The organism is Haloarcula taiwanensis, from assembly GCA_002844335.1.
Classification (GTDB): Archaea; Halobacteriota; Halobacteria; order Halobacteriales; family Haloarculaceae; genus Haloarcula; species Haloarcula taiwanensis.
Genome location: CP019155.1, coordinates 403701 through 519043, shown reverse-complemented (window position 1 = coordinate 519043; position 115343 = coordinate 403701). Strand labels below are relative to the sequence as shown.

The following is a 115343-nucleotide window of genomic DNA, read 5'->3' as shown; positions in this document are numbered from 1 at the left end:
GAGCAGGAAAAGATACTCCGAGAACAAGCATGGGAGATGCTCGAACTATTCGAGATCGAACACGTCGCGCACGAATCTGCCGGCAATCTTTCAGGGGGCCAACGGAAGCTGCTTGAGATGGCGCGTGTGCTCATGACCGATCCCGAGATGGTACTGCTGGACGAACCGCTTGCGGGAGTCAACCCAACACTCGAAGAGAAACTCATTGACCGGTTGCAGACGCTCAAAGAGCAGGGCTACACCTTCCTCTTCGTCGAACACGACATGGACGTTATCATGAATAACTGTGATACGGTCATCGTGATGCACCAGGGGAGTGTCCTCACAGAGGGGCAACCGGACGCAGTGAAAAACAACGACAAAGTCCTCGATGCATATCTCGGGGAAGAGGTGACAGTATGAGCTTACTGTCAGTACAGCAACTGGACGCCGGGTACGGTGATCTGCAGATTCTCACAGAAATTGACATGGAGGTCGGACAGGGTGAGTACATCACTATCGTCGGCCCGAACGGCGCGGGCAAGTCCACTGTCATGAAGTCTGTGTTCGGATTGACGACGTACATGGGGGGTGAAATCGTATTCAATAACAGGGACATTGCCGGTGAACAACCGGAAGACATCATCTCATACGGGTTGAGTTTCGTTCCACAGAGCAACAACGTGTTTGAACCGCTGACGGTCACAGAGAACCTCAAGATGGGTGCATACACGCTCGATCAGTTTCCCGAGGAGCGGCTACAGGCTGTTTACGACCGGTTCCCGATACTGGAAACCCGGTCGGAGCAGAAAGCAGGGACACTGTCAGGCGGGCAACAACAGATGCTGGCGATGGGCCGTGCGCTCATGCTTGATCCCGACCTGTTACTGCTTGACGAACCCAGCGCAGGCCTGGCACCGGATCTCGTCGATGAGATGTTTGACCGCATCGACGAGATCAACGACGCCGGTACCGCTGTGCTCCTCGTCGAACAAAACGCCAAAGAGGCATTGCGGCGGTGTGATCGCGGTTATGTCCTTGTACAGGGGCAGAATCGACACGAAGACAGCGGTGAGGCACTTCTCAACGACCAACAGGTCCGCGAGGACTTCCTCGGCGGGTAGCTCCTGTCGCCCAGCACTGGCTTAGAGGGCTTTTTGCCGAAGGAAACAGTCTACGTGAGACACTCTACGGGCCGTTGAGTCGTTTCGGGCTGGTGGGTCCATGGTGGCGATAATCAGTGCACGGATTTCAACGCTGCAGCCCCGGATTCAGCGAAATTATGGGAGTTTGATATATTTGACCCTTCACAGCACACCGTTATATCAATACATCCGCATTACCGTCTGAATGTACGCTCTGTTACCAGTATCACAAGATAGAGGGTGTGAATATAATAGTTCAATATATTTTACTTAGCCCCTGACTCCACGCCGCTTCGGACCAGTAACTGTCACCGTTCACACCGGCATAGTATCTGTTACGTGTGAACGATTGTCGCACAAACAATAAGTATCTTCCATGTCAGACTTCGCATATGCAACCGGGCTTGAACCCTACCGCCTGCCCTGCAGGTCAGCTGTCCCGGCAGTTAATGGACTGGGCACTGCCCTCCGCCACAGCCCCGTCTTTTACATTTTCGACATTTAAACTGGCGTAGACCGCTAGCGCACAGGTGGTCCCTGTGCCCTGGCGGAAAACGCCAGCCTTGAACACGCTCGGAGAGCTGTACCCAGCGGCTGTTCGGGTCATCAGGGTCTGTCGAGGGAACGTCTATCGAATATACAAACATCATCGAAAACAATGAACATGAAAAACGAAGCAGGAAACGCGGACTTGCCAGCGCCCGTCAGACAAGACTCGGAGCTAGTCCAGGTACTGGATGCTGAAGGCAACGTATTACCGCAGGCGTCTGTCCCTGATCTCTCAGATAGGCAGTTACTTGAGCTGTATGAGACAATCAAGCTCGCCCGTCACTTCGATCAGCGGGCGATCAGCTTCCAGCGACAGGGGCGACTGGCGACGTACGCACCAATGACCGGGCAGGAGGGGTCACAGGTCGCCACGAGCTTTGCGCTTGCCGAGCAAGACTGGCTGTTCCCGACTTACAGGGAGCACGCGGCGAAGTACGCTCACGGAATGGAGCTGGCATCCCTCTTCGAACCACTAAGAGGCTATCGGGAAGGATATGCAATCCCTGAAGGTGTCAACGTGATGCCGGAGTATATTCCGATAGCAACCCAGGTTCCGCAGGCTATGGGAATGGCCTGGGGACACAAGCTACAGGGCAAGACGGATACGGCCGTCCTGTGTCATCTCGGTGATGGTGCGACCTCCGAAGGAGACTTCCACGAAGGACTGAACTTCGCCGGGGTATTCGACGTCCCTGCTGTGTTCGTCTGTAACAACAACCAATGGGCGATTTCGGTCCCCCGAGAGCGACAGACTGCGAGCGAAACCATCGCTACAAAGGCACAGGCATACGGTATCGACAGCGTTCGTGTCGACGGACTGGACCCGCTCGCGGTCTACAAAGTCACCAGTGAGGCACTGGAGAAAGCTCGGAATCCAGCTCCCGGAGCGCTGCGGCCAACGCTTATCGAATCTGTCCAGTATCGCTTCGGCGCTCACACCACTGCGGATGACCCGTCCGTCTACAGAGACGAATCGGAAGAGGAGGCCTGGCGAGACCGCGACCCTGTGGACCGCATTGAAAAGTATCTCTACAACGAGGGTATCCTCAATCCGGACCTTGAGAGTGAGATCCAGGACCGAATCGAACAAGAAGTCAGCGAGGCGATAGAAACGGCGGAGCAGACAGAGACGAGTCCGGACAACATCGTCGAGCATGTGTACGAGGACGTTCCAGCGCGGCTCGAAGAACAGCGGGACGAACTGAACCGGCTGCGCGAGAAGTATGACGACGGCGCGTTCTCGGAGGTGCTGGAATGAGTTCGACAGCCAGTACGCAGACGGGGCAAAACGCACAGCGTCTCACCCTCGTGGAGGCGATACAGGACGGACTGTACACGGAAATGTCGCAAGACGATAGCGTCGTCGTTCTGGGCGAAGACGTCGGGAAGAACGGCGGTGTTTTCAGAGCAACCGACCAGCTATACGAGGAGTTCGGCGAAGACCGCGTCATCGACACGCCACTGGCAGAAGCCGGCATTATCGGGGCCTCGATTGGACTTGCCCAGACCGGCATGAAGCCTGTTCCCGAGATGCAGTTCATGGGCTTCATGTATCCTGCCTTCGATCAGATTGTCAGTCACGCCGCTCGCCTCCGGAGCCGTAGCCAGGGACAGTATTCGGTGCCGATGGTGATACGGGCTCCGTACGGCGGTGGCATCCGGGCCCCAGAACACCACTCCGAGTCGAAGGAAGCGTTCTTCGTGCACGAGCCCGGCCTAAAGGTCGTCTCGCCGAGCACGCCCTACGATGCAAAGGGACTGCTGGCGGCGTCCATCCACGACCCGGATCCAGTCATCTTCCTTGAGCCGAAGTTGATCTACCGCGCCTTCCGTGAAGATGTCCCGACAAAACCGTATGAAGTGTCGCTGAGTGAGGCTGCTGTCCCGCGTGACGGAAGCGATATTTCAGTCTACACGTGGGGAGCTATGACCCGGCCTGCCCTGATCGCAGCGGAGAACCTCAGCCAGTCACACGGCATCGAGGCCGAAGTCATCGACCTGCGAACTCTGTCTCCCCTCGATATAGAGACGATCACTGACTCGTTCAAGAAGACCGGGAGAGCCGCGATTGTCCACGAGGCACCGAAGACTGGCGGACTAGGGGCCGAAATCGCAACGACGATTCAAGAAGAAGCGCTCGTGCATCAGGAAGCGCCAATCAAACGAATCGCCGGCTTCGATGCCCCAATGCCACTTCATTCACTGGAGGATTACTACCTGCCACAGGCGGTCCGTATCCAGGACGGAATTCGCGAAACAGTCGACTTCTAACATGGTACGCGAGTTCGAACTCCCCGATGTCGGTGAAGGCGTCGCTGAGGGCGAACTGCTTCGCTGGCGTGTTGCGCCGGGCGACGCAGTTTCCGAAGACCAGCCGGTAGCGGAGGTCGAGACCGACAAAGCCGTCGTCGACGTTCCGTCCCCCGTTGACGGTGTTGTCGAAGAACTCCGTGCTACGGAAGGTGAGGTTGTCCCAGTCGGTGATGTGATTATCGTCTTCCGAGTAGAGGGTGAAAACGAATCAGACGAAACCGCAGTAACGCCTCCAGATGACGCCACCTCGGAAAGTGGCTCCCAGACCGACGACGAAGCTACACCACAGCCAACCGGAGATGCGCCGTCGGACCCAGCGGTGACCCAGAGCGTCCAGGTCCCCGCACCGCCGTCCGTGCGGCGTCTCGCCCGCGAACTGGGCGTTGATATTTCCAGCATTGCTGATTCGTCTTCTGGGCGCATAACAGAGTCAGATATACGCGCGTACGCGAGCGAGTCCTCGACTCAGGAGCGTTCAAATCAGCAGACCGCTGCCGCGGGGCAACGAGATCAGCAGTCTGCCCCGGCGCAGTCTGTCAGTTCGGCACAGATGCAAGAAACGGCAGACCGGGAAACGACCGTTGCTGTCCCGAAAACCAGACACATCGCAGCGGAGGAAGGAATTGACCTCAATACCGTTCCCACCGATGAACGAAAAGACGGAGAACCCTTTGTCACGCTCGAAACGGTCCGGGAGTACGCAGAGGCACACCAGCAAGCACAGAAAACGGATCGAGAAGCGGTAGCCAGGAGAGCAGCGACAGACGAGCCAGCGCGCCCGGAATCTCGAAAGCCATACACCGGAATCAGGCAGACGATTGGCTCGGCGATGACGGAGTCGAAATACACGGCCCCGCACGTCACCCATCAGGACGAGGTTGATGTTACCGCTCTGGTCGACGCTCGCTCGGCCCTCAAACAGGCGGCAGAGGAGCATGATATCCGACTGACGTATTTGCCGTTCGTTATGAAAGCGTGCGCCGCGGCTCTGCAAGAGAACCCACAGATAAACGTCTCTCTCGACGAAGCAAACGAGGAAATCGTCGAGAAACAGTACTACAATATCGGTATCGCAACGGCGACTGATGACGGCCTGCTGGTTCCTGTCGTCGAGGATGTCGATACGAAAGGCCTGCTCGAAGTCGCCGCTGAAACCTACGAAAAGACTCAGAAGGCCAGAGAACGGAGTCTTTCGCCGGAGGAAATGCGTGGCGGGACATTTACCATCTCGAACATAGGCGGGATCGGCGGGGAGTACGGAACCCCGATCATCAACCAACCGGAGAGCGCCATCCTGGCACTGGGAGAAATAAAAAAGAAGCCACGAGTCGTCGAAAGAGATGGTGAGGAGACGATAGAACCCCGCCATGTCATGACCCTCTCGCTGTCGTTCGACCACCGGGTGCTTGATGGCGCAGACGCCGCCCAGTTCACGAATGCCGTACAGAAATACCTGCGAAATCCAAATCTGCTCCTACTAGAATAATGGTTGTCGGAGATGTAACTACGTCGACTGACGTACTGGTTATTGGTGCTGGTCCCGGCGGATACGTCGCCGCAATCCGCGCCGCACAGCTTGACCTCGATGTTACGCTCGTAGAAAAGGGAGCGTACGGCGGAGCCTGTCTCAACCGTGGCTGTATCCCCTCAAAGGCCCTGCTCAACGCTTCAAAACTGGCAGCGGAGGCGGGCAACGCGGAGGAGCTGGGAATTTACGCAGACCCAACAGTTGCGCTCGACGAGATGATGGACTGGAAAGACGGCGTCGTCGATCAATTAACGAGCGGTATCGAGCAACTGTGTACGGCAGCTGGCGTGAACCTGCTGCAAGGGACTGCCGAATTTGCTGATGAAAACAAGATCAGAATCGTCCACCAGGGTGATGGACAGGGGTCTGAATCGCTAAAATTCGAATACTGCATCATCGCGACGGGGTCCCGGCCGATTGAAATTCCGGGGTTCGACTACGGTGACGAGTATATCGTGTCCTCTACCGGCGCTTTGACCCTTGAAACAGTACCCGACGAACTCGCAATCGTCGGAGCCGGATACATCGGCATGGAGCTAGCGACTGTCTACAGCCGACTTGGAAGCGATGTCACGGTCGTTGAGATGCTGGAGCAAGCGCTTCCCAGCTATGAGCAAGACATTGCTTCGGTAGTCCGGCAGCGAGCGGAGAATCTGGGTGTGGATTTCCATTTCGGGTACACCGCGGACAGCTGGGCTGAGTCTGGCGACGAGGCCGTTCTGACTGCTGTCCCCGCCGACGGAGCGGCACACGATAGCGATATAGAGCTCACCGCTGACAGAATACTCGTTGCCGTCGGCCGACGCCCGGTGACTGACACGCTCAGTATCGATGCCGCCGGCGTCGAAACCAGTTCTCAGGGGTTCATTCCAACGGATAGCAGATGTCGGACAAACAAGGAGCACATTTTCGCAGTCGGTGACGTTGCTGGTGAACCGATGCTCGCGCACAAGGGATCGAAAGAAGGGGAGGTTGCAGCAGAAGTAATCGCTGGCGAGCCAGCGGCAGTCGATTATCAGGCCCTCCCGGCTGCCGTGTTTACCGAGCCGGAAATCGGAACCGTCGGGCTCACGGCGACCGAAGCAGCGAACGAGGGAATTACGCCTGTCACAGGTACGTTCCAGTTTCAGGCGTCTGGTCGAGCACTGACAGCAAACCGGACGGACGGCTTTGTCCGAATCGTCGCCGCAAAAGAAACCGAACGTGTGATCGGTGCACAGATTGTCGGTCCGGAGGCCTCTGAGTTGATTGCAGAAATCGCGGCAATGATAGAAATGGGGGCAAAACTTCAAGATATCGGTTCAACGGTCCACACGCACCCAACACTAAGTGAATCGATAATGGAAGCCGCACAGAATGCAAGAGGGAAAGCGATACACAGACACACCTGACTGAACCGAATTGAGACCTCAGTCTCTCTATCTACGTCCAAACTGAGAGAGACGCCACTCAATTACGGCTCATACGATACTACCTGCTGGTTCGAAGCTGTAACTCCAGAACAGATCGCCGCAAGCGAACTCCACGTCTCCTTTGCTGGCCACGTAATTCCGAAGACTGGTCCAAGGCGGCTGTCGGCTATGAACCAGTGTCAGTCGTTTGCGACTGTTTGGGTTGCGCCGCCGTCTCTGGTGCTTAGCTTGCTGTCTTCTTCGGGTTTCGCTGTGTCTGTTGGCAACTCTTTGTACAGAATTCCCTTGCTGCTGTTATACTGTGTCATGAATTCACATGGCTTGTCGACACACGTAAACCCATCCCTTATTTCATATCATTAAATATTAACACTCAGGGGATATTTATATATCAAACAATCCTGTAGAGCGACAAAATAGCGCATCTGTATAGAGTATATAGAAATAAACGGACGCTCAAACTATTCTTTGGGGAAAATACATAGGAAATAACCTTTACTTCGATAATTTTTACTATTTGGTTGCCGTCCGCGTGGCCTATAATATGGGTTTGATGTATTATATACTATATTTTTGTACATTTGTGATCTATACCAGTCGAAAACAAAACGGGAATCTCAGATATTGGGGTACTGCGATGTCATGCATTCCTCTTCACAGAAAAAATGCTCTGTTATCTCTCCGCCTGAGTCTCGTATCGTAAGACCTCTGTACCTCATCTGTTCGCTGATCACCTGCCCACAGTAGTCACAGCGGTAGGTCGGTGACCCACCAACCAGGACTCGGGTCGACTTATTTTGAATTATCAGCTCGGTAGTGGTTGTGTTGCCGCTGACTTCCATAGCGCAGCGACCGGTTGCTAACGACTGTTCTGCGTCACTTTGTCCATTCATCGTTCGTATCGATTCGTTGTTGACGGGGGACGGTCTCGTTCTATCGACTGGTCCACACTACTCCACAGTCGCGATAATCGACTCACCGACGTTTTCCACCGATACCGGGGTACTGCCCGGGCTGCGATGGTCTACGCGGATTACTAGGCAGGCAGTATAAAAAACGTATAACCGGTCGCTACGACGGTAGCTGCCATTGTTTTCCGGGACGCTTCTCCCGTCTGGACACCCGGTTCCATGTACATATATAACAAACTATTGTATTTAATCATTTGGTTAGTGTGCATCAACTCATCTACTGAGACGGGGCTGTCTGCAAACGCCGGTAGTTGGTGGGTGTGAACAGCCCTCACATAATTGTTAAGTGTACATCCAATGAATCCATGCATATGAATCCGGGCGTCGACTGTACGGCTTGGAAAGTAAGCCCGCTGTCCCGGCACGTGATCGGTACGGATCGTTCTACATCTGGTTTTACATTTTTCAAGTTTTAAACTGACGTAGACCACCACAGTGCGGGCAAACGTCCGCACACAGGTGGAAAACGTCAGTCCCGGCTGGTCCCCAGAGCACCGGCCAACGGCTGTCGGGTCGTGATGACCCATCACACGACGCGCTGTGACACAAACTACAAATCCACACTCAGCACCATCATGAACGCACAAAACACGCAGGAGTATCGTAGCCAACAACCAGCGGACATCGCAAACGCAGACCAGGCCCGGAATGCAGCCCCCGAAAGTGTCGAGAGCCAATCTATCAGGGTCGTCATTAGCTCGATTGCAACGCGCCACTGCGACCACTGCGGAGCACCGATCGGGGAAAACGTCCAGTATCGAAATGTCACTACCAGAGATGGGGCCGGCAACGTCACGGAATACGCGTTCTGCAGCGTCGACTGTAAGTCCGCCCGGTTCCCGAGGCTCGACTGATTACCTTCTGTCGCGGAACTGCGTCTGCTTACAGACCCGCTGGCTGGGCTGCCAGCGTTCCTGTGCCTGCTTGTGAAGAAACCCTCATTCGGACTGGCAGTCGCAGCCACCCTGTTCCAGAAATGCGACAATATCGTAGCTACGGCCACAGTCCTCACACAGTACCTGCAGTTCGTTGATGATGTTGAAATCGCCCGCTGAGATGGCGTCGTTTTTTTCTAAGCTCTCGATAGTTTGCCTCGTCACGGCGGTGGTTCGCCCCCGGAGCCGCTGTATTCTGTCAATGGCACTTTCCTTCCGTTCTTCGGGTGTCTGCTCGGGCCTAGCCGCGCCCCGATCGTTCTTGAGATAGCGATACACCGTCTGGTGGGAAATAAAATCAGCCATCACGGATTCGATATCGACTCCGCTCTGTTCGAGGCGGGAGCGTATGAGTGGGGCGTCGGCGTCGTCTTCACTAAGTGACTGATAGACCTGTTGGATATCACCACTCAATGTCGGGGCGTCAACCCCTTCAATAGCGGATTCGAGCACTGATTGATTGAAATACTCCGCAAGATCGCGGGTGCTTTGTTCCTCTCCCTCGTCACCAACCCATCGGCTCTCGAGCTCTGCACCCATCCCGACAAGACCGTACTTCTGAATCACGGCATCGACCTTGCTCGTTCCTCCACCGGACTGTGAGTCGTCTGTGGTCATGATCCGATTTAGGTGGTGGCCATAGTTACTAAACACTCCCGCATATCCAGAGTCCGACCACGGTCCCGCACACGCAGCGCTTTCTCAGACCCGTGCTCTGGGATGTGTTGACAGATTCACGAACCGCCCTACTCATCTGATTCAGCGTCGGGCTCACGAACCCACGTCACTGGAACTGGGGACGTCCGGACGATTTTGGCGCTGACACCACCCATGACGTACCTGCTGAAATCAGTCTGTCCGTGAGTCCCCATAACCGCGAGACCGATCTGGTTCTCGTCGATGTAATCGCGAATCACCTTTGATGGGGTACCGTGTTCGATGGCGGTGGTGACCGAGTCAAGCGACGTTTCCTCAACTCTCTCGGTTGCCTCGGCCATAATTTCGTTCGCCCGATCAGTCAACTTCCCTTCCTTCAGGACAGAGCGTGCATCGAGCCCGAGACCGCCGGTCTCGACAACGTGGAGCAGATGGAGTGTTGCCCCCGTCGCGTTTGCAACAGCAATCCCCTGTGTCACTGCGACCCCCGCGCCACGGCTGCCATCTGTCGGGACAAGGACGTGTGTCGGCGGATACACGAGTGACCGCTCTCCTGCGGGGTTGACCGCAATGACGGGAACCGTCGCCGTGTTGATGACACGTTCGGTGACGCTTCCGAGGAGGATTCGCTTGATCCCCCGCTGTCCGTGTGTCGGCATGACAATGCAGTCAATGTCGGACTGTTCGCTGTAGTCAAGTATCGTCCTGTGCGGGTCTCCTTGGAGAACCGTCGAGACGACTGGGACGCCCTCATCCTTCGCATGTTGCGCGGCTTCCGCCACAATGCGCTCTCCTTCTGTTTCGAGAACGTCGATGACCTCTCCACGAATCGTTGTGACACTGTCTCGGCCAGTATCGGCGACGTTGAGGATATGCAATGTCGCCTCGTGCTCGGCTGCGATCTGTAGCGCGTATTCAAGAGCCGATTCTGCGGCGTCGCTCCCGTCAGTCGGGAACAGGATGGTGTCGTACATACTGGGAGTCGCTTGTTTGCACTCGGTCAGCTATCTGGGCAACGGAGGGCGTTCCGGGGTGACTGAAGACGGATTTCTGTTTGCACCCGTCCGTGACTGTGACTTCTGAGCCTTTGCTGTGTCAGCGTCCGCGCAGCGAACTGGTCGGCTCGATGTCGTTGCAGATGCATCGTAATCCAGAGACGCTGTTCGATGAACTACACAGTGGGATCTAATAACATCTCGCCTGCGGAAGTTTCTTGCCCGCTTCGGATAGAGGATGTACAGCGTCGCCGTCAGGTACCTCGATAGGAGTGGTCCGATGACAGGGTGGTATTGGCACACATTTTTACCATAACCCCGCGCGTGTTGAGATATGGCAGCAGTCCGACGCCTTGTAATCGATGTCCTGAAACCACACGATCCGCCGCTCCTGACCTTTACCGACCAACTGGCCGAAATTGCGGGGGTCGACGGAGTAACATCGTCTCTGATTGAACTGGATCAGGAAGTGCAGAATGTCAAGGTCACGTTCGAAGGCGACGATCTGGATTTCGAGGCGATCGATGAAACGATCGAACATCTCGGCGGGTCAGTGCACTCTGTAGACCAGGTTGCCTGCGGTGACACTGTTGTCACGGATCGACGGACGTTACAGGATGGCTGATGCGCTGTGGCGTCCATTCGACAATTCATCAGGCGACTGCTCGGAAAGGAAGATGTTCTTGCTATCTCCCGTCGGTACTTCATTTCGAACGGCTTTGACGGGACACTCACGAGCATCGGCATCATCGTCGGCGCTGTCCTGTCTGGGGTCCCTGATGGATACACTGTGATCAAAATCGGACTGGGCGCGGCAGTTGGCCTCGGGACCTCTGCAGTCTGGAGCGTGTGGGAAATCGAACGTGCCGAAACCCGGGCCGAAATCAGACGTATCGAGCAAGCGATGCTTACGGATCTCGATGATACCCGCGTGCAGCGAAACCAGCGCGGTGCCCGCTTCGTCCACGCCATTATGAGCGGCCTCGGCCCGCTGGTCGGGATTCTGATTCCGCTGACCCCGTTCCTTGTCGCAGGAACCGTCGTCACAATGACAGAGGCGGCACTCATCGCGGTTGGCCTCGGTGTCGGTGTGTTGGGTGCGTTCGGTGCCTACATGGGTTCGATTTCGGGCCAGCAGTGGTACGTTGCCGCCGCGCGAATGGGACTTGCCGGCGTAGTCGTGGCCGTTCTCAATCTCTTTCTCCCCGGCTGAGAGACTGGGACTCTGTTTCCTCACGGAAGCACAAATCCCAACTTGCTTTGGACTGGCCGCCGAACAAGGTCGTAGATGCGTGTTGGCTTGCGGCAGTTCAAACGGCCGTTGTGCTACGTGATGTCGATCCTGTATGTCGTTGCTGGGATACTGCATTTCGTCGTGCCGGAACTATACGTCCAGATCGTGCCGCCGGTTTTGCCAGCGCCGCTTGCGCTGGTGTATCTGTCCGGTGTCGCCGAGATCGGTGTCGGGTTCGGCCTGCTGGTACCGCAGACGCGCTCATACGCTGCATGGGCGACGATCGCACTGCTCGTCGCGATTTTTCCCGCAAACGTCTACATGGCTGTTTCCATGGTCACCATCGAGGGCACGGGCGGCGGCCAGCCATCTGCACTGGTCCGCTGGGCACGCTTACCACTGCAGGGCGTGTTGATTCTCTGGGCGTACTGGTACACCGACTGAGCGTGGCGGCGGCCGACCACGACGAGTTCGCCACGATACCTGCGCTGAATGAGAAGCTGGACCACGTATCCTGATTGAATCACTTATTACGAAGAAGCGGATGGTGTCGCACAATGGCCCTTGAATTCCTCCTCCCCGGCCTGATCGGATTCGCTTTCGTAATGGTTGCAGCCTATGCCGGCTCACTCCGGGCGCTGGAAGTCTACTTCGACTCGGAGCAGGACAGTATCTTCCTCTCGGATGACTACGACCCGCCCGGTGAGCAGTAGCCTCGCGGTATCAGCCACAGAATCGAGGCGTGTGCTGAAAGCTGGAGACAAGCTGTTCCGACGCGCTGCTTCGTGGTCAGTCTGTGTTCAGGCGCTCTGTAGCGGAATCTAATTTAGAGGCAGAAGTCAATAGTGTCGGTACTCACACAACTTTCTGCCAGGCCGGGCTCGCTTCGAGTTCTTGCATCGCCGTGCGGACCTCTGACTGAATCGCCCCGTAATACCGCTTTCGACCAACTGGTGTCTGGATGCGGATAATGGCGGTCTCGCTTGTCACCTCAAACAGCGACAGGGCCCACTGCCCGGCCTGATAGGACCAGTCGCCGAGTTCTATCGTTTGCTCGTCCTGAATAGAGCGTGTGCCCAGTTCCCAGCTCTGACGTGTCAAATGATCGAGGTTGAACGGCACAACATCGGGAAGCGTGGCAGCACAGCCGCTTTCACAGCGAGTGTTATCTACCGCCATGATACGAAATCCAGAATCGATCAGTAAAAACGTGTCTACTTTCCCGGCTCAAATCTGACGCGACGTGGAGTTCTCAGCGTAGCGCAAACCGCTGTCTGTTCTCGAATATATACTTACGCGACTCGCCACCGAATAAGCGGCTCACTTTGAGCGGGCTTCAACGTCGTTTCTAGGCCATATACACAGTCATTCCTCGCGTGAACTCATCAGCATTCTCGGAGCCGTCCGTCCACCTGGACAGCGAGGCCTTCTTCGCGAGCGTAGTCTGCAACAGTCTTGAACGGAGGTCCGACCGAATCGACGGCTGTCTCGCGCGGAATCGGCCAGTTGTCGCTGTAGACGACGTACGAGTTGGTGGCAATCCTGTACTCGCGACCGGCGTCGATAGGCTGGTCGTTGACAGCCACGCTCACTAGCCGTCCAGTCTCGGTGTCGTACTCGACGGTCATCCCGCTGATGTCGCCGTGCCAGAGCCGTCCGTCATCGCGGTGGGGACGGAAGGCTGCCTTCAAGAGCGTTCGTAGCTGGTCACCCGAAAGGCGGAGGACCTCCACCTTACCGCCGAAGGGGTTCAGGCTGGCCACCTCGCCAGCCGTGACCTCACCAGACAGGGGTCGCCCCTCTCGAAGGCCGCCATTGTGGACGAAGGCGACATCGGTATCAGCCGCCCAGCGATAGGCGTCGGCCACGAGGTTGCCAATACGACTCTCGCCGCGGGTACGCCGGTCGATATCGCGATAGATCGGGTCGTCGACAGTGGCGACAGTCTCCAGCAAGCCGACATCGGCCAGCTGCTCGCGGGTCGTATCGGCCATCGACTTGTCGATAGGTCCCTCAGCTGTCGAATGCCGAGTGGCCACCGGCGGACGATTCCCGTCGAACAGTTCGACTTCCCAGACCACTTGCCCGTTTGCTCCGGGGCGGATAACCAGTGTTCCGTCGACGATCTCGTGGCGTTCCCTGTGGACGTGGCCCCCGAGGACCGCGTCGACACCGTCGACGGCCGCAACGGCGGTCTCATAATCACGCCGTAAGTGTGCGAGCACCACGAACTGATCGACAGTGTGACCGAGCTCACCCACCGCTGTTCGCACGCTCTCGACAGGACTGGTCACGGTCAGCTCCGACGCGCCGGTTGGAGCAATTCGGGGCGTCGCGGGATCGATTACCCCGACGAATCCGATCTGTTGGCTATCTCGGTGTAGAACTGTCATTCCGTCTAACCCAGCGATGCCAGAACCACAACCGGCTTCACTGTCGCCGGCAGCGACGTTCGCGACGATCCACTCCTGTGGACTCTCCGAGATGACGTCTAGAATGGGCGCAGTCCCGAAGTCGAAATCGTGGTTTCCTACCGTCTCGACATCGGTACTCACTGCCCGGAAAAACGGTAGCGCTTGACGGCCTTCGAAATAGTGAGCGAGAACACCCGGGGCAGTGTTGTCGCCGGTACCGGCGACGACTGTGTCCTCTCCGCGGACGGACTGGATTGTTCCGGCGAGCTGCCCCATCCGAACGGGGTCGTCACAGCCGGTCTCAATGTCAGAGTACTGGAGTAACCGAACTGACATCGCTCAAAGCCGATTCCAGTGACGTATGGAAATCGATTTCGCTTGTGACTTCTCGGTAATGTGCTTCCGTTCCCGGCCGCCTCGGTGAGACCGTCCTCGTTGCTGGATGAGATTCACTGCTCCAAAGCAACGTAGCTTCGACCGCGGCGTCCGCCAGCTGTTCCAATCAGAGGTCGTTATGTCGATTGTTCGGCTAACTTTTTCAGTTCCACCAGCCGCGGCAGTTCTGTGACGCCGCTAAGTACGACTAAAACCGACAGCGTGTTTCGGTCGGGCGTGGGCATGTCGCCACTCCGGACCTCCGGCGACTGGAGTTCCTCGGTAAGCCATCGCCGCCCGTCGGTAACGGCTTCCCGGAGCAGCCACGCGGGCGGCCCGGCAAACACAGCTAGGGCTTTATCGGCGGACGCCACCTCGCACTGGATCGTTAGTTTGCCACGTACCGCTCGGCGGAGTGTCGTCTCGACGGCGTTGTATGCCTCTATTTCGTCAACATCGTCCGAGTTGTCCCCGAGAAAGCGGTTTTTGAGCTGGCCTATAACTGTCCCGTCTCCGTCCCCGCTATCCGCCTGCAGGTCCTGACTGGCGTAGCCAAGTGTTGTGAAACCAGAGTCTGAGAGGGTATTGATAATCTCGCTAGCGTCAACGACACTCTGACCGACGGTGTCGGATGCCGTCGCCTCACCTGCGGCGAATAGCGCCCCGAGCCGCGCCACAACGGTTTCGTTCAGTGTCTCGGAGGTCTCATCGACCGTCTGGCCGCTTCCGAGCCACGCTTCGTTGTCGAACAGTATCTGTCCGTCGACAGGCGATTCCAGCGCCTGGAGTGCCTGCATCGTGTTCGCGGCTGCGTCGTCGTCCCTGCCGGCTGGTAACACCGCTAAACAGTAGAGTGGGAGCGAGTAAACCTCTCTGAGCGCGTGGGCGACGTGGGCTGTGGCACCGCTGCCAGTCCCGCCTGCAAGCCCGGCCACGAGGACGATAGCGTCGATATCACTCGTTATCAGTTCGTCTATCGCCCGGCGAATCTCGAGCCGTTCGTCTTCGATAGCGGCGATACCGCTCGCTCGGTCCCCGTTCGTTCCGGTCCCAGTTGTTTCGGAGAGCCCGAAGGCATGCCGCCGGTCGGACGGGAGTCCATCGAGTTCGCCGAGCGCTTCGGTGTCCGTGTCGAGGGCACAGGCTGCGCCGAGATATGGTCCTTCGCGGCGTTCGTTGTCCTGCCACAGTCGCTCAACGATCCGGCCTCCAGCGCCACCGATACCAACTGCCGCGACTCGCATACGTCGCATTTAGTGTCGTCTACTATTAATAATCCGACTCACTGCGATACCACCACTGGTATTGCTACAAGTCGAGGTACGGTCGGAGCTTCAGTAGCGTCTCACAGGACTGGTATTTGACCGCAATACTGTCAGAATAGAAGCCTCTCATGCGACAGGCGCTGAAAAGGACTGTGTCTCACGAGCTTGTCGATGAACCAGCCGATTCTCTGTCTATTATCGTTTCCGGCGAGTCGATGGGCAGCCTGTTCATCGCCACCGCTCTCGACAGCTATAGGCCCTGTGCTGTGCGCGGCCCCCTCGGCTCTCGGGGGGTGCTGGCTCATAGAGCCTGATGCTGGTTTCCCGCTGTGTAAGAATGGATGCGGTGTTACTTGTCTGCTTGTCTAATAGTCGGTATATGACCCTCGTTGTGCCGTTCGACGGCTCTGAATTAGCCGAGGCAGCACTCGTTCGGGCGACGGAGTTCGGCAACGTCTTCGAAGAGGAGGTGCTGGCCGTCAGTGTCGTCCGGAACGGGAATGCGGAGTACGCTCGGGAACACGACTGGATCGGGCCGAACGAAGAATTCGACTTGGAGACAGTTGTCTCCTCACTGCACGAGCAGGTGATAGACCTGTGTCCGGCTTCCGATTTCCGACATACAGTCGTGGATCGGTACGCGCCGGCCGGGTCGGTGGCGAAAGCCATCCGCAAGATGGCCAAGAGAGAAGACGCGTCAATGGTCTTTATCGGGAGCGAAAACGCCGGCCACCTCGTCACGAGCATCAGCAGTGTCGGCGGATCGATTGCCTCGGACGACGCCTACGACGTCGTCATCGTCCGAAACTGCAATCCGTCTAAAATCGCCAAACTCAGGGACACGTCCCCGCACAGACGGTCGAAATCCGATTTTTATTTCCCGGAATAGGGAACGATGCCGGCCGTACAGTCATCCCAGAACCGACAGACGGAACGCAGATATCACAACTGTTTTTGTTACCAACTGTATATTGTTAGGTGGGTTCTGGTCCTCGCTCCATCTCCCCTTGAGTCCAATCCAGTTCATCGATTGGCCCGAGTCCAGAACCTGTCGTCGTGGATGACGACTTTGGGTGGTGCGTGCACGCCACTCCCCCCGGCTGCCCACCATTCGTTTGCTGACTACTCCTGAGTCGTTGCTGGTCCTCGTGACGGGTTTTTGGAAGTTCTCCCGTGTTACACCGCTTCCCCCAGTAGCGAAGCGGCCACGAATCGGTGTGAGCATACTGGCAGGGTTCGAAAGCCCGTGTCTGACAGAGTCAACTAGCGGCTACACATCGCTTCAAGCATCATGAGTGCCAGGAACCACTTCGAAGAGCTGCCCTGTATCAACGAACCAAGGCTACTGTTGGATTCTAAATAACTGTTGTGGGCTCGTTATTCGTGCGTTTTGGCCGGCGTATTATATCGCTAAATCGGCCAGTCATCCACGAAGCTCTCGGAGTAAATTCACGCGGCGCTGTCTCCGTTGATGGCGACTCGTAAAACGGAGAAGGGGAAAACCAGGTTGGCAGACACTGGCGTTGGCCCCACTGGCTATATATACTCTAGATATATAAAGTTTCTGATATATTGTTTATAGTATTATCTAATAGTGTGGCAAATAATAGGCGACGCGAGATGCGAACGCCTACATCACTTTCTTGCGCAGATAGGCTGAGATGGCTTCACTGATGAGCACAAGGCCCAGAATCGAGATGAGTATCGTCAGGACTGCTTCCCAATTGAAGTAATTGATCTCTGTTTGTAGTGGGACGCCGATCCCGCCTGCACCGACGAATCCGATGATCGTCGACGCTCTGACGTTGATATCCCATCGAAGCGTCGCGACGCTGATGAACGCCGGCTTGATCTGTGGAACGATACTGTAGATGAGTACATCAACGGACGATGCCCCAGCTGCTGTGATCGCCTCGACAGACCCGCGGTCGATCTCTTCGATGGCCTCTGCGATTAGCTTTGCAGTGAACCCGATCGACCTGATCGAAATCGCAAGCACGCCAGCGAGGGCTCCCGGGCCGAAGATAACCACGAAGATCAGCGCCCAGATGATGACGTTGACCGAACGGGTAAACGAGATGATGAACTTACCCAGCAGGTACGCCGGCTTGTTGGGCGTCGTGTTGCTGGCGCCGAGGAACGCGACCGGAATCGCCATCACGATGGCCAGTGCCGTGCCGAGGATGGAGATATTGATGGTCTCGAGGAGCGGCCCGACAATTTTCCGGGAGTATCCCACATTGGGAGGATACATCCGGCCGAAGAGGTCAGCCAGTTCGCGCGGAGCAGTCACGGCGTAGCCGTAATTCACTTCCATGGCACGCCAGGCTGCGACGAGGATGACAAGCCCAGCCAGTAGTCCAAAGAACCGGAGCAATCGCTCACGGCGATCGAACCGGCTCCAGGAGTCAGTGCTGTTTGACATTATTGGATCCGCCTCCGGACGAGAGCGCTGACGCCTTCACCGACCATGACAATCGCGACGATGACGGCGATAATCGCCATACTGAACTGGTAATCGTACTTATCGAAGGAGTTCAGCAGTGTGATCCCGATACCACCCGCTCCGACAATCCCAACGACGGTGCTGTGACGGAGATTGATGTCGAGCCGGTAAATCGACAGCCCGACAATCCGGGGCATTACCTGTGGGAGCACGCCGTAGAGATACGTCTGGACGGGTGTCCCGCCGACCGCGGTGATCGCCTCCATCTGTCCGCGGTCGATGTCCTCGATTTCCTCTGCGAGGAGCTTCGCGAAGAATCCGATGGTTTTGAACGCGAGCGCAAGGACACCAGCGAGCGGACCGAACCCGACCGCTTTGACCATAATGATCGCGACGATGAGTTCGTGAAGCGAGCGCGTGACGGCGACGATGCTGCGGCCGACGTAGTAGACTGGCTTCGGCGAGAGGTTGTTGGAAGACATGACAGCGACCGGCACGCTGACGATGATTCCCATTGTCGTGGCGACAATCGTCATCACAATGCTCTCGACGATTCCCTGTATGAGGAGTTCCCGCTGCGACGGAGTGTACGCTGGTGGGAGCATGCTCGAGACGAGCTCGACACCGGCTCCGATCCCTCGCATAAATCGGCTGGGGGAAATCCGGAGGTTCCAGAAGCTATACGCGAAGAACAACAAGATAAGCCCGTAGATGAGATACTTGACTTTCTTGTTGTAGAAGACTGTGGGTCGCTCCCAGGATCCTTCAACAGCCGATCCAGATTCAGCAGCCATGTTGATTAGTCACCTCGCTCGGCAATAACGTCGTCAGAGTCGGTGCTGCTACTGGCACTCGGCTCTTCGCGGTCCGCAATGGATTCACCACCGCGATAGATTTCGTCTCTGGCTGCCTGATCCAGATCGTCGGGCGGGCCGTTAAAGACGATTTCACCGTCACTGAGACCGATGATGCGGTCCGCGTAGTCGACCGCTAGATCGACTTCGTGGATGTTGATGATGATGGGGATATCGTCTTCATGAGCGATGTCCGTCAGGAGGCTCATGACCTCTCGGGAGGTGTCGGGGTCCAGCGCACTCGTCGGCTCGTCAGCGAGCAGGATTTTCGGCCGCTGAATGACGGCACGGGCGATACCAACGCGCTGTCGCTGGCCACCAGAGAGTTCATCTGCACGGTTGTTCTCGACGCCTTCAAGATTCACGCGACTGAGAATCTCCCGTGCGCGCCTGATGTCCTCCGGTGGGAAGTTCCGCCGGAACGCGTTCCACGTGCTGAGATAGCCCAGGCGGCCGGAGAGTATGTTTTCCATGACCGTAAGGCGCTCTACAAGATTGAACTCTTGGAAGATCATACCCATATCGCGACGGACGTCGCGAAGGGCTGATTTGTCCAGGCCAGTGACCTCTGTATCGTCGAGTGAGACGTGCCCACCAGTTGGCTCGGTCAGCCTGTTGATACTACGAACGAGTGTGCTTTTCCCGGCCCCGCTTGGCCCGATGATTGCCACGATCTCGTTTCCACTGACTTCGAATGAGACACCTTTGAGTGCTTTATCACCGGAGTCGTACGTTTTTTCCAAATTATCTACAGTGAGCATTATTCGAGTCTCTTCTTAGCCTTCGATGTTATCGGTGTTGTACTTGATCTCGTTATTCTCCTGAATCTGCAGGATGATATCGTAGACTGTGGCGTAATCGATCTCCGTCCACTTTCCGCGACCACCGAAGACCTCCGCGATCTTGGTGTCAGAGTAGTCGTAATCGAGGAATGCCGCCCTGATACCTTCCTGAATTTCTGGTTTCAGGTTGTAGCGGTAACAGAAGCTCGTTGTGGGGAACGGATTGCTGGCCCACACGACTTTGAGATTCGTCGGGTCAATGTTGTCCGCCTCGGCAACACGCGTGACACAGGTGCTACAAACCGGGGCAGCATCGTAGTCGTCGTTTGCCACACCGAGGATGCTCTGTTCGTGCCCGCCAGAGTAACTCACTTCGTAGTCGTCTCCCGGAGTGACACCCTGGTTCGAGAACAGCGCACGCGGAGCCAGGTTCCCGGAGTTGGACGACGGCTCAGCGTGTGCGACACGCTTGCCCTTGAGATCCTCCAGCGAGGAGATTTCGTCGTTGTCTGCCTGTGTGGCGAGCCACAGCCGATAGCCGAAGTCACCCTCTTTCGAAATCTGGAGTGAGAACGGGACAGCACCAGCCAGATTCACAGCAAACGGCGTTGGCCCAGTGGAGAACCCGGCGACGTGGAGGCGTTCGGATCGCATCGCCTCAATCTGTGACGCGTACGAGTTGAGGGGGAAGTACTTGACTGATTTCCCCGTTTCCTCGGCGATGTTGTCCATCAGCGGCTGCATGGTATCCCGATAGACTGCCGGATCCTCTGTCGGCGTCATCGCAAACGCGATACGGTCCGGGTCAATCAGCTCATCTTCATTGTCGGGAGTACTCTGGACGGGGTCACCGTAGCGAGGGGACTCGCGTTCCTTCATGTTCTTCAGGTCCTGCAGGGACCCCGTCTCGAATCCTGCCTCGATGAGCGTCTGCATCAGCTGCGGGAACTCCGGGTTCGCCGGATCGAACTCGGGATAGTTGTTACTTTGTCCGGAACTACCGTCACCGCTACTGGAGCCGCCGCCGCTATCAGTGCTATCTCCACCAGATGCTTCGGTGTTCTGGCTACTCTCCTGAGAACAGCCTGCAACGCCCGCTGCGAGCGCAGTAGCGCCAACTTTCAGCACAGATCGTCGGTCAACTGGGTTCTGTTTCATTGTCGACGCAGACATATGCGAAATCTGGGTTAAAAAGTATTTATGTTTAAATCTGACAAAACGATATAGCCTTCAAAACGAGTTTCAGCCATACATGACGTAGTATGAAAAATCAATATCAAAACACAATGTATGACAGATATTAGGTACTAACCGCTAATTGAGAGACGCTTTCGGTCTCCACAGAGACTATATCGATATTCAGGCCAGACTCAAGGCCAACACCTATTACCCATCAGTATATTTGTCTCCATATAGAATATAGTAGTATATAGACTATATAAAAATGACGGAACCACCGCTTGAAAGTTAAGATGACTGTAATGAGTGCAATCGCGAATACGGCTGTTTTCGGAGGTATAGAGGGGATAACTGTCGATCCTGAGATACTCCACCTTTTTATCGCAGGTGCGCTGGGAATGCTGCTCGGGCTCGAACGAGAGTGGGCCAACAAATCCGCAGGAATCCGCACGTTTACCCTGACGAGCCTGGTGGGGGCTGCCGCAATGTCGCTCAACGAGACAATCCTACTTGCTTCTGGCGGAGCGCTTGTTCTCGTACAGGGAGGGTTGCTTGGAGTCCGGGGGATAGTCGCACAGTGGACTGGCGACGATGGTGAGCTAGACTCTGGCCTGTCCCTGACAACGTCGACCTCGCTCCTCGTCGCGTACGCGGTCGGGATTTTGGTTGGTGCTAATCACGTCCTGATCGGCGTCATCATTGGGATAACGTCGTCGTTCCTGCTAGTCCTTCGCAGGGAGCTACACGAGTTTGCCAACCAGTTATCCCGAGAGGAAGTACGCAGCGCCGGTGAGTTTGCGATCATCTCATTTGTCGTATATCCGCTCCTGCCCGGTGGAACGTACGGGCCGTGGGATGCGATTGATCCGAAACTGGTCTGGATGCTCGTAATCGCAGTCAGTGGGATCGGGTTTGTCAACTATATCGTGATGCAACGATACGGCAGCAAGGGGATCGCTGTCACTGGTTTCTTCGGTGGGTTGGTGAACTCCACCGCCGTGATCGGTGAAATCGCGGGCCGTGCAAAGAACAACGTGGGAATCACAGAGCTTGCAGTGGGAACGATACTGATAGCTGATGCGGCGATGGCGGTTCGGAATTTAGCGATCATCGTTGCGTTCGTCCCCGAGTCGGCTGTCAGCGTTGGACTCCCCCTCGGCCTGATCGCCATCAGTGGCGTTGGACTCGCATATTACGATAGCAACTGGGAGGGCGATCTGGAACTGGATTTCGACTCCCCGTTTAGTAGCGCGAACGCGCTGAAATTCGGGGTGCTCTTCCTTGCTGTCTTGATTCTCACCGCTGGCGCACAGCGTATCTTCGGAACAGCTGGCTTCCTGATTACGAGCTTCCTCAGCGGCATCGTCTCGAGCGGCACGACGACAACGACTGCAGTGACGCTGACATCGACTGGCCAGATATCGCCGGCGGTAGCGGCACAGGGCGTACTGGCCGGAACCCTCTCCAGTATCCTCGTGAAAATCGGGTTTGCAACGAGTATCAACCGCTCACTGTTAGCGCCGGTAGTGCGAAAGTCGCTCTACCTGTCGCTGATCGGAATCGGTGGTGTGGTTATTAGCCTCCAAGTGATATGAACCGCCAGAGCTATCCGGATGGTACGAGGGCCGCCGGGGTCCCTGCGGCAAAGGAAGCGCCTGTGAATACGTCGGCAGCGGCGTCTGCCGAAGCGTCACTGTTCGAAACGGGGAATCTCTAGATGACGTACACCAGTGCTATTATCGATCTCGACGGAACGGTGTATCGAGGGGAGTCATTAGTTGAAAACGCTGCCGAAGGGGTCCAAGCAGTGCGTCAGGCGGGGCTTTCGACCCTGTTCGTTACGAACAAACCGATTGACCGCCGAGAGACATACTGTGAGAAGCTGAACGCGCTGGGCATTGAGTGCAGCAGTGATGACATAATCACGTCCGCCACGGCAGCAGCGGACTATCTATCCGCGCAGTATCCGGAGCGTGAGATTTACGTTATCGGCGAGGACGCCCTGGTCGCGGAGTTGCGCGCCGCTGGATTGAAGACGACGACTGACCCAGAGCGAGCAGGCACAGTCATCGCATCACTTGATTTCGGGTTCGATTACCAGACGCTACAGGATGCGCTAATCGCACTCACTGAGAACGACGCGCTCTTCGTTGCGACCAATCCGGATCGAACGTGTCCTGTAGATGACGGTGAGATTCCCGATGCTGCAGGGATGATCGGAGCGATAGAGGGAGTGACTGGGCAGGAGTTGGACCAGTTGATTGGAAAACCGTCCAACGTCATCCTGCAGATGGCGCTGGAGCGGGTCGGCGGAGAGCCCGACCGTTGCCTCATGATCGGTGACCGGCTCGAGACAGACATCAGGATGGGAAATCAGGCTGGAATGGAGACGGTACTGCCACTCACTGGCGTCACCAGTACCGCGGACTTGGCGGAGAGTGAGGTGCGTGCCGACCACGTCGTGACCGACCTTTCAGAGCTGGCAGCGATTGTAGCGGACGAGGGATAGGGCAGGGACCAAGGAGCGGTTAGCTGTTCCCACTGCGTCTATGCCTCAGATATCAATCGAGTACACCGGGGTAGTCAGCGATGATTCCGTCGACACCGGCCTCGACCAGTTTCTCCGCCTGATGCCAGGTCGTTATGGTGTATGGGATCACCTTCCGCCCCTCCTTGTGGGCAGTCTCGACCAGATCGATCTCGGCGAAACCCGGGTCTTCGAGGTAATAATCTTCGTTGAAGAAGGGCGTGTTCATAATCATATTGTACGGGGGCTGGATGTACTCCGCGTCCAGATCACGGACGACAGACAGTCCCTCCTCGATGGAGTCCCAGAGCAAGTACGCGATCGGAATATTGGGATTCGACTTTCTGACGGACTCCAGTGCAGCCCTCTGGAACGACTGAACGATAAAGTCGTTCTCGTGAGTGGAGAGGACGTCAAGCGCCTGCTCCGTAAACGGGTCCCAGGTCTCAACGGCCGATTCTGACGCGTCATCGTCGGGAGAAACTCCAGCGGCTTTCCACTCAATGTTGAGTGGGATGCTGTCCGGAGTGGCTTCGACGAACTCGTCTAGTCGTGGGATCGTCTCTCCGCTGTCACGGATTTCGGCGTCCAGAACGGTCTGTACATCTGTCTCCCAGACGTACCCGGATTCGTCTGTCAGGTCGTCCAGCTTATCATCATGGAATACGACGATTTCGAAGTCCTCGCCCTTCCAGGGTTTCCCGCCTGCAGGTACGAGGTCACACTCCATCATGTCAGTGTTGTACCCCGGACCGCCACGACCACCGTACGCCGCCTGTTGGACAGCAGCAATGGTGTTTTGCGGATACAGGCCGCGGTAGCCACGGTGTGCAGCAAGGATCGGTGTGGAAGCGATAGGCGGCTCGGTGCTGTCGTGATCGTTTTCTCTGCCAGCAGCAGTGCCCACGATGGACCCCAGAGCGGCAGCAGACGCACTCTTCAGCACGGTTCGACGGCATATGTCTGGTATTCGAACCATTCCGTGGCCTATTACCTACACAATCTATATATAGCTATTGATTAGTAATATCGATATATACGGGTTCGGAGTTGCGAGTCATTTTACCCCTCATAGGAGGTGTGTCTGTAGCTCAGTCGGAACTGACCGACCCGCAATAGTCCGACAGCGACGAACAGGACGACGGAGTTCGCTGGGACGGACCCAAACTCGTGGAACTGGAGGGGTCCGGGAGGGGGCGTGAATAATTGCGTACCGGTCCGACCGTCCGTTGTAGTGCGGCACATGCCGAAATGGCATATAACTGTAACTATGCGGCAGCCTCCGCTCACTTTCAGCGTGCTTGATTACTCAGTACGGGGACGTAGCTGTCAGGGCCACGGACCTGAAAGCAGCGCATCAGGAAAACAGTCGTTCCCAGAGCACCGAACAGCAGTCCGACAGTCGGATACGGAAAGACTCCCTCAAAGAGAATGACCAGAAACAGTCCGGCGAGTGTCACCTGCACGCCGAGAAACTCCGCCTCTATCGTCTCTATATCCTCCTCTCTCCCAGTCGTTAAAAACGGTTGTGCCGTCCGACAGGAAAACAGTTCAGGCACCGTGAAAATGTGAACTGTTAACTAAGAACCTCGATATATGGAGGCACGGATGCCACAGCCAGTCATTGCATCGGTCGGTGCCTCACCGCTCGGCCGCACGGACCTCCCAGGCCGCGACCTGTTCTCGGTCGCTCTCGCGGAGGCGTTCGACGAACTGCCCGACCCTGCCGACATCGTTGAGGCGGTGTACGTCGGTAATCAGTCGGAGAGCTACGAACACCAGATCATGTACGGGACGTTGCTGGCGGAGTGGGCCGGCCTTCGGTATGTCCCCGCTGAACGGGTCGAAGGGTGTGCCGCCGCGGGCGCGCTCGCGCTGCGCCACGCAGTCAAGGATGTCCGCAACGGTGAGCATGAGGCCGTGCTCGCCTGCGGTGTCGAGAAGATGACGTCTGCGGGCACCAGCGGCGCGACGGACGCGCTGTCGGCGGCATTCGACCGCGCCATCGAGCAGCGCTCCGGCATCACCGCACCCAGCCAGTACGCACTGCTCGGCCAGCGCTACCTCCACGAGACCGACGCCACGGAGCGGGACCTTGCCGAGATCGCGGTGAAGAATCACGCCAACGCTGCTCGCAACCCTCGGGCGCAGTTCCCGAAGGAAATCGACGTGGCGACTGTGCTGGAATCGGACCCAGTTGCCCCGCCGCTGAAACTCTACGACTGCGCGCCAGTCGGCGACGGTGCCGCCGCTGTCCTCGTGACGACCGCTGAACTAGCGGCAGACCTTGACCGGCCGCAGGTGCGCGTCGCGGGCAGCGGGGCCGCTGCGAACAACATCGCGGTCGCTGAGCGGAACATGACCGATATCGCTGGCGCTCGCATTGCTGCCGAGACGGCGTACGAAGAGGCGGGCATCGACGCCACGGCTGTCGACATCGCGGAGGTTCACGACGCGTTCACAGTCTGTGAGGCGCTCCTCGCGGAAGCTGCCGGCTTCGCGCCTACAGGCACGGGCTATCAGAGCTACCTGCCGCCCGCGGAGCGGGCTGACGGCTGGACAGACGTGCAGTTGAGTCCGAGCGGTGGGCTGAAGGCTCGCGGCCACCCCATCGGCGCGACCGGACTCCTGCAGGCGCTCGAAGCCTACGAGCAGCTCACCGGAGCCGCAGATGACCGAGCAGTCGAGGGGGCCGAGACGGCCCTGTTGCTCAACGAAGGTGGTGTCGCTGACGCTGTCACCGTCGGCCACGTGCTCACGACGGCGGAGGCACCATGACTGACAGCGACCTCGATGCGACCGACCCCCAGACACTGCCGGGGTTCTTCGACGCCCTTGCGGACGGCGAGTTACTGGGCGGGGTCTGTGCGGACTGTGGACAGGTCCTGTTGCCGCCGCGGCCGGCTTGCTACGCCTGCGGTAGCCGCGCCGTCGACGTCGAGCCACAGCCCCGTGAGGGACAGATCTTCTCGTACACGGCAGTTCACACGCCACCGCCGGCGTTCGCGGAAGACGCGCCATACACGGTCGCCGTCGTAGAACTCGCGGCCGGTGGCCGCCTCCTCGGACGCGTCGCCGCCGATTACGCCGATGTCTCCATCGGTGACCCAGTCGAACTCACGGTGCGCGAGCCGACGGCTACAGAGCGGGAGGTGGCGCTCGACTACGAAACCGACTGGCCGGTTCACGTCTTTCAGCCGCGGTGAGAGCAGGCCTCGCAGACGACAGCAAGACGGTCGCGGCCACCCCAGCCACCCCTACTTGACTCAGGAACGGTAACTGATACAATAGACCCGCTGGGACGAGGCACGGAGCCACGAGGTCTCAATTATCGTCCCGGGGGAATCGTCTCTATCTCAGAAATGACAAACCGATCCCGGTCGATCACGAGGTCGAAATTTGAGACGGTAAGCGTACGCCGTTGTCGGAGTCCCTCGCCAAACCATCCGAAGTCGAGCACAGCTTCGAAAGACCGTTCAAGCAGCCCCTGCCGCTGTGCACTGATGAAGTCAGCATCTCCAGCAGCGATGAGTATACTGTTTGACTCAGCTACAATATAACAGATCGTCTGCGCACTAAAGTACAGATCGCCTGGTTCGAAGAACTTCCATATCACCGGAACGAAGTCGGTGAGAGAATCGACGAAGACCACTTCACCTGGTTTCGTCTCGATGAGGTCGTCAAACCGCCGGAATACATGTTGATACTGCTCCGTTGACTGGTCCGTCTTTGATTTGTACTCGAAGCCGCCACCAGCCCCGGGTTTCATTGGCCCGAGAGTGACCATTTCCTCGGCAAGGCTGTGGACCTCGATGTGGTCAGGTGCGAACGTCTGTAGAATTGAATTTTCAGCGTAACAGTGCCTCGTTGACGGCGATCGTCATGACGACAATTTCGGCGGTAGACGCGCAGTTATCCGCTGTCATGATAGTTGGACGGTGAGTCCCCAGCAGCTGTATGAAAAAAAGACAGTCAGTCTAAGGCACAAGTATTTTAATACTAATCATATAATAATCGGTTGGGTTCTGGTCCCCGCTCCACTTCCCTCTGGATCGCCCCAATTCAGCAACTGACCCGGGTCCAGAACCCGTTGTCGTGGATGACGACTTCCAATGGTGTGTTGCACGCTGCTGCCCCATGGCTGCACACCTACCCCCCACTCTGTTGTTGCCTGATCGGTGGTGGTTGTGCAGGCGTGCCAGTCTCTACCTGAATGTATCAGTAAGCAGTCTGGCTGCGGTCCAGAACTCGGCAGGCATGAAGGATATAGCGCACGCTTCTCCGCATTCACCTCAGACCTGCGTGGATTCTGTGCCCCATTGATTCGTCTATTCTATCGACTGTGTCAGGGCTCAACTCTGTCGTCGACGCCGCGGTATCCGCTAGTTCGATGTGTCCCGACTCTCCCACTCTCAGCAACTGACTGCTCCGTTGATGCACATAGCGGGACCGAAGTTGTGCGACGTAGAACTGTGGACACCGCTAGAGACTGTGGCAGGATGGCCGGTTTCCGAGAGGGCTTATCTTATGCCATTCGATGACATGTCTCAACAATGTCTATTTACTAGGCGATTATTACATCCGAGTGGGTTCTGGTCCCCGCTTCAACCACCCCTGATTGCTGGTCGTCTGGTAGGGTTTCTCGGGTCCGGAACCCAGCCGTGCCTCTGACATAGCAGTACGGTGGGTCACAAATTGCCCATTGTGGCCCACCATTTCCCTCCAAACGATCGGGCAGGGTCCAGTCCCTGGTTGTGTCGTACTGTTGTTCCGTTGGAATGCCGGTAAAATGGGATCGCAGCGTCTTGCAAACGTCTCTACAGGTGAGCAGGCCGAGTGCCTCGGGGCTACCCGAGGCGGTTCACACGGAACTGGTGCAGCCACGTGTCAGCGTCAGTCAGCGAATACACGTTGGTGCAAGCGTGTTCAGTACTCATCGCTTCTGTTTTTCCGTTTACGTATCATAGCCCGGCTGGCATACGTAGCGCGCGGCTTGACCTCAGCGGCACTCGCCTCAAACCGCACACCCGAGGTCGTCAAGCGTCTGAAGCGCCGTCTCGAGGTCCGACTGTTTGACGAGCACGTGGTCCGTCGAATACGCCGAGACGACGAACACAGAGACGTCGGCGTCGGCCAGGGCCGACGCGACAACTGCGAGGAACCCGACCAGTTCGAACGGGAGTTCAACATCGAAGGTCAGTCGCTTCCAGCCACGTTCCACGTCAGCGGCCTCGTCCACGGTTGGGCTGGTCTGGTCGACGACGACGGTGGTCTCTGTCTCGTCCTGCACCGTCACGAACGCGTCCGGGTCTGGGTGGGCCGTCCGGCAGACGGCGTACACATCGTCAGCAACAGTGACCGTGGCGTCTTCCAGAAAGTCAGCCGGTTCCATCCCGTCGTCTTTGGTTCCTCTCCCACTAGTAGTGGTCGGTGTAGAATGCCGACCAGCGGGCCTGAGTCAAGCATGAGCTGGAAGCCGCAGCTTCGAATTTCCGCTCTGCACTGAGAGACAGCCAATCAAGACGGGTGATCGCTACTCCTCGACCCACTTGCACCGGAGCTCGTAGCGTGCCACGGCGTCGACATCGACGCCAAGTGCGAACTCAAGTGTGGTCGACTCACCGACGCCAACGGCGTCCACTAGCGTGCGTCCAGCTTGATATACCTGCTCGCCGGTATCGGAGCGAAACGTACAGACGATCCGTGGGACTGGCGGGTCGGTTGTGATAGATTCGTCGCCGTCGTTTTCGGCCGTCACCTCGACGGCGATTTGAGTGCCAGAGTACGTCGCCTGAACTGCGTAGTCGTGTGAGAGGACGAGCGGCGTCTCGTTTGTGCTCACGGTTCCGTTGACGCTCGACCCAGTACAGCCGGCAAACAGTGTCCCCACCCCGGCGGCCAGCGATCCGAGGACGGCACGTCGGTGCATGCTATGACCCCGGACACCTCCAGAATAAATGTCCCGTCCGTACTGTCCGGACGCCGCCGAATCTCGGACCGGCGAGCGCGCCGCCGGTGGGGTCAGTGCAGTTCGGGCAGCCTCTCGACCAGCGCCCGGAGATCCGCCACCTCGGCGGTCGGTTCAACGTCGAGGGACACGTCCGAGACGTGGTCACGTCGGAGGAAGACCGAGTCGATGCCGGCGCGGTGAGCCGCGACAACGTCCTTCTCGGAGTCCCCGACGTACAGCGCCTCGCTCGCGTCCAGGTCAGAAAGCGCCTGCTCGATGTACGCCGGGTCCGGTTTGCGCCGGGCCGCGCCCGCGAGGGTCGGCTGGCGGCCGTAAGCGGTGTCGAAGCGGTCGATGTCGTGGTGAGCGAGCAGAAATTCGACGGTCGCGTGCTGGTTGTTGCTGACCAGTCCCAGCGGCACGTCGAGCGCGTCGAGCGCGCGCACGTCGTCGTAGACGGGCTTGCCGCCCGCGCGGGTGTGGGCCTGCTGGGCGAGGCTCGCGGTCAGTTCGCGCTGGTGCCAGAACGCCTCGGCGTCGAGGCCGTGGTCGGCGATCAGGTCCCGCGGGACCGCGTCCTCGGCGACGGACTGTCGGACCGTCGACGCGTCGACCGGCACGTCGAAGGCCGCGAAGGCGTCCACGACGGCGTCGACGAGAACGCTCTGGTCGCTGGGTTCGACGATCACGCCGTCGTTGTCGAAGACGACGGCGTCGTACTCAGTCATCGCCCGGCACCCCCGTCTCCGGAAGCGGGGCGTCGCCGTCGGTGCAGGCGGCCACGTCGGCGACGGACTTCATCTCGAAGACGAAGCAGTCCGCCGGGATGGCGTCGATCAACGGTTCGGGCGCAGACAGCGGGTCGTGCTGGTCGGCGGTCCCGTCATTGTCGTGGAGGTGACAGACGCGGATTCGGTCGCCGAAGCGGTCGACGAAGTCGCGCCAGTCCTCGCCGGTCACCTTCGCGTGGCCGACGTCGAGCGTGACGCCGAGGTACTCCGGAATCACGTCGACGGATTCGAGCAGTGCCGCGAGGTCGTCTGGCGTGGTGGTGTAGCGCCGCGTCGTCTCGTCGAAGGGCTGGTTCTCCAGACAGAGCGGGACGCCGACCAGCTGGGCGTACTCGGCGCACTCCGCGAGCGACCGCTTCGCGCTCTCCCAGGCCTGTTCGTGGACCCACTCGGGGTAGCGCTCCGGGACCGACCCGCCGTGGACGACGACGGCCTCGGCCCCGGCGTCGGCGGCGTCGTCGAGCGTCCGCTTGACTCGCTCGACGGAGTCCTGCCGGACCACCTCGTCGTAGCTCCCGGTGTTCCAGTCCCGGAACGGCGCGTGGTACGTGACGCTGACGTCGTAGCGCTCGCACAGTTCTCGGACCGCTCGCGGCCCCGGCGTGTCGGGGTGGCCCGCGAGGTACTCGCGCTTGAACTCTACGTGGTCGAGACCAAGGTCGGTGACGTATCGCACGAACGCCTCGACGGTCGTCCCGTAGCGGATATCCATCGCCGCGCCGACGCGGGCGGTCATCGCGTCCCTCCCGCCGCCGGGTCCGCGCAGTACACTGGCTGGCCGGCGACGAGTGCGCGCGTCACAGTGGGCGTCGGGTCGCGGTCGACGACCAGCAGGTCGGCGCGCGCCCCGTCCGCTATCCGGCCGCGGTCGGTGAGACCGACCGCGTCGGCGGGGGCGGCGCTGACCCGCCTGACCCGCGCCGGGAGCGGTTCGCCGGTGTCGACGAACGCGCCGGCGAGCAGCGACGGGGGGTGGTAGTCCGCGACCAGCGCGTCGACCACGCCAGCCCTGATGGCGTCGGCTGTCGAGAGGTTGCCCCACTGGCTCTCCCCACGGACGAGGTTCGGCGCGCCCATCGCTGTCGTCATCCCGATGTCGGTGGCCCGTTCGGCCGTCTCCAGCGTGATGGGGTACTCCGTGATGTCCACGCCGGCCTCGCTCAGTCGGTCGACCTCGGCGGGGTCCTCGTCGTCGTGGGAGGCCGTCACCGCGCCGGCGTCGTGGGCGGCCGCGACGACCCGGTCCACACGCTCGCGGAGCGTCGCCATCGAGATGTCGGTTCGCTCGGCGATCATCTCCTCGGCCTCCTCGACCGTGCGGTCGTCGGCGTTCTCGTAGTACCGCTTGAACGCCTCGACGTCGCGGAACTGGCCCTTGCCGGGGACGTGGCTCATCACCGAGACGAGGTCGGCGTCGCCGTTCTCGACGACGTCCAGCACCGCGTCGACGCACCGGCGCTGGGTCACCTCACACCGGGCGTGCAGGCGGTGGTCCGCGAGCAGGTCGTCGGCGGCGGCGATGGCGTCGGTCAGCGTCGCCGCGAGTTCCGGCGAGCGGTCCTCGTCCGCGTCGTCCTCGAAGGAGATGGCGTGGAACTTCGTCGTGATGCCGGCCGCGAGGTTCGCACGGTCCGCGGACGCGAGCGCCATCGACGGGGGCATGCGCGCACCCGACCGCGGGTGGAGGTGCGTCTCGATATCGTCGCCGTGCAGGTCGACGAGGCCGGGCAGGATCAGGCGGCCGTTGGCGTCCACGACGGTGTCGGCGTCGGCGTCGACAGCACCCACGCTCACGATTCGGTCCCCCTCGACGCGGACGCCGCCCTCGACGACCGCGTCGGGCGTGACGACCCGGCCGCCGACGATGGCGACGCTCTCTGCGGCGGTCTGAGCGGTCGAACTCATCCGACCACCACCTCTCCGTCGAAGGCGTCGATGGGGACGACCCGACGGAGGCGGCCGTCGTCCAGCACGACCACCCGGTCGGCGACGGCCTCCACGACGTCGGTGTCGTGGAAGACGCCGACCACTGTGGTCCCCGCGTCCAGCGACGTCGAGAGCAGGTCGATGGCGGCCCGGCGCGTCTCGGGGTCGAGGGCGCTCGTCGGTTCGTCGAGCAGGAGCAGGTCCGGTTCCGGCGCGAGTGCCTGCGCGAGGTTGACGCGCTGGCGCTCCCCGCCGGAGAACGTCGCCGGGTACGCCTGCCAGAGTTCCTCCGGCACTGACAGCGCGGACAGGAGGTCGCGGGCGGTGTCCCGGGCGTCCTCGCGGTCGGTCCCCTGCTCGACGAGCGGCCGCGCGACCACGTCGACTGCGGGGACGCGCGGTATCTCGTCGAGGAACTGGGAAGTGTAGCCGATGGCGTCGCCCCGGAGGTCGATGACCGTCCGGTCGGGACAGGACGCGAGGTCCACGTCGCCGTCGGGGCCGTGGTAGACGACGGCGCCCGAACTGGGCTCGTAGGTGCGATAGAGGCACTTCAGCAGCGAGGACTTGCCGCTGCCGGACTCTCCGACGATAGCGAGGAACTCGCCCTCGCGCACGTCGAACGATACGCCGTCGAGGCCGACGACCTGCGTGTCGCCGAGCACGTGCATGTCGAAGGTCTTCGAGAGACCGTCGACGGACAGGACTGTCATATGACTGAGTTGATGAGGGTCTGGGTGTACTCGTGGTGCGGGTCTTCCATCACGCGGTCCGTGAGGCCGGACTCGACGACGCGCCCGTGGCGCATCACCAGCGTCCGGTCGGCCAGCAGGCGGACGACGCTCAGGTCGTGCGAGACGACGATGGCCGCGACGCCCTCCTCGCGCTGGACGCGCCGGAACATGTCGAGGACGCGGGCCTGGACGCTCACGTCCAGCCCTGTGGTCGGTTCGTCCAGCACGACCAGGTCGGGGTCCGTCGCCAGCGCACGGGCTATCTGGACCCGGCGCTGCATCCCGCCGGAGTAGGTGCTGGTGGGGTCGTCCATCCGGGTGACGGGAATCTCGGTCGCCTCAAACAGGTCCCGGACGCGCTCGCGGACGTCCTCGTAGGACCGCTCGCCCGCCGAGAGCAGTTTCTCGGCGACGTTGCCGCCGCCAGTGAACGAGAGGTTCAGTCCGTCGCGGATGTGCTGGTGGACCAGGGCGATGTCGCCGGTCCGGAGGTCGTGACGCGTCTCGTAGTCGACGTCGAGCAGGTTGCCGTCATGGCCGGCGTAGCGCACTTCTCCGGCGGTTTTCGCGTCCGAATCGCGCTCCAGTGCGACCAGTTCAGCGAGGCTGGACTTGCCGCTGCCGGACTCGCCGACGATGCCGAGCACCTCGCCGGCCTCGACGTCGAGGTCGGCCTCGGCGCAGGCCACGACGCTCCCGCAGTGGGGACACTGGTTCGTCCCGGCGCGGTCGCCCGTCGACTCGACGCACTGTGGACATCTGGGCCCGTACACCGTCTCCAGGCCCTCGGCGTCGAGCAGCGTCACTGCCCGTCACCTCCACGGACCGCCTCGTCGCCTGTGACAGCGTCGTCGTCCGTGGCCGCACGGGCCGCCCCGTCGTCTGCTGTGGCCGTCTCACTCGTTCCCGGCCCCCAGTCGACGCTCTCGCGGTCGAGGTGGTGGGCCTTCGACAGGTCGGGATTCTCGCGGCGCTTCTCACAGAAGCTCGCGTCATTGCAGGCGTAGCGCGTCTCGAAGCCTCCGTCCGCGTCCGCGGCGGCCTCCGAGACTTCGACGAGGTAGGTGTCGGTCGATCCGCAGGCGTGACAGGCCTCGTCCGGGAACCGCTCGACCGTGAACTCGCGGTCCTCGAAGGCCAGCGGTTCGACCTCTGTGTGGGGCGGGACGGCGTAGATGCGTGCCTCTCGGCCGGCGGCCAGCACGGTGAGGTGGTCGGCATCGTCGAGTTTCGGCACGTCCCAGCGAGGGATGGGTGAAGGGTCCATCAGGTAGCGCCCGGCGACCATCGTCGGGTACCGCGACGCGATCTGGATCTCGCCGTACTCGACGACATTCTCGTAGAGGTGGACCCACATCTTCCCGTAGTTCCGGTGGGCATGTCGGCGTCGGTTCGCGGCGTCGGAGGGGTCGACCTTCCGGAGGGCGTCGGTGACCGGCACCTGCAACACGAGGCGCTGGTCGTCGGTCAGCACCTCCTCCGGGATGCGGTGGCGGCTCTGTATCAGGTCGGCGGCGGTGGTGTCCGTCGTCGTCTCCACTTCTGCCGTGTTCTCCGCTAGCCGGCGGATGTTGGCCGCGTTGACGCTCTCGTCTGCGCCCTGGTCGATCACTTTGAACGTGTCGTCGGGGCCGAGCAGCGACAGCGACGCCTGTATCCCGCCGGTCCCCCACCCGCGGGCCAGCGGCATCGGCCGTGAGGCGTAGGGCACCTGGTGGCCGGGGATGGCGACGGCCTTCAGCATCGACCGCCGGACCTCGCGCTTGGTGTGTTCGTCGAGATACGCGTAGTTGTACCCCGCGAGGCCGTCGCCGTCGAGCGAATCCAGCGCGGCGTCGACGGAGTCGGTCGCGACGGGTGTCCCCCCGTCGGGCGAGACGTCGTTAGTGGTGGTGTCCTCAGTCATCGTCACTCGCTCCCGCGACTGCCGGTTCGGCTGGCTGTTCGTCGTCGACGCGTCCGTCCTCACGAAGCCCCTGGCGCTCCCGGATCGCGCGGATGCGGTCCAGAATCGACTGGAAGGTGACGTAGTGGGGCAGTTTGAGGTGCTCGATGAAGCCGAAGGCGTCCATCCCGTCGACCGTGTCGAGGACGAACTCGGCGTCCTCGGCCGGTTCGGCCTCGCCGTCGAGCTGTATCGAGGCGTCGAGGATCGTCATCCCGATGGCCTTGCGTTCGTTGCGACCGAACGTCAGGCCGTAGCCGAAGGCGAACTGGGGGTCCTCGCGCTTCTCGTAGACAGGCACGACGGCCTCTGACTCGGTGACACGCGTGTGCGCGACGGTCACGTCGTCGCCGGTGTAGGGGTGTTCGATGCGGACCGGCAGGTCGCCGACGCGGACCTCCGCCAATGTCGGGTGGACCTGGCCGTACCCCCGGAGCGCGGAGTAGCCGAGCGCCGTCACAGCGCCGGTCTCGCCCCGGGCGAGTTCCTGTAACACCTCGTCGCGCTCGGGCGGATGCGTCACCGACTCCCGCGTGGTGTCGTTTGGCTCCTCAACGTCCGGGGCGGTCGGTTCGTGGAGCAGGCCCTCCTCGCGGAGCAGTTCTGTGACGTTCGTGAGCCGCTCGGGTTCGCCTGCGTCCTCGACGTCCCAGTCCTCGGTCGGGTCCGTCGGGTCGCCGTCGACGAGGTCGAAGTCCAGCAGGCGCTGGGTGTAGTCCTTGGTCGCGCCGAGAATCTGGCCGCCAGGGACATCTTTGAACGCCGGGGAGACGCGCCGCGAGGCGATCATCTCGCTTGGCTCGACTGTGACACTCTCGTCGAAGCGCTCCAGCGTCGAACGGTAGGCCCGCAGGAGGAAGGCGGCCTCGACGGCGTCCCCCTGGGCCTGCTTGACCGCCAGCGCAGCCAGTCGTGGGGCGTACAGTCCGCCCTCGCCCATCGCCTGGGCGGTGAGGCGACCGAACTGGTCGCGAATCTGGTCGACATCGACGTCCTCGGAGTCACCGATCCGCTGACTCTCGAATAAGTCGGCCGCGCGCTCGATGAGTTCCTCGCCGGCGGTGACGGCGACGTATCCCATTCAGACCACCTCCGCGGTGAGCGACCGGGGGAGGGCCGCGAGGCTGTCGTCGGCCGCGAACACCGCGTCGACGCCCCGGGGATAGCTCGACTGGGCGTCGGTGAGCGCGGCCAGATCTGCGGCGGGCAGCGACACCGACAGCGTCGTCTCCCCGTCGACGCCCGGCCCGGTAATCCGAACGGTCGTCCCGGCCCCGGCGGCCCCAGCGGCGAGCGACGCCACGCGGTAGACGACCGTCGCGCCGTCGCTGGGTTCGACGAGCGTCCCGCGTTCGCACTCGCGTACGTCGACGTCTCGGTCGCCGGTGAGGTGGACGATGTCGGCCGCCTCGGGCGGCGCGGCGTCGAGACGCCCCTGGTCCGAGAGCGCGTCGCGGAGCGTCTCGTCGGTCGTCGAGAGCGTCACTTCGTGGTCGACCAGCGTCGAGACGACGGCCTGGTCTGCCGGCGACGGGACGGACTGGACCGTTCCCGGCCGACTCATCGCTTCGAGCAGACCGTCGAACGCGTCGCGCGTGTCGTGGACTGGGTCGAGACCGAGCGCCCTCATTCCTCGCCCTCCATCGTCTGGAAGTCGACGGCCGTATGCTTGCTCTCGGCCCACGCCCGCCGGCGCTGGTCGCGCTCGCTGTCGGCGACCGCTTCGAGCGCCGCGACGATGTCCGGCGTCGCCTCGTGGTCGCCGGCGACGGCGGCGTCGACGATAGCCCCAGAAAGCGCGGCGCGCTCGCGCTTGCCGGGGAGCATTGCGAATCCGCGAGCGCCGTCGAGTTCGACCTCGGCGGGCGTCACAAGGACCTCCCCGAGATTGAACGGCCGTCGCTCGACCGGTTCGCGTACCTGTTGCATCACCAACTGCGGCCGTGGCTCCTGACGGACGGACAGCGGCGGGTCGTCCGCGAGGACATCGTTGGCGAACCGGGCGAGCGTCCCGCCCTCGCAGGCGGCGATCAGCTCGAACCGGTCCGACCGATCATATGGGTCAACCATGCACTCACTCTATCAGGACTGCAACTACCGCATAAGGCTTCACTCGGTACTCTCTATGCCCGACCAGCTGCTGGGGTTCGCTCCCCCTCCTGTCTCTGTGCGTCTATACGGGTATGTACTTGCTAGCCACGTTGTGGAGATAGTCACCAGCCGCCCTCAGACAGGTGGACGCTCTGGACTCTACGCAGCCAACTGTTATTCGACCCCTTTACCAGCCCACAGATGATGTCAGACGACGCGACTGAATACGGGTTCGGGGTATCGGACACAACGAACGGGACACAGTCTGGTGCGGTCAACCGCCGTCGATTCCTCGCCGGTGGTGCGGCCGCCGCTGCGACATTTGGTCTCGCCGGGTGCAGCTCCGTGATGGGCGGTGGGAGTGGTGGCGGCGCAGAGAGCGTCACGATGCTGCTGACGCCGGGGACGCCGGCCGACGCCCGTCGGCGCTACAAGCCGGTCCAGAACCTCATCAACGGCGAGGTTGACGGCGTCAACGTGGAAATGAAGGTCCCACAAGATTACTCCGCTATCCGACCGGCGCTGGAGAGTGAGCAGGCCGAGATCGGGATGGACGACGTGACACTCATCTCCAACCCCGACCTGATGGACGTCTACGGAACGACCGTCACGGGCGGGTCGGCGTTCTACTTCTCGGTAATGCTAGTCAAACCGGACTCGGAGATTTCAGAGCGGACAGACGTGGAGGGCAAGACGTGGGCTTTCGCCGACCGCCTCTCGACCAGCGGCTCCATTTTCGCGCTCTACACGCTTCAGGAGGCTGGCCTCGACATCGGTGAGGCACCCAAGGGGCCGCCGGAAGACTTCGAAGGGAGCTGGACCGACCACGACATCGCTCTGCAGAAACTCGGGAACGGCGAGGCTGACGGCGCGACCACCTGGGGTGGGAACGGCATCCCGCACATCCCCGAGAAGTACAAGTCAGACTTCCCCGACCGCGTGCTGGACAAGAGTTCCTTCCTCGACACGCTCGGGACTGAAACGCCGGCATTCAAGCCGATCTGGTGGTCCTTCCCCATCCCGAAACAGCCGATGTACGCCCGCAAGAGCTGGGACTCCGAGAAGAAATCGGCGATCGGCGACGCACTGGTCAATTCTGATAAGGAAACTATCCAGCAGTACTACCCGGACGACTACAACGAGGAGGAACTGCCGTTCACGACACTTAGAGACACCTCAATGGAGACATATCAACCGGTGATCAAACGGATGAACGCAGTCGGCATTGACCCCGCGGCCTAAGCGCTTAGGGTACTATTTTTATCATGAGTACGCTTAAGGTAGAAAACCTGACAAAGGAGTACGGTGACGTGACAGCCCTCGAATCAGTATCGTTCGAGATTGAAGACGAGTTCGCGGTCTTGCTCGGAGAGTCTGGGGCGGGAAAGTCGACGCTGTTGCGCTGTGCCAACGGTCTGACCGAGCCTACTGAGGGCGGTATCTATCTCGATGACGAGGAGATTGGCGGGTCGCGGACAGACGTTGGGATGATCTTCCAGCAACACAACCTTGTGGAAGGCGTCTCGGCGTACCTGAACGCTCTCACTGGGTCTCTGGACCGCGTTTCGATGGTCAAGAGCCTGCTTCAGTGGCAGGCCCGCGAGGACAAGGTCCGGGCGTTGGAGGCTCTGGAAACAGTCGGCCTGCTCGACGAGAGCCACCAGCGCGTCACTCAGATGTCGGGCGGGCAGCAACAGCGCGTCGGCATCGCCCGCGCGCTGGTCCAGGACCCCCGTCTCCTGCTCGCGGACGAACCGGTCGCAAGCCTCGACCCCGCCAGCGCCGAAACAGTGATGGGCTACCTCCGGAAGGCCGCGATGGAGCATAATGTGACGGCGCTCGTAAGCCTCCATCAGGTTAACATCGCCGCACACTTCGGCGACCGATTCATCGGCTTGAAAGACGGTCAAAAACTGTTCGACGTGGGTCGGGAGGGCCTGACGCCCGATTTGATTGACGACCTGTACGGCAGCGTCGAGACGGTCGGCCTAGCAGACCAGGACGACCTCGCCGACGGCGCTGCCGGTCTCCCCGGAGACGAGGACCACGAGCGGAGGGTCGAAGCGTGAGTTCGGCCGACGGCAACCGCGTCGCGACATACTTCGGGTTCGACGACGTGGGCGACACCGCCGCGGAACAGAAACTTCAGGAGATGAAGCGCCGTAAGACGAAACGGCGGCTCTGGACGCTTTTAGGCCTCGTTGGCACCGGTTTGATATTTTATTTCAGTCTCCGCGTAATCGAGTTCGAACTGCTGATGCTGGTCGAGCAACTCGACCAGTTCTACGAGGCACTACTGGGGTACTTCCCACCGACGACGTACTTCGGCGTTCCGTTCGTTGATCTCGGTGAGTACTGGGCGTTCATGATGGCGGAGAATCTTATTCTCACCGTCGAGAACGGACAGATCGTCTGGGGCGCTATGTTCGTCACGTTAGCTGTCGCATTCGCTGGGTCGGTACTCGGACTGCCCGGCGCGCTCTTTTTCGGCGTGATGGCAAGCGAGCGGGTTGTCCCCTACCCGTTCAATTTCGTCTTCCGCGGGACGATGAGCCTCATTCGAGCTATCCCCGGACTTGTCTGGTTCCTGATACTCATCCCGCTGGCCGGGGTCACACCGTTCACCGCAGCTCTGGCGATAATGGTCGACACAACGGGATACCTCGGCCGGTTGTTCACCGATGAGCTCGAAGAGATAGAGGACGGACCCATCGAGGGGATCCGCTCGACGGGCGCGAACCGCTCGCAGGTCGTCTCTTTCGGGATGCTCAGTCAGGTGTTCCGGCAGTTTATCGCCTGGATCGCCTTCGATCTGGAACACAACGTGCGGGCCGCTATCGGCCTCGGTATCATCGGCGGCGGCGGCCTGGGTCTGGAACTGTACATCCAGCGACAGACGTTCCACTACACCAATATGATGGCCTGTATCATTCTGATCTTCCTGTTAGCCGGATCTGTTGAACTAATCAGTCAGCGTGTCCGGTCGTACCTGCGAGAGGACGACGACACCGAACAGACCGGCGTCCTCGACGCCTTCGTAAACGCGCCGAAGAAGATACTGGCCTCGACGATGGGGCGTCGCCAGTGACGTACGTCGAGGACTACGGGGCGGACCGGACCCGGTCGCTCGGTCCCGACCCGACGCTGCACGACCCCGTCTCGATCACTGAGAGCGAACTCGGGGCGTGGACCGAGGTTCGGCAACGGTCTCGACTCAACGAGTCTGCTATCGGCGACTACACCTATCTCATGGAGGACGTACAGCTGGATTTCACGACCATTGGGAAGTTCGGCAACGTCGCCGCCGCGGCCAGACTCGGGCCGACCAACCACCCCATCGACCGCCCGACGGCACATCACTTCACCTATCGCGCGGCGATGTACGACCTCGGAAAAGACGACGAGTCGATATTCGAATGGCGGGCCGACCAGCCAGTCGAAGTCGGTCACGACGTGTGGATTGGCCACGGTGCCATCGTCCTCCCCGGTGTCTCTATCGGTGATGGGGCCGTCGTGGGCGCGGGTGCCGTCGTTGCCGACGACGTGGCGCCGTACTCCATCGTTGCGGGCGTCCCCGCCGAGCCGATTCGGCGGCGTTTCCCAGAGGACATCGCGGCTCGCATCGCAGCGACTGAATGGTGGGACTGGGACCACGAGACGCTCCGCGAACGACTCGACGACTTCCGCGATTTAGAGACCTTTCTCGACCGGCACGCGCCCGAGACAGCCGACCCCGCGACGCTGGATTGAGCAGTCTGGACCCGTCTGTACTCGCGCTGTTTTTGTCGGTTCAGATCTCGACGTGGTCCGGCTGGACGCCAGAATGCAACTGAACGGCCAGCTCAGCGGCGTCGACCCAGTAGTAGATAGCCCGTTCAAGTGCACGCGTAATGGTGACGAGATACCCGTACATATCGGGGTCGTACGCTGTCACCAGTTCGAATAACTCATCCAGATCCCGGTGGACAGTGACCTCCTCCTCTCGGAGTCTGTCGAGTACTTCGAGTTCACAGTCGAATAGAATTCTCGAAAAGTAGTCGTTGATCTGCTCCCCGGATGCAAAAATATCCGTCATCCGTTCGTTCACCATCCCAGTCGCGTCGGTCTCCTCACGAGCGACCACGTCGGCAATGAAGCAGGCCCGGTCGCCGACGATTTCGAGATTGGTCGCAATCGTCGAAAGGTCGGCAGCGACGCGGTTACCGGGCCAATCAGTCGTCAGCGTGTAGGACTTCAATTCCGACAGCACTGCGGAGTAGCGCTCATTGGTCAACGATTCAAGTTTCTTCGCCGAGCGATCAACAGGGTCACCTTCGAAGGCTGCACGAGCCGCTTCGTACTGGCGGGTGGTCACCGACTCTAATCGTGCGAGCAGTTTGAGGAGCGCTGCACCTCGGTCATCAGATACATCGGCATCTGTTTCGGTCTCTTCGGCTGATCCACCGTATAGCTTCGAGATGTTCGGTGCACCACGGTAGAGTGCCTCATCGTCGACAATGTAGCCCTTTCGAACGACGTTTTCGGCCTTGAGTTCCTGAAGCAATTCCGAGAGGTACTGTTCAGAAATACCGACTGTGCGTGCCAGCTTTTCTTTCGTCTTCGGAGCGGTTCGGTCAATCGCCTCGACAACCTGTGCACGTGTTGCATCGCGACCCTGTTGATCCCTCGCCAGCGGGTGGTGCCACGTTCGATGGGACATAGCTGCTTCTCTCTACTTGCAGTATTAGCCCTGTTCCACAGACTGTCCGGACGGCTATATAGCGTTGTTAGCTGCCGTGACGTACTCTGTTTTTCCCTTCCGCTCTGGCGGCCTGTACAGATATATACCACTTCCTACCAGGATAGACCCCTCATATAAAATATAATATCTATTCTGTTATCAGCGGGTAGTGTATGGAGACACGGAAGGTGCAACTCTCGGGGGGAACGACATTTACTGTCTCTCTGCCGAAATCGTGGGCGCAGGAACACGGAATCGACGCTGGATCCGTGCTCTCACTGCATCCCAACGACGACGGATCGCTACTGATTGAGGCGACAACGGATCGCACGATGGAGGCCCGGACGACGACAGTCGATGTGGCGACCGACTCAGACAACGCTATCCGTCAGCAAATACACGCCCTGCACGCCGTCGGTTTCGATACAGTGACGCTGCTAGATAGAACAGGCCACTCCGCGGAGCGCCGGAAGTTGGTTGAGGACACTGTCTCGAAGCTCTCAGGATTCGAACTGTTGGAGGCCGGTGAGACGCGAATCCGCCTGACCAACCTCATTGACGCCAACAACGTCGATGTGCGTAAGTCTGCGCTCCGGTTGCGGCTTGTCATGCTGGGAATGCACCGTGATGCCGTTCAGGCCGTGCTAAACGGCGACGAAGCACTTGCTCGGCAGGTCATCAACCGCGATAGCGAGGCCGACAAGCTGTTCGCGATGGTGACCAGACACTTCCGTCGCGCGCTGACAAACCTCCAAGAGGTAGAGAAGCTCTCATACGGTCGTGACGAGCTATTCGAGTATTACTATGCTAGCCGGCAGTTCGAGCGATGTGCAGACCATGCCGAGAAGATAGCGCGCTTTGCTCTCGACCCCGACGCAGTGGTGCCAGCGACGTTCGCGGATCGCATTGAGTCGCTCTCGGCGACTTCCCGACAGGTCGTCGACGACGCCGCCGACGTGATCCTCGCCGACGGCGGCATCGAGGCCGCACACGCTGCCCTCTCCAAGCGCAACGATTTGAGCGACAATCTCCAGGCGCTGGATCGAGACCTCTACGGGCACGATACCCCCGGCGAGGCCTACGTCGTGGGTCTCTTACTCGACAGTATTCAGCGGACTGCTGAGTACGGTGCCAACGTCGCTGGCATCGCTATCCAGCAAACTGCTCGTGAATGCGAGTGTCTCGACTGAATAGCGGATCGACGGTGCGACGATGCGTGGCCAGTGTGCGGGGCACGAGCGGCGGCATGGATAAGAGGTAGCGGGAGAGTCGCGGCCAGTGATTTCAGGTACCCGGTCGCACCGAGCGACGTGATCTCGCTGAGCGGGTCAGCAGCGAGGGACCTCGCTGTGGTATTCGTGAAGTTGCCCCCGGGAAATCTGACCGCACTGGCATAGTGCGTGCCGCGTGTGTGGCCCAATCAGTTACGCCACTCGTTGATGAGTGTCGGTATGATAACGCCAACGCCGAGTAGCACAGCGAAGTGAATCCATTGATTGTCGGTAACAGTTATGCTACCGAATACCGACACGAGAGCGAGTATGATAAAGACAGCTGTGATCTTGGTCTCTGTACTGACAAAGCTCGTTGAACGACTGGAGGGCGGTTCTGACATCTGGTTAATGTTTGATCGCATTCTAAAAATGTCTTACCTAGAGTATCAGACCCAGCAACTGCCCCGAGCCGAACAGCATAAGAGGCGCACCCGCGTATAAAGTGGGGCTACACGGCCCGCAGCTTACGAAAAGCAGTCAGCGATTCAGGTGTGCAATTCTGAAAAGTCGCCATAGCCACGCCGATGCTGAAACCCAGCAGGAAACGCCTGGAGGGTATGCGTGTGGAAACCGCAGGGCCACATCGGCCTGAAATCCTGTGACGGGAGGGTTGTGGTTTCTGGCGATACCTTCTGTTCTTGACGGCCTCTCTGTACTGTACTGGCAACGGTCATACAGGTGCAGTTCAGCCGTGCTATCGAATTCGAAGTATGTTTGTTGTTCAGGTGTAACGACTTGAGTGCTACCAATCATGACCCAGCGGTTCCCGACTTTCGTCCGCGGTCTGGGTGTAATCGCTGCGAACTGTATTCCGCTGGTCGGAGTCACTGCCTGGGGCTGGGACCTCTGGCTATTACTCGTTGTCTACACAGCTGAGGCCGCCTTTTCAGTCCTCATCGCAGCGACGAAGGCCCTGTTCGCTGAGCAGGGATCTCCGGGACGTCCCGGACAGCACGAGCCGTTACATGAACTCCGGGAGAAACGCGGTAGTTTTCAGCTCTATTCGAATTTGCCACCGATTTATCCACGGAACATTCCTTTCGCGCTCACGGTGTTGGGGGTCTGGTTCGGATTCATCGGGCCGATCAGCCTTGTCTACCTCATGACGCTCGGGCCGGCGATTCAGGTCTCAGTGGGCCTCGCTGTGAGCATCGCGGCGTTGCTGTTCTCACAGATCGAGGAGTTCGTGGTTGAGTACATCGGCACCGGTGAGTATCGCGACGTGTCTGCGCAGGAACTGATCCGGACACCGGCACAGTTGACCTTGGTACTGCTCTTTGTCGGGCTTCTCACGCTGGGTGGGTCCCGTGCCGGTCGTATAACGCTGCTAACGGGACTTGTCATCGGAAAAACACTCAGTTCGGTCTACCGGTTCTACGTGGAGCATTTCGGAGGGTCGCTTCTCGATGTGAATATAGACCTTTCAGATGACTTGCCCAGAAGCGAACCGCCACCGGAGCCAAAGATGCCTGAAGAGCCGGTCGAAGCCAGTGTTGTCGTCGACAAGAAGTCCGTTATACTGGGAAGTCTCAGCGCCGTCGGGTTCGCACTAGTCTCGCGGTTCACACTTCTCACTGTCGCGGCGCTTGTCGTCGCGCTACAGATCGGTCACCCGGTCTGGATCGGGCTGCTCTCGGTCGTACTTCTCTGTATTATCGGTGCTCGTATGCTGAGTTTCTACCTCCGCTACGGAACGATCGAGTACCAACGCCGGGGCGAGTTTCTGGTCGCTTACGACCGACTGTTGGAGTCACCGCAGTGGATTGCCACGGTCGGTCCGGGAACCGACTTTTCCGTTATTAACGCTATCGTCGACCGGCTTCGTGACACGGGCCGGTTACGAATCACTGGCGTTGATTCGGTCGACGGAGGTAGCGTGCAGTTCGGCCCGCTGTCTGATCTCGACGAAGCAATCAACACGCTACAGCTTCCAGTACACCAAACGGAACGGCCAGAGCGGGATCCAACGATCATCGCAGCTGCCGGCGGCCTGTTGCTCTTTTTTCTCGCAGTACCAGCCGGGCTGTTCCTCGCCCCCGGAATCGACTCGGGAACAGCCTACGCTTCACTGGTTGTTATCGGACCGTTCGCCGTGATTCACGCTGGTATCTTGTTGTACGTCGCGCTGTCTCGGATCTGAGTGAGCGCCTTCGGCGAGCCATTGATCGACCGCTTTTCATGGCTACATTGACGTGGAGTCGTCGAAGCGAATTCGGTCGGAGTCAGCGGTTCGGGTACCAGACAGCTTGTCCGGGCGTATGATGTACCCATGTATCGTCGTCAAGCAGTTGTGGATCCCGCCATCGAAATCGCCCGTTAGAGTCATACGATATCGGTGGTTCAGTCTTCCGCGTCCGGAACTGCGTCCGCGCACAGGCTGCAAAAGCTCCCTGGTATCTTTTCCCTCGTGGTGTGAACGTATACTGTGTGAGAGTCGTCTCGGGACCGGTATTACTGGTGGCCTCAACAGTGAGACTATCTAACCCAGCGTCTTGGGGACTCATTCCGGTTATCTTCCCCGGGAAATCCGAAACGAAACGGATCCGGTCTGGTTTGTACGAGCTGGTATCGCTCTGGGTGGACCCGCCGTACACTGTGGCCTGCATATCGACAGAGACTACCGCTGGGTCAACATTAGCAGCCATCCGAAGGGTATCCCAGCGATCAAAGCCGCCGACATCGTTCACTCCGCGAATTCGTGACCGGCCGATGGTCGTGGCACCGTCAGGACCCTCCAACTCCAATGGCGCGGGACACTCCGGCAACGATGGTTCGAGCACTTCACTGACAGCCCACGGAAGGTCCCGCGGTAGCTCTGCACCGACGAATTTGTGTGTGTCCAGTCGGCCCTGTTTCGGGACAGCAGCGGCGATCCGGTCCGTTGGCCCCCACCCGTTCTGAGTGAAGCCGTACCGACGCTCACTGTCGGCGCACGCCTGCATAACGGTCCACTGCGCGTCCGCGCCTGCCACGACAGCAGGGCGGCCGTCAGTGAGACAGTCGCGGACTCGCTGGACTTGGTCGTCCCCGGATGGGTACACACTCACGTCAGCACTGGCTCCATCCGTGACAGATGAAACCGGCCTAGGGCCCGGGAAGTCGACTTCTTTAGCGACAAAAACGCGATATCTATCAAGCTCTCTAGCGGGCGGAGCCTCTGCTGCCGGTGAATTGTTCACAAGAGATCCACAACCAGCGAGGGAGACTCCCAGTCCAGCTCCAGCAGCTGCGAGGAGGGTGCGGCGGGTACACGAGGACATAGGTGTTAGTTCGGTCGTAGCTATGTTGATTTTTTCATACAGGCGGACGGGGCTTTCCCTCAGTGGTGAGAGGCCACCTGTTTCGGATAATCCAGGGTGACTCGTTCGGCGTACTATGGTTCCGTTAGGACACTCTGTTCACCATTCCCGACGGGTATGCTTCTTCTTGAGACGATCCGACGAAGGCTTTCGGACTGGTGTGGCATTGGGCGGTACTCGGCCCTGACGGTGTCTTGCCACAGAGCGAGGTCGTCAAGCGGACAGAACTCTCGAAAGCAACTGTTAGTCGTACGCTCGACAGTCTGGAAGCCAAAATCTCGTTGAGCGCAGGCGCCGCGGAATAGGGAACACCGTACTGCTAACGTATGCTGTCTGTCGCCGAGTATATTTGGTCAGGTCAAGCGGTGACAGTTCGGAAGCTGCGCTGTAGCGGTGGGTAGTGGAATAGCTACGCGTCAGTTGTCGTCACGATGTTATCGGTACGGTCACACGGCGGTCGGTGGTGGCGTTATCTGTAACTGTTATGAAACCAACAATAGGGATCCGAATTGAACGAGATGATCCCTGCGAATAAGTCTTCTCAGCGACAAGGGCCGTCGACGAGCGTGTGTGTAGCACGAATCGGCTAATAGAGCGGCCTGCGCAGTCATCTGGCTGCGAGCGCAACGAAGCCTTCTGGAATAGTTGTCAGTGGCGGGCCACCGGGCTGAGAGCCATGGCGATGGTGCGGCGGATTTGATTCTCAGTGTGACTGTCTCACTATGAACGCTTAGCAAGAACTGGTCAGCCCGTCTGTGGCTGTTGTATACAGATTTCGTACCGTACTTGGTCCGGTAGCTGTAACTTGATGTATGCGCACCGCCCTCCGATACGCCATTTCAGCAGGCGTTGGACTGCTAATCACCGTTTTTGCAGTAGCGTTCGCCGCATCGGACCACCTGGTCATGCTTTCGCTTCTCCCACTGTACGGTGTGGTAACATCACTGATTTTGGCACATAAACAGCAGTGGCTCTCTCTTTCTCGTGGGCAGTCGAATCGGTCGGCGAGGAAACGCGAGGGTATTATCGGCGGCATTGGAGCATTTACTGGGTATTTGCTTCTCTAGGCATCAATCCCCGCCGGCCTCGCCGGGTACGGATTACTGCTTCTTGGGATGGCTGGGGCTATTGGCGACATGGACGGGGCCTGAGTCTGCTGTACTGACCGACTCGCCTGAACTACGCCTCCAAGATGGGCTGCTTTTCGCAGCCTACTACTGGGTCAGCTATGAGTGTGACGGGCCTGTCCTTTGGGCCGATTGAGACGCCGACAAGGTTGTATTTCGCCGCCACTGTTCGAAACACTTGCGAGTGATGTAACTGTCTTCCCGGCGAGCGTATTATTCGAAACAAGAACACAATCAGGCCGTGAAACCGTATTTTATATTCATCCAAGCAGTATCATATCCTAACAGATGTATCGGCTTACGAGAAAGCTATTCAGTTTGCGAGAGGTTGTGCGTGTAGTTGTTGTGGTGATACTAGTCACAGCGAGCGGCTGTAGTGCAATCGGGAGTTCATCCAGTGGGAGTGCGGAGCTACCATCAGAAGCTGAGGCAACAGAGCGCTACGCGTCGCTTGATACCGTCAACGCAACGGTAACGACAGTCCGAACCCGGAACGACAAAACAACAACAATCGTCACGCAAAAGCGAGAACGAGTTCGCTCATTTGCGTATTTTGAGCGGGTGATATCGGTTACTAAAACGGAGGAAACAAGACCACCCCGGGTTGGTGAAGGCGGATTTATTATTGCAAACAGGTCAAGGCTTGTGTCCTATGACCCGGAGTCGAATGAGCTCCACCGAATGTCGTTCCAGACCACTGATAGCGCTACAGAGACGACGTATCCAGAGCTTCTCGCTGCGGCCAAAAGTAACCGCCCTGTCTCGCAGCCGACGTCGACCCCGGGCATTTCACCCCTGCCAGTAGTGCCACGCGAAGACGAGTCTGGAGAAAACAGTTCAGCTGCGTATCGTGGCGGGAACGTGACGGTCGTATATAATGGCACAGAAACGATTGCTGGGCGAGAAACCTATCGGTTAGAGATCGCGCCGGCCAATGAAGATATGTCGTTACGGTCACAGACGCTGTGGCTAGATACTGAGTTCCTGTTTCCGATCAAGCGCCAGACGTCGTTCGTTGCCAACGGTGATGACTACGAATACCTAGTCACGTATCGGAATGTAACGTTCAATCCGACGTTCGAGCCTGGAACGTTCCAGCTCGACCCGCAAGAGGTTCCGGATGATGCACAACAGGTCCAGTTCAATACGTACGAGTCACGAGCGGCGCTGGCCGACGCTGCGTCACTTCCAGTGCCGAACCCGAACATGCCGGCAGAATTCGAGTTAGACGTCGCGTCGCACCGCTCAACTGATCCAGAGGTAGCGATGCTCAGATATGAGTCTACGAGCACTGACACACACTACAGGATTGGAATTCTCAACGGGACACGGAACACGACTACAGGGACGCCCGTGCAAGTGGGTGAGTACGAAGCAAGGCAAACGCAGACAAACAGAACGGTCCGGATTAGTTGGTCGGTGAATCGCACCACCTATTATGTGAGCAGGTTCCCTGCCGACACGGCCGACGACAGCACGTTACTCCGTGTTGCACGCTCAGTTGCGAGGACTACATGACAGCCAATACCATCAGCCATGGTGCTCTGTCGGGCTTCTATTCTATTCACAATCCACAGCCAGCCGCTTGTATAGGACGGGGCACAGGTGTAGCTGAACGAGATACCGCTGAACGCGAGGTCAGAGAATCGTCGGTAACAGCAGTAACAGCTTTCCATAACTCGCGTGAAAAGCCCGTAGCTTTGAGGCCAACAGTTGTTCCGCACTGTGGGTTGAGCTGGTGCACGGCGTTCAAACAGTATAGCCGGTGGCGCGTTTCTGGCTGATAAGATACATACTACTTGGAATCGAAGAGCGTCGCATGGGTAGTGTCGCGCGACAATTTTGGCTCATGATCGTTCCCTCGCTGACTAGTCTTTCGACCATGGGCCTGCTCATTGTGCTTGCGCTCTTTCCAGAGCGGCTGTTTACTATCAGCACTGCCGGGTACATCGCTACGGCTGCTGTTGCGTTCGTCTCACTCGGGATTCTCGTGTGGCAACTCAGCAGCAGTGAGGCTCAGAATGCTATCGGGCGGCCAGAGGAGTAAGAGAAGCGGAGACACTCTGTCCACCGGCCGGTCGAAGATTTCGCCACGGACCTGTTAAGATCGGTGGGCAGCCGATCGACCGCGTCTTTCTGCAGCGTACTTCGGCAACTGGACTGTGGTCCTGCGACGGAGCCCGTTAGTGGAGGGTCCCGCGAATACGCGAGTATATCGCCATCGCTGGTGGCTGATTTGCACTCAGCCGTGCCATAGGGTTCTGGGTGTATCTAGAGGGGTATCACCGCTGCACACTCACAGAAATACGTCTACACTTGGTGTGGTTGTCTGTTATTCTCGGTTGGAAGGAAAGATTATATTAACTACTGTCCATTCATTTTAGGCATGCCTAATTTAGGCTGCCCTAATAACTCGAATCGGTCCGACGGGACACGTATCCAGAGTAGACGACGTTTCCTCACGGAAACCGGTGCAGCAGTCGGCGCAAGTACACTTACCGCCCTCTCTGGGTGTACGTCTCTGCTCAGTGGCAACTCCATGGACACCCTCAGCGTGGCATTCAAGCCACCGTTCCCGTTCCTCCAGTACCACGTAATGAAGCATCAGGGGTACTTTGAAGCGCTAGCTCCCGATATCGAGGCGACGAACTTCGCTAATGAGGGTCTCACCATCGTTTCAGCGTACTCTGACGGGGACATTGACCTCGCCTTCATGGGCATCACCCCTGCGATCAAGATGAAGAGTAAGGATGTCCCGGGGAAAGTCACAGCGGCCAATCACAAGAACGGGTTTGTCGTATTCGCTCACGAGGACTTTGCTGCTCTCTGGGATGAACACGGTGCCGACGCTTTCCGGGTCTTCCGTGAGGAAAACGGGCGGAAATTCAAGTTCAGCACCTTCCCCAGGGGCAGTGTCGCGTTTATCCTTCTCCACTATTGGCTCCGCGAGGAACTTGGACTCTCCCCGGACCTTGTTGACATTGAACCGATGGCAGGTGGTAGCCCCGTCAAACGCTCGCTGCTCTCTGGGAACGTCGATGGCACTGTCATTATGGAGCCCATCCCGACTGCGCTTGAACAGAGAGGCGCACCCTTCGAGCGCATTACGTGGGCTGGCTCATTCATGTCCGGCCAGCCTGGCGGCATCATGTTCATGCACGACCGCCTCTGGAACGATCACCCGGACATCGCGAAGTCTGTTATTACCCAACATTCGCGTGCTACTGAAACCATCCAGGAACAGCCGGCCGTCGCTGCGAAGGCTGTGAGTAAGGCCAAAGGCGACAAACTCCCGACGAAGATTGCCCGGAAAGCCCTCACGTCGAAGGCCTCGAACTACATCAGCGACCCGGCACAGATTACAGAGAGTACGCAGCTTTTCGCTGCGCAGATGGAGGACCTCGGCCAGATCAATAGCGGAGTGTCTACCGACGAGATCTTCGAGCAGTCACTCTACGACGACATCGCCGAATAGGATGGCCACAGAATTTGACCCAGTAGCGGACTCATCCGGCATCCGCTCCCAGCCGACAACCACGATTGCGTTCGGCCGAGAATGGAATCTGACACGTCTGTGGTATGGATTCGTGGGAGCGGCTGGATTTCTGGCAGTCTGGTGGGCAGGGGGTCGTGAAGTTCCGTCGTACCTGTTGCCGACACCCAGCGAGGTGGCGGGCGCGCTGTGGACCGAGCTGGTTAGCGGCGAATTACTTGTTCATCTCGGAGAGAGTCTCCTCCACTACGTTCCCGGTGTCGCCGGTGGCGTTGTGGCTGGCGGTTTACTCGGCATCGGCATGGGCTGGAGTCTGGTCATTGACGCCGTCCTCACACCCATCGTGCGGGTGCTCCGGCCGATTCCACCATTGGCGTGGATCGTGTTCGCCATCATCTGGCTTGGACTCGGTCACACCGGTGCGGCCTTTATTGTGTTCATCGGTGCATTTTGGATTACGTTCTATAATGCGTACGAGGGGGTCGAGAACGCCTCGAACGAGCTAGTCGAGGTCGCTACGACACTGGGTGTCGATAGCAATCGTCGGCTGCTGTGGCGGGTCGTCATCCCGGATGCATTACCGGGGATTCTGACCGGAGTCCGTACGAGCGTTGGCCAGTGCTGGATGATGGTGATCGCAGCCGAATTGTTCGGTGCGCCCGGTGTCGGATACGAAATTATTACGAGCGCGAACAACCTCGCGATGGCGCGTAGCATCGCGTATATGCTGGTGATTAGTGTGGTGTTCCTGCTCAGCGACTGGGCCGTCCGGCGAGTTCGTGCCCACCTCCTCGACTGGCAACAATGAGAGACAGCACGGATACCGAAATCGCCATCCGCGGGGTCTCCAAGCAATACGAAAGGGAAGGCAGAGTTACGACAGCCCTCCGTGACGTGTCGCTGCGTGTCTCATCTGGCGAGTTCGTCACCGTGGTTGGCCCGTCAGGCTGCGGGAAGACCACACTTCTCAGGCTTGTAAGTGGACTGGAGCCACCAACAGACGGTGATATCACAGTTTCGGGGAAGCCGGTTCAAGGCCCTGACCCGAATCGGGGAACGGTGTTTCAGGAGTACCACCTGTTTCCGTGGCTGACAGTCCGAGAAAACGTCGCCTTCGGATTAGTGGAGCGGGGAGTGCCGGCTGCTGAGCGGCAGGAGCGAGTCCGAGAAATGCTAGCTATTATTGGATTGTCTGACTTTGCTGATGCATACCCGAAGGAACTCTCAGGTGGTATGAAACAGCGCGTCGGTCTTGCGCGCGCACTCGCTGTGGACCCAGCTATCCTCTTGTTGGACGAGCCCTTTGGCAGCGTGGATATGCAGACACGCCGACAACTCCAACGCGAACTGCTCGACATCTGGCGTGGCACCGATAAAACCGTGTTGTTCGTAACCCATGACATCGAGGAGGCCGTTGCGCTCTCGGACAGGATTGTCATCATGTCCGGCACGCCGGGGCGCGTTCGAGCAACGGTTTCAGTGGCGGAATCTCGGCCCCGTAACCGCAGTGCGCAGTGGTTCGTTGACCTCGTGGAAACACTGTTCGAGCGAATTGAATCGCAGACGTAGTTACTGACTGTGCCTTCTGCAGATGTCACGGTGGGGTTGGTAAACTCCCTGCTGACTGACCGTCTCAGTATCGCTGTATCATATCTCGGCGCCTCTCCCCGCTGGGACGATGTGTCTGCCCGGACCAGCGATGAGTAGTGCGCAGAACGATGCGATCTAATGTAGTTTGTCTGTCGCTGACGACACCACTCGACTAGTTCGGTTTGCGCTACACCGTTGGAGGACTGCTAAGAGCCGTTGTGTTGGCTTCTTCCGTCCACATGAGAGTGGCTTGCAGTTCCTCAACGGAGATCTCGTCGAGATGATGCACTGTCACTCACGACATTGAGCAAAAAGTTCTAGCAGTGACAATCGTCGCTGACAGCGACCGGACGCAACTGAGAATTTGCGACAGACGGGAACTCCGAATACCGCACCGAAGTAGAGTAGCTCACTGCCCAGCAAACCCTCTCTCCGCCTGTTCGGCAGATCCACGGGCAGAGAATGCCCGCAGTAACAGGTCGTGTTTGAACGCTACTGTCCCAGCGTGGGAATCCCCGCTTCAGCGCGGGAGGCTCTCAAGCAGGACGAGACGGCACGTTCGTTCAGGGACGCGATGGAGTTACTCCCTCGTCAATCGTTATCCTGTCGTTTTGAACCTGGATGAAGATGGTTTGTTCAGGCTCATCAGAGACTGTGACAGCAGCGGTGGACTCCTGCTGTCTGTCGAGAACAGCCTTCACTTTGTAGCAGCCATTCCGTAGTAAGTTGACCGAACAACCCGACTGGCCCGACAGAAGCTGATAGTGTGCTGTATGACAACATTCTCCGTCATCGTATATCTCTATGTGGACATCACGCTTGGTGTCAGAGGCATTTCTGATGTGGAGGTCTTCGTGTGCTAAGCGCCACTCTTCACTGGTCGCCGAGAGGAGTGTACGACTGCTGGAGGGCATGTCGACATTGTATCTATGTTACAACTACAATATATATCTTATCTACATGTACCTCGCGCCATCTGTTCACACGCACAAACTCGGACTTTGCTAGTGCCGTCCACGTCGGATTTTTATTTGTGCATCATCTCCATAGTCATATGCAGTTTTACGAGGATATTTCGGTCGGTGACGTGCGAGAATCGGACGGATACACAGTGTCGAAATCTGAGATTGTGGACTTCGGCGAGAAGTACGATCCACAGCCGTTCCACACTGACGAGGAGGCAGCGAAGGACTCAGTATTCGGTGGGCTAGTCGCGTCTGGGTGGCAGACTGCCGCAATCTGTATGCGTCTTAACGTTGAGACCAGCGAGGACATCGCAACACAGGCTGGCGTCGGCGTCGACAATCTCCGCTGGCATCTACCGCTCCAACCCGGTGATACGCTCCGATTACGAACCGAAATCATCGACAAGCGACCCTCCGACAGTGATCCGAGTCGAGGATACCTCACCACTCGCCACGAAGGGCGCAATCAGGACGACGAACTGGTTATTTCATACGAGGCGACGGCCACGATTCGCCGGAAGACCGACGGGTGACGGCACGGCCCAGGAAGTCCAATTGGTGTGTGTGATACAGCAACTCAGCAGCAGCGACCTGCTCACGCCGGCCGGCCAGCCAGTCGGCGAGTCCCTCGAAGTCGCGACCGGCCACCTCGCCGACTGCATCCTCGATAGTGTCGAGAATGTATCGGAGGAAGTAGGCTTCGTCGGCCGGATAACTCCCGTCGATAGGTCGGACAACCCAGTCCGACCCGGCAACAGCTGAAAGCGTTGTGCCGTCGAGGCGCTGGAGGCGACCGAGCACGTCGCTGCCGGCGCGGCTGTCACCGCCCTGCTTCCCGTCCATGTGCTCGTGATAGAGTCGTTCGACCGTCCGGTCGGCCGGATGGCTCGGCTGGAAGCGGGTTGCCCCGTCGAATGTGAGCGGGAAGTAATACAGGCCACCCGGTGCGAGCGGATCGAGCAATGTCGGCAGCTCCCGCCGGTCGAGAATATCGAGCAGGGCTGCCCCAACGAGGAGGTCGTATTCGCCGTCAGTACCCGTCGCGTGCGCCACAGCATCGGCTTGCACCGCCTCAATCTCGACTCGCCGGTTTTCGCTGTCCAAGACGAGCGGCCCGTCTCTCACAGACATCTGCCGGTCAGCGGCCCAGTTCCGGATGTGGTCTGGCAAGCGAGCCACGTTCTCCGACTGGAGATCGACTGCGGTGTAGTGGACTTCGCCGGCAGGAAGCACGTCCCAGTCGAGGAAGCGGGCGAGCATCGTGCCGATACCAGCCCCGATTTCGAGGATGCGTAGCGGCCCGTCGCTGTCGGTCGCCCGGTCAGCCAACTGCTCGCGGAGCAGCTTGACCAGCCGGCGGTCCAGCGCGCGGTCGTCGACTGTCCGTTTTGCCCGGAGATATCGCTGGAACGATTTCGTCATGCTGGTCCCTCCGCAGGCTGAACGATAGCAGACAGCAGGCCGCGTACCCGTCCGACCGTCTCTTCCCAGTCCGGGTGTGCCTCGTAGCTCTGTCTCGCGGCCCACCCCATCTCGGCCAGGCGGTCGCGGTCGGTGGCGAACCGCTCCAGCTCACGAGCGACGGCTGCAGAGTCGTCCGGGTCGACGAGTGCCCCCGTTTCGCCGTCGGTTACGATGTCGGTCGCCCCGCCAGCCCGGGTGGCCAGCGCCGGGAGGCCAAAGCTCATTCCCTCCAGATAGACGATGCCGAACCCCTCGTACCGGGATGGCACTGCCAAGACGTGGCTCGACCGGAGCGTGTGCTTTAGCTCGTCGTCCGCCAGTCGGCCCGTGAACGCTACACGGTCATCCAGACCGTGTTCCCGGATGCGGTCTCGGACTGCATCGACGTGCCCGTCGTCGACGGCCCGACCGACCACCGTGATGTCGATGTCGGCGGCAGCGTCCGCCACACCCTCGACGAGCGTATCCAACCCCTTTCGAGGCGTGATGTTTCCGACGAAAACCACTCGCAGCGGCTCAGTAGTGGCCCGCTCCGCAACCGTGGCCCGGTCGATGTCCGGGGCGAAGCGGTCGCCGGCCGGCGGTGCGACGACGGTGTCGGCGGGGTTGACGCCGAGGTCCGAAACGACACGTCGGGTCGTGGCGCTGTTACAGACGACACCGTGGACCGTCCCGAGGTAGCGACGCTCTACCGCGCGATACAGCGGGGCGAGTCGGCTCGGCTCGCTTGCCCGCAGGTGGTGGACGATGCTGACAACCGGATATGGGAGGGTGCGGTTCGTGTGAACAAGCGATGGATGAGCGAGTTCGTCCTGTAACATAATGTCGACATCTACGTCCAGTTGTCGTCGGAGCTTGCGCGACCCGTTGTCGAGCAACCCACGGTGGTAGTTCCGCCAGGGAAGCTGGATACATTCGACAGTGTCGCCGGCCGCTCGAAGTCCCTTGACGAGTTTTCTATCGTATCGAAACCCGCCCGACTGCTCGTCGAGGCTCCCGTACAGGGTCAGGCCGACTCTCATACGGCGGCGTCGTAACTCGCAGCGGCGTCTTCGTCCTCCCAGACGGTGACCGATAGTTCAGTGACCGTCTCGTCGGTGACACGCGCAATGACGCGTTCGAAGATGACACGGGCAAACCGTTCCACGCTGGGATTATACTCCTCGAACTCTGGGAGGTCGTTGAGCAGTGTGTCCTGATACCGGTCAGCGAGTGACGACAAGGCTGTCTCGGCATTGTCGATGTCGACGATGTAGTCGAACTCGTTGAGCTCGGGGCCGCGGAAACACAGTTCCACCCGGTAGTGATGTGAATGCGGGTCTCCCTCTGGGCCCGGGTCCGGGACAGTGAGGTAGTGCTGTGCCACGAACTCGGTCCGGACCGTCGTCGCGTACATGCCCGAACAGACGGCCGGGACACACCTAAATCACGGGTGTCAGTTGTACGTCAACACCACCTGCACGGCGTCGTCTGGCCGGTTCGCCAGCAGTTGATATGCCTCGCCTGCACGCTCGATGTCGATTTCGTGTGTCAACAGCGCCGAGAGGTCAGTGTCGCTCAGCCACGACCGGACAACGTCCAGTCGGCGGTCCTTGTCCCAGCGGTCAGCGTGGTCCGGATCGATTCGGCTCACCTGACTGCTGCGTACGCGGATGTGGCTCCGATGGAAGTGGTGTCCGAGGTCCAGTGACACACCCTTCGAGCCGTACCACGACCCGACGATGACCTGACCCGCGTAGCCAGTGGCGTCGATAGCCCTGTCGAGGGCGGGTGGGTTTCCCGAGAGTTCGAACGTGATGTCGGCGTCAACATCACCGAGATTTCCGGGGGTGACCGAACGGTCTGCCCCGAGTGCTTCTGAGAGCCGACGACGGCTTGCACAGGGGTCGACTGTCACAAGTGACGCCAACGGAAAATCAGCCAGAAGTCCAGTGGTCAACAGTCCGACCGGCCCCTGGCCGAAGACGACCACCCGAGCACCGATGCGCGGTCGAGCGTCCATCACGAAGTTAACGGCCGCCTCGACGTTCGGCATGAACACCGCCTGTTCCGGGGGTAACGTCGTGGGAATGAGCGACGACGGTTCTGCGAGAAAGTGGCTCTCGTGTGGATTAAACGCAAACACACGACGGTCGAGCCAGTTGTCGTCGACTTCAGCACCGATGGCGGTGACACGGCCGACTGCGGCGTAGCCGTACTGCAGTGGATACGAAAACGTCCCATCTAAGGCGTCGATTGTCTCGTCGGTCGCAAGTTCCGAATCGACCTCACCGCGGTACACTAACAGCTCCGTTCCGGGACTGATTCCTGAGAGTTCTGTTCGGACGCGGACCTGTGATGGTCCGGGGTCAGGCACTGCCTCCTCGTCGACCCTGACTGATTCCGCGCCGGTAAAGTACAGCGTTCTGGCAGACATTACACTGTCTCTTGGAAACGTGGATGGCCGGTGCCGATGTTTCGATGCCAACTCTTCTGGACGTGGCGACGGCTCCGGGAAGACACGTCTCCTATCCAGGCCTTCTCTGACTAAAAAGTATCTCCGATTGACTACAAATACCCCAGTGACTTCAGCCGGCAGCTGTCGCTCTCGGAACCATAGACGCGCGACACTGGAAGCGGTTCGGGTGGACGCAGGTCGGGCTCGCGCCCCCCGCCGTCGACGCCGTCGGTCTCGGCCCACGGCACCGCCAGTAAGGCAGGGACCGGCGTGTACATCGGATGGCCGTACAGCCCCCACTCCCCGAAGAGATTACCGTGATCGGCGGTGACGGCGAGGTGACCGTCGACGTTTTCGGCCAGTGCTTCTACTTCGCGGAGGACGTATCGGAGGTTCGCCTCGTATGCGTCCCAGACGCGGCCCGGCGAAATATCGCCACGGCGGAGCGCAACCCACGGATTTGCCGTGTTGCTGTGGTGGCCAGTGCGGGCCAGACCGCCGTCGCTGTCAAGCGGGTCGGGGACAAACGGGTGGTGTGGTTGCATGTAGTGGACGACCAGCCGCTCGGGGTTCAGCCGCCGGGCCAGTGCGATTGCCCGGTCGGTTACGGCTTCAGCCGGGACGGTGTTCAGATCCTCGTCCCACGCGTACTTCCAGACCTCGTCCAGTACGGCGAAGGCGTCGGCATCGAGGTACCTGTCGGTCCACGTATTGCCGGTGACCATGACGGTGTGAGATGTCTCTGGATGCCCGGGGAACGTGTTTTCGAGCCACTCCGAGGACGAACTCCCGACAGAGCGGACCGTCGAAACAGCGTTGAACAACTCGGTATCGGAGGCAACCGTCTGCAACAGGTCCGCGCGACAGGCGTCGAGGACGATGAGCACGTCCCAGTTGCGTTCATAGATGGTCGTTCCGTACGGAATCCACTGGCCCAGCGCCTGCAACGTTCGCAAGTACGCCGTGCCTAGCCGGCTCATCCCCGGTTCTGTCACGTCCGCTATTCGGTGGCGGCGACTAAAGTCCCACCGGCGGTATGATATATATGCGAGGACGCCTCCATTGGAGTGTGCAGTGTCTGTTCGTCGGTGCGGGCAGTATCGCGGCGGAGTACGCGGCCGAGCTGGCAGATAGCCCACTCTCGCTGGCGGGAGTCTGCGACCTCGACGGAGACCGGGCTGCGTCACTCGCCGGCGCGCACGGCTGTCCAGCGTTTACCGACCTCGATACCGCGCTCAGCGGCGTTGACGCGCCGCTGGTGGTGAACCTGACGAACCACGCCGCCCACGCACCGGTGACCCGAACGGCGCTGGAAGCAGGGCGACACGTTTACTCGCAGAAGCCGCTGGCGCTGGAAGAGACGGTGGCCGCGGAGCTACTGTCGCTAGCCGGTGATAAGGACTTGGCACTGGGCTGTGCCCCGGGGACGCCCGACGCGCCGTCGCAGCGTCGTGCTGGACGATTGCTCGCCGACGGTCGCATGGGGCCCGTTCAGCTGGGGTATGCCCACGCCCACGTCGGCCGCGTGACCGAATGGCACGACCGCCCCGATTCGTTTCTCTCTATCGGGCCGCTGTACGACGGCGGCGTCTACCCGCTCGCGCTGCTGGTCTCGTGGTTCGGCCCCGTCAAATCTGTTCAGTCCGCGACTGCACTCGATAGCTGGCCTGACCGGGAGCCAAAGCGGCCATCGGTCCCGAGCCATGTCGAGGCGATGCTTTCCTTTGCCGGCGGATTGACAGTCCGGCTGACCGCGAGCTTCTACGCGCCACACCGGAGCCGGGAGTTCTACGGACTCGAACTTCACGGCGACGACGGGTCAGTATACCTCCGTGGGACCGGCGCAATGGCCGACAGCCCCGAAGCCGTTCGCTACGGCCGATCTGGTCGCGAATACATCGACGCTCCCGCCCAGCACCCTACGCAACCGTACCGCTATCTCGACCCTGTGGAGTCGCTTGCGGCCAGTGTCAACCGTGGGTCTCCGTCCCGGAAGACTGGTCGCCGTGGTGCCCACATCGTCGCGGTCTGTAATGCGATTGAAACGGCTGCGGAGACGGGTGAGCCGGAAGTCGTGTCCGGACATGGGGTGTCGGCCGCCCCGCCGCCAGCGCCGACCGTCACTCCAGACAGCGCCCGAAGCAGTGGACGGGCGGGGGCGATTCGGCTACCCCCCGTCGGCTTTGGCTGTTCCCGCTACCGTGACGGAACGTACGTCGAGCGCGCGGACTCCATCGCGACGGCCCTCGACGCTGGCTATCGACTGCTCGACAGCGCCGAACTATACGGCAATGAACACCGTATCGGCCGCATTCTCGCCGCCCCGGGCGCACCCGACCGGCGTCGGGTGTTCCTGCTCGGGAAAGTCTGGCGCACGAACCACCGCCGGGAGCACATGGTGACGGCCTGTCGGGGCAGTCTCGACGAGCTCGGTGTCGACGCCTTCGACTGCTACGCGCTCCACTGGCCCGAGGCGTGGGCGCACCGCGGACCACTGGAACGCCTGGCCGAGAAACCGGTCGCGCGTCAGGAAGCGTTGACCTTCCCCGAGGATGATGGGGGCGACATCGAGACGGACTCGATTCCGCTCCAGCGCGCCTGGGAGAATCTGGAGGCACTCCACGAACGGGGCTGGGCGCGCACGCTCGGCCTCTGTAACGTCTCACAGACGCAACTGGAGACCGTTATCGAAACTGGGACTATCAGGCCGGCACTCGTCCAAATCGAACGCCATCCGTACCAGCCACGGACAGACATCGTCGAGTACTGCCACGAGCGCGGCATCAGAGTCGTGGCCCACTCGCCGCTGTCGGCTCCCGGATTGCTCGACGAGCCTGTCCTGACGGATATCGCAGAGGAGTACGGCCTTTCCTCGGCCGGTGTGGTGCTGGCGTGGAACGTCACACAGGGGGTCATTCCGATTCCGTCCAGTACGACACCGTCTCATATCGTCGAAAACCTCGTCGCAGCTGGGCAGCGACTCGACACAGAGACGTCTGCCCGCATCGAGGCACTTCAGCAACCGGATTTCGAGCGGTGAGCGGTGCAATTGGCAGTATGATTATGTGACTGAAACCCGAATCCAAAACATGACCGCGACGGAAACACAGGGACGTTCACTCGACGTAGCTTCGCTGGACAGCCGACACTGGCTCGGTATCGTGGCGGCACTGGTCTCGGCGGCGGTACACCTCCTGCTCGGTATCAGGCTGGCCCCCTCCGCTCTGGGTATCAGTTTCATCCTCGCGGGGCTTGGGTTTCTGGGTGGTGTCGCGCTGGTCGGCCTGGGGATTCGCCGTCGCCTCGTCTACGCCGCCGGTGTCCCGTTCACGGCCGTCCAGATCCTGCTGTGGTACTACGTCAATTTCGCCGCCGGACCGAAATCATTCCCGGCTGATGTCGGGACACTGGGTGCGGTCGACAAGGTCGCACAGCTTGTCCTGCTGGCAGTCCTCGTTGCGCTGTTGCGATGAGCTGTGCTACTGTGACGGCAGACAGACGGTACCGGGGAGGTTTCGATGGCCGAGCAACACGGTGACGGCGCAATCCCTGTCGAACTTTCGGTGATCGGCGGGTTCGTTATCGCCGGGATTGTCGGCGTGCTGTTCCCCGCAGACGCGATGACCCACTGGCTGTTCCACCCGGCGGTCGTCGCAGGCTGTTGCTGGGCCGGACAGCTCTGGTACGTCGGCCGAACGGTCAGTGTCACGCCGGCTACCGGTAACCCCTGGCGCTACACCTTTGGGATTGCAAACACGGTAACGCTACTTCGCGGTGGGCTTTATGCTGTCGTCGCTGGCTTTCTCGTGGTGCCGATGACGACCGAACTCGTCTGGGTCCCGGCGGTCTGCTACGGCGCTGGGGTTGTGCTCGATAGGCTCGATGGCACCGTCGCCCGAACCGTCGGCGAACAGACCCAGCTGGGCACGCGGTTAGACATGGCCTTCGACACGTTCGGGTTCGTGGTTGCACCGCTTGTCGCAGTTCTCTGGGGTCAGCTCCCCGCTCTGTATCTCTCACTGTCGGCTGCTCGCTACGTCTACGTCGGCGGGATTCGCTGGCGGCGATACCGCAACCGACCCGTCTTTGAGCGGCCTGACAGCGATCTCGGGAAGTATCTCGCCGGCGTCCAAATGGTGTTTATTACCGCCTCGCTCGTCCCTACTGCGCCGACGGGACTGGTCTTCAGGCTCACACCGGTCGTCATTGCACCGTCGCTGATGGTGTTCCTCCGTGACTTCCTCGTCGCTAGCGGTCGACTTCCCCGTGAGTGGTTCGACCGGCAGCGTTGATACGTCTCTGTCCCTACCTCTTCGTATGCTCTTCCCGACACACCTGCTCGCGGCCGCGCTTCTGGGACGGCTGTCGCGGTTGTCGCCGCTGTGGCTTGTGGTCGGGACCGCACTTCCGGACGTGGTAGACAAGCCGCTAGCATCGGTCGGTGTCACGCCGCTGTATCACTCTATCGGCCACTCTGTACTGCTCGTGGTCGTGGCGCTCCCGCTGGCTTTCTCAGGCCGGACCGGACTGTCGGCGGCAGTTGGCTGGGCGCTACATCTCCTCCTCGATACTGTCCACGTCGTTCTCAACGGCCGCCCCGGCGATGCGGTCTTTCTGTTTTGGCCTGGTGTCACTCCCACGGACCCACTGGCGCTCCCACCGGGGTCGTTCTTCGTGTACTACCTCTGGAGTCCATCATTTTTCCTCGAAGTCGCGCTCTGGTTCACAACCGCTGGCCTGCTCGCCAGACACGCGATAAGAGAGGGCCGTGCTGGCTCCCAAAATCGGCTCGATTGAACCTTTCAGAGCTGTGGCGACTATAATACGGTGGCCCAGCCCCTGAAACGCTGCTCTATGGTGACTATCGACACAGTCCGACTGAATCAGTACACGATGACACACCAATTCAACTGGGCGGGTCCCGGTCGGCGGCACCCCGTCGCGTCTTAGCTTTCTACGCAGTCCGTACAGCGGCTTGCGCCGGGTAGCGAGGACCGACCACACTCTGTACACGCATCGAAGCCCGCGCTCGGGTTCTCCCGTGGGACTGAGAGCGTGTTCAGTGCTTTCCGCAATCGCTTCTTCATGTCATGACGTATTGCCATCGATTATTTTAATATTTGGGGTAAAAACGACATAGACACTCTAGTACCTATAGAGCTGGCGATATAATTTACCGACTATGGCACATATCTGCGTATTTGTATACGTACAACTTTTCCATTTCCACGCTATCTCTTGCCTGTCCAGTCAATACAGGGCCGAGTGAGACCCAGTCACTGCTGTCCGACAGCGCGGCCTGACCGTTCTCGGATTTCTAATGCCCACACATTGGGATTTTCCTGCAGTTCGTACTCTGAGAGCAGATTTGACTGATACGCGTTAGCAGCGAGTGACTCACGTGCGGTGTCCCACTCGTCGATTTCGATGCGGTTGAGCGGTCCAGCGACGATTACACTCCGCCATGCACCGGCTGGACCGATGTCGAAGGTGGTAAAGCTCGCCACATCAGTCTGCTCCGCATACGTCTCTTTTCGGAGTTCGGTGGTTGCGCCCAGAAACACGAAGTAAAGGGTGTCCTCACCGTCGTACCCGAAGGATAGCGGTACGCCGTATGGCACTCCCTCGGCAGCCATCGACAGCACACCAACTCCGCTCTCGGCTAGCACCTCATCGATGACCGAATCTTTCACCTCTCCGCCCAGTAGGGGTTGGAACTCTGACGCCATGGCCAGAATGTGTTATTGAGGCTGAATTAATGCTGGAGAAGATTCTCAGGAACTCGGAATTGGGTTTTGAGTGCCGAACACGGGGCAATCAGGAGCACGGACCACCAGCATAACAAATAACAACCAACACCGACCGCTGCCATCTGCTACCCGATTGCGAGAGTTTGTTACCCGGCAGTCCGAATGGGTGACATGGCCATTGACCCACTGACAAACGATGACGTTCTGGCGGTCCTCAAAGACTGTGACGCGACTGCGGTCCCGACAGCACACATCTCTGCCCGCCTTTCGGCCCCGAAACCGTACGTCACGACACACCTCCAGCAACTGGCTCTGAAAGGCCTGGTGGGGTTCAACACACACAGGGGAGTTCGCCGCTGGCGGCTTACGACCGCTGCGAGAACGCCACGTGAGTAAGACACAGTAGCCCCTGGTGTCTGGTCGCGACTATCTCACGCGTCGGCGCGGATGTCCCGGTCAACGGCGTCTTCCGCAAGTGTGTCGAACCAGTCCCTGGCACCGTCTGTCAGCCGGTACCGCTCGTGGACATCATCCGGTTCTCTCCCACGCCCACTCGCCAGCCCAACGACGTGCGCGATTCTCTCATAGTTCTCTCTGACGAGCGAGCCGACGAGATCGGGAAGTCCGGCGCGACCGGCGAGCTCTTCGGCGGCTGCCCGCCCCGCGTACACCCGTCTGGTCGGCCGGTCGACCAGTACCATCGCAAACGGCGGCTCGTCAAACTGGGCCGTCAGAAACGACTGGGCTGACTCGTCGTACCACGAGATCGCGCCGATATCGTCGACCTGTTCGAGGGCTTTCGCGGCCACCGAACAGTACGGACACTCGCCGTCGTAGATGAGTACAGAGCTAAAACGGGCCATGTCTATTCTAGGGGTCCTTGCCCCATATATCGTTGGATTGGGAGGGGGTACGTAGTGTCAGCGGTCAGTTCGGACAGCGACGTGTCAGCCGTTGGTGCCAAGACCTGCCCCGACATAAGTTGATGTCGTGCACTGACTCCCGATCGTTGCTGGCGAGGGTGGCTGTGTAATCAGTTCGTTCAAACGTCAGTAGCTATCAGCACGGCATAATGCCCTCCACCAGACGGGTTCTCCGGACAGAGGATAGCCGTCGGACAGAGCTACTCGGCACCATCGCCTCGAATTCGCTCCCGATTGTTGGTGTTGCGTTCCTTGACTGGAGTGCAGCTGCACTGCTGTTTCTGTACTGGTTTGAGCTTGGCGTCGACTCGGTCTGGGCACTCGTTCGGGCAGTGTTCGCTGGCCGCCCGCCGACTATCGAGACTGGCACCCTACTTATCGGGCCACTGGCGGAACGACAGTTCGCCCTCTCTATCCCGCGAACCGATCTACGGGTCTATCTCACGACGGTACTCGCGCTTCCAGTGACCGTTCTCGTCCTGGCAGGAGTCTGGGTATTTACTGGGGCCCTGCTAATCGGTCCACTGCCGGAGCCCAGCACAGAGACGGTCTCTGGTGTGCTGCTGGCAACGGTCGGTATTTTCGTTCTGACGGGTGTGACAACGGTACGGAACTACTTCTACAACGGCGCGTACCGGAAACACAACTCGACGACGGCCTTTCGTGGCCTGTTACCGCGAATGGTAACTGTCTTTTTCGGGGGCATACTCACTCTGACGCTCATAACAGCGGCCACAGAGGGGCCTGAAGCAGAACTCGGCAGTCTTGACCCGACTGTCGTCGGACTGCCGATGGTACTCATGGTCGTCTGTTTCAAATTCACATCTGACCTCTTGGGTGTCTACAGCGACCGTCTCGCCGTCTATTTCAAGTCGTACGATCAGGACTACGGCTGGCAAACGGCCCCATCGAAAGCACGATCTATCGACGAGACGCTCGCTGAGGCATCTGAACGCCTTCGCCCGGTTCGCTGGGGACGGGTCATCGGCGGCCCCCTCCGGTTCCCACATCACCCGGGAAGCGTGTTTCTCTGCGCCATAGGACTCCTCGTTGCGGTCCTGTTTGCAATTGGGGGTGCGTGGGACATCGTTGCCGTGATTGTTGTCACAAGCGTTAGCATCCCGGTTCTCCTGTTATGTCTCGATCAGCTATTGCGATACGGGGCCATCGAATACCGAATCGACGCTGACAACGGTACGCTCATGGCATACGACCATCTGTTTGGCACGGCACTCTGGCGCATCGAATCGTGGGAGGAACAGCGCCTCCGCGTCGAGAAGACGCCTCTCGATTCGCTGTTCGGCACAGAGACGGTTACTATCGAACACGCTGAGGGCGAATACATACTGCCACATCTCTCTGATGCCGCCCCAGTTGTAGCGGTGTTTGACCGACAACCCGAGCGTTCAGAGCAGATACTCCCCGGCCGGGCCAGCCTATTCGGATAAGTCGTCCGAGTGGCCTGTGAAGAGGTCGTCAGCTATCCGCTGAAGCGCTGTTGTCGGTCCACAGGTCATGGCCGACGACAAGCGCCATAGCACTCGTCAGTACGATCAACAGCAGTCTGCTAGCGGGTGAGAAGCCAACGCCTGCCACCGATAGACCGAGGGCCGCGGCGGCGAGTACTGGTGGGCCAGTGAGTGCAGCACCGAGTTGAGCGCTTTCGGACCGGAGGTAGCCAGCGCCCCAGCCGCCGAGGCCTATGATTATGAGCGGGATCGCAAGCGCCCAAATGAGGAAGGCGGTGAGTTCACTCCCGATGTCGTTTGTGCCGGCTGTGGTGGACAACAGCGTCCCGAGCAAACAGGCCCCGGTCCCGAAGAGCGCCGCGAGTGCGAACGCGCCTTGCAGGCGTGACATTGAGCTCCTGTCACGCCTGAACAATGCGCCCAGACCGACGAACACCAGCGCGTTCGCGCTTATGATGAGTCCGGGTCTGAGCGTTCGCTGCACCCAGATTGCGCTGAACGTCGGTGGATTGAACACATACGAGTCTCCCGGCCGCGGAGTCGGCCAGAGTTCAAGCGGGACTGCGGTGATGAGCAGACAGACTGCACTCAGACCGAGGAGCGAACCAGCGATTCGATGTACGCGACGCGACATAGCAGGTCACTCACCCCCAAGAGCCACGACAGTTCCATCCGGAGAGACGCCCACGACTCCGCCGTCGAGTACTGCCAGTGAGACAGCCCGGTACTCGACAGGATACTGCCACACTGCCTCACCAAAGCGCGTGGTGAACGCGGTGAGACCATTCTCGCGCTGGAACGTAAACACAGCATCAGCAGCCGCGGCAGTCACTGCGCCACCAAGGTTGATTTCCGAGCACCACCGGGGCGTCGGTGCGCCGTCATCGACGCGGTCGAAGGCGAACGTCGCACTGGAGGACTCACCGGGACGCTCAATTGCATACACGCTCTCTGGCGTCACGACCGGGAACTCAAGTGACCGCCTGTCGTCGAGCCGCCACTGCTCTGTTCCATCCGTGAGCGAACGGCCGAGCAGGTCACCGTACGTATCGCTCACATAGACCGTCCCATCGGACACAACAGGATATCCAGCAGGTCGATCTTCGTGTCGCCACTGGACCGCACCGGTTGCTGCGTCTACCGCCACTATCTGCTCACCGGCGGTAACGACGGTGCCGTCGGCCACGGCCAGCCTCGTTCCATCGACGTTTGCCGTCCACTGCCGGTGCCCGTCGTCGATAGCAAATCTCGCCACCCCAGCAGTCGTGGGAACGAACAGTCCATCATCAGTCACTGTCGGAACGCCTGCCCCCGCTGTGTCAGTGTTTCGCCACACAACAGCGCCGTCCGAAACGTCGAGCGCCGTGACACCGTCCGCCGTCGCAAGAAAGACACGGCCGTTGGCAATCACTGGCGGCGCTGCGCCGTCTCCAAAGTCGACCGCTGACGGAACTGTCGCCGGTGTGAGCGCACGCCGCCACTGTTCCGATCCGTCACGGAGCGACAGCGCGACGATGTCGGTCGAAGTCGCCAGCACGACAGTTCCGTCGGCGACGACGACCGCGCTTGCACTCGTGTCGTCACCGCCAGTAGTGGCTGCAGAAACATTTGCGTGCCATCTTACTGCCGGTGTCGTTGTTTCAAGCTGGACTGGTGCATAGCCCGTGTTTGCTGCATCGAACCGCGGTAAGGGCCACGACCCGTCGGGCAGCGTCTCGAAGCCGGGGTTGTCGATACCCGGTTCCACGGTATGCGATGGCTCTGGCACGCCGTCGTCGGGGCACGTCGACGAACAGCCAGCGACGCCGGCGACCGTTCCGGTGGCGACCACTCGGAGAAATGTCCGCCGCGATGTGGAGGGCATCAACTGCTCGTTCCGGTAGCTGCATGAAAAATGTTAATATGATATTTTTATAGACTGGTAATTTCGATCTGAATAACTATAACGGTTCACCCGTCCTCAGGCCAGTGGTCTGAGCGAAAGCGATTTTCTATGTATTCGACAGCTTATGCGGTGGGAAATCCAGCAAAGCTTAGTAAATCGTTCCCAATAGCGCTTCCATGGCGGAAACGACACTCGCTACGATAGACGAACTACTGGAGGGCACGCTGGATGACGTGGACGACCCCGACATCCGATACAAACTCAGAAGTGCGCGACAACTTCTGCAAGTCGTTCAACAGCGGCAGGATATCATGGATGAAGCTATCGAGACTGCGGTTGAAGATGAAGAAGTCCTGCAAAACCTCCGCGATCTCGGTTATACTGAGTAACGACACTGCACACCTGTTGGCACAGAACAAGTCTTTTGTCTCTCTCATCCAAGTCTCTGGCATGACAGCAGATACTGCCGAGCAACTCAGAGCTGAATTAGAGGCGGTCTTCACGAACGCAGACTATCCCGTCGAAGAACCGATGGAACTGGTGCCGGCCCTGCCGGACGGCCCAAGCACGACATTCGAGGCCGGTGACGTACGCGTCGGGGTGATGGACTTCGGCGCAGAGTACGCCGAGTATCAAGAGTATCCCTACGAGACGGCGGAGGCTCTCATCGATGACCTGATGACCGGGTTTCGGGAAGAAGGACTGTTCGACTGAGCCGGCCGTTTTTCACACCGCCTGACTGCGTGATGGGGATTTGCGACGCAGCAGTAGCAACCAAGCTGTATTGGTAACAGTTGTCAGAGCGTTTGCGACGGCACTGCCTCAGACCTTTGCGTCGTACCCCGCGTCCTCCACAGCGGCGATGAGTTGCTCTGTGCTGATATCGCCGTCGACAGACACCTGTTCGGCGTCGCTGTCGGCGTCAGCGCCTTCCACTCCAGCGAGCGCTTCGATAGCCTCTTCGACGGCCTGCTCACAGTGACCGCAACTCATTCCTTCAACGGCCAACGTCGTGGACATAACGATTACAACGACGAATGCACGGAACTTTTCGGTTACGGATTGGTTAGCAAATGATCAGCAAGTAGTCTCTCATGATCTACATATACTAACCAACAATAGTGAGTGTCTGTACGCTATCCGGGGTGAGACCATCAAATTTGATAATCTCATACATAGTACTATAATTTCTGAGCGTTTTCTGAGGGCATGGCTAATGGTAACTTGACAAGCATTGGGAACATCGGGGAGCAGGGCACCGCCGGCGGCGATGGTGGTTTTCTCTCGACCATCCCGGATGGGAGTTCAATTCCCGACGAGACGTGGCAGCGCCGCCACAAGTATTTCGTTCTCACAGTTCTTGCGCACATTCCGTTCCTGCTGGCGCTGGGACTTGTCGAGACGACGCAGAGTCCGATCATCGGCGCAACCATCCCCGCTGTGCCGACCGGACGGGTGTTGCTTCAGATCGGAATTATCGCTGGATTTGCTTTCGCTGCCGCTCTTCCACAACTCAGCCGCCGAGTGCGAACCGTGCTCGCGGTCACAGCCCTCGCGTTCTGTACCGGTACGCTCGTGCACTTCAGCGGCGGGTACATTGAGGCGCACTTCCACTTCTTCATCGCAATCGGGATCGCCGCGGTCTATGAAGACTGGATTCCGTTCGGCATTGGCATCGCGTACGTCGTCGCGAGTCACATCATCTTCGGCATCATCGACCCTACGTCGGTCTACAACCACACGGCAGCGCAACTGAACCCCATCGCCTGGGGCGCTGTCCACGGTGGGTTCGCCGCAATGCTGGCTCTCGCGCTGACGATTCATCTGAGTTCCATCGAGAAGTCTCGACAGAAGGCACAGACGGAGATTGAGCGCGCCCGCAAACGGGCCAACAAGATCGATAACCTCGAAGAAGAGCGGGCCGAAATCGAACAGCAGCGCGAGGAAGCGCAACGCCTCAGAGACGAAGCTGAACAGGAGCGTGAAGAGGTCGCTGCGCTCAACAGCCATCTCGAACTGAAGGCCCAGACGTACAAGGATGCGATGGAAGAAGTAGCAGACGGCGACTTCACAACGCGCGTCGATGCAGACAGTATGAACGAGTCGATGGCTGAAATCGGCATCGCGTTCAACGGCATGGCGGACGAACTCGAAGCGACGCTCGGCGAGATTCAGTCGTTCGCAGCTGCCGTCGATAGGCAGGTCACGGAGTCTGATTCAGCACTGCAGGAGGTCGCAACGGCGAGCGATGGTGTAAGCGGTTCTATCCAACAGATAGCTGCCGGCGCTGATGAACAGCGGGGAATGGTCGAAGAGGCGAGCGCCGAGGTCTCGAACTTTTCAGCGGCGGTCGAAGAGATTGCCGCATCGGCTGATGAAGTCGCACAGACCTCTACCGAGACCGCAACAATCGCGACTGATGGGCAGTCGCTCGCCGAAGACACGTTAACTGATGCCCAAGACGTCAAGGCCTCGATCGATGAAACGGTGAAAACAGTGACCGAACTCGACGACCAGATGACGGAGATTGCGACGATAGTGGACTTCATCTCCGACATTGCGGAACAGACGAACATGTTGGCGCTGAACGCGAACATCGAAGCGGCCCGCGCGGGGAACTCCGGCACGGGAGATGCAGGCGACGGCTTCGCTGTTGTGGCTGATGAGGTCAAGACACTGGCCGACGAGACACAGGAATCTGCAGGCGATATTCGAACCCGAATCGAAAACATCCAGGACCAGACCGGCACTGTTGTCGGTCAGGTCGAACGGGCGAGTGAGCTGGTCGAAAAAGAGATCGAAGCCGTCGAGCGGTCCGTTACCGCGTTCGAGCGGGTTGCTGAGAACGCGGCGGAAACTGATACCGGTGTCCAAGAAATCAGTGACACGACTGATAGCCAGGCGGCGACCAGTGAGGGTGTTGTGTCGATGATTGATGAGGTGGCGGAGATCAGTGTCGAGTCTGCGGATGAAACGGAATCCGTGTCCGCGACGGTCGAAGAACAAACTGCCGCTATCACCGAAGTGAGCGACCGGATGGAGTCGCTGTCTGAGCAGGCCCAACAGCTCGAAACGCTGGTCGGGTCGTTCAGCGTCAGAACTGACGCTGCTCAGGCACAGTAACCAGAGTTGACCCAACTTTCCAGTTTCCGTCTGCACCAACTACCACCGTCTGTGGTCACCGACGAAACGTGCGCTTACTCTGACTCGGAGACGTCAACGGTCAGGACTGGCACGGACGACTTTGTGACGACCTTCTGTGCTGTGCTCCCGAGCATATTCTTTTCGTATTCGTCTGCCTGCGTTCCCATCGTGATCAGGTCAATGTCGGCGTCCGCAACATACGACACAATGCGGTCCGCTGGTTTGCCTCGCTGAATCGCTGTCGAGACTTCGATTCCGTCCTGTTCCAGCGTCTCTCGGACGGCCGATGTGGCCGCCTCGCCCTCCGCTCGCATGTTCTCCAGCACTTCGTCCTGCATCTCGTCGGCCATCGACAGGAACGCCCGGTCGTCGATGACATACAGCGCGTGGACGGTAACATCCCGTCCGTCGGCAATATCTACTGTGTGTTCCAGTACCTGTTTCATTGACGCACTTCCATCCGTTGGAACGAGAATATCGCTATACATCGTTCGTACAAATCAAGTTGTCACAAACATCCCTTTCGATTCTATCCAGACGTCCGAACTACAGTCGCAGTATCGCGAGCGCTGGTGCTGTTGTTCGGCCCGGTCCCGTTTGCACCCAGTCACAGATAGCCGAGTCGCTCCAACCGTGACTTGACGTCTATGTCGTCAAAGCCATCGACGTCGTATTCGGCCATTTCGTCTTCCCCGGCAGCGAGTTCGGTGATGTCGAGTGTCTCACTGTGGTCTGCGGAGTCAGCGACAACGTCGGCCGGCGGGCTGTCGATAGGGGTCCCGTCGCTGGGCTCGGACCGCCGACCACGCACGACTGCTTCGTACTCGTCATCCCCCCACGCTGCGCGCTTGTAGACGGTGTCGCCGGGGCCGTCTTGATACACGAGCGACGCAGACTGTCGGAAGCGGTCCGGTTCGTCAGTGTACTGTTCTGCGTACTCCGCTGTCTGCCCGGTCGGTGGTGCCTGATATGCAGTCGTCTGCCCGTTGGGTGCGACGAACAAGCCGGAGTCGTCCGCTTCGCCGTCGAAGGCAGCCAGCACGGCGTCGGGAAACCGCGCCAGCGTCGCCAGAGACTCGATTCGACGCCCCTCTGTCTGCCCCGGTCCGCTGACGACCAGTGGGACGTGAAACAGTTCCTCCTGTGTGCCCATGCCGTGCATAACGGCCGGTGGCTCAGTTGCTGCCTGTGGCGGTTCTCCGAACCCATCGCCGTGGTCCGACGTGATGACGACGAGCGTATCGTCCAGAACGCCACGCGCCTCTAGATCACCGACGACCTGCTCCAGAATGGCGTCGGTCTGTCGAATCGCTCCGTCGTACAGCGGTTCAAGCAGCTGTCCGACCCCCGCCGGGAGTTGCTCCCCGTAGACGCTCCACTCCCACTTGATGGGGAGTTCGTCGTGCACTGCCCAGTAAAACTCCGTGCCCCACTCGTCGTAGCCGTCGCGCGTCGCGTACGGCATGTGCGCATCCATCAGATTCAGACACGCAGCCCAGGGCTCCGGTTGTTCCTCAGTCCACTCCGTCAGCCTGTCAGCGTACCAGAACCCGTCGACACCGTTGCGGGTTTCGGACGGGTCGTCAACGTCTGTCGAATCAGGGCGCTCTGTAACGACGGTCTCGAAACTGTCGCTGAGTCCGGACGGATGAACCGTGAGATACGGGTTCTCGGTGAAGACACCGGTCTCGTAGCCTTCGTCGTGGAGGAAATCGAAGATGGTCTGGCCGGGTTCCAGCCGTTCGGTTATCCGGAGTTTGTGGCCCTCGGACGGAACACCGGTGAACAGGCTCGTATGGGCCGGCAGCGACCAGCTCGCGGTCGTCCGTGCTTGGGTGTACACCGTCGCCTCACGAGCGAACTCTTCGAGAAAGGGTGTGGTCCTGCGTCGATGACCCAACAGCGAGGTGTTCGCCGCGCGTACGCAGTCGAGAACGACGAGTAACACGTTTGGCCGACCCATTGTCAGGCTTTAGAAGGTAGCCACGGCAAAAGTATGTTCTGTAATCGGGATTCTTACTGTCGTACTGGTGAGCCGTATCGACGCGTCCGTGGCATCGGCCCGCCGTCCAGAACCGGGTGCGTCCACGCCACCCGGCGGGACTGGTTGCGTACCAGTGAGCACGTGGTTCAGTTCTTCCCGCGTCAGCAACCGTCACCGCTACTCATACTGTTCGACGGGGTTTTATCGTCAAATAGGCGACGAATAAATAATCAACAGACAGTGTCCCAGACCCCCGCGGGGGTATATTTTATATGGGTCGACAGTCTGATGAGTAATACGTGGTCAAGTCAACGGTCCGGTTCCCCGAAGCGGTGATGGACTGCGTCGAGGAGATGGTCGAAGAGGGTGTCTTCTCGAACAAGTCCGAGTTTCAGCGCTTCGCCGTCGAGTACGTCCTTTCGGAGATCGAGGACTACGAACCCGAGATGGTTGATTTCGACGAACTCCAGAAAGAGGTCTTCCAGCACCAGCCGGTTTCCAGTCGGGCCGAGATGTCGCCGGAGATCAACGAGAACTTCTACGAGAACGCAGCGCGCGTCCGCCAGTTCGCGATTCGCGGCGACATCGAGACGGCAGAGGAGTACATCGACACTGCCTACCCCGTTACTGACCCTCGCTGCTTGCTCCTCGACGACTTGCTTGAATCCTATCGACAGCACGAAACCGACGACGAATAGGGTCCGGACCTGCTACTCCGTTGCCTCGCCGTATTTGATTGCGGTGTTCTCCGGAGCGTCAGTCGTCGTCAGCGCGGGCCCCCGGCGGTTTCTCCGAGCGTGGCCCGGCGGCGTGGCCCTCGTGGGCCAGCGCCGTCGCGAACAGGTCCTCGGAGACGGCAGGCACCTCTGTCTCTTCGACTGCGCCCGCTGACTCGATGTCGTCGACTGAACGCGGGTACTTCCTGAGGTCTTTGTGGATAGCGATCCCCGCATCCGCCCCCTCGCCCATTGCGACCGGGAGCTGGTTGTGGCCCGGCGTCAGGTCGCCGACGGCGTAGACGCCGGAGACACTGGTCTCGCCGTGGTCGTCGACAGCGACCGTCCCGTCATCGTTTCTCTCAAGCCCCAGCTCATCGGCCAGCTCCGCGTGGTAGTCCGACCCCAGCATCGGGAAGCCGCCCTTGTACTCTCGAACGCTGCCGTCTTCGAATTCGTAAGCCGATAGCCAGCCGTTGTCGTCGGTCTGCTTCCCGGACAGCTCCGTCTCGACGATCTCGACCGGATGATTGTCGAGCATCGTCTGCGTCTCGTCGCTCCACTCGGGTTCCTCGCCACGAGTCAGGATGTCCACGTCGTCGGTGTAGTTCAGCATAATCATCGCGACGTGAGCCGCGGACTCGCCGGTGCCCATGACGAACACCGGTTCGCCGACGAACATGAACGCGTCACAGTGGAGACACCAGTGTAGTCCCTTCCCAGTCCGTGGCAGCGGCGGGTCCGGCCGCTCGTCGGCGAACCCGGTCGCCAGCACGACGCGCTTGACCACCAGTTCGTCGCCGCTCGTCGTCACGGTGAAACCGTCCTCGTCGGCGAGTGAGCCTACCGACTCGACAAAGCCCCGCTGGTAGGTGCCGCCATAGTCCTGGACCTGCTCGCGGGCCGTCTTCAGGAACTCGTTGCCCGAAACGTCCTCGGTGACGCCAATGACGTTGTGCGTGTCGGTCATCATTGCAGCGCGGCCCCCACCGCGGTTGATAACAATTGTGTCCATCCCCAGTCGGGTGGTGTATAGCGCGCTCGTCAGCCCGGCCGGGCCACCGCCGACCACGGCCACATCGTAATCGTACTGCCCGTCAGTATACATTACCACAGCGTACGTGCTCAAGCAATAAAAACAGCAGAACGGCGGCGACCGACGCGGCAATTTACCGCTGTCGAGTCACGCCCTGAGTGACGCAACGACAGGCTCGCTGGCACCTCTCTCATCCGGGGCCGAGGGCCGCGATGTCGGCCCCGACTGTCGCCTGTGCATCAGCCGGATTCGGATCACTGTCAGCCAGATGCGTCCACTCGTGGGCAGGCAGTGCCGACAGGTGGTCAGTGATTGCGGTGCTGTACGGAGTCGCTTTCACTGTGCTTTCGCTGTTGCCCCAGATATGGTTGATGACGGTCATCGAATCGATGCGTATCTCGACGGAATCGGGGTTACACCGCGTAGCCAGCGCCTGCAGTCCGAGGTGGAGTGCGGCGTATTCGGCGACGTTGTTGTTCGTCCGGGAACCGACCGGTCGGCCGAGCCGGGCAATCGGCGTCTCGTCCGCCTGGATTACAGCGCCGGCACCCGCCGGCCCGTTACTGTGCGCGCTGCCGTCCACATAGAGGACGACCTGTGACACGGCGGTACTGGCCGCCTCCCGATGTGTCGAAGGTGGGTCGGATTCGAGGAGGTCGTCGACTACAGTCCGTATCTCGGCAGCGGATGTTTCCGGGTCGAACAGGCCACCGTAGCCGGCAACGGCAGCATTGATTGCATCGATAGCGGGGGTGAGTTCGTATCGATACAGTGCAAGCAGCTTGTCGACCCGCGTCGCCAGCGGCGAGAGCGGTTCCGCCGGGAGACGCTCTCTGTCTCTCGCCGGCGCATCGTGACGGTCCATCGGTGACACGTAGCCGCGGGCGGGTAAAAGACACTTCGCCGTGACAGGCCCAGGATAGCCAGAGGCGTACCGTGAGTACTGGCTGTTGAGCGAGTCATTTTCCCCGTGGGCCAATCAGGACCGCAGTTAACAGTACTGAGACCGTAGTCGTGACCACGATGGACAGACGGACATTCCTTGCTGCGAGCGGGCTTACGGTCGCGGGAACAGTGACTGGCTGTAGTGCCGCCAGTAACGACCAGCAAGGTGACGGCGCGACAACGACGGACTCCGGACAGAGAGACATGGAGGCGACTGGTGTGGCTGTCGAGACCGTCGCCGACGGACTCGAATCGCCATGGAGCGTCACGCCGCTGCCTGACGGCTCACGGCTGGTGGTCACAGAGCGCGTTGGTCGCGTGGTGCTGGTCAACCCGGCGGACGGTACAGTCACACCGGTCAATAACGCACCGTCGGTGTATGCACGCGGACAGGGTGGGATGCTGGATACGGCGCTCCATCCCGACTTTCCGAACCCGTCGTGGGTGTATTTGACATATTCGAAAGCCAACGACAGCGGTCAGTCGGCCACGCATCTGGGCCGTGGTCGCCTGAATGTTGCTGCTGGCCAGTTCGAGGAATTCGAACAACTGCACGTCGCAGAGCCGTTTGTCGACTCTGACGGCCATTTCGGGTCCCGCGTCGTGTTCGGCCCTGACGGACTGGTGTACCTGACTGTCGGCGACAGACAGTTCAAGAACTTCGGGCCCGACCACGTCGCACAGGACCGGACGAACGAACTCGGGACGACGCTTCGCCTGACGCCTTCGGGCGGGATTCCCAATGCGAACCCGTTCACTGCCGACCCGGAGGCAGTCGATTCGATATTCAGCTACGGCCACCGCAACGCACAGGGAATGACCGTGCATCCCGACACCGGCGCTATCTGGCAGGCCGAGTTCGGCGAACAGGACGGCGACGAAATCAACATCGTCGAACGGGGCGGCAACTACGGCTGGCCGGTCGCCGACGAGGGCTGTACCTACGGCAGCGGCGAGCCAATCGGCGTGAGCCACGCGGAGCGTGACGATGTTATTGCCCCGGTGTATTCGTGGGAGTGTGGGTCAGGTGGGTTCCCGCCCAGCGGCACGACTTTCTACACCGGCGATGCCTTCTCCGAGTGGACCGGCGACCTGCTCGTCAGTGGGCTGGCGTCGCAGTACCTCGCCCGGTTCACTGTTACTGGGCGAACGGTCGAGGAAGCGACGCCGCTCCTTGCCGACCGAGGGTGGCGAATCCGCGATGTCGCAGTCGAGCCAGATACCGGATACATTCTCGCGGCAATTGACGCACCGGACGCACCTATCGTGCGACTCCGCCCCGCCTGAATCGGGTGTGTCGGTGATAACTGGTATGGCCCGTTACCGTCTCATACCCCGAACCGAACGCTCATCCATTACACCCGGTTAGCGAGTCCCGGATCGCGCCATTTTTGCTTCTGAACCCGCTACACTGGCTGTGAATCAGACTGCGATTCTGCATGCCGCGTTCGGAGTACTGATAGTCGCCGGGTTCCTCGTTTCGGCACCACTGAGCTATGGCTTGTACGGGCTGGGTGCTGTGTGTTTCATCGCCGGCATCGTGCTCGCCCGGCAAGATAGCGATGAGCCAGAAGCCGCTGACAGCGCTTGATTTCGGAACTCCTGCGACGACCGGTCGGGACTGTAGCGATTGCCGGACTCTCGCCGCACCAATATATGCTATGAGGGGACACCGATTGGTGTCTACCCGGTCACGCTTCCTGTAGTCGACCACCGTCGACGGCCACGTTCTGGCCGGAAATGTACGCAGCCGCATCACTACAGAAGAACAGAATCGGTGCCGCGACATCCTCAAACGTGGCCGCCCGCCCACGCGGGAACTCCGAGACATCCACGACAGTGTTCTCGACCGCGAATGGCGACACGGCGTTGACCGTAATCCCGTCGTCCTGCGTATCATATGCCACTGTTCGCGTGAACTGCAGGACTGCCTTCTTTGCTGCGAAGTACGGGAAGTTCATCGGGACTGCCCTGTCATCACGGGCATCTGCCACGCCGAAGTTGATAATCCGTCCCCAGCCGGCTGCGCGCATTGATGGGAGCGCTCGCTGCGAACACAGATACGTCGAGAATAGACACCCCGCAACGGCGGTTCGCCACTCATCGAGGGACAGCTCGTCCCACCGCCCCTGCGGGAGCGGACCTACTGCGTTGACCAAGATATCGACATCACCTAGTTCCGACTCACAGTCCGAGAACAGCGAATCAACGGCGTCGGGCTCCGTTACGTCGCCTTCTACCGTGGTTGCCTCGACGCCGTGATTCCGTGCGGTGGCTGCTGTCTCCGCCGCTGCCTCTTCGCTCGTCCGGTAGTGCACGGCGACATCGGCACCGGCGGCCGCTAACTCAAGGAGCATCTCACGACCGACCCGCTTTGCAGACCCTGTCACGAGAGCAGTACGCCCGTCTAGCTCCGGCTGAATTGCTACCACCTGTCGATGTATGGCGGGAAACATCAAAAGTATGAGGGGAAAATTCGCGGAAAGATGGAGTTCACTGTGCCAGCAGCCGCTCTCGGACACATGGCTATAGTAGCCATTGAAAATCAACACACATCTGATCGCACGATGGCAGTGCGATCAGTGTGTAAATCGTTTCAATTATTACTACAGGCTTCCTTGCGTACGGAGTCCTGTGGGAACGGATTTTTCGTGACGCTATCGCCTGCGAGTCGGCCATGCATCCTGCCGGCGGTTTTATCAGATCGGTGGGAATATTCTGTCACATGCCTGAACAGCCTGTTGATGTCGGCCCAGGGGGCGAGAACGTCGCCGGTGAGGCACCCGCCGCAGAGCCAGAAGCCGTCACCGACGACGCAATCCTCCACGACGACGATGTGGAACTCGAACGGACTATCGGGCTTATCGGCGGGCTGGCAATCGGGATCGGGACGATGATCGGGGCCGGTATCTTCGTTTTTCCAGGGCTAGCGGCCGCCAACGCTGGACTGGCAGCGACGCTCTCATTCGCAATCGGTGGGCTGATCGCGCTGCTCGTGGCGCTTCCGACCTCCGAACTCGCCACCGCGATGCCACGGAGCGGTGGCGGGTACTACTTCATCTCACGGAGTATGGGGACGGCGTATGGCGCGATAGTGGGTCTCGGACTGTGGCTCGGGCTGATGTTCGCCTCGGCGTTCTATCTGGTCGGACTTGGTCACTACGCGAGCGCCGTGTTCGCTGAACTCAATATTGCGCTCCCGGCTGACCCGGTCATCGGTATCGGGCTGCTGTTTGGGGCTGTACTGACGGCACTGAGTATCGGTGGCACGGAAAATACGGCAAAGCTCCAGAACATGGTAGTGGGGGTCCTCCTCGCGGTGCTTACAGTGTTTCTCTCCTACGGTGTCCTTGACGCCGTGGGCGTGTTCGGTGGCGGCACCGTTCCGGAGCAGTTCTTCTCCAGAGGGTACTTCCCGGTGTTGACGACCGCTGCGCTCGTGTTCACGTCGTATCTGGGGTTCGCTCAGGTCGCCACTGTCGCGGGCGAAATCAAACAGCCGGGTCGGAATCTCCCACTGGCGATGGTGGGCTCAGTCCTGATCGTCACTGTGTTTTACGTTGTCACGATTTTCGTTGCGACCAGCTCGTTCGGCGCGGAACGTCTGGGGGAGTTCGGGGAGACAGCGATGGTCGAAGTCGCCCGTGACTTCCTCGGGTTGCCCGGGGCGGTCGCGATACTGGGTGCAGGACTGCTGGCGACGTTTTCCAGCGCGAACGCGTCGATTCTCAGTGCTTCGCGGGCAGTCTACGCGCTGAGCCGCGATGCATTGCTCCCCAGAAAGGCGAGCAAGGTCAACCTCAGGTACGGCACACCACACGTCGCGTTGCTCGCTGCTGGCGGACCGATACTGGTCCTTGTCGGGACTGGCCGGGTCGAACTCCTCGCGGAAGTCGCTTCGTTCCTCCATTTGATCATGTACGGGCTGATGTGCGTTGCGCTGATCGTGTTGCGCCGTCGCAATCCCGATTGGTACTCGCCCAGCTATCGAGTGCCGGCCTATCCGGTGGTTCCGGCCGTAGGTGCGCTCGCGAGTTTCGGACTGATCGCCTTTATGCAGCCCGCGTCAATCGGCATCGGCATCGTGGTCATGCTCACCTCGTACCTCTGGTACCGTTATTACGCTGGGGACGTGACGCTAAAGGGAGATCTCTGAGTATGACGGACCGACAATCGATACTCGTCCCGATTCGCGTTCTTGCGGGAGAATCGGTCCCGGAGGGCGTCCCCGAACTGCTCGCCCATTCGCATGTCGTCCTGTTGGGGTATCACGTCATCCCGGAGCAGACTGCGCCCGGACAGGCGCGGCTGCAGTTCGAAGACCGGGCCACAGAACGACTCGATGAATACGAGGAGATATTCGAGAGCGCCGGGGCCACCGTCGAACGTCGGCTGGTGTTCACTCACGACGGCCAGAAAACCATCGACCGCATGATTGCCGAGCACGACTGCATGGCCGTTCTCGTTCCGAACGCCACGGGACCAGTCAATGACGTGCTGGTCCCGGTCCGCGGGGCCGTGGGGGTCGACCGGCTTGCCCGCGTCGTCGCGAGTGTGTTCGGAGCGATGGACGCCGACGTGACGTTGTATCACGTTGCGGCTGCAGACACGACGGACGACGATGTTCGGACGCTCCTCGGTGGAATCACGGACCGTCTGGTGGAGTTCGGGATGGAGCCGTCGACTATCGAGACGCGAATCGACCGCGGTCGGGACCCTCTTGACGCAATTGTAGACGTGGCCAATTCGTTTGACACGGTCGTGATGGGGGAAACCGACCCATCCCTGACGACGTTTGTGTTCGGGATGCCAGCCAAGCAGGTCGCCAACCGGTTTCTCGGGCCGGTGCTCATCGTCCAGCGTGAACGCGCCTCAGCGGAGAAAGACGGATAAATTACCCTGCTTCAGCCTCCAATCGGCTGGCTAGTTGTGTGCCTGTACTCCTGTCATGCTCTCAGTGCCCCACTGCCCACGGATAGCCACCTCTCGCTGCGTGGGTGTGGTCGTGTTCATTAGTGGTGCTGCGCCCGTCTTCGGTAGTCCGCACAATGTCGTCGACCCGGAGGATCTGTGTCACGACAGCGACTGCCCGCTGCAGTGCACTCGTGAATACCGTTGATGGTTCCAGAACACCTGCTGCAATCATATCTCGGGGATGGCCATCGGAGCCGACACCGATCGCCTCTGCGCCGGCGTCGTGTCGTTGCTTTATGCCTGTCAGTGTGTTCAGTGGGTCCGTGCCCGCGTTTGTGGCCAGCGTCCGTGGGATGGCTTCCAGTGCGGTTCCGAACCCTTCGAAGACGAGCTGTGTTCGGTCCGGTATACCACTGGACAGAGCGGCGAGGTCCATTGCCAGCGCGGTCGGCACTGCACCTCCACCGGGCACGAACGCGCCATCGTCGAGTGTGACGCGGGTGACATCGATACAGTCTGCCGCGATGCGGCGGACCTCGTCTGCAACGTGTGGCGTACCGCCACGGAGCAGTAGTGTTGCGCGTTGTTCTTCGGGACAGCCCTGTAGCGTGAGCGTCTGGGAGGTCCCGACCGTACGCTCCGTGACCGACGCAACAGTGCCAGTGGTGTCCGCAGTAAGCTCGTCGACGGCCATCACTGGCGTGCTCCCTGTCGCTCGGGCAATGACATCAAACTCGTCTCGTCGAGTTCGCTCGACGGGGAGCACGCCTCGCTGGACGAGCGCGGTCCTGACCGCTTCGTCGATGGATTTCTGACAGAACAGGACGGTCGCACCTGACTGCACCACCTGCGCTATGAGTTCTGTCCTCCGGTCCTGTTCGTGAGCCTGAAAGGCGCTCCGCTGTGTCGTGTCTTGCAGCTCCACTGACTCCATGTGGTTCGGTTCCTCGATGCCAATTTCGGCGTCGACCATCCCGATAGTCGGCTCGTCGTGCGTTTGGATGCTCGGGTGACTGAGGGCTTCGAGAGATGTCGATGATGTCTCTAGGTCGACCACCACCCCGTCGAGACAGACGGACTCACGGAGTTCGCCGCCGGGGTAGGACTTGAGCGTGAGCCGCGATGTGTCGAACTCGACCGCCTGCAACGCACTGAGGGCCAGTTCGCCGAACCGCTCGGTCGAAGTGTCGTCCCATCGTCCCGTGACGGCGGTCTTCGCAATCTGTGCCAGTCGGTCATCGTGCCGACTGTACACGCTACGTTCGTATTGCTCAAGATGGTCAAGAGCGGTCTCGGCAGCCCTGACGTAGCCGTCGATGATTGTCGTTGGATGAAGTCCGTCGGAACGAAGCGCTGCAGCCTCCTCAAGCAGTGCGCCGACCAGCACAACTGTTGTCGTCGTCCCGTCCCCGACAGCACTGTCCTGTGCAGTCGCGGCCTGTTCGACCAGCCGACCGACGGGATGCGTGATATCTATCCACTCGATGATTTTCGACCCGTCGTTCGTGACGATGACCGTCCCGTTTTCGCCGACGACCATCTTGTCCAGCCCGCTGGGCCCGAGTGTCGTTCGGATTGTGTCAGCGAGTTTACCTGCGGCGGTCAGTGCGGGGTCTGGCTCGTCAGTACCGTCGTCAGTCGTCTCTCCCAACATCAGTGTCGACAGCGGGAGCTGTCTGGGTCCCTCATTGCAGTGGGTTGTCAGTGACACAGATGTCACCGCGGTCAGCGCTATTGTGTTCGATACCCTCTGGGGACGCGTCGAACTCGAACGCGCCCGTCGGGAGCGCCAGCGTCGAGCAGGCGTTTGGCACGTCCACGACGCCGCTCTGGCGGCCCTCGACGGGGACGGTGCCGAGGATGTGCAGGGCCTGCTGGCCGGTGTAGCCGAACTGCTTGAGGTAGTCGATGGCCTGAAGACAGGCCCGCCGGTAGGCGGTGTGGGAGTCGATGTACTTCTGCTCGCCGTCCTCCGTGACTGAGTAGCCACAGAAGGTGACGTAGTCCTCGAAGTTCGGTCCGCGATGGCCCGGCTCGAAGATGGGGTGGTCGACGCCGAACTTCTCCATCCCGTCTTTCACGAGGTCGAATTCGAGATCGACGTAGGCGGCCATCTCGATAGCGCCACAGAAGGATATCTCGCCGTCGCCCTGCGAGGCGTGGAAGTCGCCGATGCCGAACTTCGCGCCATCGACGTAGACTGGGAAGTACACCGTCGAGCCGATGGAGAGGTCCTTGATGTCGTGGTTCCCGCCGTGTTCCCGGGGCGGAACGGTTCGGGCCGCGACCTCCGCCGCCTCCTCGGCATCATCGGGGTTCATCTCGCCCATGAGCGCGCCGTTGGGCGTTGGCGGGTTCGCCACGCCGGGCTCTTCCTCACCGGTCGGATGGTTCGGGATCGACTCGGGGTCCTCGGCGTGTTTGTCGATGAGTTCCTGCTCGCGTTCGTTCCACGCTTCAAGCAGTTCCTCGCTGGGTGCACAGCCTGCGAGGCCGGGATGAATCTTCCCCTCGTATTCGACATCGGGGATGTGGCGCGATGATACCGTGTAGCCGTCGATGTCCCAGATGGACTTTGCCGCCTTGGGGAAGTGGTCGGTCAGGAAGCCGCCGCCGTTCTGCTGGGAGAACGTCCCAGTGAAACCGAACTCCGAGCGGTCGTTGAGCGGCCCCATGTCGTGGAACTCGACTTTCAGCAGGTCGCCCGGCTCGGCACCGTTTACGTGGACGGGACCCGCGAGATAGTGGACCTGCGAGAGGTCCACGTCACGGACCTCGTTGGCGTCGTCATTGTCCGTTATCTGTCCGCCGGTCCAGTCTAGGGCCTCGAGTCGCATGCTCTCGCCGGGGTCCGCTTCGACGACCGCCGGGATATCCGGGTGCCACCGATTGAACGGATTCGCGCCCGGCTGTTCATCTGGCGCACTGTCGACATCTACCTCGAACTTCGTTTCTGGCATTACGGCTACAGTATCGGATAGATTACACATAAGTGTTCGGACGATTGATATTTAGAACGTACAGTTTCAGACGAGAGTCAACAGTATCCAAATACGTAGTTCCGATAGACAACCACATATCAGTAGAGAACAGTGATATAAGTGTACATAGGACAAATAAAAATTCAATCAGCCGTCCAGTTAGTTTTGGTTATATTAGATGTGGATATCCCATGATTGTTGATAATCTCACCCACCCCATCACGCAGCAGATTGGTAGTGTCCTGACCTATTAAGCACGCAGGATTATATGAACTCAGCCGGAGCTGAAAACAGCCGCAGACTGGGAACTCTGTAGCATTGCTACACACTCACAGCCAGAGTTCACACGAACGCCGGCGAACGGCTGTTTACGAGAGTCACACCAGATTCTCCAAATATTCGAGGGCACAAGCACCGTGTATGCGCCGACGGACGGTTCTCAAGTCGACGGGTGCGGTTGGAACAATTGTCGGAGTCGCCGGGTGTCTTGGCGGTAGTCGCTTCGGCGATTCGAACCCAGATGTCGTCCTCGAAGAGCCCGACCGGGAGTTCGAGAGCAGCGACGTTCCGTATCCCGCCTGGGGTGAGCAAATCCCGGACGTACGTGTCGCCACACCGACCGAGGCACGCAAGGTCCCGTTGCGAGACATTGAAACGCCGACTCTCCTCACGTTTTTTTACAGCCACTGCCAGACTGTGTGTCCAGTTCTCATCTCGACGCAGCGAAACATCCAGAGCCACGCACAGAACAACGGCTATGCGGATTCGGTCACGTTCCTCCCGATGACATTCGACCCCGTCCGTGATACCGCAAAACGACTCGCGGCGTATGCTGACAAGATGAACGTCAACGTTGATAGCGAGAACTGGCAGTTCCTTCGACCAGCGTCGAAGCAGCGAGCCAAGGCTATCATACAGGACCAGTTCGGAGTCATGTTCCAGCGGACTACACCCAAGGACATGGATATGTACATGTTCACGCACACAGCCCTGACCCTACTGGTCAACGCTGATGGGTTCGTCGAGCGTGCGTATCGCTCGAAGTCACCGGACGTAGAGAGTATTATTGCCGACCTGAAGACGGTGAGAAACGCGTGAACCGTCGGCAGGTCGTCGCGGCGATAACCGGGCTCGGCCTCTCTGGCGGGAGTCTCTGGGTTGCACAGAATGGCCTGTCGGGTATCCAGTCCCGGGACACAGACCAGCTTCCGGTCCGTGTGGAAACCCTCGGTGCACGCGGCTCGTCAGCAGGCGAGACACGCGTGCCGACGCCGGGAACCGTCACAGTGGTCGACCTGTTCGCCACGTGGTGTGCGCCCTGTGACGACCAGCTCAAGATTCTCGACGCGATCCGACCTGAGTACGCCGACGTGTCATTCGTCTCAGTGACGAACGAACGGCCGAGTGAGACTCTGACGAGGGCAGACATCAGCGAATGGTGGAATCGCAACGGCGGTGCCTGGACTGTCGGACTGGACCCCGGAAGCGAACTGCTGGCGGCGTTCGGGGCGGACGGACTTCCGTACATCGCGATTGTCGACGAGAACGGTATCGTCCAGTTCGGTCACAGCGGGCTTGCCGATGAAAAAACGCTTCGAGACGAACTTGACGCGCTGGTGTAAGATGGCTGGCGTTGCTGTACTCGGGACACTCGTGTTCGCCGCGAGCGCCGGCGTCGGGACGTTCTTCGCCCCGTGTGCGTTCCCGCTTCTCCCGGGGTACGTCGGATATTACATGCGCGAAAGTGACGGGAATGTCGGTATGCTGCCACCCGCAACTGCCGCTGCTGGCGGAGCCTTTGTCGCGCTCACCCTCGTTGCGCTGCTCGTCCTCGCTCTCGGGCAGCCACTAAAGAACGCACTCCCGATACTCGAACCGGTGATCGGACTCGCTCTGGCCGTGTTCGGCGTTGCGATGCTCCTGAACCGCGAGCCCGAACTCCACGTCCCGCTGCCACAGCGACCAGCGTCAGTAACTGGATTCGGCGTGTTTGGGGCTGTGTATGCAATCGCCGCAGCCGGCTGTGTCGTGCCGCTGTTCTTCGGCGTAGTCACCCAGGCGCTTGCACTGCCAGTTCACGTGAGCGCTCTCGTTCTAGCGGCATACGCGCTCGGGGTCGCGCTTCCGCTTGTCGGCGTGACACTCCTTGCAGGCGTTGGCATCGGCATCTGGCGCACTTTTGGCAAGTACCTGCAACGGATACACCAGATCGCAGCCGTCGTGATGATACTCGCCGGCGGCGGGCAGATTTACCTCTCAGTGTTCGAACTGGGCGTGGTGTCGCTTTAATCGAGCGACTGTTGACCCCTGGCGGATGACGGATTGTTCGCTGTTCTTAGCATCGACAGCGACAGGGCAACGATTCGGCTGTAAATACTTCGAGATGCACCAGGGATCTGTCTGTGAGTGCGCGATAACTCCGAGGCTGAGCTACAGCAACGTCGTCGCTCCTCGGAACGTAAGAAGCGGTATGAATGGTGGCGGCGAACCGGATTTCCCAGAGGCTCGCGCACTCCAGTACTCCCCGGAACGCTGGTGGGCTTATCTTCCGTGTTCGGGATGGGTACGGGAGGCAACCCCACCGCGGTGGCCGCCTATACTATAACTCTACCAGCTACGCTTATAAGAGTGGCTACTTGATGACGGGAGTCGTTGGATCACAATCTGACACATTGTCTCAATGGCACAGATTCAAGCAGCACGGGTTACGTCCAGCACATCCGGAATCGAAACTATGGAAATGGCGGCCGCCAAAGTGCGGGACGTGTGGGTTTCACCGTTGCTTTTCAGACCGCTGGTTCCACTGTTTGAGATAGGTGGCGGATTCGGTGTTGCTAGTGGGACCGCTGGACTCGCCGCGAGTGCACTCATACTCTGTGGAGCTATGCAGTCCCGGGGAGAACGCCGAGAGGTGCAGTCCAGTTACAGTCGCTGGTGCTAGTGCCGTTGCCCTCTGCCGAATCCACTCCCCTGAGAGCGCCACCAGTTCAATTGACCGATGTGTTCCACCGGTCAGCGGGACGTTTGCGGAACACCGAGCGAGACTCCAGCGAGGAATATCGGGAGACCGGCGATCACAACGGCAGCGGCACTGGCCGTGACAACGGGGATGAAAAGCACGCCCAGTCCATACGGCGCAGGGAGTACCGGGAGAACCGGTAGCATCGACAGCACGAACCCGATAGCGGCCGTCTTCACTGCTAACCGACGGTTCCCGTGGCCGACTGCGTATCCGGCCGGGAAAAGGACAAACGCGGGTCCGAGAACCAGCAGCGTTGTCACCGGGGGCGTGGAACCGTCACTGACGACCATCGGAGCCGCCGCTATCGTCGCTCCCAGCGCGATGCCTGCGCCGACTACTGTGCCGACGACGACCGTCCGATAGCTCGTCTGCTCACGGATACGTCGCCGTGACAGGGCTATTCCACAGACGAACAGTGCAGTGCCACCGCCGAACAGCGGTGCTGCTGTGCCGCCCAGCCGTAACACGCCTATCGCTCCGAGAAGCGACAGGGAAGCCGATAGCGCGCCGACACCGGCGAATACAATGCCGACGGAGTCCCGTACTCCTTTGAACTCCCAGTCAAGCCAGGCAACACCCCCGGCGGCAGCGCCAATCAAGAGGGTAAATACCGCTGTGGGGAGGGTGATGTATGCGAGTGCCTTCACCGCCATCACGGGACCGAGAAGTGCTCCGAGCGCAAGGAGGCTCAACAGCGGCCCGACAGCCGTCTCACGGGGGACAAAGGTCACGATACGTCCATCGTTGAGTTCGGTCAGTGTCATCCGCTGTCCGTCGTCTGAGACGGTTGCACCGTCGATGGGCCGCTCGACTCGCATCCCGTCGGGTGCAACGACGACGAGTCGGTCAGCACCGAGGCCATCAAGGTTTCGATACCCGTAGGCCTCGGTAAACTCACCCGTTCGGACCGCCCCGCCGACGGACTGCTCGGCGAAGTCAGGCTCGCGGTAGCGCAGCGTTATGACGCCATCGCCAGAAACGTTCGCGCCCAGAAGTTCGGTATCCCACATCGCTCTGTCGGCGATAGCGGTTCGGAGACTCTCGTTTGTCCGGAGACGTGCAGCCGCCTCTGTGCCAGACAGGCGGTTGTGGACGACCCACGTTGCGGTTCCGTTGTTGTGGACGGTGACGGTGGCGTTGCTGTGAGTGACTGCGACCGAAATACCGTGTGACTCGGCTGTTGATGCAAACGAGTCACCGCAGGCGTCACATAGCGGCCGCGGCGGCGGTGCTGCGCCAGCAGGCACAGCGATACAGAGGAGCGACGTACAGACCAGACAGAGGAGAGCAAGGTGGTGGCGTCGATGCGGGGCCATGTAATCTACCTATCCTGTCATATGTTAAGAGATGTCGATTACTCAAAGAATAGTTATACCAACACGGACAGCGGGCGACACTGGGACCAATACATCTCGGTTCAGTGAACTGTGCGGTACATATTTCGCCGGCTCTGCCAGCCGTGGTCTCCCATCCTCGGTGTCGGTGTAGCGGCCGAGCGAAGTGGCCGCCGCTTGGGCGTCGTCGATTGGGTCTGACGCCCGCGTCATTATACTTTGGGATGCGTACAGCGCGTACTATCGAAGCCGCTGTCGCGTTCGCGGTCACTCGTCAGGAACGCGATTTCGCCGTTGGTGGAGGCGAGACCGCAGGACACAGAGTCGGCGATTTCGGTGTATGTGTCGGCCAAGCTGTTGTTAGTGTATCTGGACTGCCCTTCTACAGTATAACAACTTATACCGACACAACCACGATGGTAGGCAGAACGCTGTGACAGCAATCGAGATCGAGTCGCTCCGGAAGTCTTACGGCGACATGACCGCGATAGCGAACCTCTCGCTGAGCGTCGACGAGGGCGAGTTCTTCGGACTGCTCGGGCCGAACGGGGCCGGTAAGACAACGACGATGGAGATACTCACCGGGCAGCTCAGTCCGGACAGTGGACAGACTGCGGTACTCGGTGCCGACCCGGCAACCCAGCCGACGTCGGTCCGCGAACGGGCAGGGATTCTTCCTGAAAAGGAGTCACCGCCGAGTTTCATGACGCCACGTGAGTACTTCGATTTCGTCGGTGCTATCCGGGATATGCCGGGCGACGTGGTGGCAGCGCGGACCGCGTCCTGGGCCGACCGGCTCGGCTTTACCGCGAAACTCGACACGCTGTCCTCGGACCTGTCGCGGGGCCAACAGCAGAAAGTGATGATCGCCGGCGCGTTCTTCCACGAGCCAGCTGTCGTGTTCATCGACGAACCGCTGGCGAACCTCGACCCGATCGTTCAAGAGCGGGTCAAGCGGTTCCTGCGCTCCTACCGGGACGCCGGCAATACGATTATCCTCACGACACACGACGTAGATGTCGCTGCCGAACTCTGTTCACGGGTTGGCATCATGTACGGCGGCAACCTCGTCGCTGATGTCAGGCCGGCGGAACTCGACGCTGATGTGACGCTCCTTGACGTATTTCTGGACACCGTCGACGCAACAGTGGACCGGGAGAAGCAACCTGCTGATACATGAGTGACGGACGGGTGCGCAGGGTGTTCGTCGAGATGGTCCGCGAGGAGTGGCGACTCCACAGCCGGCTCTTCGGCGGCAGTCACTTCTCCCTGTTTCCGGTGTTCATTTGCCTGCTCGTTGGGGGCGCAGCCAAGCTGCTGTCCGTTACCGGGACCGAGCCGCGAACCGTCTTCGCCGGCCTCCACGCACTGGTATTTGTCTTCGGACTCCACACGGGGTCGATCGGCTTTGTGGGACGTGATGCTCTCCAGAACCTTCTCGGTGACGTGACGCTGCTGATGTTCTCTGCCCGCACACTCCCGCTCTCGCAGAACACGCTGCTGGGCCTGTTCGTCGTCAAGGACAGTGTCTACTACGCGGTGCTGTTTCTGCTACCAATCTCTCTCGGAACGGTGCTTGCAGTGCGAGGGGCTGCTGGGCCTCTCCTCGTCGCCAAGACTGTCTCCCTTCTGTGGACGACACTGGCACTGATGTTCGTCTTGGGAATGGGAACGACGATTGCAGGTCTCGGCCTCGCTGGGCGCGGCGTTCCCGGGCTGGCGCTGCTTGCGGCCCCACTCGCCGCTGTCGGTGCAGCGGCAGTCAGTGGTGTTACTATCGTTTCCTATACCCCCTACGGCCTGTTTCTGGCCCAGACACCCCTGCGGGTCGGCACGACAGCTCTCGGTATCGGCGGCGTCTTTCTGCTGGGTGCAGCCACTTTCGATGCGACCGCGCCTGACCCTGCTCAAACAGTCGAACCAGCGTTTCGCGCGTGGTGGCAACGGTTCGGTGACCCAGTTGCGACGAAGAGCCTGCTCGACATCCACCGGAGTGCAGGCGGGTTCGGAAAAGTCCTCTTTTCAGCGGCGGTGCTGTTCGGCGTTACTGCTGCACTGGTCGATTTCGCCGGACAGATCACGGGTGTACAGCCGTCGACTGGTATCTCCTTCGGTGCGATTCTCGGGCTCTCGGGATTCACGACCTACAACTGGCTCACCCAGTCCGACGACGTGAGCCTGTATTTCGCCCAGCCACTCTCTGTGAGAGCCGTTTTCGCGGGGAAATTCCGGGCGTTTCTCCTGCTCGGCCCGCTGGTCGGACTTGCGTTCTACGGGCTTGCACTCGTCTGGCGTGGCGGGCCGGCTGCTGAGGCCGCCGTCGGGGCTGTCTTGCTTGTCGGCGTCGCCTGCTACATCTTCGGCACCACCGTCTACCTCACCGGTCTCTCTCCGAACGAGTTCCTTTTCGACACGGCCCTGTTCGCTGTCTTCGGCGTAGCGATGGTCCTCCCGCTGGTCCCGGTCCTCATCGTCGGGTTCGCCGTCTCGCCGGTGTCTGGCAGCCTGCTGGCCGTGCTCGGTGGGTCTGGCGGCGTCTTGGGTGCTGTCGGTGTCGGCCTGTACCGTCGGTCGGTACCGAAGTGGTCGACGCGGTATCAACAGTCGTGAGTGGTCGTTTGCGGTCGTCCACATCGCCTCCAGCACCGACCCGGTCTTCATCGAGGTTCTCGTTGCCTGTGTAGCGTAATCCGGCTACGATTCCCCGAACGAACAGCAACGGTTGTACTGCGCTTTTCGAATAGCTTTTCTTGATCAGTAGTGGCACTGGGGTATGGACCGTCGTACCGCGAGGCTGCTCAACGGTGCGCTAGCGCTGTGCTGTCTCGTGCTTGTGCTCGCCGCTGTGTATCCGGTCACGACCGCAGAATCGCACTCGACGCAACCGGTCGATGAACGATTCACTGTGCCCGAGGTCGATGACTACCGGGCGACGGGAGCGATTGTCGCGGATGGTGAGACAGCGCTCAAATTTGAGGGCGCTGTGACTGCTGACGGCGGGCGCTACCTGTTCATCGACGAGGGTGGTGTCCGAACCGAACAGTTTCAGGCGTCGCCTGGCGCTCCGGTCTACAGTCGTCTCGTTGTCGAGGATGTCGGTAGTACTGACCGCCGACGAGAGCAGATACAGCGCGATACCGATCGGAAACTCATCAGGGAGAGCCGAACTGAGGGCGATGTCACGTTCATTATTAAGCAGAATGCAAGCGATCTGAGGACCGATGTCTCGGGAGCGGCATCTGTCGTTGTCAGGAGCTTGTACGTTGTCGGATACCAGCGGGACATCGATCCCTCTCAGGAAGCGACTGTCTACAAGCCAGAAAACGGCTGGTACGAAGGACGCGAACCGTACCATATTACCGGGGCCACAGGGCAAGTGCGAACCGTCAGTGACACGACTGGCGTTCGCTCCGCGGAAGTTAGGTGGGACCAGACGGGATCAGCGGGGACGTATGCAGAACTCGCGCTGGTCAGACTAACGGGCGATGCGCCGACAACGTACGACATCTCCGTCGAGTTCAAGTCGGGCGAGCCGACAGTGCGTCGACCGGCGTGGGTCACCGCGGTCAAAGCCGGATCCGAGGACCGATAGTCACAGGGGAACTGTCCTGTACGAACTCTGTGGAGCCGTCACCTCTCGGCGAACTGTCTGCAAGTGACAATGACACGCTGTAGCGTCCAGCGGTGCAGGAAGCATTGTCGGAAGGTGCGTTCTCTGGGCTGATAGTGTCACGTCTGCCGCGTATACGGTCGGTTTTTATTGCTTCCCCTGTGAACGCCAGGACAGAATGGCATCCTACGACGCGTTTGACTCCGCTGTCGAAATTAATGGGCAAACGGTACTCACGATAGTTGAGGAGGCGATGGGGAAGTTCTCAGACGAGTACCGGGACCGCGCGCTGACGGCGCTCGCTTCGGAGGGAATCACCGAACCGGCGGCCGACGAGTGGTATCCCCAGCAGGCCTGGCTGAACGCGTTCGAAATAATTGCTGACGACCTGCAGCCGCACGTCCTCGACCGACTAGGCGAGCAGATCCCTCGTGTCGCCGACTGGCCCAACGACTTTGACACTGTCCCAGAGGCTCTCACGTCGATAGACGAGGCCTATCAGCGAAACCACCGTGGCGGCGACATCGGACACTACCGTTTTGAATCCGTTGGCGAGCGGACCGGCGAGGTGACGTGTGAGAATCCGTATCCGTGCCCGTTCGACCGCGGTCTCATCAGGGGCGTCGCCCAGCAGTACGCCCCGGTCGACGCGTTCGTCTTCCTCGAAGAAACGGGTGAAACGTGTCGTCGGAACGGAGAGGATGCGTGTACCTATACGGTCTACTGGTAGCGGTGACTACCGCTCGTAGGTCGCAAGTGCTTCGCGGAGTTCGGCGGCCGAGTACTCCGACACGAGCTGTACGATCTCCTCCAGATCTTCATACGTCTCGCGGAGATTGCGAACGCGCTCTTCCTCGCGAGTATCTGCCGCTACCTGCTCTTCCGCCCGGCGGATGGTTCTGAGCGTCGTCTGGACCTCCCGCTGGACGTATTGCTGGAACACGTCCTGTAGGATGAACCAGATTTCACGTTCAGCCTCGAACCGGACTCGTCTGCCGCCTCCCGTCGACGACCGGCGGTGGATGAGCCCGAGACGCGACAGCGTCCGTGTGACGTTACTGACCGTCGATTTCGCGTAGCCCGTCTGGTCGACGAGTTCCGGGATTGAGAGCGGATCTGATGCGAAGTACAGCACGCCGTAGATGCGCCCGGCACTTCGGCTGAGACCGTACACTTCGGCTGATTGCTCCATCGATTCGATGACGCGTTCCCGTGCCACCGAACTGTCAGCATCACTCATGCATCCGAGTCGCCTGCCCTGTTTGTCGCGTGTCCTGCCGTGTCATATCTCCGGCTATTGCTTTCGTAAGTATTAAATTGTTTGATTGGTTTGTTCGGATTGGGTCGAACAAACAAAAACGTCCGTCGCTACTCCAACAATCAATGGCAAGTGCTTTTCCCCACCACCCACCGGTTGACTATGCACCCCGTGAGCAGACGAGCGTCGTAGTCAACGGTACCGAACCGACTGACGTTCTTCAAATCCTCTCGTCCGAAGCCGCTCAGGAGATACTTGGGGCAGTCAGAGATGAGCCGCGGACCGCATCGGACATCGCCGACGCGGTCGACCGCTCGCTCCAGAGCGTCTCCTATCACCTCGACCGGCTCTGTGAAGCTGACCTCATCGAACCCGCCGAGACGTGGTACTCGGAGAAGGGGACAGAGATGACAGTGTACGCCCTCGCCACGGAACGGCTTGTCGTGCAGTTCGGTGATAGCGCTGACCGCTCCGTGTAGTGTCCAGCGGCTTCACGGACTGCCTGCACCCGAAGCTTGCAGTCAGACTTGGCTGGCGTTGTTTTCGCCGCAGAGACTGAGACAAACAGACCTATTGGAACGGTTCTCGTACGTCGAATATGGGCGAAGGGACGGGCACGGAACGACCGAAGGCGACAGTGCTACAGCGGGTATCGAGCGTATTGGACGCCGATGCTCACGACGTGACGGAACTCGACGGCGGAGAAGTCGGGTCGGTCTACCACGTCTCGTTTCACGACCGGCCTGACGTGGCGGTGAAAGTTGACGACTCGCCGCTTGGAATCGAAGCAGCAATGCTTCAGTATCTCACCCGTACCACATCCCTCCCCGTTCCGGAAGTCCTCCACGTCGAACCGAACCTGCTCGTACTATCGTTCATCCGTGGAGACGGCCGATTCAGTGAACGGGCCGAGCGCGACCTCGCGCGCCACGTCGCGTCTCTCCACGATATCTCAGCCGATGCGTTCGGCTTTCAGTTCGACACCCTTTCTGGGCCGTTCAGGCAGCCGAATCCGTGGACCGATTCGTGGGTCGATTTCTTCCGCGAGCAACGGGTACTCCCGTTTGCGAGGGCCGCGCGGAACGACGGCACCTTGCCAGCCGCCGAGTTCGACCGGGTGCAGCAACTGGCGGACACACTCGATGCTCGGCTCGTCGAGCCGGCCTCGCCGTCGCTGTTGCACGGCGACATCCATCCCGGCAACACTGTGGTGGCAGACGGAACTGTTCGGGCCGTCCTTGATCCGGCGATATATTTCGGCCACGCCGAAGTTGACCTGGCGTACGTCGACCGACTGGATTCGATCGGTGCTGCCTTCTACGACGAATATCGCCGCCACCGTGATATCTCCGCCGAGTACTTCGAAAAGCGACGCGACGTGTACGTCGCCTTCCACGCGCTGGAGAACGTCCGGTTTTTCGGCGACGACAGACTCCCGAGGCTCGACAGTGCGTTAGATCGCCTCGGTCTCTAAAAGCCACAGACAGCAGCACAGCCTACCGTTCCGATGGCCGCTTCAGTCAGTCAGCGAGATGTTCTGCCGGAGGTCGTCTTCGATTGCCTCCAGCGTCCGCCCCTTGGTTTCGGGGACGGTGCGGTAGACAAACACCAGTCCCGCGAGGCTGCAGAGGCCGAACAGCCAGAACGTCGCTGAGGTTCCGACGCTGTCAGTCAGGACAGGGAACGTCAGCGAGACGAGGAGATTCGCACCCCAGTTGGCGACTGTAACGACGCCCATCGCCGACCCGCGAACGGAAAGCGGGTATATCTCCGATATCAGGAGCCAGAAGACCGGGCCGAGGCCAATGGCAAAAAAGGACACGAACAGCATCAGACTGATTGTGGCGATGATGCCGAGGCCCCCGCTAAGACCGGGGAGGTAGAACACGGTACCGAGGACGGCGAGAGTTGCAACCATGCCACCGACACCGACAAGGAGCAGTCGACGCCGGCCGACACGGTCGACGAGCATGATCGCCACGACAGTCATCACGACGTTTATCGTCCCGATTCCAACTGTCGCGAGGATCGATGCCACGTTTCCGAGGCCGGTAGATTCGAGAATCGTCGGAGCGTAGTAAATGACGGCGTTGATACCGGTGATCTGCTGGAACACGGCGAGTCCGAGTCCGACAACCAGCGCGGGGCGGAGCCACGATGCCAGCAGATCCCGAACGCCGGTTTCGGCCTGTGTTTCGACGGTCTCTTGGATCTCGTCGAGTTCCTGCTCGACGCCGCCGGACCGCGTTCGGTTGAGCACGGCTCTGGCTTCGTCTTCCCGCCCGTGTTCGAAGAGCCAGCGCGGGCTCTCGGGCATCTTCAGAATCCCGATAGCAAGCACAACGGCGGGGACCATTCCGGCACCGAGCATCCAGCGCCACGCGCCCGCGTCGGCGAACGCGTAATTGACGAAATACGAGAGCAGGATACCGGTCGTCACCATGAGCTGATTGAGCGAGGTGAGTCCACCGCGAATATGCGGCGGTGCAATCTCTGAGATGTAGAGCGGCCCGACGATCGACGCGAAGCCGATAGCGACGCCGTCGATAAGCCGCCCGGCGACGAGGACGGGAACGGTCGGCGCGACGGCCATCGTGAACGAGCCGACGAAGAACACGATGGCTGCAATAAGGATGAGTCGGCGGCGACCGAGGCGGTCGGCTAACTGGCCACCCACGGCCGCACCGGCCGCGGCCCCGGCCATCGCACCACTGACGATGATCCCTTCGACGAGCGGCGACATGACGAACGAGTCCTGAATGAACAGGAACGCGCCCGAGATGATCCCGGTGTCGAACCCGAACAACAGTCCGTTCAGCGCGGCTAACGCGGAGACGACGTAGACGAACCGGTCGCCGTCACCGCGGAGGACGTTCCGTATGGTAGCTGTGGACATCTATGTAAAATTGAACTCGAATCTGTGTAAAAGTCTTTTCAAGTCTATTCGCACGACGGCGGGGCCGCGGGTGCGACCTGTCTTCATCACGATACTGATATTCAGCTACGCCCGACTGAGCATAGTTCCGCGATGACCGGAGAGTCCGATTACTCAGCTGGTCCCTCTGTGATAATCTCCGCGAGGTGCTCCCGGTCGAACAGGTGCGCCTCTGTAAATTCGTCAGGGAAGTAGGCCTTCGCGTACCGTTCAATCATGAATAGGTTGTGCAGCGGGCCGGTGTAGATCGGGCCGCCACGAAACACCCTGTCGTTCTGGACGGCCCGCAACTGGCTGCCCACTTCGTGGTCTTTCATGTACGCGAGAACCGAGTTCTCGAACTCCTCGCGGGTCTTCCCTTCTCGGTGATACCGCAGCAGGAGTGAGTCCGGGTCTATCTCTAACAGCGCCTCGTAATCAAGCGATTCCGAGCCGGAGTACCCCTCGACTCCGGTATCGGCAAAGGCGTCGGAAATCCCGAGCGTTTGGAAGTGTTCTTTATTTGCCCCGTTTCCGTTGATTCGATACGGCGTGAACTCCTCCGGTTCCTCGCCAGCGAACACCAGAGCGGCGTTTGGCCGATCTGCTGGTGCCGGGAGCCGAGCCTGCACCGTTTCGACCATCTCGTCATGTATCGAGCGGATTGCCTCGAAACGGGCCTGCTCCTGAACCATCTCAGCTACCTTCTCGAAAGCCTCGTACAGGCTGTAGTATCGGTAGTCGTGCCAGTCGTCGGTCCGCCGGAAGATGAGGTTCCCGAGAAACGGTGCGACGTTCTCGCGAATCTCCGTGAGGTCAGACTGATCCCACGCCCCGAGCCAGTCGATAAGCGCGTTCGGATCGATGAGGTGCAGGTCTGCGTCCATCTCGTAGAACGGTTCTTTCGAGACGCCGTCGTTCCAGAGCTGTGTGAGCCCGTCGAGGTCAATAGACACTCCATCTAACTCCTCGTAGTGTAGCGTCTTGTACCGCCCACGGTACCAGATTGACTGTACTGCGTCACCGTGACCGAGCGCGACCAGCATATCGATGTAGTCGGCGGTGAACGGGGCGATTGTCTCGGGTACAGTCTCGAATTCGACGGTGCCGACCGGCTCCATGGTAACGGTATACGATTCCGTCTCGGTTGTGGCGGGCGTCCCTCTGTGCTCGGTTGCAGTGGGTTCTGAGACAGCATCGCTGGCACACCCGGCGAGCAAACTGCCGCCCGCAATCAGCCCAGCACCCTTGATATAGTCTCTGCGTGTCGACCGTTCACGCGGCGTTTTGTCGGCGTCAGTCACAGTCCTTCACCCGTGATTATATCTGCGACCCGCTGGCGATCGAACAGCTGTTCCTCGGCGGGAATTTCGGGGTATGGCTCGCCGTCGACATAGCCCGGCCACTCACCGAACTGGTCGGGATACAGTTGTTTCGCAGTCATTTCCGTCTGGAACAGGTTCAGGATCGGACCCTGCCGACGGGCACCCTGAGCGTATATCCGCCCTTCTTGCACGGCAGTCATTTTTCTCAGTACCTCGTCGTCTGCCAGTTGTGACCGAATGTCGTCGAGATTGTGGTACTCCGTCATCGGCCCGAGGACAAGCAACACGTCCGGATCAGCATCAAGAAGCAATTCGGAATCGAGCGTGATATTCCGCCCGTCGTCGCCGTACCCGTTACCGACGGCATCGGCTAAGGCATCGGTCGCACCGAGCGGGCGGGTGTGGGCAGCATAGTAGCCCGGATGGTTCATCTTGTAGCCCCAGATTTTCTCGCCGGATGTGGAAAACAGGACCAGGGCCGCACTCGGCCGGTCATTCGCCGAGGGAAGGCCCGCGTTGATAGTTTGCATCATCGAATCGCGGACGGATCTGAACTCCCCATATCGCTCCCGTGCCCGAAAGACCGCCGCGAGCTTTCCGAAGATTTCCCAAAGTGTGTAGTATTCGTACGCATCGGCCCAGCCTGATGGCGGGTCCTGCTGCGTGCCGCTGAGTGTGTTCCCGAACCACGGGCCAACGTTCGAGCCGATCTCCTGGATGCTGTCGTTGTCCCACCCCTCGGCCGTCGCAACCTTCGCTGGGTCAGCTATGTGTACATCGCTGTCGAGTTCGTACAGTTTCTCCTTCGACGGTGGCCACGAAGAGTACAGACCCTCCCAATCGGTTGAGACGCCCTCCAGTCGATGGAGGAACTTCTGATACAGCGACTGGTGGTATTCGGGCGCGTGCATCGCGTTGATTGCATCACCTCGACCGAGTGCGACCAGCATGTCTACGTGGTGGCCCAGTATCGTGAACACGTTCTGGGGAACCGCATCAAACTCGACGGTCCCCATGGGTGACATTGTAACAGAATAACCGTCGTCGCCCGTCGTCGGGTCGGCTGTTGCGGACGACTGCCCTTCTGAGTCTGTCTGGGCCGGGGTTGATTCTGCGCCGGACTGATCTACACAGCCCGCTAGCAAACCGCCAGCTACCGCTGCGCCGCCGTACTTCATGTAGTCACGTCTCGTCGGGGATCTGTGAGCCGTCTCGTCTTTCGACATAAATATTAGGGCAGCCTAAAAATACATAACTGCTTCGGATTTTAGGGGGGCCTGAAAATCGGGGCACTGCCGTGGGTTTCACTCGATTATCTTGACGAGACATCCGATGGGGACGCCGTCAAGCATACGCTTGTATCCGAATCGACGATGAGGTGATAGTTGCTTCAGATTCGGGAGAGCGTGCGTGATCGGACTGTTCGCACTGGGGTCACATCTGTTTCTCGGCGTCGCAATTCTTCGCTGCAAACGGAGTCAAGCCCGACCTATCGACTGACAGCGCAAGCGCGGTCGAACCCCCGGCTGTATTGCTGCCAGCCACAACAGCGGTATCGGGGAACGTACAACAGTAAAGTGTCCTTGCTGTTGACACACTAGTATGGCCGACGAGGAAATCGACGACGTGGATAGAGCGATTCTGTACGCATTACAGGAGGACGCTCGAAATATGTCGTCCGGGGACATCGCAGAGCGAACCGATACGTCCGACAGCACCGTCCGCAAGCGCATCAACCATCTGGAGTCGAGGGAAGTCATCAAAGGCTACAGCGCTGATGTCGACTATCAGCAGGCTGGCTACCCGCTCCGGATGCTGCTTTACTGCACCGCGTCGATTCCCGACCGGGGCGATTTAATCCCGAAGATCCTCGATATTGACGGCGTTGTCTCGGTACAAGAACTGGTCACCGGCGAGGAGAACCTCCTCGTGACGGCTGTCGGCGAATCGGATAGCGATATCACCCCAGTTGCGCAGGCACTTCTCGATATGGGCCTGACAGTAGCCGACGAAGTTCTCGTCCGAAGCCACGAGACCACGCCCTTCGGTAAGTTCGATTCCGAGTCCGAGAGCTAACTGAGAACGGTGGTGCTTTTGCGGGGCCGTTGGCCGGACGACTGCGTCTCTATCGATGTGACTGCCTCGTCTTTTGTAAGGTCTTGTTTTCGAACGGCCACGACGAACAAACTAGTGATCTCGACACCTTCCATACTCAATTAGTCCTCAGCAGTTGATTCCGTGCGTCCGTGCGTACGGCCCTTTTTCGAAGAAACTTGTCGATTCAGGCCACGAGACGCCTGTTTCCTACCGTGATGGTGGTTTCGGCTGAGCACCAACGAGTAAACATAATGTTCTATAATACACCTTTTCAGGAACAAATTGGTAGTATAGAAGGATTTAATAACCAGTCCGTTCGCACTATGGGTGAAGACAGCCAGAATCGGTCAGTCACAGTCCGTGATTGCCGTGATTGGTAACGAACAACGATGTCAGGACACAACTCATCGAAAACGGTCGGATCACTCCCGGACACGACGGCAGACTCGCCGCTCGTGCCCGTCGCACTCACATGGCTCGTGTGGTCGATGTTTGCCGCGAGCATTGCTGTGCTTGCCGTCCGGGTCCGAACCGGGTTCGCATGGGAGATACCCGGTGCGGTCGCCATTGATGGGTTGACCGTTCTGATGTGGGTGGTCGTCACCTTCTTCAGCGGTATCGTTCACAGCTACTCGCGCCGCTATCTGGCGGGGAGTCGCGTCAAGACGCCCTTTTTCGCCACCGTGTTCGGCTTCACAGTGGTCGTGATGGGGCTGGTCGCGGCTGACCACCTCGCCCTGTTCGGAGCGCTGTGGCTTGCCATGGGGCTGTTGATGGCGAAGCTCATCGGTATCGCCAGCGGCTGGGCCCAGGCACAGGCGGCTGCCACGGTCGCGCGGAAGTACTTCGTCGCCAGCAGCGCGCTTCTCACCGTCGCGCTAACGGCACTGTGGTGGACGACCGGTGCCACATCAGTCTCTGGAATCACGGCGGCCGCCGACTCACTCGGTGGTCCGGTGTGGCTGGCCGCCGCGGGCGCACTCGTGCTCGCGGCGATGATTCAGTCCGCCCTGATTCCGTTCCACGGCTGGCTCCTCTCTTCGATGACCGCTCCGACGCCTGCTTCGGCACTGATGCATGCCGGGTTTGTCAACGCTGGCGGCATTCTATTGACTCGCTTCGCGCCGGTCATCACCGTTGACACCGCGCTCATGCTCGCAATCGTCGGTGTCGGCGGTGCCAGCGCCATCGGCGGGAAACTCCTGAAATCAGTTCAGACGGACATCAAGGGCAAGCTCGGCTGTTCGACGGTCGGCCAGATGGGCTTTATGATCATGCAGGCCGGCCTCGGCTTCTTCGGGGCTGCTATCACCCACCTCATCCTGCACGGGTTCTACAAGGCCTATCAGTTCCTCAGTGCCGGCGGACAGGTCGAACACACGAGCCCGAGCGAAGGAACGCCGCATACGCTCGGGACGACAGCGAGCATCGTTGGCGTCATCGGTACGCTGCTGACCGGACTCGCCGGCGGCGCGGTGTTTGCACTGTTAACAGGCAAAGGAATGACGGTCGACAGTGGGCTCTTGCTGACCTTCTTCGTGGTGTTCACGACGCTGCACGCGGCCCGCAACGCCGTCCAGCAGACCTCGCTTCCGACGGTGGCGCGCTACGGGGCCGTTCCGGTGGTTTTCTTCCCGGCCATCGTCGTCTACGCCGCAGTTTACACGGGCGTCTCGGGACTCATGCCTGTCAGCCCTGCAACGACGGAACTGACGCTACTACACGGCATCATTGCCGTCGTCTTCGTCGGCATTTACACCGCTATCGAGACCGGGGTCCACGAGCGCAGCCAGCGCCTCTACGTGGCGTTGCTGAACGCTGGCCAACCGGCAGCCGACACTGTGCTGACCACGACGGAGGACTACAATGAGTACTGAATCCACCATCCACGACAGTATCGACACCGCAGCAACCACCGTCGGCTCCCTCTGGCCCATCCACTCGTTCGTGACGGCAAACCCACTCGCGGGGTTCGAGGACCAGCCGTTCAGTGAGGCGGTCTCGCAAGCGTCCGAACTGCTGGGCGGCCGTGGCTACCCCAGCGCGGAGACGTTCCGTGCGGCGCTGGAGCGCGGCCAGATAGACCCGGAGATTCTCGACGCGGAACTCTCCGAAGCCGGCTACGAAAGCGACCCCGAGATACTGCTCGACCGGCTGGCAGAAGTGACCGATGCCGCGGACAGTGACTCCGACACTGCTCCGGACCGCGTCGACCAAGTGTTGACAAAATGGCTGTCGGCGTTCCTCGACGAGGGGAGCGCCCACTGGTCGATGCCGAACCGCGAAGCGGGGTTCTACACCGCCTTCCGTGGGATGGCCGAACACGACGGCGAGATTCCCGACGAGGGAATTATCACTGCCCTGCCGGAGACGCCGACCGAGACCATCGAAACGGTGCTCGCGTCGTACCCGGAGAGTCAGTGGGTGCACATCTTCGAGGAGCAACTGGCTGCCCTCCCGGGCTGGACGGGACTCATCAAGCAGCGTGCCGACGACGAGAGCGAGTGGCAGTCGGCGTGCCCGATTACGCTTGCGGGATACCTCGCGGCGCGTCTGGCGCTGCTGGATGCTGTCGGTGCTGATATCGCTCCCTCGAACGACAGCATCGACCCGGACCCGGCCGCCGAACTCGCCGGAGCGTTCCTGCGTGCCTGGGAGGCGACCTATCGCGGCGACCTCGTCGAAACCGTCGCCACGGAGAGCCAGTCACTCGCCGACAGCGACAGTTCGGGTCGTCCGGACGCCCAGCTTGTCTTCTGCATTGACACTCGCTCAGAACTCATCCGCCGTCATCTCGAGGCCGTGGGCGACTACGAAACCCACGGGTACGCTGGTTTCTTCGGTATTCCGATGGAGTACCAGGGCTACGACACTGACGTGTCGGTCGATGCCTGCCCGCCGATTCTTGACCCCCAGCACCACGTCACCGACGTTCCGACCGACAGCGAGACCCAGAAGAGCTACGACCGCTTATCCGGCATCCGTGAGACTGCCGACGAAATTGTCGAGACGCTGGAGGCCAACGCCGCCACGGCCTACGGTTTCGTCGAGACTGCCGGGAGCGGGTACGGCCTCGCACTCGCGGCTCGAACGCTTGTCCCCGGGCGCGTGCAGGACCTGTTTGACGCGGCTGGGCGCTCGGTGCCCGACGACCACGAGTTCTGCGACCCGCTCGTCCACCACCAGCACACCTACACCGGTGACTTGCCCGTCGGGCTGACCACCGATGAGAAAGTCGAGTACGCCGCCACCGCGTTCGACCTGATGGGCTGGGAGACGTTCAGTCGCCTCGTCGTCTTCACCGGCCACGCCAGTGAAACAACCAACAATCCATACGATTCGAGTCTGGACTGTGGTGCCTGCGCCGGCAACCCCGGCGGCCCGAACGCCCGCGTGCTGGCTGAAATCTGCAACGACGAGGAGGTCAGGGCCGCGCTCCGCGACCGCGGATTCGAGATCCCTGCCGATACCGTCTTCCTCGCTGGTGAACACAACACGACGACCGCTGAGGTGGACCTGTACGACAGCGATGTCCCCGAGAGCCACGCTGATGACCTCGCGCAGTTGCGTGCCGACCTCGCGACGACCCGCGAGAACGCGGCTGCCGAGCGTGCCGAATCGATGGGCGTCGACGGTGCGTCGGGAGTCAGCGAAACGGAACGCCGCGCCGCCGACTGGGCCGAGACCCGCCCCGAGTGGGGTCTGGCTGGCAATGCTGGCTTCGTTATCGGTCCCCGCGAACTGACGAGCGGTGTCGACCTCGACGGCCGCGCCTTCCTCCACTCTTATGACTGGTCGACTGACCCCGACGGTGAAGCGCTCGAAGCAATACTCACCGGTCCAATGGTCGTCACGCAGTGGATCAACACCCAGTACTACTTCTCGACGGTCGACAACGCTGTCTACGGCAGCGGGTCGAAAGTGACCCACAACCCCGTTGGCAACGTCGGTGTCTACCAGGGCAACGGCGGTGACCTGATGACCGGCCTGCCGCTACAGTCGCTCATGGCTGCTGACGACGATCCGTACCACCAGCCGCTCCGTCTCTCGACGGTCATCCACGCGCCGGTCGACCGCGTCACCGACGTGCTCGCTGACCACGCTGAGCTGGCAGACCTGCTGGACAACAACTGGCTCGCTCTCACAGTCGTCGACCCAACGCAGGCCCACCGTGCCTTCGAGTACGAGCATGACTTGGAGTGGTCGCCAGTGTCTGCCCTGCCCGAGGCCGATGTTGCGGAGTCGACCTCGCCCGCGGCCGCGGACGACTAACCCGGGTGCGAATAGGCGGCCTCCGGACGCCATAGGCCGTCGATGCTTCGAAAGCGCTACTCTCACGCTGCGTTCTCTGGTCCGGTCAGCGGCTCAAAAATCACACTCAATTTATATACAGACCGTCTATATGCTATTCGATTTGAAGTAAGTAGTAATATATCCGACTGAGATGACCGTATACAGCGGGGCCGTTCTGTGGAAACTGCAGTAATCCGACCGTCCTTCACAGCGGGGTGCCACAGCTTGGGCAGAGCGGGGGGCCGGAATCGGGGAGTGAGAGTCCGCAATGTGGGCACTCGCCATCATCTCCCGACGTACGGATTTCTGAGACAATGTCGGCTGTTTGCGTGCGAATCGTCTCTTTCGTGGCTACTTCGTCATATGCACTGTCAAGCTCTTCCCCACGGGACTGGGATAGAGCGAGCTGCGCTCGCTCTGCGACAAACTCGTGGTCGTCGGTGAGTGCGTCGAGCCGGTCGTGTGGGAACGACGCCAGATCAGCAGTGCCGGCGAGCAAACCTAGCGCTTCGGCTGCCCGCCCACGAACGTATCTGCTTTCGTCTTCGAGACCTGATATGAGTTCTTCACTGGCGTCTGTAAGCCGTTCGGGACACTCAGTACCGATGACGACGAGTGCCGTGCTCAGGTGATATCGAACCAGTTCGTCGTCCACGTGGAGATGCTCGGCGAGTGAATCGACCTGATACCGGAGTCTGTCGGGACTACCCAGGGCGATGTAGGACAGGGCCTTCGCCAATTTCTCTCGTACCTCTGGTTCGTCGAACTCCAGACCGATACGCAGGTCTGCTACGACCTCCGGCGAGACGACGGCGTCGGGATGGTCGACGGCGACGTAGCCCAGCGCCTCCGCACACCGTGCACGGACGTAGTAGAACTCCGATTCGTCCGCAAGTCGCTCGGCAAGCGTCGGGACGACGGGAACCACGCTGTCCGGCGCGCCCTCACTGACTGCGACGAACAACTTCGCTGTCGTGAGTCGTGTCGGCCGCTCACTGCCCTGTAAGAACTCAGTGAGCGACGGCAGGACGCCGCCGAACAGTTCGGGGTGGCCCTCGGCAGCCGCTTTGAGTGACTGCAAGCACGTCTGCTGGGTCGCTGGTTCGGCCCTCCAAAGACCCTCAAGCGCTGTTCGTGCGTCAGCTTCTTTCCCCTCTTCTAGTAATGTCGCAACCTTTGTCTCTGGAGGTACGCCGGGTGGGTTATCCATCGATCCGTTGTCGGTGTTTCTCACAGAACCCACAAAGTCCCTTGCCTCCCGGTCGTTGTTCGACACAAACACAACCGATCACTGTTGCAACTGCTATGACGAGATTGATAGACTGCCTAGTGACGGAAGTGGCAGATATACATCCATATATTCGAATTATTATCTAAGAGTGTCGAATTTGGATATAAAATCTGGAAGGAATGTAAATAATAGCAGTAAATGGAATCAGGATACCAGATATAATATAAAAACACTATCCAGTTCGGGAGGGAAGGTGAACGGTGATCGACCACGCCTGCTGGGCCGTCGTCTCTTTCAGACAAAAATTAAATGATGATGTAGGTTTTCGGTTCGCGTATAGATGGAAAGCAAACGCGCTTCGTTCGAGGGGTCGCTCGAAGCACTGGGCGTGTCAGTTTCCAGCACACCCGAGTCTGAACTTGAAGCCGCTGTCACGGAGGCAGTCACGGAGCCGGCAGTCGGGATCGGGCTTGACGAGACGGTCGGGGACGAGGCGTTTTCTCTCGCAGAGACGCCGGTAACAGTCGATCCGACGCCGGTCGGGCTTCGCGAGGCGACCACCGGCGTAACCGGTGCCGAACTCGGTGTCGGCGACTACGGCTCACTCGTCCTCACGATGACCGAACAGGCCAGTGAACTCGTGAGCCTGTTCGTTGAGCGCCATGTGGCTATTCTTCACGAGGAAGACATCCAGCCAGATATGGACGCAGCTGTGGCAGAACTGGACGAGCGGTTTACCGAAACGAACGGGAGCGCGATCATCGCAACAGGACCGAGCGCGACAGCCGATATGGGCGCGCTCGTCAAAGGCGCACATGGGCCTAAGGAGGTCCACGTCATCATCGTCGAGGAGGCGGCCTGACAATGGCGACTGCCGACGAAATCCGCGAACTGATGCGGACCGAAGGGGCAGCAATCGCGGAGAACACGCAGGGGTTCAACGCGGGGCGCTATGACTCTGTCGGGGACCTGGAGGACTACGAGGACCTCAAGCGAGCAGCCCGCAGTATCAAGGAGGACGCAATCGCGGAGCTACCGGAGCTTCTCGACCAGCTCACGGAGACCGTCGAAGCGAACGGCGGGACAGTGTACATCGCCGACGACGCTGCTGACGCGAACGAGTACATCCGCGAGGTAGCCGACGAGCGAGCGGCTGACCGGGTCGTCAAGAGCAAGTCGATGACCAGCGAGGAGATCGAGGTCAACGAAGCGCTCGAAGCGGATGGCGTGGACGTGGTCGAGACGGACCTCGGCGAGTGGGTGTTGCAGGTCGCCGACGAAGCCCCGTCACACATCGTCGCTCCCGCGATTCACAAGTCACGGGAGAGCATCGCTACGCTGTTCAACGAGCGGTTCGACCCCGACGAACCACTGGAGACGGCCGAGGAACTGACCCATTTCGCTCGCGAGAAACTCGGCGAGCAGATTACCGACGCGGAAGTCGGTATCACCGGTGCGAACTTCATCGCAGCCGACACCGGGACGATGGCGCTGGTCACCAGTGAAGGGAACGCTCGCAAGACGGTGGCTGCGACCGACACGCACGTCGCTGTCGCTGGCGTCGAGAAGGTGATTCCGACAGTTGCGGACCTCCACCCGTTCATCGAACTCATCGGTCGGTCGGGCACCGGTCAGGACATCACGTCGTACGTCTCCTTGCTGACCCCGCCAGTTGACACGCCGGTCGTCGATTTCACGGACGACGAAACGCCGCTGTCGGAATTCGACTCCGAACGCGACTTCCACCTCGTACTTATCGACAACGGCCGACTTGAGATGCGAGACGACGAACAGCTCCGGGAGACGCTGTACTGTATCCGGTGTTCCGCCTGTTCGAACTCCTGTGCAAACTTCCAGAGCGTTGGCGGCCACGCCTTCGGCGGGGAGACGTATTCGGGCGGTATTGCGACGGGCTGGGAAGCCGGCATCGAAGGGCTGGACGTGGCCGAGGAGTTCAACGACCTCTGTACCGGGTGTACGCGCTGCGTAAACGCCTGCCCGGTTGGCATCGACATTCCGTGGATCAACACCGTGGTCCGGGATCGGATCAACCGCGACAAGGACACCCCCGGTGAGTGGCTCGTCGACGGCCTCACCCCCGACGAGGAGGACGACGGTGCCCCCTTGCAGAAACGCTTCTTCGGAAACTTTGAGACCGTGGCGAAACTCGGCAGCGCCACCGCGCCGGTGTCGAACTGGCTGGCCGATACGACACTCGCCCGACAGACGATGTCACGAGTCCTGGGTATCGACCCGCGGCGGGACCTGCCAACGTTCGAACGGGAGACGCTCGTCGACTGGGCCGCTGCTCGTGACTCACAGGTCGATGATCCCGAGCGCCGGGCAGTGCTGTACCCGGACCTGTACACGAACCACGTCCAGGTCGAGCGCGGGAAAGCCGCGGTAAAGGTCCTCGAATCGCTTGGCGTCGATGTGGTGGTTCCACCGGCTCCGTCTAGCGGCCGCGCGCCGTTTTCTCAGGGGATGGTTGCGACGGCGACAGACCACGCCGAACGGGTCACAGAGGCTCTGGCCCCCCACATCCAAGACGGCCGCGACGTGGTCGTTATTGAGCCGAGTGACCATGCGATGTTCACACGGGAGTACGAACGCCTCATCGACGAGTCGGCGTTCGCTGACATCGCGGCGAACAGCTACGAGGTGTTCGAGTACGTGTTCGGCCTGCTCGACAACGGGGCGGCCGTCGATTCACTCTCTACCGTAGAGGGGGCCGAAATCGCGTACCACAGCCACTGCCAGCAGCGGACACTCGGGCTCGAAGCTCATACCGTCGCTGTGCTCGAGGAGTGTGGGTACGATGTCGTCACATCTGATGTGGAGTGTTGTGGCATGGCCGGGAGCTTCGGGTATAAGTCCGACTACTACGAACTGAGCATGGATGTCGGAGACAGACTCCGGACACAACTACGAGACGACGGCGTACAGGACCGGCCCGTTGTCGCCAGCGGAACCTCGTGTCTGGAGCAGATCGACGCTCTGCTTGAGCGGCAGCCGAGCCACCCTATTGAGCTCTTGGCGACGTAACCTTTTTTACGGTTTGCGTGCGCGAGCCAGCACAATCACCTAACGCGTGTACGCCCGTTATTTACCCCGTTTTTATAGCCTTCCGTGAGGCAGGCCCGTGTGTCGCTTGGCCTTCACGGTCTGAGATATCGTGTAAGTGTCGCCGCGATAAAACATAGCCCACCCCGCCTACGCTCTGCAATACACGTGTACAGGTCTGCTACCGGCAGCTACTCGCGGAGCGGCGGCGCGACGAGCTGTCCGGTATCAAACTCAATCGGTGACGGCTCTTCGATGACACGGAGGTCAGCACGGTCGCGTGCGGCCTCGACCAGCGCTGGCGAGGCGTAGAGCCGGTGAAGGTGCATCGTATCAGCTGCACGGAGGACACGAACGGTTTCGGTGTCGACGACGCCTATCGTCGACAGCGCAGCGACGATGCCGGCGCGGTCGGTTTCGACCACTGGCGGCAGCTTCACTCCACGAATAGTGCTTGCAGTGAGTGCGTTGATAAGCGACGTTTGCGCGTCGAGTTCTGCGACGACATCTTCGTGAACGACATCCGCGGAACCGACACCCATCGCGTTCCCGTGTGTCTTTTCGGTCAGCCCGCGTGTGAAGATGCGCTTGATGTCTGGCGTCTCCGGAGCCGGTTCGTTTATCGAAAACGGTCGGCGACCGATAACGTTCGTGTCCAGTCCCTGACCGCTGATTTCTTTCCCCTGGCGGTCGAATATCACGAGGTCGAGGTCCCCGAACGGGAGTGTCGGCATCAGTTCGTAGGCAGTCTCTAACAGCTCCGCCTCGCGGTCGAGGAACCCACTCGGCGGCACACCCTCTATCAGCGTCGTCTCGTCGTGCTGGTCCTCAACGATTGCGACGCCGCCGACAATGGGCAACTCGTCGAGTAACTGGCCGGTAATCTCTGGAATCATCCGCCGGAACGACCAGTCGACAGCCCACTTGTGAGCAATCTGTGCGCCGCGTTGCTTGCCCATCCCGATGACCAGCATCTTCGAGAGCCCGCTTTCGACGGGACCGTCGAAATCCGTGTGCGGCTTGACGCGGTTGATGGGGATGATTGCATCAGCCGCCACAGCGGTATCGTCGGCGACGACAGGCACATCCCGGTCTGGTGTCCGTCCGACCTCGACAACATCCATCGTCGACCGGATTTCACAGCCTATTGCCGACTCTGTCACGCCCAGCTCGTTCAGCATCGTTCGCTGGCCCTCGCCGGTCGCGCCACCGTGACTCCCCATGGCTGGGAAGACGAATGGCTTGTAGCCGGCATCAGACACTGCTTCAACGACGCCGGCGACGATAGTGGGAAGGTTCGCGATACCGCGACTACCGACGCCAAGCGCGACCTCGCCGCCTGCAGGTACCTCGGCAAAAGATAGTGACTCGACTGCCCGCGCTGCGTGTACTGCGACGTCGTCCGGCGCTATCGGGTCTGTCTCCCAGTTCTGTTCGATGACGCCGAGTTCGGGGAGCGGCGGGTCGCCACAGGCATCGACGATCGTCTCTTCCGGGACGGAGAGGGCGTCCGCCGCGACCTGTTGATCAGGTGCGTTCATGCACGGCATATCAGCCCGTCTGCTGATAAACGTGACCCACGGATCGAACGGTGGCTGCCACATCCTCCGTGATACAACGGTCCGGTAGTACCACCTAAGAGTAGCCACCGCGTACCTGTGCCGCCGTTACTCGGTTGCCTCTGGAACAACGAGCACAATCACGTCGTTGACGTTCGTCCCGGTCGGTCCGGTTTCAACTGTCGCCTCGAGTTCTGAGAGGTGCGAGCCGGCATCATTTGCGAGCAGCGCGTCGCGGGCTCGTTCGCGGTCCTCGATGATGCTCGTATCAGCGATAGCTCCGGCCACGTCTGAACTTCCGTCTTCGCCATCAGTGTCGACGGCAGCGATGACTGCGTCGCCGTCGTGGGCCAGTGCCCCCGAAAGGACGAATTCCTGATTGGGGCCGCCCTGTCCGCCATCTCCCCTGACCGTGACAGTCGTCTCACCACCGGCAAGGAGGACTGCTGGCGGTTCGACCGGTGTGCCAGTCGCTGTCGCTTCTTCGGCGATAGCGACGAGCGGCTTCGCTACCTCACAGGCCTCGCCGCGCAGCCGAGACGTGAGGACCAATGGTTCGTAGCTGGCCTCCCGTGCGACAGCAGCGGCGGCGTCAAGTGCAGTTGCGTTGTCCGCGATGAGATGGTTCGTAACACGGTCGAAGACCGAATCGTCGGGGAACGGTGTCTCCGGTCGTCGGCCATCTTGCCCGGCTTCAAGATGGTCGTGAACGGCTGGCGGCGGCGCGAGGCCGTATCGTTCGAACACATCGATCGCATCTCCATACGTGGTTTCGTCCGGGACTGACGGACCGCTACCGATGGTCGAGAGGTCGTTTCCGACGACATCGCTGACTAGTACCCCGGCAACAGTAGCGGGAGCCGCGCGCCGTGCTATCTGTCCACCCTTCAGGTCTGAGAGGTGCTTCCGGACCGCATTAATCTCCGTAATCGGAACGCCACCACTGAGGAGTCTATCGGTCGTTGTCTGGAGGTCGTTCAGTGTCAGGTCCCCGGCCGGAGCCGATAGCAGCGCGCTGGCTCCACCAGTCAGGACAAATAAGATGAGCGTGTCCGTGTCGGCTTCATCGACTGTCTCTAGTATCTCAGTCGTCGCCGCGACGTTCTTGTCCGACGGTAACGGGTGGTCTCCCATCGAACTCTGGACGGTTTGAGTGTCGACGGCCTGCTTGGAGAGGATGTGGCCGCCGCTGAGGCTGTCGCCGAGCATAGACTCAAGTGCCCGTGTCACGCCGCCGACGGCTTTCCCACCGCCGATAACGATAACATCGGTATACTCGGCAAGTTCGTAGGTCGTTCCGGCGATTGTCAGCGTCTCGCCGTCGCGGCTGACAGCCGATTTGGTGGCGGCCGTGGGTGCAGCCGCGTCCACAGCAGCTTCGAGACAGTCGAGTGCCACCTCGTGTGCAGCGCTGGCAGCCAGTGTGCTCCGGTTATGAATCATACGACTGATTCCGTCCGAATCGGTAAAAAATCCCCCGCAGAAACGGTGCTCAGTGGTGCTGCCAGAAGCCGCTTCTAGTCTGGAGGCAGTGCAGGCACTGTGCGTGACCCGTTAGATGGCTCCACAGCGTACCGCACTGCCGTGTCTGCCAGTACTGAGTGAAAATGTAGACAGGCAACAGCACGGCTGTTCTCGTTTTCGAATGAGTTGGTCAGGTCAGTGTTAGACGCTATTTTATATCAGTATGCCTTGGTTATATCATCGCTGTGTGTACAAGTGATGACTTCGTGACGCAAAAAGCCATTTCGCTACTATCGGGAGCAAAAAATGGCCTGAATGAGACTATTGCCCCGCATTTGCAATATCCGTTAGCAGCAACAGGAGGTGCCTATTCGCCTTCAGCGTTGAGCGTTGACTCAAGCCCTTCTCGGAGAGATACGGTCGGTTCATATCCGAGCAGTGTGCGTGCGTCACTGAGGTCCGCTTCGCTCTCTCTGATATCACCCACCCGCTCGGAGACGTGTTCAATTGCCACATCCGTTCCAACGACGTCCCGGACGGTTTCGGCGAGTTCGTTGATACTAATGCTTCGCCCAGTTCCGATGTTGAACGGCCTGCCGGTCGCATCTGTCGTGGCTGCGAGCAGGTTGGCCCGGACGACATCATCGACGTGAACGAAATCACGCGTCTGCTTTCCGTCACCTTCGACTGTGAGCGGGTTACCGGCCTGCGCCTGACGGATGAACGTGCCGATGACACCAGCGTATTCCCCGTCCAGTCCACGCGGCCCATAGACGTTAAAGTACCGTAGCGGGACTGTCGGCAGACCGTACTGCTCTGTATAAAACCGCGCATACTGCTCGCCGAGATGCTTCTCGATTCCGTACGGAGTGCGTGGATCAGCCGGTTCCGCTTCCGTAATTGGGACCGTATCGGGGGTACCGTATACGGCGGCACTGGAGGCGAGTACGACCCGCGCATCCTGTCGTCGAGCGCAGTCGAACACGGAGACAGTTGCCGACCCATTAAGTTCGTGACAGGCGACCGGCTGCTCAACCGACTGTGGAACACTAACCATTGCGGCCTCATGAAAAACTACGTCAACGTCATTCATCGCCTCGTCAAGCGTTCCCTTTTTTCGTATATCACCCTCAACGACGGTTACATCGGCTGGGAGATTGGCACGCCGTCCCGTTGAAAAGTCATCGAGGACCCGCACATCGTTCTCCTCCGCTAGCGCTGACGTAAGATGGCTCCCAATGAATCCACCCCCTCCGGTAACTAACACCCGACAATTGCGGATCTCATTCGTCGACATGCTACCCGAACGGGGGGTTTTCATGGGTTAAGTTATTCGTAGACATACGCCTCGGTTCATAAGCGACTAATCTTTGGATCACAGGGCATGTGCCGAGCGAACGCCCGGTGAGACCATAGCGGCCACGTATCGTGTCCTCACGTCAGTCCGTACTTTGTTACCAGCTTTTTGCGAATAATACAGGATTGGCGCAATCTCGGAAAGCTGGGAATAACAATATGATAACTCGTTCACAGCAGAGCATAACGGAATCCACTATTCGCCACAATGACACCACTAAACGTACCGGAGCGTGTGGACGATCACACCGGACGACCGCAATTGAGTGCGGTTCCGGAGTGGAACTGAGATGTCGGATAGAATACAGCAATCGCCCGCTAGTGACAGCACACGCGAGGTTTCAAAGAACTTGCCCGCCGTTGGGTTAGTCGCAACCGAGTCGAACGCAGAGTGGATTGCGGCTGAGATTCTTCGTATACACTCACGGGCACACCAGGCAATTGTCACGGCTGCAGTTGATGCTGATCTTCAGGCACTCACTTTTGCCCGATGGCTCGATGCAGAAGTGGTTCTCCCCTCTGGAAACTGGGCTGAGGCCGATTCCCCCCGCGAGCGCCTGCAGCTGTTCGCCAAGGAAGCTGGGTATCCAGGCCTTCTCTACCATGGTGAGGAGGATGGGTCAGTTAATCTCCCGGCAAGCCGGGACGCCCTGAAAGAGACCGAGAAATTCACCGTCGACGCCCAACTTGAACCCGTCACCGAGGCGGATCCGACTGTCATGGTCGGAATTCCGGCATACAACGAGGCGGCAACGATTGGTACGGTGGTGGAGTCTGCCAAGAACTATGCAGACAGCGTTCTGGTGGTCGACGACGGGAGTACTGACGACACTGTCGAAGTCGCATCGGCGGCGGGCGCGACAGTGTACGAGCACGACCGTAACGTCGGGTATGGTGGTGCCCTCAACAGTATTTTTGACCAGGCTGACCGGGGTGATGCCGACTACCTGGTCATCCTTGATGCTGATGGGCAACACGATCCCAGTGATATCCCGGACTTGATCGAACAGCAACAGGAGTCGGGAGCCGAAGTCGTTATTGGAAATCGGTTCGATGAGGACGCAGACACCGAGATGCCGTTGTATCGGCGGTTTGGTCTGTTTGCGGTGAATCTCATGACTAATCTCAGCCTCGGAATCCTCAGACCGACCAAGCAGATCAGCGACACACAGAGCGGGTTCCGTGCGTATAGTACAGAGGCGATAAGCTCACTCGCTGAAGACAACTCAATCGGCGACCACATGGATGCAAGCACCAATATTCTCTATCACGCACACTCGAACGGCTACCAAGTCGTAGAGGTCCCAACGACGATAGATTACGACGTGGAGGCTTCTAACAACCTTGGCCCAGTTGAGCATGGACTCACCCTCGTTGGTAACATTATTCGGACAGTTGAGCGAGAGCACCCTATCATGTTGCTTGGTGTGCCCGGAGTATCCTGCGTTCTGGTCGGATTTGCGTTCACCTACTTCACGATGTTCAATTATCTTCAGTCCGGGAGCTTTCCGCTTGGATATGCTCTGGCTAGCACCACTTTCACAATCATTGGGATCCTCGCATCTTTCACCGGAATTATTCTTCACTCCTTGGAATTATACCGGAAATAGCCGGCGGCTCAGTAGTTGATTGGCCATATTAGGTGGTCCAGACACACTTATCAGGTCTGGGTTTACTATGGTGTTATCTCTATTACCAGAAACAACTTCTGCATAACAAAGGCTAATCTATATGATTCGTAAGTCAATGCGAAGCGAATCAACATCAGACTATCTAGCACGGCGACAGCGTGGCGAGTCAATAACGAAACGACCGAGGGCACAGAGAGCATGAGTATCTGCGTCCATGGGCTCGGCTATATCGGGCTCGCGACTGCATCGCTGTTCGCCAACGCAGGTACTGATGTCACTGGTTTCGATGTTGACGAAGGTGTAATCGATCGCCTCAACGAGGGAAACCCGAACGTCAGCGAGCCTGAACTTGAATCGTACATTCAGGATGCACTGGAGTCCAATCTAACGCCGAGCCGCCGTCCCCAACCCGCTGATGTACATATTATCTGTGTTCCAACCCCGTACGACGAACTGAACGACGGGGCGGACCTGACATACGTGAAAGATGCCGGACGGAACGTGGCAGACGTTCTCAGATCGGGCGACACCGTGGTGCTGGAATCAACAGTACCGCCGGGCACAACGACCGGAATCTTGGCACCGATCCTGTCACAAGACGACTTCGATATCGGTGAGGATGTACACCTGGGGTACACGCCTGAGACGGTGATGCCAGGGAATACGCTCACAGAACTCCGAACCAACGATCGAATCGTTGGTGGTGTTGATGAGGCCTCAGTCAGTGCCATCAAATCGCTTTATCAACCACTCACCTCAGGAGAGATACATGTCGCCGCAGACCCAACGACCGCCGAGTTCGTGAAGCTAGCACAAAACGCCGAACGAAACGTCAGTATCGCATATGCCAACACGCTTGCGCTCCTCGCAGAGAACTACGGCATCGATGTTCGGTCTGCAATTTCGCTCGCGAACAACCATCCACGGGTTGATATTTTGAGCCCTGGTCCGGGCGTGGGTGGGCACTGCCTTCCTGTCGACCCACATTTCCTGAGCGATGGGTCTGGTGCTACAGAGCTAATCGATATCGCGAGCCGAGTCAACAGCAGGATGCCCGAACACGTCGTCAGAATACTCGAAGATGCCATCGGCTCACTCGAAGACAAGACTGTGGCCGTCCTTGGAATCACGTACAAGGGCAACGTCAGCGACACTCGCAATTCTCCGGGATTGGAAATAGCCAAACTGCTCGGGACTGTCACAGTGGATACACGCCCGGCCATGGATGGGGGTTGGGACGAGGGATCAGTCACGATTCACGACCCGCGGGCAACGGACTCCAGATTACAGCTAGTGCCACTCGATGTAGCAGTTGACGGCGCTGACGCGGTGATATTCGGGGCTGCACACGATGAGTTTGCAGCGCTCGACCCAGAGGACATCAGGTCGAAGATGGCAGGCCGGACTGTGGTTGATCCAGTTGATGTCATCGACACGGCGCAATGGACTGAGCACGGATTCGATGTCCGGACACTCTGAGTTAGTGCTCCGAATAGCCGTCTGTCAGAAACAATTCTCCCACTGGCAATCAACAACGGCGTAGGAGGCCTATAACAAATCTTATCGGCTACTCACGGAATCGCTATGAAACTGAGTGGGTGGACTCCCACCGGACGTTCAATTACCGGAATCGTGAGCAACAATGACTGACAACACCGTTGGGTTTGTGCTTGGAACGCGCCCAGAGATTATCAAGTTAGCCCCGGTAATCAAAGAGTGTCACCGGCGTGGCGTCGGTACACACATCGTCCACACTGGACAGCATTACTCAGACTCGCTTGATACTGTCTTTTTCCGACAGCTCGGGTTATCACCGCCAGATGTGAACCTCGAAGTCGGATCTGACGATCACGGGGCGCAGACTGGTGCGATGCTCACTGGTATCGAAGAAGAACTTCAAGCCACTGAGCCCACAGTGGTGTTTGTCCAGGGAGACACGAACTCCACCCTTGCGGGCGCACTCGCGGGGAGCAAGATGGATGTCGACGTGGCTCACGTCGAAGCAGGACTTCGAAGTTTCGATGACGAAATGCCCGAAGAGACGAACCGCGTCATCATTGATCACATCGCTGA

The 115343-nt window shown here is 59.7% G+C and carries 110 protein-coding genes, 1 rRNA gene and 2 pseudogenes (2 of these 113 cut by a window edge); 59 read left to right on the top strand and 54 right to left on the bottom strand.

Features of this window, described 5'->3' with window-relative positions; translation table 11 throughout:
- The 6 genes and pseudogenes from BVU17_17485 to BVU17_17460 form a co-directional block, all read left to right on the top strand.
- Window positions 1–402, top strand: a pseudogene (locus BVU17_17485) (ABC transporter ATP-binding protein) (it extends 425 nt beyond the left edge of the window).
- Window positions 399–1103 (top strand): ABC transporter ATP-binding protein, encoded by a 705-nt coding sequence (locus BVU17_17480; protein ID AUG49351.1) that lies wholly within the window; start codon window positions 399–401, stop codon window positions 1101–1103. The pseudogene BVU17_17485 and the gene BVU17_17480 overlap by 4 nt, the downstream one beginning before the upstream one ends.
- Before the next feature lie 679 nt (window positions 1104–1782).
- The gene (locus BVU17_17475; protein AUG49350.1) at window positions 1783–2931 is read left to right on the top strand and encodes a pyruvate dehydrogenase (acetyl-transferring) E1 component subunit alpha; all 1149 of its coding nucleotides are present in this window, start codon (window positions 1783–1785) and stop codon (window positions 2929–2931) included.
- Window positions 2928–3944: an alpha-ketoacid dehydrogenase subunit beta gene (locus tag BVU17_17470; GenBank protein AUG49349.1), complete on the top strand. Its 1017-nt coding sequence runs from the start codon at window positions 2928–2930 to the stop codon at window positions 3942–3944. Before BVU17_17475 ends, BVU17_17470 begins: the two co-directional genes overlap by 4 nt.
- 1 nt (window position 3945) lies before the next feature.
- The gene (locus BVU17_17465; GenBank protein AUG49348.1) at window positions 3946–5472 is read left to right on the top strand and encodes a branched-chain alpha-keto acid dehydrogenase subunit E2; all 1527 of its coding nucleotides are present in this window, start codon (window positions 3946–3948) and stop codon (window positions 5470–5472) included.
- Entirely contained in the window at window positions 5472–6905 is a 1434-nt protein-coding gene (locus BVU17_17460) for a dihydrolipoyl dehydrogenase (GenBank protein AUG49347.1), read from the top strand. Before BVU17_17465 ends, BVU17_17460 begins: the two co-directional genes overlap by 1 nt.
- A 638-nt stretch (window positions 6906–7543) precedes the next feature.
- On the opposite strand, the gene BVU17_17455 is transcribed toward BVU17_17460, so the two are convergent.
- Window positions 7544–7819 carry a hypothetical protein gene (locus tag BVU17_17455; protein AUG49346.1) on the bottom strand — a complete coding sequence of 92 codons (276 nt, stop codon included), beginning with the start codon at window positions 7817–7819 and terminating at the stop codon, window positions 7544–7546.
- Between the two features lie 653 nt (window positions 7820–8472).
- Here BVU17_17455 and BVU17_17450 point away from each other — a divergent pair.
- Entirely contained in the window at window positions 8473–8751 is a 279-nt protein-coding gene (locus BVU17_17450; protein AUG49345.1) for a hypothetical protein, read from the top strand.
- Window positions 8752–8835: 84 nt separating this feature from the next.
- On the opposite strand, the gene BVU17_17445 is transcribed toward BVU17_17450, so the two are convergent.
- Window positions 8836–9450, bottom strand: coding sequence for a hypothetical protein (locus BVU17_17445; protein AUG49344.1), 615 nt, complete (start codon window positions 9448–9450; stop codon window positions 8836–8838).
- Between the two features lie 128 nt (window positions 9451–9578).
- Window positions 9579–10463 carry a universal stress protein gene (locus tag BVU17_17440; GenBank protein AUG49343.1) on the bottom strand — a complete coding sequence of 295 codons (885 nt, stop codon included), beginning with the start codon at window positions 10461–10463 and terminating at the stop codon, window positions 9579–9581.
- Between the two features lie 355 nt (window positions 10464–10818).
- On the opposite strand from BVU17_17440, the gene BVU17_17435 reads away from it, so the two are divergent.
- The 3 genes from BVU17_17435 (at window position 10819) to BVU17_17425 (ending at window position 12162) form a co-directional block, all read left to right on the top strand.
- Entirely contained in the window at window positions 10819–11109 is a 291-nt protein-coding gene (locus BVU17_17435; GenBank protein AUG49342.1) for a hypothetical protein, read from the top strand.
- Window positions 11110–11115: 6 nt separating this feature from the next.
- A complete protein-coding gene (locus BVU17_17430) occupies window positions 11116–11697 on the top strand; it encodes a hypothetical protein (protein AUG49341.1) in 582 nt (193 codons plus the stop codon).
- 75 nt (window positions 11698–11772) lie between these two features.
- Complete coding sequence (locus tag BVU17_17425; protein AUG49340.1) at window positions 11773–12162, top strand: DoxX family protein; 390 nt, start codon at window positions 11773–11775, stop codon at window positions 12160–12162.
- Window positions 12163–12573: 411 nt separating this feature from the next.
- Here the strand turns inward: BVU17_17425 and BVU17_17420 are convergent, their stop codons facing one another.
- The 3 genes from BVU17_17420 to BVU17_17410 all read right to left on the bottom strand — a co-directional run bounded on the left by BVU17_17420 (window position 12574) and on the right by BVU17_17410 (window position 15751).
- Window positions 12574–12897, bottom strand: coding sequence for a hypothetical protein (locus BVU17_17420; protein AUG49339.1), 324 nt, complete (start codon window positions 12895–12897; stop codon window positions 12574–12576).
- 206 nt (window positions 12898–13103) lie between these two features.
- Window positions 13104–14468, bottom strand: a complete 1365-nt coding sequence (locus BVU17_17415; GenBank protein AUG49338.1) for a 2',3'-cyclic-nucleotide 2'-phosphodiesterase — start codon at window positions 14466–14468, stop codon at window positions 13104–13106.
- Between the two features lie 176 nt (window positions 14469–14644).
- Window positions 14645–15751, bottom strand: coding sequence for a cell division protein (locus BVU17_17410; GenBank protein AUG49337.1), 1107 nt, complete (start codon window positions 15749–15751; stop codon window positions 14645–14647).
- Window positions 15752–15900: 149 nt separating this feature from the next.
- Here BVU17_17410 and BVU17_17405 point away from each other — a divergent pair, with 149 nt between their 5' ends.
- Window positions 15901–16086, top strand: a complete 186-nt coding sequence (locus BVU17_17405) for a hypothetical protein (protein AUG49336.1) — start codon at window positions 15901–15903, stop codon at window positions 16084–16086.
- Between the two features lie 65 nt (window positions 16087–16151).
- Complete coding sequence (locus BVU17_17400; protein AUG49335.1) at window positions 16152–16661, top strand: universal stress protein; 510 nt, start codon at window positions 16152–16154, stop codon at window positions 16659–16661.
- Between the two features lie 741 nt (window positions 16662–17402).
- On the opposite strand, the gene BVU17_17395 is transcribed toward BVU17_17400, so the two are convergent.
- Genes BVU17_17395 through BVU17_17380 form a run of 4 tightly spaced genes read right to left on the bottom strand, consistent with a single transcriptional unit; the run spans window position 17403 to window position 20982 of the window.
- On the bottom strand, window positions 17403–18197 hold the full coding sequence (locus BVU17_17395; protein AUG49334.1) for a phosphonate ABC transporter, permease protein PhnE: 795 nt from the start codon (window positions 18195–18197) through the stop codon (window positions 17403–17405).
- Window positions 18197–19012 (bottom strand): phosphonate ABC transporter, permease protein PhnE, encoded by an 816-nt coding sequence (locus BVU17_17390; protein ID AUG49333.1) that lies wholly within the window; start codon window positions 19010–19012, stop codon window positions 18197–18199. The genes BVU17_17395 and BVU17_17390 overlap by 1 nt, the downstream gene beginning before the upstream one ends.
- 5 nt (window positions 19013–19017) lie before the next feature.
- The gene (locus tag BVU17_17385; GenBank protein AUG49332.1) at window positions 19018–19833 is read right to left on the bottom strand and encodes a phosphonate ABC transporter ATP-binding protein; all 816 of its coding nucleotides are present in this window, start codon (window positions 19831–19833) and stop codon (window positions 19018–19020) included.
- 15 nt (window positions 19834–19848) lie between these two features.
- Window positions 19849–20982, bottom strand: a complete 1134-nt coding sequence (locus tag BVU17_17380) for a phosphate ABC transporter substrate-binding protein (protein ID AUG49387.1) — start codon at window positions 20980–20982, stop codon at window positions 19849–19851.
- Window positions 20983–21335: 353 nt separating this feature from the next.
- Between BVU17_17380 and BVU17_17375 the strand changes: the two genes are divergently transcribed.
- Together BVU17_17375 and BVU17_17370 are read left to right on the top strand one after the other, a co-directional pair.
- The gene (locus BVU17_17375; GenBank protein AUG49386.1) at window positions 21336–22628 is read left to right on the top strand and encodes an MgtC/SapB transporter; all 1293 of its coding nucleotides are present in this window, start codon (window positions 21336–21338) and stop codon (window positions 22626–22628) included.
- Between the two features lie 122 nt (window positions 22629–22750).
- Entirely contained in the window at window positions 22751–23542 is a 792-nt protein-coding gene (locus BVU17_17370) for an HAD family hydrolase (protein AUG49331.1), read from the top strand.
- 52 nt (window positions 23543–23594) lie between these two features.
- Here BVU17_17370 and BVU17_17365 read toward each other — a convergent pair whose 3' ends face one another.
- Window positions 23595–24506, bottom strand: coding sequence for a glycerophosphodiester phosphodiesterase (locus BVU17_17365; GenBank protein AUG49385.1), 912 nt, complete (start codon window positions 24504–24506; stop codon window positions 23595–23597).
- Between the two features lie 346 nt (window positions 24507–24852).
- Complete coding sequence (locus tag BVU17_17360) at window positions 24853–25119, bottom strand: hypothetical protein (protein AUG49330.1); 267 nt, start codon at window positions 25117–25119, stop codon at window positions 24853–24855.
- Window positions 25120–25168: 49 nt separating this feature from the next.
- Between BVU17_17360 and BVU17_17355 the strand changes: the two genes are divergently transcribed.
- On the top strand, window positions 25169–26338 hold the full coding sequence (locus tag BVU17_17355) for a 3-ketoacyl-CoA thiolase (GenBank protein ID AUG49384.1): 1170 nt from the start codon (window positions 25169–25171) through the stop codon (window positions 26336–26338).
- A complete protein-coding gene (locus BVU17_17350; GenBank protein AUG49329.1) occupies window positions 26335–26766 on the top strand; it encodes a hypothetical protein in 432 nt (143 codons plus the stop codon). The genes BVU17_17355 and BVU17_17350 overlap by 4 nt, the downstream gene beginning before the upstream one ends.
- Window positions 26767–26888: 122 nt before the next feature.
- Here the strand turns inward: BVU17_17350 and BVU17_17345 are convergent, their stop codons facing one another.
- The 12 genes from BVU17_17345 to BVU17_17290 all read right to left on the bottom strand — a co-directional run bounded on the left by BVU17_17345 (window position 26889) and on the right by BVU17_17290 (window position 36976).
- Window positions 26889–27329 carry a hypothetical protein gene (locus BVU17_17345; GenBank protein AUG49328.1) on the bottom strand — a complete coding sequence of 147 codons (441 nt, stop codon included), beginning with the start codon at window positions 27327–27329 and terminating at the stop codon, window positions 26889–26891.
- Between the two features lie 1245 nt (window positions 27330–28574).
- On the bottom strand, window positions 28575–28952 hold the full coding sequence (locus BVU17_17340; GenBank protein AUG49327.1) for a hypothetical protein: 378 nt from the start codon (window positions 28950–28952) through the stop codon (window positions 28575–28577).
- 141 nt (window positions 28953–29093) lie between these two features.
- A complete protein-coding gene (locus BVU17_17335) occupies window positions 29094–29489 on the bottom strand; it encodes a hypothetical protein (GenBank protein ID AUG49326.1) in 396 nt (131 codons plus the stop codon).
- A 92-nt stretch (window positions 29490–29581) separates the two neighbouring features.
- Window positions 29582–30238, bottom strand: a complete 657-nt coding sequence (locus BVU17_17330) for a hydrolase (protein ID AUG49325.1) — start codon at window positions 30236–30238, stop codon at window positions 29582–29584.
- Window positions 30231–31013, bottom strand: coding sequence for an AP endonuclease (locus tag BVU17_17325; GenBank protein ID AUG49383.1), 783 nt, complete (start codon window positions 31011–31013; stop codon window positions 30231–30233). Before BVU17_17325 ends, BVU17_17330 begins: the two co-directional genes overlap by 8 nt.
- A 20-nt stretch (window positions 31014–31033) precedes the next feature.
- Window positions 31034–32206, bottom strand: coding sequence for an alpha-D-ribose 1-methylphosphonate 5-triphosphate diphosphatase (locus tag BVU17_17320; protein ID AUG49324.1), 1173 nt, complete (start codon window positions 32204–32206; stop codon window positions 31034–31036).
- Complete coding sequence (locus BVU17_17315; protein ID AUG49323.1) at window positions 32203–32940, bottom strand: phosphonate ABC transporter ATP-binding protein; 738 nt, start codon at window positions 32938–32940, stop codon at window positions 32203–32205. Before BVU17_17315 ends, BVU17_17320 begins: the two co-directional genes overlap by 4 nt.
- Complete coding sequence (gene phnK / locus BVU17_17310) at window positions 32937–33767, bottom strand: phosphonate C-P lyase system protein PhnK (GenBank protein ID AUG49322.1); 831 nt, start codon at window positions 33765–33767, stop codon at window positions 32937–32939. The genes BVU17_17315 and phnK overlap by 4 nt, the downstream gene beginning before the upstream one ends.
- A complete protein-coding gene (locus tag BVU17_17305) occupies window positions 33764–34867 on the bottom strand; it encodes a carbon-phosphorus lyase (protein ID AUG49321.1) in 1104 nt (367 codons plus the stop codon). The genes phnK and BVU17_17305 overlap by 4 nt, the downstream gene beginning before the upstream one ends.
- Window positions 34860–35987: a carbon-phosphorus lyase gene (locus BVU17_17300; GenBank protein AUG49320.1), complete on the bottom strand. Its 1128-nt coding sequence runs from the start codon at window positions 35985–35987 to the stop codon at window positions 34860–34862. The genes BVU17_17305 and BVU17_17300 overlap by 8 nt, the downstream gene beginning before the upstream one ends.
- Window positions 35988–36536: a phosphonate C-P lyase system protein PhnH gene (locus tag BVU17_17295; protein AUG49319.1), complete on the bottom strand. Its 549-nt coding sequence runs from the start codon at window positions 36534–36536 to the stop codon at window positions 35988–35990.
- Entirely contained in the window at window positions 36533–36976 is a 444-nt protein-coding gene (locus BVU17_17290; GenBank protein AUG49318.1) for a phosphonate C-P lyase system protein PhnG, read from the bottom strand. Before BVU17_17290 ends, BVU17_17295 begins: the two co-directional genes overlap by 4 nt.
- 225 nt (window positions 36977–37201) lie before the next feature.
- Between BVU17_17290 and BVU17_17285 the strand changes: the two genes are divergently transcribed.
- The 4 genes from BVU17_17285 to BVU17_17270 all read left to right on the top strand — a co-directional run bounded on the left by BVU17_17285 (window position 37202) and on the right by BVU17_17270 (window position 40747).
- Entirely contained in the window at window positions 37202–38239 is a 1038-nt protein-coding gene (locus BVU17_17285; protein AUG49382.1) for a phosphate ABC transporter substrate-binding protein, read from the top strand.
- Window positions 38240–38262: 23 nt separating this feature from the next.
- A complete protein-coding gene (locus BVU17_17280; GenBank protein AUG49317.1) occupies window positions 38263–39066 on the top strand; it encodes a phosphonate ABC transporter ATP-binding protein in 804 nt (267 codons plus the stop codon).
- An 83-nt stretch (window positions 39067–39149) separates the two neighbouring features.
- A complete protein-coding gene (locus BVU17_17275; GenBank protein AUG49381.1) occupies window positions 39150–40085 on the top strand; it encodes a phosphonate ABC transporter, permease protein PhnE in 936 nt (311 codons plus the stop codon).
- A complete protein-coding gene (locus BVU17_17270; GenBank protein AUG49316.1) occupies window positions 40082–40747 on the top strand; it encodes an acetyltransferase in 666 nt (221 codons plus the stop codon). The genes BVU17_17275 and BVU17_17270 overlap by 4 nt, the downstream gene beginning before the upstream one ends.
- A 40-nt stretch (window positions 40748–40787) precedes the next feature.
- Here BVU17_17270 and BVU17_17265 read toward each other — a convergent pair whose 3' ends face one another.
- Window positions 40788–41696, bottom strand: a complete 909-nt coding sequence (locus BVU17_17265) for a PhoU family transcriptional regulator (protein ID AUG49315.1) — start codon at window positions 41694–41696, stop codon at window positions 40788–40790.
- A 194-nt stretch (window positions 41697–41890) separates the two neighbouring features.
- On the opposite strand from BVU17_17265, the gene BVU17_17260 reads away from it, so the two are divergent.
- Window positions 41891–42907 carry a transcriptional regulator gene (locus BVU17_17260; protein AUG49314.1) on the top strand — a complete coding sequence of 339 codons (1017 nt, stop codon included), beginning with the start codon at window positions 41891–41893 and terminating at the stop codon, window positions 42905–42907.
- 230 nt (window positions 42908–43137) lie between these two features.
- Here BVU17_17260 and BVU17_17255 read toward each other — a convergent pair whose 3' ends face one another.
- A complete protein-coding gene (locus BVU17_17255; GenBank protein AUG49313.1) occupies window positions 43138–43332 on the bottom strand; it encodes a hypothetical protein in 195 nt (64 codons plus the stop codon).
- A gap of 1178 nt (window positions 43333–44510) precedes the next feature.
- Here BVU17_17255 and BVU17_17250 point away from each other — a divergent pair.
- From BVU17_17250 to BVU17_17220, 7 genes and pseudogenes are all read left to right on the top strand, one after another.
- Entirely contained in the window at window positions 44511–45131 is a 621-nt protein-coding gene (locus BVU17_17250) for a hypothetical protein (GenBank protein AUG49380.1), read from the top strand.
- Between the two features lie 1332 nt (window positions 45132–46463).
- A pseudogene (locus BVU17_17245) lies at window positions 46464–46612 on the top strand (GntR family transcriptional regulator).
- Between the two features lie 1093 nt (window positions 46613–47705).
- A complete protein-coding gene (locus BVU17_17240; protein AUG49312.1) occupies window positions 47706–48935 on the top strand; it encodes a hypothetical protein in 1230 nt (409 codons plus the stop codon).
- A gap of 301 nt (window positions 48936–49236) precedes the next feature.
- Window positions 49237–49464: a hypothetical protein gene (locus BVU17_17235; protein AUG49311.1), complete on the top strand. Its 228-nt coding sequence runs from the start codon at window positions 49237–49239 to the stop codon at window positions 49462–49464.
- 339 nt (window positions 49465–49803) lie between these two features.
- On the top strand, window positions 49804–50892 hold the full coding sequence (locus tag BVU17_17230) for a nitrate ABC transporter substrate-binding protein (protein AUG49310.1): 1089 nt from the start codon (window positions 49804–49806) through the stop codon (window positions 50890–50892).
- A 40-nt stretch (window positions 50893–50932) separates the two neighbouring features.
- Complete coding sequence (locus tag BVU17_17225) at window positions 50933–51718, top strand: nitrate ABC transporter permease (GenBank protein AUG49379.1); 786 nt, start codon at window positions 50933–50935, stop codon at window positions 51716–51718.
- Entirely contained in the window at window positions 51670–52479 is an 810-nt protein-coding gene (locus BVU17_17220) for a nitrate ABC transporter ATP-binding protein (GenBank protein ID AUG49309.1), read from the top strand. The genes BVU17_17225 and BVU17_17220 overlap by 49 nt, the downstream gene beginning before the upstream one ends.
- 584 nt (window positions 52480–53063) lie before the next feature.
- Here BVU17_17220 and BVU17_17215 read toward each other — a convergent pair.
- Window positions 53064–53414, bottom strand: a complete 351-nt coding sequence (locus tag BVU17_17215; GenBank protein AUG49308.1) for a hypothetical protein — start codon at window positions 53412–53414, stop codon at window positions 53064–53066.
- 140 nt (window positions 53415–53554) lie between these two features.
- Between BVU17_17215 and BVU17_17210 the strand changes: the two genes are divergently transcribed.
- Window positions 53555–53998, top strand: a complete 444-nt coding sequence (locus tag BVU17_17210) for an acyl dehydratase (GenBank protein ID AUG49307.1) — start codon at window positions 53555–53557, stop codon at window positions 53996–53998.
- Here BVU17_17210 and BVU17_17205 read toward each other — a convergent pair.
- The 5 genes from BVU17_17205 to BVU17_17185 all read right to left on the bottom strand — a co-directional run bounded on the left by BVU17_17205 (window position 53949) and on the right by BVU17_17185 (window position 58346).
- The gene (locus BVU17_17205; protein AUG49306.1) at window positions 53949–54887 is read right to left on the bottom strand and encodes a hypothetical protein; all 939 of its coding nucleotides are present in this window, start codon (window positions 54885–54887) and stop codon (window positions 53949–53951) included. The genes BVU17_17210 and BVU17_17205 overlap by 50 nt on opposite strands.
- Window positions 54884–55951, bottom strand: a complete 1068-nt coding sequence (locus BVU17_17200; GenBank protein ID AUG49305.1) for a glycosyl transferase family 1 — start codon at window positions 55949–55951, stop codon at window positions 54884–54886. The genes BVU17_17205 and BVU17_17200 overlap by 4 nt, the downstream gene beginning before the upstream one ends.
- Complete coding sequence (locus BVU17_17195) at window positions 55948–56325, bottom strand: 6-pyruvoyl tetrahydropterin synthase (GenBank protein ID AUG49304.1); 378 nt, start codon at window positions 56323–56325, stop codon at window positions 55948–55950. Before BVU17_17195 ends, BVU17_17200 begins: the two co-directional genes overlap by 4 nt.
- Before the next feature lie 39 nt (window positions 56326–56364).
- Complete coding sequence (locus BVU17_17190; protein ID AUG49303.1) at window positions 56365–57345, bottom strand: oxidoreductase; 981 nt, start codon at window positions 57343–57345, stop codon at window positions 56365–56367.
- 131 nt (window positions 57346–57476) lie between these two features.
- Window positions 57477–58346, bottom strand: coding sequence for a hypothetical protein (locus BVU17_17185; protein ID AUG49378.1), 870 nt, complete (start codon window positions 58344–58346; stop codon window positions 57477–57479).
- Window positions 58347–58435: 89 nt separating this feature from the next.
- On the opposite strand from BVU17_17185, the gene BVU17_17180 reads away from it, so the two are divergent.
- The 4 genes from BVU17_17180 to BVU17_17165 are packed head-to-tail and all read left to right on the top strand — an operon-like array spanning window position 58436 to window position 62163.
- Window positions 58436–60406: an alcohol dehydrogenase gene (locus BVU17_17180; GenBank protein AUG49302.1), complete on the top strand. Its 1971-nt coding sequence runs from the start codon at window positions 58436–58438 to the stop codon at window positions 60404–60406.
- Between the two features lie 49 nt (window positions 60407–60455).
- Complete coding sequence (locus BVU17_17175) at window positions 60456–60839, top strand: hypothetical protein (GenBank protein AUG49301.1); 384 nt, start codon at window positions 60456–60458, stop codon at window positions 60837–60839.
- Window positions 60840–60884: 45 nt separating this feature from the next.
- Window positions 60885–61658 (top strand): CDP-alcohol phosphatidyltransferase, encoded by a 774-nt coding sequence (locus BVU17_17170; GenBank protein ID AUG49300.1) that lies wholly within the window; start codon window positions 60885–60887, stop codon window positions 61656–61658.
- A gap of 25 nt (window positions 61659–61683) precedes the next feature.
- On the top strand, window positions 61684–62163 hold the full coding sequence (locus tag BVU17_17165; protein AUG49299.1) for a metal-dependent hydrolase: 480 nt from the start codon (window positions 61684–61686) through the stop codon (window positions 62161–62163).
- A gap of 479 nt (window positions 62164–62642) precedes the next feature.
- Here the strand turns inward: BVU17_17165 and BVU17_17160 are convergent, their stop codons facing one another.
- On the bottom strand, window positions 62643–63095 hold the full coding sequence (locus BVU17_17160) for a hypothetical protein (protein ID AUG49298.1): 453 nt from the start codon (window positions 63093–63095) through the stop codon (window positions 62643–62645).
- Between the two features lie 192 nt (window positions 63096–63287).
- Here BVU17_17160 and BVU17_17155 point away from each other — a divergent pair, with 192 nt between their 5' ends.
- The gene (locus BVU17_17155) at window positions 63288–63512 is read left to right on the top strand and encodes a hypothetical protein (protein AUG49377.1); all 225 of its coding nucleotides are present in this window, start codon (window positions 63288–63290) and stop codon (window positions 63510–63512) included.
- Window positions 63513–63547: 35 nt separating this feature from the next.
- Here BVU17_17155 and BVU17_17150 read toward each other — a convergent pair whose 3' ends face one another.
- Entirely contained in the window at window positions 63548–63979 is a 432-nt protein-coding gene (locus tag BVU17_17150) for a DUF393 domain-containing protein (GenBank protein AUG49297.1), read from the bottom strand.
- A 209-nt stretch (window positions 63980–64188) separates the two neighbouring features.
- On the opposite strand from BVU17_17150, the gene BVU17_17145 reads away from it, so the two are divergent.
- Window positions 64189–65487, top strand: coding sequence for a hypothetical protein (locus BVU17_17145; GenBank protein AUG49296.1), 1299 nt, complete (start codon window positions 64189–64191; stop codon window positions 65485–65487).
- A gap of 28 nt (window positions 65488–65515) precedes the next feature.
- Here the strand turns inward: BVU17_17145 and BVU17_17140 are convergent, their stop codons facing one another.
- A complete protein-coding gene (locus tag BVU17_17140) occupies window positions 65516–65899 on the bottom strand; it encodes a hypothetical protein (protein ID AUG49376.1) in 384 nt (127 codons plus the stop codon).
- Window positions 65900–66148: 249 nt separating this feature from the next.
- On the bottom strand, window positions 66149–67339 hold the full coding sequence (locus tag BVU17_17135) for a quinohemoprotein alcohol dehydrogenase (GenBank protein AUG49375.1): 1191 nt from the start codon (window positions 67337–67339) through the stop codon (window positions 66149–66151).
- A gap of 230 nt (window positions 67340–67569) precedes the next feature.
- On the opposite strand from BVU17_17135, the gene BVU17_17130 reads away from it, so the two are divergent.
- Both BVU17_17130 and BVU17_17125 read left to right on the top strand, forming a co-directional pair.
- Entirely contained in the window at window positions 67570–67782 is a 213-nt protein-coding gene (locus BVU17_17130) for a hypothetical protein (GenBank protein ID AUG49295.1), read from the top strand.
- 61 nt (window positions 67783–67843) lie between these two features.
- On the top strand, window positions 67844–68107 hold the full coding sequence (locus tag BVU17_17125; protein AUG49294.1) for a hypothetical protein: 264 nt from the start codon (window positions 67844–67846) through the stop codon (window positions 68105–68107).
- A 108-nt stretch (window positions 68108–68215) separates the two neighbouring features.
- Here BVU17_17125 and BVU17_17120 read toward each other — a convergent pair whose 3' ends face one another.
- The gene (locus BVU17_17120; GenBank protein ID AUG49293.1) at window positions 68216–68413 is read right to left on the bottom strand and encodes a heavy metal transporter; all 198 of its coding nucleotides are present in this window, start codon (window positions 68411–68413) and stop codon (window positions 68216–68218) included.
- Between the two features lie 189 nt (window positions 68414–68602).
- On the opposite strand from BVU17_17120, the gene BVU17_17115 reads away from it, so the two are divergent.
- Window positions 68603–70516 (top strand): methyl-accepting chemotaxis protein, encoded by a 1914-nt coding sequence (locus BVU17_17115; protein AUG49292.1) that lies wholly within the window; start codon window positions 68603–68605, stop codon window positions 70514–70516.
- 74 nt (window positions 70517–70590) lie between these two features.
- Here BVU17_17115 and BVU17_17110 read toward each other — a convergent pair whose 3' ends face one another.
- A complete protein-coding gene (locus BVU17_17110) occupies window positions 70591–71025 on the bottom strand; it encodes a universal stress protein UspA (GenBank protein AUG49291.1) in 435 nt (144 codons plus the stop codon).
- A gap of 119 nt (window positions 71026–71144) precedes the next feature.
- Window positions 71145–72500, bottom strand: a complete 1356-nt coding sequence (locus BVU17_17105) for a sulfatase (GenBank protein AUG49290.1) — start codon at window positions 72498–72500, stop codon at window positions 71145–71147.
- A 320-nt stretch (window positions 72501–72820) separates the two neighbouring features.
- Here BVU17_17105 and BVU17_17100 point away from each other — a divergent pair, with 320 nt between their 5' ends.
- Window positions 72821–73219: a transcriptional regulator gene (locus tag BVU17_17100; GenBank protein AUG49289.1), complete on the top strand. Its 399-nt coding sequence runs from the start codon at window positions 72821–72823 to the stop codon at window positions 73217–73219.
- A 58-nt stretch (window positions 73220–73277) separates the two neighbouring features.
- On the opposite strand, the gene BVU17_17095 is transcribed toward BVU17_17100, so the two are convergent.
- Together BVU17_17095 and BVU17_17090 are read right to left on the bottom strand one after the other, a co-directional pair.
- Window positions 73278–74345 (bottom strand): thioredoxin-disulfide reductase, encoded by a 1068-nt coding sequence (locus tag BVU17_17095; GenBank protein ID AUG49288.1) that lies wholly within the window; start codon window positions 74343–74345, stop codon window positions 73278–73280.
- A gap of 118 nt (window positions 74346–74463) precedes the next feature.
- Window positions 74464–75138, bottom strand: coding sequence for a ribonuclease H (locus tag BVU17_17090; protein AUG49287.1), 675 nt, complete (start codon window positions 75136–75138; stop codon window positions 74464–74466).
- 158 nt (window positions 75139–75296) lie between these two features.
- On the opposite strand from BVU17_17090, the gene BVU17_17085 reads away from it, so the two are divergent.
- Complete coding sequence (locus BVU17_17085) at window positions 75297–76505, top strand: glucose dehydrogenase (GenBank protein ID AUG49286.1); 1209 nt, start codon at window positions 75297–75299, stop codon at window positions 76503–76505.
- A gap of 404 nt (window positions 76506–76909) precedes the next feature.
- On the opposite strand, the gene BVU17_17080 is transcribed toward BVU17_17085, so the two are convergent.
- Window positions 76910–77674, bottom strand: a complete 765-nt coding sequence (locus tag BVU17_17080) for an oxidoreductase (protein AUG49285.1) — start codon at window positions 77672–77674, stop codon at window positions 76910–76912.
- A 269-nt stretch (window positions 77675–77943) separates the two neighbouring features.
- On the opposite strand from BVU17_17080, the gene BVU17_17075 reads away from it, so the two are divergent.
- Both BVU17_17075 and BVU17_17070 read left to right on the top strand, forming a co-directional pair.
- Window positions 77944–79374, top strand: coding sequence for an amino acid transporter (locus tag BVU17_17075; GenBank protein ID AUG49284.1), 1431 nt, complete (start codon window positions 77944–77946; stop codon window positions 79372–79374).
- A gap of 2 nt (window positions 79375–79376) precedes the next feature.
- Window positions 79377–80111 (top strand): universal stress protein, encoded by a 735-nt coding sequence (locus tag BVU17_17070; GenBank protein AUG49283.1) that lies wholly within the window; start codon window positions 79377–79379, stop codon window positions 80109–80111.
- A 61-nt stretch (window positions 80112–80172) separates the two neighbouring features.
- Here the strand turns inward: BVU17_17070 and BVU17_17065 are convergent, their stop codons facing one another.
- Together BVU17_17065 and BVU17_17060 are read right to left on the bottom strand one after the other, a co-directional pair.
- Window positions 80173–81786, bottom strand: coding sequence for a thermosome subunit alpha (locus tag BVU17_17065; protein AUG49282.1), 1614 nt, complete (start codon window positions 81784–81786; stop codon window positions 80173–80175).
- 31 nt (window positions 81787–81817) lie between these two features.
- Window positions 81818–83092, bottom strand: coding sequence for a formamidase (locus BVU17_17060; GenBank protein AUG49281.1), 1275 nt, complete (start codon window positions 83090–83092; stop codon window positions 81818–81820).
- A 441-nt stretch (window positions 83093–83533) separates the two neighbouring features.
- Here BVU17_17060 and BVU17_17055 point away from each other — a divergent pair, with 441 nt between their 5' ends.
- The 3 genes from BVU17_17055 to BVU17_17045 are packed head-to-tail and all read left to right on the top strand — an operon-like array spanning window position 83534 to window position 85402.
- Entirely contained in the window at window positions 83534–84211 is a 678-nt protein-coding gene (locus BVU17_17055) for an SCO family protein (GenBank protein ID AUG49280.1), read from the top strand.
- Window positions 84208–84735: a thioredoxin gene (locus tag BVU17_17050; protein AUG49279.1), complete on the top strand. Its 528-nt coding sequence runs from the start codon at window positions 84208–84210 to the stop codon at window positions 84733–84735. The genes BVU17_17055 and BVU17_17050 overlap by 4 nt, the downstream gene beginning before the upstream one ends.
- A 1-nt stretch (window position 84736) precedes the next feature.
- Window positions 84737–85402 carry a cytochrome C biogenesis protein gene (locus tag BVU17_17045; protein ID AUG49278.1) on the top strand — a complete coding sequence of 222 codons (666 nt, stop codon included), beginning with the start codon at window positions 84737–84739 and terminating at the stop codon, window positions 85400–85402.
- Window positions 85403–85588: 186 nt separating this feature from the next.
- Here BVU17_17045 and rrf read toward each other — a convergent pair.
- Together rrf and BVU17_17035 are read right to left on the bottom strand one after the other, a co-directional pair.
- A 5S ribosomal RNA gene (rrf, locus tag BVU17_17040) occupies window positions 85589–85711 on the bottom strand.
- A 414-nt stretch (window positions 85712–86125) separates the two neighbouring features.
- On the bottom strand, window positions 86126–87451 hold the full coding sequence (locus BVU17_17035; protein ID AUG49277.1) for a hypothetical protein: 1326 nt from the start codon (window positions 87449–87451) through the stop codon (window positions 86126–86128).
- Between the two features lie 451 nt (window positions 87452–87902).
- On the opposite strand from BVU17_17035, the gene BVU17_17030 reads away from it, so the two are divergent.
- From BVU17_17030 to BVU17_17015, 4 genes are all read left to right on the top strand, one after another.
- Entirely contained in the window at window positions 87903–88649 is a 747-nt protein-coding gene (locus tag BVU17_17030) for an ABC transporter ATP-binding protein (protein ID AUG49276.1), read from the top strand.
- Window positions 88646–90079, top strand: coding sequence for a hypothetical protein (locus tag BVU17_17025; protein ID AUG49275.1), 1434 nt, complete (start codon window positions 88646–88648; stop codon window positions 90077–90079). The genes BVU17_17030 and BVU17_17025 overlap by 4 nt, the downstream gene beginning before the upstream one ends.
- A gap of 163 nt (window positions 90080–90242) precedes the next feature.
- Window positions 90243–91061 carry a hypothetical protein gene (locus tag BVU17_17020; protein ID AUG49274.1) on the top strand — a complete coding sequence of 273 codons (819 nt, stop codon included), beginning with the start codon at window positions 90243–90245 and terminating at the stop codon, window positions 91059–91061.
- Between the two features lie 196 nt (window positions 91062–91257).
- The gene (locus BVU17_17015) at window positions 91258–91809 is read left to right on the top strand and encodes a hypothetical protein (GenBank protein AUG49273.1); all 552 of its coding nucleotides are present in this window, start codon (window positions 91258–91260) and stop codon (window positions 91807–91809) included.
- Between the two features lie 6 nt (window positions 91810–91815).
- Here BVU17_17015 and BVU17_17010 read toward each other — a convergent pair whose 3' ends face one another.
- The gene (locus BVU17_17010) at window positions 91816–92319 is read right to left on the bottom strand and encodes a transcriptional regulator (GenBank protein ID AUG49272.1); all 504 of its coding nucleotides are present in this window, start codon (window positions 92317–92319) and stop codon (window positions 91816–91818) included.
- A gap of 143 nt (window positions 92320–92462) precedes the next feature.
- Between BVU17_17010 and BVU17_17005 the strand changes: the two genes are divergently transcribed.
- Window positions 92463–92816 (top strand): transcriptional regulator, encoded by a 354-nt coding sequence (locus tag BVU17_17005; GenBank protein AUG49271.1) that lies wholly within the window; start codon window positions 92463–92465, stop codon window positions 92814–92816.
- 119 nt (window positions 92817–92935) lie between these two features.
- Complete coding sequence (locus tag BVU17_17000) at window positions 92936–93811, top strand: fructosamine kinase (protein ID AUG49270.1); 876 nt, start codon at window positions 92936–92938, stop codon at window positions 93809–93811.
- Between the two features lie 42 nt (window positions 93812–93853).
- Here the strand turns inward: BVU17_17000 and BVU17_16995 are convergent, their stop codons facing one another.
- The 3 genes from BVU17_16995 to BVU17_16985 all read right to left on the bottom strand — a co-directional run bounded on the left by BVU17_16995 (window position 93854) and on the right by BVU17_16985 (window position 97592).
- A complete protein-coding gene (locus BVU17_16995) occupies window positions 93854–95233 on the bottom strand; it encodes an MFS transporter (protein AUG49269.1) in 1380 nt (459 codons plus the stop codon).
- Between the two features lie 149 nt (window positions 95234–95382).
- Window positions 95383–96555 (bottom strand): Fe3+-hydroxamate ABC transporter substrate-binding protein, encoded by a 1173-nt coding sequence (locus tag BVU17_16990; GenBank protein AUG49268.1) that lies wholly within the window; start codon window positions 96553–96555, stop codon window positions 95383–95385.
- Window positions 96552–97592: an ABC transporter substrate-binding protein gene (locus tag BVU17_16985; GenBank protein ID AUG49374.1), complete on the bottom strand. Its 1041-nt coding sequence runs from the start codon at window positions 97590–97592 to the stop codon at window positions 96552–96554. The genes BVU17_16990 and BVU17_16985 overlap by 4 nt, the downstream gene beginning before the upstream one ends.
- Window positions 97593–98178: 586 nt before the next feature.
- Here BVU17_16985 and BVU17_16980 point away from each other — a divergent pair.
- From BVU17_16980 to BVU17_16970, 3 genes are all read left to right on the top strand, one after another.
- Window positions 98179–98652, top strand: coding sequence for an ArsR family transcriptional regulator (locus tag BVU17_16980; GenBank protein AUG49267.1), 474 nt, complete (start codon window positions 98179–98181; stop codon window positions 98650–98652).
- A 410-nt stretch (window positions 98653–99062) separates the two neighbouring features.
- Window positions 99063–100550, top strand: coding sequence for an oxidoreductase (locus BVU17_16975; GenBank protein ID AUG49266.1), 1488 nt, complete (start codon window positions 99063–99065; stop codon window positions 100548–100550).
- A complete protein-coding gene (locus BVU17_16970; protein ID AUG49265.1) occupies window positions 100540–102945 on the top strand; it encodes a DUF2309 domain-containing protein in 2406 nt (801 codons plus the stop codon). Before BVU17_16975 ends, BVU17_16970 begins: the two co-directional genes overlap by 11 nt.
- Before the next feature lie 226 nt (window positions 102946–103171).
- Here the strand turns inward: BVU17_16970 and BVU17_16965 are convergent, their stop codons facing one another.
- A complete protein-coding gene (locus BVU17_16965) occupies window positions 103172–104176 on the bottom strand; it encodes a hypothetical protein (GenBank protein ID AUG49264.1) in 1005 nt (334 codons plus the stop codon).
- A gap of 361 nt (window positions 104177–104537) precedes the next feature.
- Here BVU17_16965 and BVU17_16960 point away from each other — a divergent pair, with 361 nt between their 5' ends.
- Window positions 104538–105059 (top strand): hypothetical protein, encoded by a 522-nt coding sequence (locus BVU17_16960; protein AUG49263.1) that lies wholly within the window; start codon window positions 104538–104540, stop codon window positions 105057–105059.
- A 2-nt stretch (window positions 105060–105061) separates the two neighbouring features.
- A complete protein-coding gene (locus BVU17_16955; protein ID AUG49262.1) occupies window positions 105062–107242 on the top strand; it encodes a (4Fe-4S)-binding protein in 2181 nt (726 codons plus the stop codon).
- A gap of 209 nt (window positions 107243–107451) precedes the next feature.
- Here BVU17_16955 and BVU17_16950 read toward each other — a convergent pair whose 3' ends face one another.
- The 3 genes from BVU17_16950 to BVU17_16940 form a co-directional block, all read right to left on the bottom strand.
- Entirely contained in the window at window positions 107452–108801 is a 1350-nt protein-coding gene (locus tag BVU17_16950) for a DUF362 domain-containing protein (GenBank protein ID AUG49261.1), read from the bottom strand.
- 126 nt (window positions 108802–108927) lie between these two features.
- A complete protein-coding gene (locus BVU17_16945; GenBank protein AUG49260.1) occupies window positions 108928–110262 on the bottom strand; it encodes a glycerate kinase in 1335 nt (444 codons plus the stop codon).
- A gap of 388 nt (window positions 110263–110650) precedes the next feature.
- Complete coding sequence (locus tag BVU17_16940) at window positions 110651–111580, bottom strand: nucleoside-diphosphate sugar epimerase (protein AUG49259.1); 930 nt, start codon at window positions 111578–111580, stop codon at window positions 110651–110653.
- 349 nt (window positions 111581–111929) lie between these two features.
- Between BVU17_16940 and BVU17_16935 the strand changes: the two genes are divergently transcribed.
- The 3 genes from BVU17_16935 to BVU17_16925 all read left to right on the top strand — a co-directional run.
- Window positions 111930–113249 (top strand): dolichyl-phosphate beta-D-mannosyltransferase, encoded by a 1320-nt coding sequence (locus tag BVU17_16935; GenBank protein AUG49258.1) that lies wholly within the window; start codon window positions 111930–111932, stop codon window positions 113247–113249.
- 219 nt (window positions 113250–113468) lie between these two features.
- Complete coding sequence (locus tag BVU17_16930; GenBank protein AUG49257.1) at window positions 113469–114749, top strand: UDP-glucose 6-dehydrogenase; 1281 nt, start codon at window positions 113469–113471, stop codon at window positions 114747–114749.
- A gap of 163 nt (window positions 114750–114912) precedes the next feature.
- On the top strand, window positions 114913–115343 hold the beginning of the coding sequence (locus BVU17_16925) for a UDP-N-acetylglucosamine 2-epimerase (non-hydrolyzing) (protein AUG49256.1). The gene runs 685 nt beyond the window's last position; only the first 431 of its 1116 coding nucleotides appear in the window; it begins with the start codon at window positions 114913–114915; the stop codon falls past the right edge of the window.

What these genes read in the sequence shown, in the direction of transcription:
- BVU17_17480 (AUG49351.1), top strand. Translation starts at nt 399, where the DNA reads ATGAGCTTACTGTCAGTACAGCAACTGGACGCCGGGTACGGTGATCTG.
- BVU17_17475 (AUG49350.1), top strand. Translation starts at nt 1,783, where the DNA reads ATGAACATGAAAAACGAAGCAGGAAACGCGGACTTGCCAGCGCCCGTC.
- BVU17_17470 (AUG49349.1), top strand. Translation starts at nt 2,928, where the DNA reads ATGAGTTCGACAGCCAGTACGCAGACGGGGCAAAACGCACAGCGTCTC.
- BVU17_17465 (AUG49348.1), top strand. Translation starts at nt 3,946, where the DNA reads ATGGTACGCGAGTTCGAACTCCCCGATGTCGGTGAAGGCGTCGCTGAG.
- BVU17_17460 (AUG49347.1), top strand. Translation starts at nt 5,472, where the DNA reads ATGGTTGTCGGAGATGTAACTACGTCGACTGACGTACTGGTTATTGGT.
- BVU17_17455 (AUG49346.1), bottom strand. Translation starts at nt 7,819, where the DNA reads ATGAATGGACAAAGTGACGCAGAACAGTCGTTAGCAACCGGTCGCTGC.
- BVU17_17450 (AUG49345.1), top strand. Translation starts at nt 8,473, where the DNA reads ATGAACGCACAAAACACGCAGGAGTATCGTAGCCAACAACCAGCGGAC.
- BVU17_17445 (AUG49344.1), bottom strand. Translation starts at nt 9,450, where the DNA reads ATGACCACAGACGACTCACAGTCCGGTGGAGGAACGAGCAAGGTCGAT.
- BVU17_17440 (AUG49343.1), bottom strand. Translation starts at nt 10,463, where the DNA reads ATGTACGACACCATCCTGTTCCCGACTGACGGGAGCGACGCCGCAGAA.
- BVU17_17435 (AUG49342.1), top strand. Translation starts at nt 10,819, where the DNA reads ATGGCAGCAGTCCGACGCCTTGTAATCGATGTCCTGAAACCACACGAT.
- BVU17_17425 (AUG49340.1), top strand. Translation starts at nt 11,773, where the DNA reads ATGCGTGTTGGCTTGCGGCAGTTCAAACGGCCGTTGTGCTACGTGATG.
- BVU17_17420 (AUG49339.1), bottom strand. Translation starts at nt 12,897, where the DNA reads ATGGCGGTAGATAACACTCGCTGTGAAAGCGGCTGTGCTGCCACGCTT.
- BVU17_17415 (AUG49338.1), bottom strand. Translation starts at nt 14,468, where the DNA reads ATGTCAGTTCGGTTACTCCAGTACTCTGACATTGAGACCGGCTGTGAC.
- BVU17_17410 (AUG49337.1), bottom strand. Translation starts at nt 15,751, where the DNA reads ATGCGAGTCGCGGCAGTTGGTATCGGTGGCGCTGGAGGCCGGATCGTT.
- BVU17_17405 (AUG49336.1), top strand. Translation starts at nt 15,901, where the DNA reads ATGCGACAGGCGCTGAAAAGGACTGTGTCTCACGAGCTTGTCGATGAA.
- BVU17_17400 (AUG49335.1), top strand. Translation starts at nt 16,152, where the DNA reads ATGACCCTCGTTGTGCCGTTCGACGGCTCTGAATTAGCCGAGGCAGCA.
- BVU17_17395 (AUG49334.1), bottom strand. Translation starts at nt 18,197, where the DNA reads ATGTCAAACAGCACTGACTCCTGGAGCCGGTTCGATCGCCGTGAGCGA.
- BVU17_17390 (AUG49333.1), bottom strand. Translation starts at nt 19,012, where the DNA reads ATGGCTGCTGAATCTGGATCGGCTGTTGAAGGATCCTGGGAGCGACCC.
- BVU17_17385 (AUG49332.1), bottom strand. Translation starts at nt 19,833, where the DNA reads ATGCTCACTGTAGATAATTTGGAAAAAACGTACGACTCCGGTGATAAA.
- BVU17_17375 (AUG49386.1), top strand. Translation starts at nt 21,336, where the DNA reads ATGAGTGCAATCGCGAATACGGCTGTTTTCGGAGGTATAGAGGGGATA.
- BVU17_17370 (AUG49331.1), top strand. Translation starts at nt 22,751, where the DNA reads ATGACGTACACCAGTGCTATTATCGATCTCGACGGAACGGTGTATCGA.
- BVU17_17355 (AUG49384.1), top strand. Translation starts at nt 25,169, where the DNA reads ATGCCACAGCCAGTCATTGCATCGGTCGGTGCCTCACCGCTCGGCCGC.
- BVU17_17350 (AUG49329.1), top strand. Translation starts at nt 26,335, where the DNA reads ATGACTGACAGCGACCTCGATGCGACCGACCCCCAGACACTGCCGGGG.
- BVU17_17345 (AUG49328.1), bottom strand. Translation starts at nt 27,329, where the DNA reads ATGAAACCCGGGGCTGGTGGCGGCTTCGAGTACAAATCAAAGACGGAC.
- BVU17_17340 (AUG49327.1), bottom strand. Translation starts at nt 28,952, where the DNA reads ATGGAACCGGCTGACTTTCTGGAAGACGCCACGGTCACTGTTGCTGAC.
- BVU17_17335 (AUG49326.1), bottom strand. Translation starts at nt 29,489, where the DNA reads ATGCACCGACGTGCCGTCCTCGGATCGCTGGCCGCCGGGGTGGGGACA.
- BVU17_17330 (AUG49325.1), bottom strand. Translation starts at nt 30,238, where the DNA reads ATGACTGAGTACGACGCCGTCGTCTTCGACAACGACGGCGTGATCGTC.
- BVU17_17325 (AUG49383.1), bottom strand. Translation starts at nt 31,013, where the DNA reads ATGGATATCCGCTACGGGACGACCGTCGAGGCGTTCGTGCGATACGTC.
- BVU17_17320 (AUG49324.1), bottom strand. Translation starts at nt 32,206, where the DNA reads ATGAGTTCGACCGCTCAGACCGCCGCAGAGAGCGTCGCCATCGTCGGC.
- BVU17_17315 (AUG49323.1), bottom strand. Translation starts at nt 32,940, where the DNA reads ATGACAGTCCTGTCCGTCGACGGTCTCTCGAAGACCTTCGACATGCAC.
- BVU17_17305 (AUG49321.1), bottom strand. Translation starts at nt 34,867, where the DNA reads ATGACTGAGGACACCACCACTAACGACGTCTCGCCCGACGGGGGGACA.
- BVU17_17300 (AUG49320.1), bottom strand. Translation starts at nt 35,987, where the DNA reads ATGGGATACGTCGCCGTCACCGCCGGCGAGGAACTCATCGAGCGCGCG.
- BVU17_17295 (AUG49319.1), bottom strand. Translation starts at nt 36,536, where the DNA reads ATGAGGGCGCTCGGTCTCGACCCAGTCCACGACACGCGCGACGCGTTC.
- BVU17_17290 (AUG49318.1), bottom strand. Translation starts at nt 36,976, where the DNA reads ATGGTTGACCCATATGATCGGTCGGACCGGTTCGAGCTGATCGCCGCC.
- BVU17_17285 (AUG49382.1), top strand. Translation starts at nt 37,202, where the DNA reads ATGTCAGACGACGCGACTGAATACGGGTTCGGGGTATCGGACACAACG.
- BVU17_17280 (AUG49317.1), top strand. Translation starts at nt 38,263, where the DNA reads ATGAGTACGCTTAAGGTAGAAAACCTGACAAAGGAGTACGGTGACGTG.
- BVU17_17275 (AUG49381.1), top strand. Translation starts at nt 39,150, where the DNA reads ATGAAGCGCCGTAAGACGAAACGGCGGCTCTGGACGCTTTTAGGCCTC.
- BVU17_17265 (AUG49315.1), bottom strand. Translation starts at nt 41,696, where the DNA reads ATGTCCCATCGAACGTGGCACCACCCGCTGGCGAGGGATCAACAGGGT.
- BVU17_17260 (AUG49314.1), top strand. Translation starts at nt 41,891, where the DNA reads ATGGAGACACGGAAGGTGCAACTCTCGGGGGGAACGACATTTACTGTC.
- BVU17_17255 (AUG49313.1), bottom strand. Translation starts at nt 43,332, where the DNA reads ATGTCAGAACCGCCCTCCAGTCGTTCAACGAGCTTTGTCAGTACAGAG.
- BVU17_17240 (AUG49312.1), top strand. Translation starts at nt 47,706, where the DNA reads ATGTATCGGCTTACGAGAAAGCTATTCAGTTTGCGAGAGGTTGTGCGT.
- BVU17_17235 (AUG49311.1), top strand. Translation starts at nt 49,237, where the DNA reads ATGGGTAGTGTCGCGCGACAATTTTGGCTCATGATCGTTCCCTCGCTG.
- BVU17_17230 (AUG49310.1), top strand. Translation starts at nt 49,804, where the DNA reads ATGCCTAATTTAGGCTGCCCTAATAACTCGAATCGGTCCGACGGGACA.
- BVU17_17215 (AUG49308.1), bottom strand. Translation starts at nt 53,414, where the DNA reads ATGCCCTCCAGCAGTCGTACACTCCTCTCGGCGACCAGTGAAGAGTGG.
- BVU17_17210 (AUG49307.1), top strand. Translation starts at nt 53,555, where the DNA reads ATGCAGTTTTACGAGGATATTTCGGTCGGTGACGTGCGAGAATCGGAC.
- BVU17_17205 (AUG49306.1), bottom strand. Translation starts at nt 54,887, where the DNA reads ATGACGAAATCGTTCCAGCGATATCTCCGGGCAAAACGGACAGTCGAC.
- BVU17_17200 (AUG49305.1), bottom strand. Translation starts at nt 55,951, where the DNA reads ATGAGAGTCGGCCTGACCCTGTACGGGAGCCTCGACGAGCAGTCGGGC.
- BVU17_17195 (AUG49304.1), bottom strand. Translation starts at nt 56,325, where the DNA reads ATGTACGCGACGACGGTCCGGACCGAGTTCGTGGCACAGCACTACCTC.
- BVU17_17190 (AUG49303.1), bottom strand. Translation starts at nt 57,345, where the DNA reads ATGTCTGCCAGAACGCTGTACTTTACCGGCGCGGAATCAGTCAGGGTC.
- BVU17_17185 (AUG49378.1), bottom strand. Translation starts at nt 58,346, where the DNA reads ATGAGCCGGCTAGGCACGGCGTACTTGCGAACGTTGCAGGCGCTGGGC.
- BVU17_17175 (AUG49301.1), top strand. Translation starts at nt 60,456, where the DNA reads ATGACCGCGACGGAAACACAGGGACGTTCACTCGACGTAGCTTCGCTG.
- BVU17_17170 (AUG49300.1), top strand. Translation starts at nt 60,885, where the DNA reads ATGGCCGAGCAACACGGTGACGGCGCAATCCCTGTCGAACTTTCGGTG.
- BVU17_17165 (AUG49299.1), top strand. Translation starts at nt 61,684, where the DNA reads ATGCTCTTCCCGACACACCTGCTCGCGGCCGCGCTTCTGGGACGGCTG.
- BVU17_17160 (AUG49298.1), bottom strand. Translation starts at nt 63,095, where the DNA reads ATGGCGTCAGAGTTCCAACCCCTACTGGGCGGAGAGGTGAAAGATTCG.
- BVU17_17155 (AUG49377.1), top strand. Translation starts at nt 63,288, where the DNA reads ATGGCCATTGACCCACTGACAAACGATGACGTTCTGGCGGTCCTCAAA.
- BVU17_17150 (AUG49297.1), bottom strand. Translation starts at nt 63,979, where the DNA reads ATGGCCCGTTTTAGCTCTGTACTCATCTACGACGGCGAGTGTCCGTAC.
- BVU17_17145 (AUG49296.1), top strand. Translation starts at nt 64,189, where the DNA reads ATGCCCTCCACCAGACGGGTTCTCCGGACAGAGGATAGCCGTCGGACA.
- BVU17_17140 (AUG49376.1), bottom strand. Translation starts at nt 65,899, where the DNA reads ATGTCACGCCTGCAAGGCGCGTTCGCACTCGCGGCGCTCTTCGGGACC.
- BVU17_17130 (AUG49295.1), top strand. Translation starts at nt 67,570, where the DNA reads ATGGCGGAAACGACACTCGCTACGATAGACGAACTACTGGAGGGCACG.
- BVU17_17125 (AUG49294.1), top strand. Translation starts at nt 67,844, where the DNA reads ATGACAGCAGATACTGCCGAGCAACTCAGAGCTGAATTAGAGGCGGTC.
- BVU17_17120 (AUG49293.1), bottom strand. Translation starts at nt 68,413, where the DNA reads ATGTCCACGACGTTGGCCGTTGAAGGAATGAGTTGCGGTCACTGTGAG.
- BVU17_17115 (AUG49292.1), top strand. Translation starts at nt 68,603, where the DNA reads ATGGCTAATGGTAACTTGACAAGCATTGGGAACATCGGGGAGCAGGGC.
- BVU17_17110 (AUG49291.1), bottom strand. Translation starts at nt 71,025, where the DNA reads ATGTATAGCGATATTCTCGTTCCAACGGATGGAAGTGCGTCAATGAAA.
- BVU17_17105 (AUG49290.1), bottom strand. Translation starts at nt 72,500, where the DNA reads ATGGGTCGGCCAAACGTGTTACTCGTCGTTCTCGACTGCGTACGCGCG.
- BVU17_17095 (AUG49288.1), bottom strand. Translation starts at nt 74,345, where the DNA reads ATGTATACTGACGGGCAGTACGATTACGATGTGGCCGTGGTCGGCGGT.
- BVU17_17090 (AUG49287.1), bottom strand. Translation starts at nt 75,138, where the DNA reads ATGGACCGTCACGATGCGCCGGCGAGAGACAGAGAGCGTCTCCCGGCG.
- BVU17_17085 (AUG49286.1), top strand. Translation starts at nt 75,297, where the DNA reads ATGGACAGACGGACATTCCTTGCTGCGAGCGGGCTTACGGTCGCGGGA.
- BVU17_17080 (AUG49285.1), bottom strand. Translation starts at nt 77,674, where the DNA reads ATGTTTCCCGCCATACATCGACAGGTGGTAGCAATTCAGCCGGAGCTA.
- BVU17_17075 (AUG49284.1), top strand. Translation starts at nt 77,944, where the DNA reads ATGCCTGAACAGCCTGTTGATGTCGGCCCAGGGGGCGAGAACGTCGCC.
- BVU17_17070 (AUG49283.1), top strand. Translation starts at nt 79,377, where the DNA reads ATGACGGACCGACAATCGATACTCGTCCCGATTCGCGTTCTTGCGGGA.
- BVU17_17065 (AUG49282.1), bottom strand. Translation starts at nt 81,786, where the DNA reads ATGTTGGGAGAGACGACTGACGACGGTACTGACGAGCCAGACCCCGCA.
- BVU17_17060 (AUG49281.1), bottom strand. Translation starts at nt 83,092, where the DNA reads ATGCCAGAAACGAAGTTCGAGGTAGATGTCGACAGTGCGCCAGATGAA.
- BVU17_17055 (AUG49280.1), top strand. Translation starts at nt 83,534, where the DNA reads ATGCGCCGACGGACGGTTCTCAAGTCGACGGGTGCGGTTGGAACAATT.
- BVU17_17045 (AUG49278.1), top strand. Translation starts at nt 84,737, where the DNA reads ATGGCTGGCGTTGCTGTACTCGGGACACTCGTGTTCGCCGCGAGCGCC.
- BVU17_17035 (AUG49277.1), bottom strand. Translation starts at nt 87,451, where the DNA reads ATGGCCCCGCATCGACGCCACCACCTTGCTCTCCTCTGTCTGGTCTGT.
- BVU17_17025 (AUG49275.1), top strand. Translation starts at nt 88,646, where the DNA reads ATGAGTGACGGACGGGTGCGCAGGGTGTTCGTCGAGATGGTCCGCGAG.
- BVU17_17020 (AUG49274.1), top strand. Translation starts at nt 90,243, where the DNA reads ATGGACCGTCGTACCGCGAGGCTGCTCAACGGTGCGCTAGCGCTGTGC.
- BVU17_17015 (AUG49273.1), top strand. Translation starts at nt 91,258, where the DNA reads ATGGCATCCTACGACGCGTTTGACTCCGCTGTCGAAATTAATGGGCAA.
- BVU17_17010 (AUG49272.1), bottom strand. Translation starts at nt 92,319, where the DNA reads ATGAGTGATGCTGACAGTTCGGTGGCACGGGAACGCGTCATCGAATCG.
- BVU17_17005 (AUG49271.1), top strand. Translation starts at nt 92,463, where the DNA reads ATGGCAAGTGCTTTTCCCCACCACCCACCGGTTGACTATGCACCCCGT.
- BVU17_17000 (AUG49270.1), top strand. Translation starts at nt 92,936, where the DNA reads ATGGGCGAAGGGACGGGCACGGAACGACCGAAGGCGACAGTGCTACAG.
- BVU17_16995 (AUG49269.1), bottom strand. Translation starts at nt 95,233, where the DNA reads ATGTCCACAGCTACCATACGGAACGTCCTCCGCGGTGACGGCGACCGG.
- BVU17_16985 (AUG49374.1), bottom strand. Translation starts at nt 97,592, where the DNA reads ATGGGGACCGTCGAGTTTGATGCGGTTCCCCAGAACGTGTTCACGATA.
- BVU17_16980 (AUG49267.1), top strand. Translation starts at nt 98,179, where the DNA reads ATGGCCGACGAGGAAATCGACGACGTGGATAGAGCGATTCTGTACGCA.
- BVU17_16975 (AUG49266.1), top strand. Translation starts at nt 99,063, where the DNA reads ATGTCAGGACACAACTCATCGAAAACGGTCGGATCACTCCCGGACACG.
- BVU17_16970 (AUG49265.1), top strand. Translation starts at nt 100,540, where the DNA reads ATGAGTACTGAATCCACCATCCACGACAGTATCGACACCGCAGCAACC.
- BVU17_16965 (AUG49264.1), bottom strand. Translation starts at nt 104,176, where the DNA reads ATGGATAACCCACCCGGCGTACCTCCAGAGACAAAGGTTGCGACATTA.
- BVU17_16960 (AUG49263.1), top strand. Translation starts at nt 104,538, where the DNA reads ATGGAAAGCAAACGCGCTTCGTTCGAGGGGTCGCTCGAAGCACTGGGC.
- BVU17_16955 (AUG49262.1), top strand. Translation starts at nt 105,062, where the DNA reads ATGGCGACTGCCGACGAAATCCGCGAACTGATGCGGACCGAAGGGGCA.
- BVU17_16950 (AUG49261.1), bottom strand. Translation starts at nt 108,801, where the DNA reads ATGAACGCACCTGATCAACAGGTCGCGGCGGACGCCCTCTCCGTCCCG.
- BVU17_16945 (AUG49260.1), bottom strand. Translation starts at nt 110,262, where the DNA reads ATGATTCATAACCGGAGCACACTGGCTGCCAGCGCTGCACACGAGGTG.
- BVU17_16940 (AUG49259.1), bottom strand. Translation starts at nt 111,580, where the DNA reads ATGTCGACGAATGAGATCCGCAATTGTCGGGTGTTAGTTACCGGAGGG.
- BVU17_16935 (AUG49258.1), top strand. Translation starts at nt 111,930, where the DNA reads ATGTCGGATAGAATACAGCAATCGCCCGCTAGTGACAGCACACGCGAG.
- BVU17_16930 (AUG49257.1), top strand. Translation starts at nt 113,469, where the DNA reads ATGAGTATCTGCGTCCATGGGCTCGGCTATATCGGGCTCGCGACTGCA.